The organism is Geobacter metallireducens GS-15 (assembly GCF_000012925.1).
GTDB classification, from domain to species: Bacteria; Desulfobacterota; Desulfuromonadia; order Geobacterales; family Geobacteraceae; genus Geobacter; species Geobacter metallireducens.
This window is the reverse complement of record NC_007517.1, coordinates 1,087,129-1,202,104: the sequence shown is the minus strand read 5'-3', so window position 1 is coordinate 1,202,104 and position 114,976 is coordinate 1,087,129. Positions and strand designations below refer to the sequence as shown.

Annotated in this window: 108 protein-coding genes, 1 tRNA gene, 1 CRISPR repeat array and 2 riboswitches (2 of these 112 running past the window's edge); of the genes, 42 read left to right on the top strand and 67 right to left on the bottom strand. The window is 59.8% G+C overall.

Annotation, left to right across the window (positions count from 1 at the left end; genetic code table 11):
* The 6 genes in view from GMET_RS05420 to GMET_RS05395 are tightly spaced (at most 28 nt apart) and all read left to right on the top strand, a layout consistent with a single transcriptional unit that may run on beyond the window.
* Nucleotides 1–598: the final stretch of a chemotaxis protein CheW gene (locus GMET_RS05420; protein ID WP_004513736.1), read on the top strand. The gene continues 1,451 nt to the left of window position 1, outside the view; the window shows 598 of its 2,049 coding nt (coding positions 1,452–2,049); its start codon lies off the left edge, out of view; it ends in the stop codon at nt 596–598.
* 26 nt (nt 599–624) lie between these two features.
* Nucleotides 625–1,095 (top strand): chemotaxis protein CheW, encoded by a 471-nt coding sequence (locus GMET_RS05415; protein ID WP_004513735.1) that lies wholly within the window; start codon nt 625–627, stop codon nt 1,093–1,095.
* Between the two features lie 28 nt (nt 1,096–1,123).
* Nucleotides 1,124–2,887 carry a methyl-accepting chemotaxis protein gene (locus GMET_RS05410; protein WP_004513734.1) on the top strand — a complete coding sequence of 588 codons (1,764 nt, stop codon included), beginning with the start codon at nt 1,124–1,126 and terminating at the stop codon, nt 2,885–2,887.
* A 9-nt stretch (nt 2,888–2,896) separates the two neighbouring features.
* The gene (locus GMET_RS05405; protein WP_004513733.1) at nt 2,897–3,799 is read left to right on the top strand and encodes a CheR family methyltransferase; all 903 of its coding nucleotides are present in this window, start codon (nt 2,897–2,899) and stop codon (nt 3,797–3,799) included.
* 20 nt (nt 3,800–3,819) lie between these two features.
* On the top strand, nt 3,820–4,356 hold the full coding sequence (gene cheD, locus GMET_RS05400) for a chemoreceptor glutamine deamidase CheD (protein WP_004513732.1): 537 nt from the start codon (nt 3,820–3,822) through the stop codon (nt 4,354–4,356).
* On the top strand, nt 4,353–5,444 hold the full coding sequence (locus GMET_RS05395; RefSeq protein ID WP_004513731.1) for a protein-glutamate methylesterase/protein-glutamine glutaminase: 1,092 nt from the start codon (nt 4,353–4,355) through the stop codon (nt 5,442–5,444). The genes cheD and GMET_RS05395 overlap by 4 nt, the downstream gene beginning before the upstream one ends.
* A 6-nt stretch (nt 5,445–5,450) precedes the next feature.
* Here the strand turns inward: GMET_RS05395 and GMET_RS05390 are convergent, their stop codons facing one another.
* The 5 genes from GMET_RS05390 to cas4 form a co-directional block, all read right to left on the bottom strand.
* A complete protein-coding gene (locus GMET_RS05390) occupies nt 5,451–5,954 on the bottom strand; it encodes a nitroreductase family protein (RefSeq protein WP_004513730.1) in 504 nt (167 codons plus the stop codon).
* A gap of 274 nt (nt 5,955–6,228) precedes the next feature.
* Nucleotides 6,229–7,057: a CRISPR direct-repeat array (repeat unit 37 nt; unit sequence GTTTCAATCCTCGCCCGCCTATGTAGGCGGGCGCTAC).
* A 177-nt stretch (nt 7,058–7,234) separates the two neighbouring features.
* Nucleotides 7,235–7,528: a CRISPR-associated endonuclease Cas2 gene (gene cas2 / locus GMET_RS05385; RefSeq protein WP_004513729.1), complete on the bottom strand. Its 294-nt coding sequence runs from the start codon at nt 7,526–7,528 to the stop codon at nt 7,235–7,237.
* 100 nt (nt 7,529–7,628) lie between these two features.
* Entirely contained in the window at nt 7,629–8,663 is a 1,035-nt protein-coding gene (gene cas1c, locus GMET_RS05380; RefSeq protein WP_004513728.1) for a type I-C CRISPR-associated endonuclease Cas1c, read from the bottom strand.
* Nucleotides 8,660–9,496, bottom strand: a complete 837-nt coding sequence (locus tag GMET_RS05375; RefSeq protein ID WP_004513727.1) for a BRO-N domain-containing protein — start codon at nt 9,494–9,496, stop codon at nt 8,660–8,662. The genes cas1c and GMET_RS05375 overlap by 4 nt, the downstream gene beginning before the upstream one ends.
* Nucleotides 9,497–9,506: 10 nt before the next feature.
* Entirely contained in the window at nt 9,507–10,121 is a 615-nt protein-coding gene (gene cas4, locus GMET_RS05370) for a CRISPR-associated protein Cas4 (RefSeq protein ID WP_004513726.1), read from the bottom strand.
* A 172-nt stretch (nt 10,122–10,293) separates the two neighbouring features.
* On the opposite strand from cas4, the gene GMET_RS05365 reads away from it, so the two are divergent.
* Entirely contained in the window at nt 10,294–11,370 is a 1,077-nt protein-coding gene (locus GMET_RS05365) for an IS5-like element ISGme1 family transposase (RefSeq protein WP_011365646.1), read from the top strand.
* Nucleotides 11,371–11,539: 169 nt separating this feature from the next.
* Here GMET_RS05365 and GMET_RS05360 read toward each other — a convergent pair whose 3' ends face one another.
* The 10 genes from GMET_RS05360 to fdnG form a co-directional block, all read right to left on the bottom strand.
* Entirely contained in the window at nt 11,540–12,079 is a 540-nt protein-coding gene (locus tag GMET_RS05360; RefSeq protein WP_004513244.1) for a transposase, read from the bottom strand.
* Between the two features lie 135 nt (nt 12,080–12,214).
* Entirely contained in the window at nt 12,215–13,069 is an 855-nt protein-coding gene (cas7c, locus tag GMET_RS05355; protein ID WP_004513243.1) for a type I-C CRISPR-associated protein Cas7/Csd2, read from the bottom strand.
* A gap of 12 nt (nt 13,070–13,081) precedes the next feature.
* Nucleotides 13,082–14,842: a type I-C CRISPR-associated protein Cas8c/Csd1 gene (gene cas8c, locus GMET_RS05350; RefSeq protein ID WP_004513242.1), complete on the bottom strand. Its 1,761-nt coding sequence runs from the start codon at nt 14,840–14,842 to the stop codon at nt 13,082–13,084.
* Entirely contained in the window at nt 14,839–15,522 is a 684-nt protein-coding gene (gene cas5c / locus GMET_RS05345) for a type I-C CRISPR-associated protein Cas5c (RefSeq protein WP_004513241.1), read from the bottom strand. Before cas5c ends, cas8c begins: the two co-directional genes overlap by 4 nt.
* Before the next feature lie 148 nt (nt 15,523–15,670).
* On the bottom strand, nt 15,671–17,839 hold the full coding sequence (locus GMET_RS05340) for a CRISPR-associated helicase/endonuclease Cas3 (RefSeq protein ID WP_004513240.1): 2,169 nt from the start codon (nt 17,837–17,839) through the stop codon (nt 15,671–15,673).
* 238 nt (nt 17,840–18,077) lie between these two features.
* On the bottom strand, nt 18,078–18,260 hold the full coding sequence (locus GMET_RS05335) for a twin-arginine translocase TatA/TatE family subunit (RefSeq protein ID WP_004513239.1): 183 nt from the start codon (nt 18,258–18,260) through the stop codon (nt 18,078–18,080).
* A 50-nt stretch (nt 18,261–18,310) separates the two neighbouring features.
* Nucleotides 18,311–19,750 carry a formate dehydrogenase accessory sulfurtransferase FdhD gene (gene fdhD / locus GMET_RS05330; RefSeq protein ID WP_004513238.1) on the bottom strand — a complete coding sequence of 480 codons (1,440 nt, stop codon included), beginning with the start codon at nt 19,748–19,750 and terminating at the stop codon, nt 18,311–18,313.
* A 6-nt stretch (nt 19,751–19,756) separates the two neighbouring features.
* The gene (gene nrfD, locus GMET_RS05325) at nt 19,757–20,962 is read right to left on the bottom strand and encodes an NrfD/PsrC family molybdoenzyme membrane anchor subunit (protein ID WP_004513237.1); all 1,206 of its coding nucleotides are present in this window, start codon (nt 20,960–20,962) and stop codon (nt 19,757–19,759) included.
* Nucleotides 20,959–21,792 carry a 4Fe-4S dicluster domain-containing protein gene (locus tag GMET_RS05320; RefSeq protein WP_004513236.1) on the bottom strand — a complete coding sequence of 278 codons (834 nt, stop codon included), beginning with the start codon at nt 21,790–21,792 and terminating at the stop codon, nt 20,959–20,961. Before GMET_RS05320 ends, nrfD begins: the two co-directional genes overlap by 4 nt.
* Nucleotides 21,789–24,821 (bottom strand): formate dehydrogenase-N subunit alpha, encoded by a 3,033-nt coding sequence (gene fdnG / locus GMET_RS05315; protein WP_011365770.1) that lies wholly within the window; start codon nt 24,819–24,821, stop codon nt 21,789–21,791. The genes GMET_RS05320 and fdnG overlap by 4 nt, the downstream gene beginning before the upstream one ends.
* A 277-nt stretch (nt 24,822–25,098) precedes the next feature.
* Between fdnG and GMET_RS05305 the strand changes: the two genes are divergently transcribed.
* From GMET_RS05305 to GMET_RS05290, 4 genes are read left to right on the top strand one after another with little or no spacing between them, the layout of a single operon-like run.
* Nucleotides 25,099–26,487, top strand: a complete 1,389-nt coding sequence (locus tag GMET_RS05305; RefSeq protein ID WP_004513233.1) for a sigma-54-dependent transcriptional regulator — start codon at nt 25,099–25,101, stop codon at nt 26,485–26,487.
* Nucleotides 26,488–28,509: a cache domain-containing protein gene (locus GMET_RS05300; RefSeq protein ID WP_004513232.1), complete on the top strand. Its 2,022-nt coding sequence runs from the start codon at nt 26,488–26,490 to the stop codon at nt 28,507–28,509.
* A gap of 43 nt (nt 28,510–28,552) precedes the next feature.
* Nucleotides 28,553–29,113 carry a nucleotidyl transferase AbiEii/AbiGii toxin family protein gene (locus GMET_RS05295; protein ID WP_004513231.1) on the top strand — a complete coding sequence of 187 codons (561 nt, stop codon included), beginning with the start codon at nt 28,553–28,555 and terminating at the stop codon, nt 29,111–29,113.
* On the top strand, nt 29,091–29,312 hold the full coding sequence (locus GMET_RS05290; RefSeq protein WP_004513230.1) for a hypothetical protein: 222 nt from the start codon (nt 29,091–29,093) through the stop codon (nt 29,310–29,312). Before GMET_RS05295 ends, GMET_RS05290 begins: the two co-directional genes overlap by 23 nt.
* Before the next feature lie 56 nt (nt 29,313–29,368).
* On the opposite strand, the gene GMET_RS05285 is transcribed toward GMET_RS05290, so the two are convergent.
* From GMET_RS05285 to GMET_RS05275, 3 genes are all read right to left on the bottom strand, one after another.
* Nucleotides 29,369–30,895: a sigma-54-dependent transcriptional regulator gene (locus GMET_RS05285; RefSeq protein WP_011365769.1), complete on the bottom strand. Its 1,527-nt coding sequence runs from the start codon at nt 30,893–30,895 to the stop codon at nt 29,369–29,371.
* Between the two features lie 22 nt (nt 30,896–30,917).
* Complete coding sequence (locus GMET_RS05280) at nt 30,918–32,576, bottom strand: GAF domain-containing sensor histidine kinase (RefSeq protein WP_004513228.1); 1,659 nt, start codon at nt 32,574–32,576, stop codon at nt 30,918–30,920.
* Between the two features lie 140 nt (nt 32,577–32,716).
* Nucleotides 32,717–33,865, bottom strand: a complete 1,149-nt coding sequence (locus GMET_RS05275) for an iron-containing alcohol dehydrogenase (protein ID WP_011365768.1) — start codon at nt 33,863–33,865, stop codon at nt 32,717–32,719.
* Between the two features lie 332 nt (nt 33,866–34,197).
* Between GMET_RS05275 and GMET_RS05270 the strand changes: the two genes are divergently transcribed.
* The 6 genes from GMET_RS05270 (at nt 34,198) to GMET_RS05250 (ending at nt 38,423) form a co-directional block, all read left to right on the top strand.
* Nucleotides 34,198–34,485, top strand: a complete 288-nt coding sequence (locus GMET_RS05270; protein ID WP_004513226.1) for a toxin-antitoxin system TumE family protein — start codon at nt 34,198–34,200, stop codon at nt 34,483–34,485.
* Nucleotides 34,482–34,844, top strand: coding sequence for a hypothetical protein (locus GMET_RS05265; protein WP_004513225.1), 363 nt, complete (start codon nt 34,482–34,484; stop codon nt 34,842–34,844). Before GMET_RS05270 ends, GMET_RS05265 begins: the two co-directional genes overlap by 4 nt.
* A gap of 51 nt (nt 34,845–34,895) precedes the next feature.
* Complete coding sequence (locus tag GMET_RS05260; protein WP_004513224.1) at nt 34,896–35,381, top strand: hypothetical protein; 486 nt, start codon at nt 34,896–34,898, stop codon at nt 35,379–35,381.
* A 165-nt stretch (nt 35,382–35,546) separates the two neighbouring features.
* Nucleotides 35,547–36,497, top strand: coding sequence for an ABC-three component system protein (locus tag GMET_RS05255; RefSeq protein ID WP_004513223.1), 951 nt, complete (start codon nt 35,547–35,549; stop codon nt 36,495–36,497).
* Nucleotides 36,466–36,726 carry an ABC-three component system middle component 6 gene (locus tag GMET_RS19265; protein WP_390139259.1) on the top strand — a complete coding sequence of 87 codons (261 nt, stop codon included), beginning with the start codon at nt 36,466–36,468 and terminating at the stop codon, nt 36,724–36,726. The genes GMET_RS05255 and GMET_RS19265 overlap by 32 nt, the downstream gene beginning before the upstream one ends.
* On the top strand, nt 36,723–38,423 hold the full coding sequence (locus GMET_RS05250; protein ID WP_004513222.1) for a DUF2326 domain-containing protein: 1,701 nt from the start codon (nt 36,723–36,725) through the stop codon (nt 38,421–38,423). The genes GMET_RS19265 and GMET_RS05250 overlap by 4 nt, the downstream gene beginning before the upstream one ends.
* 243 nt (nt 38,424–38,666) lie before the next feature.
* Here the strand turns inward: GMET_RS05250 and GMET_RS05245 are convergent, their stop codons facing one another.
* A complete protein-coding gene (locus GMET_RS05245) occupies nt 38,667–38,876 on the bottom strand; it encodes a hypothetical protein (RefSeq protein WP_004513221.1) in 210 nt (69 codons plus the stop codon).
* A 134-nt stretch (nt 38,877–39,010) separates the two neighbouring features.
* Entirely contained in the window at nt 39,011–39,235 is a 225-nt protein-coding gene (locus GMET_RS05240; protein WP_004513220.1) for a ribbon-helix-helix protein, CopG family, read from the bottom strand.
* 517 nt (nt 39,236–39,752) lie between these two features.
* On the opposite strand from GMET_RS05240, the gene GMET_RS05235 reads away from it, so the two are divergent.
* The 12 genes from GMET_RS05235 to pta all read left to right on the top strand — a co-directional run bounded on the left by GMET_RS05235 (nt 39,753) and on the right by pta (nt 51,402).
* On the top strand, nt 39,753–40,910 hold the full coding sequence (locus GMET_RS05235) for an iron-containing alcohol dehydrogenase (RefSeq protein ID WP_420794817.1): 1,158 nt from the start codon (nt 39,753–39,755) through the stop codon (nt 40,908–40,910).
* A gap of 135 nt (nt 40,911–41,045) precedes the next feature.
* Nucleotides 41,046–41,163: riboswitch (molybdenum cofactor riboswitch) on the top strand.
* A 30-nt stretch (nt 41,164–41,193) separates the two neighbouring features.
* On the top strand, nt 41,194–42,924 hold the full coding sequence (locus tag GMET_RS05230; RefSeq protein WP_004513218.1) for an aldehyde ferredoxin oxidoreductase family protein: 1,731 nt from the start codon (nt 41,194–41,196) through the stop codon (nt 42,922–42,924).
* Between the two features lie 74 nt (nt 42,925–42,998).
* The gene (locus GMET_RS05225) at nt 42,999–43,223 is read left to right on the top strand and encodes a MoaD/ThiS family protein (RefSeq protein ID WP_004513217.1); all 225 of its coding nucleotides are present in this window, start codon (nt 42,999–43,001) and stop codon (nt 43,221–43,223) included.
* A 1-nt stretch (nt 43,224) separates the two neighbouring features.
* Entirely contained in the window at nt 43,225–44,067 is an 843-nt protein-coding gene (locus GMET_RS05220) for a HesA/MoeB/ThiF family protein (protein WP_004513216.1), read from the top strand.
* 108 nt (nt 44,068–44,175) lie between these two features.
* Nucleotides 44,176–44,296, top strand: a riboswitch (molybdenum cofactor riboswitch).
* 120 nt (nt 44,297–44,416) lie between these two features.
* A complete protein-coding gene (locus tag GMET_RS05215; RefSeq protein WP_004513215.1) occupies nt 44,417–45,661 on the top strand; it encodes an OprO/OprP family phosphate-selective porin in 1,245 nt (414 codons plus the stop codon).
* A gap of 162 nt (nt 45,662–45,823) precedes the next feature.
* Nucleotides 45,824–46,633 (top strand): substrate-binding domain-containing protein, encoded by an 810-nt coding sequence (locus tag GMET_RS05210; protein ID WP_004513214.1) that lies wholly within the window; start codon nt 45,824–45,826, stop codon nt 46,631–46,633.
* A 54-nt stretch (nt 46,634–46,687) separates the two neighbouring features.
* Nucleotides 46,688–47,374: an ABC transporter permease gene (locus tag GMET_RS05205; protein ID WP_004513213.1), complete on the top strand. Its 687-nt coding sequence runs from the start codon at nt 46,688–46,690 to the stop codon at nt 47,372–47,374.
* A gap of 6 nt (nt 47,375–47,380) precedes the next feature.
* Entirely contained in the window at nt 47,381–48,124 is a 744-nt protein-coding gene (locus GMET_RS05200) for an energy-coupling factor ABC transporter ATP-binding protein (protein ID WP_004513212.1), read from the top strand.
* Entirely contained in the window at nt 48,079–49,296 is a 1,218-nt protein-coding gene (glp, locus tag GMET_RS05195; RefSeq protein WP_004513211.1) for a molybdopterin molybdotransferase MoeA, read from the top strand. The genes GMET_RS05200 and glp overlap by 46 nt, the downstream gene beginning before the upstream one ends.
* A 14-nt stretch (nt 49,297–49,310) precedes the next feature.
* Nucleotides 49,311–49,793 (top strand): cyclic pyranopterin monophosphate synthase MoaC, encoded by a 483-nt coding sequence (moaC, locus tag GMET_RS05190; protein WP_004513210.1) that lies wholly within the window; start codon nt 49,311–49,313, stop codon nt 49,791–49,793.
* The gene (gene mog, locus GMET_RS05185) at nt 49,790–50,281 is read left to right on the top strand and encodes a molybdopterin adenylyltransferase (RefSeq protein WP_004513209.1); all 492 of its coding nucleotides are present in this window, start codon (nt 49,790–49,792) and stop codon (nt 50,279–50,281) included. Before moaC ends, mog begins: the two co-directional genes overlap by 4 nt.
* 119 nt (nt 50,282–50,400) lie before the next feature.
* Complete coding sequence (gene pta / locus GMET_RS05180) at nt 50,401–51,402, top strand: phosphate acetyltransferase (RefSeq protein ID WP_004513208.1); 1,002 nt, start codon at nt 50,401–50,403, stop codon at nt 51,400–51,402.
* 150 nt (nt 51,403–51,552) lie between these two features.
* On the opposite strand, the gene GMET_RS05175 is transcribed toward pta, so the two are convergent.
* A complete protein-coding gene (locus GMET_RS05175; RefSeq protein WP_004513207.1) occupies nt 51,553–52,818 on the bottom strand; it encodes an acetate kinase in 1,266 nt (421 codons plus the stop codon).
* Nucleotides 52,819–53,081: 263 nt separating this feature from the next.
* Between GMET_RS05175 and GMET_RS05170 the strand changes: the two genes are divergently transcribed.
* Nucleotides 53,082–53,252 carry a DUF362 domain-containing protein gene (locus GMET_RS05170; RefSeq protein ID WP_004513206.1) on the top strand — a complete coding sequence of 57 codons (171 nt, stop codon included), beginning with the start codon at nt 53,082–53,084 and terminating at the stop codon, nt 53,250–53,252.
* 117 nt (nt 53,253–53,369) lie between these two features.
* On the opposite strand, the gene GMET_RS05165 is transcribed toward GMET_RS05170, so the two are convergent.
* Nucleotides 53,370–54,875 (bottom strand): DUF3426 domain-containing protein, encoded by a 1,506-nt coding sequence (locus GMET_RS05165; RefSeq protein ID WP_004513205.1) that lies wholly within the window; start codon nt 54,873–54,875, stop codon nt 53,370–53,372.
* A 195-nt stretch (nt 54,876–55,070) separates the two neighbouring features.
* Here GMET_RS05165 and GMET_RS05160 point away from each other — a divergent pair, with 195 nt between their 5' ends.
* On the top strand, nt 55,071–55,766 hold the full coding sequence (locus GMET_RS05160; protein ID WP_004513204.1) for a DUF1573 domain-containing protein: 696 nt from the start codon (nt 55,071–55,073) through the stop codon (nt 55,764–55,766).
* A 9-nt stretch (nt 55,767–55,775) separates the two neighbouring features.
* Here GMET_RS05160 and GMET_RS05155 read toward each other — a convergent pair whose 3' ends face one another.
* The gene (locus tag GMET_RS05155) at nt 55,776–56,624 is read right to left on the bottom strand and encodes an MBL fold metallo-hydrolase (protein ID WP_004513203.1); all 849 of its coding nucleotides are present in this window, start codon (nt 56,622–56,624) and stop codon (nt 55,776–55,778) included.
* Between the two features lie 141 nt (nt 56,625–56,765).
* Between GMET_RS05155 and GMET_RS05150 the strand changes: the two genes are divergently transcribed.
* Nucleotides 56,766–56,842 (top strand) — tRNA-Arg (locus GMET_RS05150).
* 39 nt (nt 56,843–56,881) lie between these two features.
* Here the strand turns inward: GMET_RS05150 and GMET_RS18130 are convergent.
* The 21 genes from GMET_RS18130 to GMET_RS05050 all read right to left on the bottom strand — a co-directional run bounded on the left by GMET_RS18130 (nt 56,882) and on the right by GMET_RS05050 (nt 77,463).
* Nucleotides 56,882–57,331, bottom strand: a complete 450-nt coding sequence (locus GMET_RS18130) for an Hsp20/alpha crystallin family protein (protein WP_004513202.1) — start codon at nt 57,329–57,331, stop codon at nt 56,882–56,884.
* A 146-nt stretch (nt 57,332–57,477) separates the two neighbouring features.
* Nucleotides 57,478–57,666 (bottom strand): hypothetical protein, encoded by a 189-nt coding sequence (locus tag GMET_RS05140; RefSeq protein ID WP_004513200.1) that lies wholly within the window; start codon nt 57,664–57,666, stop codon nt 57,478–57,480.
* A gap of 395 nt (nt 57,667–58,061) precedes the next feature.
* Nucleotides 58,062–59,486: a sensor histidine kinase gene (locus GMET_RS05135; RefSeq protein WP_238378979.1), complete on the bottom strand. Its 1,425-nt coding sequence runs from the start codon at nt 59,484–59,486 to the stop codon at nt 58,062–58,064.
* A 5-nt stretch (nt 59,487–59,491) separates the two neighbouring features.
* Nucleotides 59,492–60,166, bottom strand: coding sequence for a response regulator (locus GMET_RS05130; RefSeq protein WP_004513197.1), 675 nt, complete (start codon nt 60,164–60,166; stop codon nt 59,492–59,494).
* A gap of 98 nt (nt 60,167–60,264) precedes the next feature.
* Complete coding sequence (locus GMET_RS05125) at nt 60,265–60,585, bottom strand: DUF5666 domain-containing protein (RefSeq protein WP_004513196.1); 321 nt, start codon at nt 60,583–60,585, stop codon at nt 60,265–60,267.
* Between the two features lie 83 nt (nt 60,586–60,668).
* The gene (locus GMET_RS05120) at nt 60,669–61,076 is read right to left on the bottom strand and encodes a hypothetical protein (RefSeq protein ID WP_004513195.1); all 408 of its coding nucleotides are present in this window, start codon (nt 61,074–61,076) and stop codon (nt 60,669–60,671) included.
* Nucleotides 61,077–61,237: 161 nt separating this feature from the next.
* Nucleotides 61,238–61,627 (bottom strand): hypothetical protein, encoded by a 390-nt coding sequence (locus tag GMET_RS05115; protein WP_004513194.1) that lies wholly within the window; start codon nt 61,625–61,627, stop codon nt 61,238–61,240.
* Nucleotides 61,624–62,406: a respiratory nitrate reductase subunit gamma gene (narI, locus tag GMET_RS05110; protein ID WP_004513193.1), complete on the bottom strand. Its 783-nt coding sequence runs from the start codon at nt 62,404–62,406 to the stop codon at nt 61,624–61,626. The genes GMET_RS05115 and narI overlap by 4 nt, the downstream gene beginning before the upstream one ends.
* A gap of 10 nt (nt 62,407–62,416) precedes the next feature.
* Nucleotides 62,417–63,904, bottom strand: a complete 1,488-nt coding sequence (narH, locus tag GMET_RS05105; RefSeq protein ID WP_004513192.1) for a nitrate reductase subunit beta — start codon at nt 63,902–63,904, stop codon at nt 62,417–62,419.
* 50 nt (nt 63,905–63,954) lie between these two features.
* The gene (locus GMET_RS05100) at nt 63,955–67,569 is read right to left on the bottom strand and encodes a nitrate reductase subunit alpha (RefSeq protein ID WP_004513191.1); all 3,615 of its coding nucleotides are present in this window, start codon (nt 67,567–67,569) and stop codon (nt 63,955–63,957) included.
* Nucleotides 67,570–67,575: 6 nt separating this feature from the next.
* A complete protein-coding gene (locus GMET_RS05095; protein ID WP_004513190.1) occupies nt 67,576–68,466 on the bottom strand; it encodes a c-type cytochrome in 891 nt (296 codons plus the stop codon).
* A gap of 16 nt (nt 68,467–68,482) precedes the next feature.
* Nucleotides 68,483–68,779 (bottom strand): Rieske (2Fe-2S) protein, encoded by a 297-nt coding sequence (locus GMET_RS05090; protein ID WP_004513189.1) that lies wholly within the window; start codon nt 68,777–68,779, stop codon nt 68,483–68,485.
* 47 nt (nt 68,780–68,826) lie between these two features.
* On the bottom strand, nt 68,827–69,432 hold the full coding sequence (locus GMET_RS05085) for a hypothetical protein (RefSeq protein ID WP_004513188.1): 606 nt from the start codon (nt 69,430–69,432) through the stop codon (nt 68,827–68,829).
* Between the two features lie 152 nt (nt 69,433–69,584).
* The gene (gene acnA / locus GMET_RS05080) at nt 69,585–72,398 is read right to left on the bottom strand and encodes an aconitate hydratase AcnA (RefSeq protein ID WP_004513187.1); all 2,814 of its coding nucleotides are present in this window, start codon (nt 72,396–72,398) and stop codon (nt 69,585–69,587) included.
* 74 nt (nt 72,399–72,472) lie between these two features.
* On the bottom strand, nt 72,473–73,729 hold the full coding sequence (locus GMET_RS05075) for a YfdX family protein (protein WP_004513186.1): 1,257 nt from the start codon (nt 73,727–73,729) through the stop codon (nt 72,473–72,475).
* Nucleotides 73,730–73,800: 71 nt separating this feature from the next.
* Nucleotides 73,801–75,231 (bottom strand): DegQ family serine endoprotease, encoded by a 1,431-nt coding sequence (locus GMET_RS05070; protein ID WP_004513185.1) that lies wholly within the window; start codon nt 75,229–75,231, stop codon nt 73,801–73,803.
* A gap of 71 nt (nt 75,232–75,302) precedes the next feature.
* Nucleotides 75,303–75,674, bottom strand: coding sequence for a rhodanese-like domain-containing protein (locus GMET_RS05065; protein WP_004513184.1), 372 nt, complete (start codon nt 75,672–75,674; stop codon nt 75,303–75,305).
* Between the two features lie 26 nt (nt 75,675–75,700).
* Entirely contained in the window at nt 75,701–75,856 is a 156-nt protein-coding gene (locus GMET_RS18740) for a hypothetical protein (protein WP_004513183.1), read from the bottom strand.
* Between the two features lie 39 nt (nt 75,857–75,895).
* Nucleotides 75,896–76,438 carry a hemerythrin domain-containing protein gene (locus tag GMET_RS05060; protein ID WP_004513182.1) on the bottom strand — a complete coding sequence of 181 codons (543 nt, stop codon included), beginning with the start codon at nt 76,436–76,438 and terminating at the stop codon, nt 75,896–75,898.
* A 74-nt stretch (nt 76,439–76,512) separates the two neighbouring features.
* On the bottom strand, nt 76,513–76,803 hold the full coding sequence (locus tag GMET_RS05055) for an antibiotic biosynthesis monooxygenase family protein (protein WP_004513181.1): 291 nt from the start codon (nt 76,801–76,803) through the stop codon (nt 76,513–76,515).
* Nucleotides 76,804–77,001: 198 nt separating this feature from the next.
* Nucleotides 77,002–77,463 (bottom strand): carboxymuconolactone decarboxylase family protein, encoded by a 462-nt coding sequence (locus tag GMET_RS05050; RefSeq protein WP_004513180.1) that lies wholly within the window; start codon nt 77,461–77,463, stop codon nt 77,002–77,004.
* A gap of 454 nt (nt 77,464–77,917) precedes the next feature.
* On the opposite strand from GMET_RS05050, the gene GMET_RS05045 reads away from it, so the two are divergent.
* Entirely contained in the window at nt 77,918–78,448 is a 531-nt protein-coding gene (locus tag GMET_RS05045) for a YbhB/YbcL family Raf kinase inhibitor-like protein (protein WP_004513179.1), read from the top strand.
* Here GMET_RS05045 and GMET_RS05040 read toward each other — a convergent pair.
* A complete protein-coding gene (locus tag GMET_RS05040; protein WP_011365761.1) occupies nt 78,445–79,071 on the bottom strand; it encodes a hypothetical protein in 627 nt (208 codons plus the stop codon). The two genes, GMET_RS05045 and GMET_RS05040, sit on opposite strands and share 4 nt — an antisense overlap.
* A 133-nt stretch (nt 79,072–79,204) precedes the next feature.
* On the opposite strand from GMET_RS05040, the gene GMET_RS05035 reads away from it, so the two are divergent.
* Nucleotides 79,205–79,597 (top strand): TraR/DksA family transcriptional regulator, encoded by a 393-nt coding sequence (locus GMET_RS05035; protein WP_011365760.1) that lies wholly within the window; start codon nt 79,205–79,207, stop codon nt 79,595–79,597.
* A 17-nt stretch (nt 79,598–79,614) separates the two neighbouring features.
* Nucleotides 79,615–80,625 (top strand): AmmeMemoRadiSam system radical SAM enzyme, encoded by a 1,011-nt coding sequence (gene amrS / locus GMET_RS05030; protein ID WP_004513176.1) that lies wholly within the window; start codon nt 79,615–79,617, stop codon nt 80,623–80,625.
* Nucleotides 80,626–80,634: 9 nt separating this feature from the next.
* Here the strand turns inward: amrS and GMET_RS05025 are convergent, their stop codons facing one another.
* Together GMET_RS05025 and GMET_RS05020 are read right to left on the bottom strand one after the other, a co-directional pair.
* Entirely contained in the window at nt 80,635–82,449 is a 1,815-nt protein-coding gene (locus tag GMET_RS05025) for a GAF domain-containing protein (protein WP_004513175.1), read from the bottom strand.
* 266 nt (nt 82,450–82,715) lie between these two features.
* Entirely contained in the window at nt 82,716–83,558 is an 843-nt protein-coding gene (locus GMET_RS05020) for a formate dehydrogenase accessory protein FdhE (protein WP_004513174.1), read from the bottom strand.
* Between the two features lie 351 nt (nt 83,559–83,909).
* Here GMET_RS05020 and GMET_RS18525 point away from each other — a divergent pair, with 351 nt between their 5' ends.
* Complete coding sequence (locus GMET_RS18525; protein ID WP_187148465.1) at nt 83,910–85,079, top strand: putative sensor domain DACNV-containing protein; 1,170 nt, start codon at nt 83,910–83,912, stop codon at nt 85,077–85,079.
* On the opposite strand, the gene GMET_RS05015 is transcribed toward GMET_RS18525, so the two are convergent.
* Complete coding sequence (locus tag GMET_RS05015) at nt 85,023–86,276, bottom strand: ISL3-like element ISGme6 family transposase (RefSeq protein WP_004514804.1); 1,254 nt, start codon at nt 86,274–86,276, stop codon at nt 85,023–85,025. The two genes, GMET_RS18525 and GMET_RS05015, sit on opposite strands and share 57 nt — an antisense overlap.
* 534 nt (nt 86,277–86,810) lie before the next feature.
* On the opposite strand from GMET_RS05015, the gene GMET_RS05010 reads away from it, so the two are divergent.
* From GMET_RS05010 to GMET_RS05000, 3 genes are all read left to right on the top strand, one after another.
* Entirely contained in the window at nt 86,811–87,518 is a 708-nt protein-coding gene (locus GMET_RS05010) for a zinc ribbon domain-containing protein (protein ID WP_004514694.1), read from the top strand.
* A 94-nt stretch (nt 87,519–87,612) separates the two neighbouring features.
* A complete protein-coding gene (locus tag GMET_RS05005) occupies nt 87,613–88,326 on the top strand; it encodes an HAD family hydrolase (protein WP_004514693.1) in 714 nt (237 codons plus the stop codon).
* Between the two features lie 99 nt (nt 88,327–88,425).
* Nucleotides 88,426–89,460, top strand: coding sequence for an epoxyqueuosine reductase (locus GMET_RS05000; RefSeq protein WP_004514692.1), 1,035 nt, complete (start codon nt 88,426–88,428; stop codon nt 89,458–89,460).
* Between the two features lie 27 nt (nt 89,461–89,487).
* Here GMET_RS05000 and GMET_RS04995 read toward each other — a convergent pair whose 3' ends face one another.
* The 3 genes from GMET_RS04995 to GMET_RS04985 are packed head-to-tail and all read right to left on the bottom strand — an operon-like array spanning nt 89,488 to nt 92,138.
* Nucleotides 89,488–90,270, bottom strand: a complete 783-nt coding sequence (locus GMET_RS04995; protein WP_004514691.1) for an ABC transporter permease — start codon at nt 90,268–90,270, stop codon at nt 89,488–89,490.
* The gene (locus GMET_RS04990; RefSeq protein WP_238378978.1) at nt 90,260–91,033 is read right to left on the bottom strand and encodes an ABC transporter ATP-binding protein; all 774 of its coding nucleotides are present in this window, start codon (nt 91,031–91,033) and stop codon (nt 90,260–90,262) included. Before GMET_RS04990 ends, GMET_RS04995 begins: the two co-directional genes overlap by 11 nt.
* 49 nt (nt 91,034–91,082) lie before the next feature.
* Entirely contained in the window at nt 91,083–92,138 is a 1,056-nt protein-coding gene (locus GMET_RS04985) for an ABC transporter substrate-binding protein (RefSeq protein ID WP_011365758.1), read from the bottom strand.
* A 315-nt stretch (nt 92,139–92,453) separates the two neighbouring features.
* On the opposite strand from GMET_RS04985, the gene GMET_RS04980 reads away from it, so the two are divergent.
* Nucleotides 92,454–94,697: an MlaA family lipoprotein gene (locus GMET_RS04980; protein WP_004514688.1), complete on the top strand. Its 2,244-nt coding sequence runs from the start codon at nt 92,454–92,456 to the stop codon at nt 94,695–94,697.
* A gap of 117 nt (nt 94,698–94,814) precedes the next feature.
* On the opposite strand, the gene GMET_RS04975 is transcribed toward GMET_RS04980, so the two are convergent.
* The 5 genes from GMET_RS04975 to GMET_RS04955 all read right to left on the bottom strand — a co-directional run bounded on the left by GMET_RS04975 (nt 94,815) and on the right by GMET_RS04955 (nt 104,071).
* Entirely contained in the window at nt 94,815–98,243 is a 3,429-nt protein-coding gene (locus tag GMET_RS04975) for a DEAD/DEAH box helicase (protein WP_011365757.1), read from the bottom strand.
* Between the two features lie 44 nt (nt 98,244–98,287).
* Entirely contained in the window at nt 98,288–100,126 is a 1,839-nt protein-coding gene (locus GMET_RS04970; protein WP_004514686.1) for a UbiD family decarboxylase, read from the bottom strand.
* A gap of 199 nt (nt 100,127–100,325) precedes the next feature.
* A complete protein-coding gene (nifS, locus tag GMET_RS04965; RefSeq protein ID WP_011365756.1) occupies nt 100,326–101,501 on the bottom strand; it encodes a cysteine desulfurase NifS in 1,176 nt (391 codons plus the stop codon).
* Nucleotides 101,498–102,358, bottom strand: a complete 861-nt coding sequence (nifU, locus tag GMET_RS04960; protein WP_011365755.1) for a Fe-S cluster assembly protein NifU — start codon at nt 102,356–102,358, stop codon at nt 101,498–101,500. Before nifU ends, nifS begins: the two co-directional genes overlap by 4 nt.
* Before the next feature lie 294 nt (nt 102,359–102,652).
* Nucleotides 102,653–104,071, bottom strand: coding sequence for a phosphoglucomutase/phosphomannomutase family protein (locus GMET_RS04955; RefSeq protein ID WP_004514385.1), 1,419 nt, complete (start codon nt 104,069–104,071; stop codon nt 102,653–102,655).
* A 293-nt stretch (nt 104,072–104,364) separates the two neighbouring features.
* On the opposite strand from GMET_RS04955, the gene GMET_RS04950 reads away from it, so the two are divergent.
* Entirely contained in the window at nt 104,365–104,661 is a 297-nt protein-coding gene (locus tag GMET_RS04950) for a PxxKW family cysteine-rich protein (protein WP_004514384.1), read from the top strand.
* Nucleotides 104,662–104,730: 69 nt separating this feature from the next.
* Nucleotides 104,731–105,183 carry an NUDIX domain-containing protein gene (locus tag GMET_RS04945; protein WP_004514383.1) on the top strand — a complete coding sequence of 151 codons (453 nt, stop codon included), beginning with the start codon at nt 104,731–104,733 and terminating at the stop codon, nt 105,181–105,183.
* 2 nt (nt 105,184–105,185) lie between these two features.
* On the opposite strand, the gene GMET_RS04940 is transcribed toward GMET_RS04945, so the two are convergent.
* From GMET_RS04940 to GMET_RS04890, 11 genes are all read right to left on the bottom strand, one after another.
* The gene (locus GMET_RS04940; protein ID WP_238378977.1) at nt 105,186–107,345 is read right to left on the bottom strand and encodes a putative bifunctional diguanylate cyclase/phosphodiesterase; all 2,160 of its coding nucleotides are present in this window, start codon (nt 107,343–107,345) and stop codon (nt 105,186–105,188) included.
* A gap of 240 nt (nt 107,346–107,585) precedes the next feature.
* Nucleotides 107,586–108,422: a menaquinone biosynthetic enzyme MqnA/MqnD family protein gene (locus GMET_RS04935; protein WP_004514381.1), complete on the bottom strand. Its 837-nt coding sequence runs from the start codon at nt 108,420–108,422 to the stop codon at nt 107,586–107,588.
* A gap of 93 nt (nt 108,423–108,515) precedes the next feature.
* A complete protein-coding gene (gene gcvH / locus GMET_RS04930) occupies nt 108,516–108,914 on the bottom strand; it encodes a glycine cleavage system protein GcvH (RefSeq protein WP_004514380.1) in 399 nt (132 codons plus the stop codon).
* A gap of 3 nt (nt 108,915–108,917) precedes the next feature.
* On the bottom strand, nt 108,918–110,258 hold the full coding sequence (gene accC, locus GMET_RS04925) for an acetyl-CoA carboxylase biotin carboxylase subunit (RefSeq protein ID WP_004514379.1): 1,341 nt from the start codon (nt 110,256–110,258) through the stop codon (nt 108,918–108,920).
* A 76-nt stretch (nt 110,259–110,334) separates the two neighbouring features.
* On the bottom strand, nt 110,335–110,814 hold the full coding sequence (accB, locus tag GMET_RS04920) for an acetyl-CoA carboxylase biotin carboxyl carrier protein (RefSeq protein ID WP_004514378.1): 480 nt from the start codon (nt 110,812–110,814) through the stop codon (nt 110,335–110,337).
* Nucleotides 110,815–110,910: 96 nt separating this feature from the next.
* Nucleotides 110,911–111,984, bottom strand: a complete 1,074-nt coding sequence (locus GMET_RS04915) for an aminopeptidase P family protein (RefSeq protein ID WP_004514377.1) — start codon at nt 111,982–111,984, stop codon at nt 110,911–110,913.
* 3 nt (nt 111,985–111,987) lie between these two features.
* Entirely contained in the window at nt 111,988–112,440 is a 453-nt protein-coding gene (gene aroQ / locus GMET_RS04910) for a type II 3-dehydroquinate dehydratase (protein WP_004514376.1), read from the bottom strand.
* Nucleotides 112,441–112,486: 46 nt separating this feature from the next.
* A complete protein-coding gene (locus tag GMET_RS04905; RefSeq protein WP_004514375.1) occupies nt 112,487–112,849 on the bottom strand; it encodes a roadblock/LC7 domain-containing protein in 363 nt (120 codons plus the stop codon).
* Nucleotides 112,828–113,820, bottom strand: a complete 993-nt coding sequence (locus tag GMET_RS04900) for a tetratricopeptide repeat protein (RefSeq protein WP_004514374.1) — start codon at nt 113,818–113,820, stop codon at nt 112,828–112,830. The genes GMET_RS04905 and GMET_RS04900 overlap by 22 nt, the downstream gene beginning before the upstream one ends.
* Before the next feature lie 2 nt (nt 113,821–113,822).
* A complete protein-coding gene (gene aroB, locus GMET_RS04895; RefSeq protein WP_004514373.1) occupies nt 113,823–114,905 on the bottom strand; it encodes a 3-dehydroquinate synthase in 1,083 nt (360 codons plus the stop codon).
* 1 nt (nt 114,906) lies between these two features.
* Nucleotides 114,907–114,976, bottom strand: the 3' end of a protein-coding gene (locus tag GMET_RS04890) for a shikimate kinase (RefSeq protein WP_004514372.1). The gene runs 470 nt beyond the window's last position; only the last 70 of its 540 coding nucleotides appear in the window; its start codon lies beyond the right edge, outside the window; the stop codon is at nt 114,907–114,909.

The following is a 114,976-nucleotide window of genomic DNA, read 5'->3' as shown; positions in this document are numbered from 1 at the left end:
GACCGACGAGGAGGTCTGGCAGCTGATCTTCGCCCCCGGCTTCTCCACCGCCGAAACCGTGACCGACATCTCCGGCCGCGGGGTCGGCATGGACGTGGTGCTGCGGAACGTGCAGGCCCTGAGCGGACGGGTGCAGGTCTCGTCGGAGCCGGGCTCCGGAACCCGCGTCACCATCAGCCTCCCCCTGACCCTGGCGATCCTCGATGGCCTCTCCGTGGCGGTGGGGGGCGAGAAGTTCATCATCCCCCTGAACGCCATCATCGAATCCCTCCAGCCGAAGCCGGAGGAGATCAAGTCGGTCAACGGCAGGACCGTCGTCCACGTGCGGGGGGAATACCTCCCCCTTCTGCCGCTCCACGAACTCTTCAGCCTGGAGACATCGGTCACGCGGCCCGAAGAGGGAATCACCGTACTGGTGGATGTGGAAGGAGAGAAGGCGGCGCTGTTGGTGGACGCCCTCCTGGACGAGCACCAAGTGGTCATCAAGAGCCTTGAGGCCAACTACCGCAAGGTTGAGGGAACGGCGGGCGCGACAATCCTCGGGGACGGGCGGGTGGCGCTGATCCTGGACGTCCATGCCCTGCTCCGGATGAGATAAATACAGTCAGGAGGATATACACAACTATGGATACGCCTGAAAGAACCATCCCCCATGAATACCTCACCTTCACCCTCGGAGCAGAGGAGTACGGCATCGATATCCTGAAGGTGCAGGAGATCCGGGGCTATGACGCCGTAACCCGCATCGCCAACTCCCCCGAATTCCTCAAGGGGGTCATCAACCTGCGGGGGGTTATCGTCCCCATCGTCGACATGCGGATCAGATTCAACCTCGGCACCCCCACCTACGACGAATTCACCGTGGTCATCATCATGAACGTGCTGAACCGGGTCATCGGCATGGTGGTGGACGGCGTCTCCGACGTGGTGGCCCTGGAGCCGGAGCAGATCAGGCCGGCCCCGGAGATGGGGTCGGCCCTGGATACCCGCTACCTGACCGGCCTCGGCACCGTGAACGGCCAGATGCTCATCCTCATGGACATCGAGAAGCTCCTGAGCAGCAGCGAGATGCAGCTCATGGACAGTGCAGCCTGATCAAGAATCCTCAAAGGAAGGTGAACCTATGAAAATCAAAGCATTCAAAGACTGGAAGATTCTCTCCAAAATCCTCGCCATCTCGGTGGCAACCATCGTGCTCATCGTTTCGGGCATCATGTTCTATGTGCTTCCCCTGGTGGAGAAGAAGCTCATGGCCGAAAAAAAGGACATGGTGGGGAGCACCGTCGATACCGTTGTCACCCTGATCGGTGGGTACCAGGAGAAGGTAAAAAGCGGGGAACTGACCGAAGCCGAGGCCAGGAAACGGGCCATCGACAACATTCGCAAGCTCCGGTATGACGGAAATGAATATTTCTGGATCAACACCGTGGAGCCGGTCATGGTGATGCATCCCATAAAGCCGGAACTGGAAGGGAAAAAACTCGACGACCTCAAGGATCCCACGGGTAAGGCATTCTTTGTGGAAATGGCAAAGGTCGCCAGGGAGCAGGGTAAAGGGGAGGTGGAGTACCAGTGGCCGAAGCCGGGCGCCACGGCGCCGAGCCCCAAGATCTCCCATGTCCAGCTGGTCAAGGAGTGGGGCTGGGTCGTGGGAAGCGGCATCTACGTGGATGACGTGCAGAAGGAAGTGATGACCATGAAGATCCAGATCATCGTCGCCACCCTCATCTGCGCCCTGGTGATCTTCACCTTCGCCTACTTCGTGGCACGCCGCATCAGGATGGCCCTGGGCGAAGCGATCACCGCCTCGGAGCATATCGCCGCCGGTGACCTGACCGCCGCCATCGAGGCCTCCAGCGAGGACGAGACCGGCCAACTGCTCCGGTCGCTGCGGGAGATGAACGACAGCCTCTCCCACATCGTGGCCGAAGTCCGCACCGGCGCCGACTCCATCGCCAGCGCCACCGAGCAGATCTCCGCCGGCAACGCCGACCTCTCCCAGCGCACCGAGGAGCAGGCCTCGGCCCTGGAGGAGACCGCATCGAGCATGGAAGAGCTCACCTCCACCGTGAAGCAGAACGCCGACAACGCCCAGCAGGCCAACAAGCTGGCCGTGACCGCCAGCGAGGTGGCGGAGCGCGGCGGCGAGGTCATCGGCCGGGTGGTGAACACCATGGGGGCCATCACCGACAGCTCCCGCAAGATCTCCGACATCATCGGCGTCATCGACGGCATCGCCTTCCAGACCAACATCCTCGCCCTCAATGCGGCGGTGGAAGCGGCCCGGGCCGGCGAACAGGGGCGCGGCTTTGCCGTGGTGGCGGGCGAGGTGCGCAACCTTGCCCAGCGCAGCGCCGCCGCGGCCAAGGAGATCAAGAGCCTCATCGAGGACTCGGTGGCCAAGGTGGAGGACGGCAGCCGCCTGGTGGAAGAGGCCGGGGAGACCACCCGCGAGATCGTCACCAGCATCAAGCGGGTAGCCGATATCATGGCCGAGATCTCCGCCGCCTCCATCGAGCAGTCCAGCGGCATCGAGCAGGTGAACACCGCCATCACCCAGATGGACGACGTGACCCAGCAGAACGCTGCCCTGGTGGAGGAGGCCGCTGCGGCCGCCGAGGCCCTGGAGGACCAGGCCCGTTCCATGGTCTCCACCGTGAGCCGCTTCAAGCTGGCCGACGGCGGACGCGCCGATACCGGGGCCGCCCCGAAGACGGAGCGCAAGCCCGCAGCCAGGGTGGCGCCCAGTGCCCGGAACACCCCGGCCGCCAAGGCCGCTCCCAAGGCGAAGGCCGCCAATGGCTACCACAAGCCGGCAGCTCCTGAACACCACGAGGCCGAGTTGCCCAAGGCCGTGGGGTATGACGACGACTGGAAGGAGTTTTAGAGAGGCACGATGCCCAACCACGACATTGCACCGCTGACAGGAACCGACGCGGATTTCCCCCCGAGGGATCTCCGCGAGTTCCGCTTTACCGACGGCGACTTCGCCCGGGTGCGGGAGCTCATCTACCGCACCGCGGGGATCGCCCTCAGCCCGGTCAAGCGTGATCTGGTCTACGGCCGCCTGGCGCGCCGCCTGCGGGTCAGGGGGCTCACCTCCTTTGACGATTACCTCCGCATCGTGGAAAGCGGCGACCGGCAGGAGCGGGAGGCGTTCGTCAACGCCCTCACCACCAACCTCACTTCCTTCTTCCGGGAGCCCCATCACTTCCCGATCCTGGCTGACCACCTGAAGGGGCTCGGCGGCCGGCGGCAGCTCTCCATCTGGTGCTGCGCCGCCTCCACCGGCGAAGAGCCTTACTCCATCGCCATGACCGTGGTGGAGCAGTTCGGCACCTTTACCCCGCCGGTGCGGATTCTGGCCACGGACATCGACACCAGCGTCCTTGACCGGGCCCGTCAGGGAATCTACCGCCTCGACCGGATCGAGCGCCTTCCCCGGGAGCAGGTGAGGCGGTTCTTCCTCAGGGGGGACGGGAAGAACGCTGGCCTTGCCCGGGTCAGGCCCGAGGCGCAAAAGATCATCACCTTCCGGCAGTTGAACCTGCTGGACCCGCAGTGGCCCATGCGGGAGCGGTTCGACGCCATCTTCTGCCGCAACGTGATGATCTACTTCGACAAGGAGACCCAGTACGGCATCCTGAAGAAATTCGTTCCCCTGCTCCACCCCGGTGGGCTCCTCTTCGCCGGCCACTCGGAGAGTTTCCACCACGCCGCCGACCTCTTCCAGGTCCGCGGCAAGACGGTCTACGCCGTTCGGGATGGCGCCCCCCTCCCCACCGGCCTCCGGTCGTAACCGGCACCAGGGAAAAGTTCATGCACACCGGCAGATACTTCGCGAAAAACTCCTATTACGACCGGACCTTCAACAAGCAGGCAGTGAAGATCCTTCCGGGCGAATACCACGCCACCGACAGCGACACCATGATCGTCACGGTACTCGGCTCCTGTGTCTCGGTCTGCATCCGCGACCGGCTGAGCGGCATCGGCGGCATGAACCACTACATGCTTCCGGGCGAGGCAGGCACCGACGAATCCCCTTCACCCCGCTACGGCACCCACGCCATGGAGCTGCTGATCGATCACCTGATCCAGCTGGGAGGGAGGCTCCCCTACCTGGAGGCGAAGGTCTTCGGCGCCGGCAGGGTCATCAACGGAGTAACCGACGTGGGGGAGCGCAACGCCGAATTCGCCCTCCGTTACCTGGAAGAGCGCGAGATACCGGTAACGGCGGTGGATGTGGGGGACATCTACCCGCGCAAGGTCTACTTCGCCCCGGCAACCGGCCGTGCCTTTGTCAGGCAGATCAGGACCGGCAGCATCGACTCGCTGTTTATCGGAGAATCGTCATGAGCACGCAGCCCATCAAAGTTCTCATCGTCGATGACTCGGCCCTCATCCGAAGCCTGCTGACGGACATCATCAACAGCCAGACCGATATGGAGGTGGTGGGAGTGGCGCCCGACCCCCTGGTGGCCCGGGAAAAGATCAAGGCGCTCAACCCGGACGTTCTGACCCTCGACGTGGAAATGCCCCGGATGGACGGGCTGGTCTTCCTGGAAAAGCTGATGCGCCTTCGCCCCATGCCGGTGCTCATGGTCTCGTCACTCACCGAAAAAAGCTCATTCCTGACTCTTCGGGCACTGGAGCTGGGGGCCGTCGACTTCGTCACCAAGCCGAAGATCGACATCAGCCGGGGCATGCAGGAATACGCCCGAGAGATCACCGACAAGCTCCGGGTCGCCGCCAAAGCCAGGGTACGGCAGCCCCCCCACGTCCACCTCTCCGTGGAGCGAAAGAATACCGCCGACGCAGTGCTGCCGATGGAACACCGGACCTTCTCCTCTACCGAGAAGATCATCGTCATCGGCGCCTCCACCGGCGGCACCGAGGCCCTGAAATCGTTCCTCGTCGCCATGCCCGCCGACTCTCCCGGCATCCTCATCACCCAGCACATGCCCGAGGCTTTCACCCGCACCTTTGCCCAGCGACTGAACAGCCTCTGCAGGATCAGCGTCAAGGAGGCGGAGCACGGTGAACGAATCCTCCCGGGCCACGCCTATGTCGCTCCGGGAAACCGGCACCTTCTCCTCGCCCGCAGCGGAGCCAACTACGTGGTGGAGCTCTCCGACGGCCCGCCGGTCAGCCGCCACCGGCCGTCGGTGGACGTCCTCTTCCGTTCGGCAGCCAACCGCGCCGGCAGGAATGCCGTCGGCATCATCATGACCGGCATGGGAGACGACGGCGCCGCCGGCATGCTGGAGATGCGCGAAGCCGGCGCCTACACCTTCGCTCAGGACGAAAAAAGCTGTGTGGTCTTCGGGATGCCCAAAGAGGCCATAGCGCGAGGCGGGGTTGACGAGGTGGCGCCCCTGGGCGAGATGCCTCGACGACTCTTCGGCTGGCTAGAGTCGCAGGGGAACCGGGCCTTCAGGGTGTGAAGCAGATCAATATTCCCCAACGATCAGTTCGTCGAGATCCTTCCTATCGCCCGTGCGGGTGAATTCCGCCGGCCGCCCCACTGCCACTACCGCCATAAGCTCCAGGCTCTCCGGCAATGCCAGCAGTTCCCGCACCTTGTCCGCGCTCTTCAGAATCTCCCCGAGCCACACGGCCCCAAGCCCCAGGGCATGGGCTGCCAGAAGCATGTTCTGGAGGCACGCCCCGACAGACTGGTGGTCCTTTGTGTCGTTGTACATGGCGGCCCGGTCGCAGAAGACCGCAATGGAGACCGGCGCCCCTTCCAGGATGTGCCGGTACTTCGTAAACCCCGCCAGCGCCCGGCGCTTTTCGTCGTCGGACACAATGGCAAACCGCCACGGCTGATTGTTGAGCCCCGACGGCGCCCAGGAACCTGCCTGGACGATCTCCAGAACTTCCTCCCGCGTCACCGGCTCGCTGGTATACTGCCGCACGCTGCGGCGTCCGTAGATTGCCTCCAGAACCTCCATCTCCATCCTCCTCGCCAGCTGGCTAACTACACGTAAAATAAATTAAAGTTTTGCTGTTACGCACCGATTAACTAAGAAAAATGTTATGAGGTCATTCCCATGCTGGCCAAAGCCATTGCCGTCGTTTCGGTGCTCATGTTTTTCGTTGCCCTCTGTTGTGTCTGCATTGGGGGAATCATCTTCCGGTAGCCCGTAACCTCACCCTCTGTTGCTTCACCGGCCTACGTAGGCGGACGCTACAAATAGGAGATATCGGTATATTGAGAGGCTGTGTGTTTCAATCCTCGCCCGCCTGCGTAGGCGGGCGCTACTAACCTTCGGACAAAACGCGGCGAACTGATTCCGTTTCAATCCTCGCCCGCCTGCGTAGGCGGGCGCTACTCAGGGCCGCATCTTCGCCCGGTCCAATGACCTGTTTCAATCCTCGCCCGCCTGCGTAGGCGGGCGCTACCCGCGCACGGCAGACCGCAGGGGCAGCATCAGGTGTTTCAATCCTCGCCCGCCTATGTAGGCGGGCGCTACTTGGTATTCCCTGCACGATATCACCGTCCCTCCCGTTTCAATCCTCGCCCGCCTATGTAGGCGGGCGCTACAGGCGGCGGCGTCCCACCCGTCGAGGCCGGTGTCGTTTCAATCCTCGCCCGCCTATGTAGGCGGGCGCTACCCTTCGACATGACCGTGCCGGGGGTGTTGGTCGAGTTTCAATCCTCGCCCGCCTATGTAGGCGGGCGCTACCGGACGCTGATCAGCGGTTTCCACTCTTCCTGGGGCACCAAGTTTCAATCCTCGCCCGCCTATGTAGGCGGGCGCTACCGATGCGGGCCGTGCCGATCCCTGGGGTGATGGTGTTTCAATCCTCGCCCGCCTATGTAGGCGGGCGCTACGGCGCCGACAGTACAAATCTTCAAGTCGGACTTGGTTTCAATCCTCGCCCGCCTATGTAGGCGGGCGCTACGACAACTTCTGCCGGGAGTGGAGCGCGGCGGATTTGGCGGTTTCAATCCTCGCCCGCCTATGTAGGCGGGCGCTACACGGCCAACATCAGGGCCAAAGTGGAGCGCATAGTGTTTCAATCCTCGCCCGCCTATGTAGGCGGGCGCTACTGCCACATCTTTTTAGTGACAGTTTTCAAACAGTTGCATGCCCATTTCCGCGAATCCGGCAGAAAAAGGCCGCTAAGGTATTCCCTAAAATCCCTCACCCTCCTTATCCCTCGAAATGTCACCGTGTTACCCGTCCGCGAACATCCCGTGTTTCTGAAGGAACACCAGGTTCGCGGCTCAAACGATCAACGGCTCATCATCAAAGAAGATCGTTCGCGTGAGTCCATGGGTTTCCACATGGTTCTCCCGGGGCTCTGTCAGGCGATAGAAGCGGAGGTTGTCCTGTTCCTTGTTGATTTCCCGAAGCAATTTTCGCCGCAGATCCTCAAACTTCATCTCATTGACCTGACATTCAAACACCGACTTCTGGACCCGCTGGCCATAGTTCTTGCACGCCTGGGCCACCCGTCGCAGTCGCCGGCGACCCTCTCTGGTTTCGGTGTTCACGTCATAGCAGACAACTACCCACATCAAATCCCCCTCTATCCCCCTTTCATAAAGGGGAACTCGCAATTCATCCCCGCCCCGCCTGTAACTCCCCCCTTTGCGAAAGGGGGGCCGGGGGGAATTTCTATGAATAGAGCACCGGCGTGTACTGCTCCAGGTCCCCCCGCAGATGCCGGGCCAGCAGCCGGGCTTGAACGTGGGGTAAGAGCCCGAAGGGAACTTTCTGGTCGAGGACCGGATGGTGAAATTCATCCTGTTTCCGCTTCTGATAGGCCATGATGACTTCCTTCCGGCCCGCATCGTCCAGATAGGTGGCCCCGCCGGGCCGCACCTCGAAATGTTTTTCAGTGATCTGCTTCCGGTTGATGAGGGTAAGGGCCAGCCGGTCCGCCAGCACCGCTCGGAATTCTTCCATGATGTCGAGCCCGAGGGAAGGCCGCCCCGGACGTAGGACATGAAGAAAGCCCATCTGGGAATCGAGCCCCACTCCTTCTACGGCGCTGATGCAGTCGTTGAGAAGCAGCGTATAGAGGAAGGAGAGAAGTGCGTTCATGGGATCGAGCGGAGGCCGGCGGTTGCGGCCGTTCATCCTGAAGGCCGGGCGCTCCTCTTCCTTCACCATCCGGTCGAACACCTGGAAATAGGCGTTGGCCGCCTCCCCCTCCAATCCGCGCACATGGTCGATATCCGTCGCGTCCTTGAGATGGAAGAGCGCATCGGCCAGGGTGTCGCCCGCTTTTCGCAGGACGGCGCTTTCATCAGCGTCGGTGGTTTCGCGCGCTCCCCGCATGAGGATCTGGCGGGCATTCTTAACCTTCCCCGCCACCATGTTCCGGGCGATTGCCGCGGAGCGCTCCCTATCCCGCACCGCCTCGTACTGGGTCTGGCGCAGGAGCACGTTGCCGCTGGTCTTGCCGACGACGCGGCACTTGAACTTGCCGTTACGGTCGAGGATCACCAGCGCCCGGCCGTCCTCGGCACAACGCGCCATGATGAAGGGACTCATCATGACGTTCCCCATGGTGACGATGGCCCCCAGATGGTGAAGCGGCACCTGCATCTGGAGTGCGCCCTTCACCTCCACCTTCACCGTTTCGTGGTCGAGGCAGACATAGGCCCCCTGGGTCATGACGTAGAGGGTGTTGAGGATCTGTTTCATGGCTTTTTCCCTTTCAGCCGCTTGCGACTTTCTGGTTCCACCAGGAAATTTTCTGACGTCACCACCCGTTCGCCGGTTTCCACCTCCAGCTTTTCCCGTGCCTCGCCGGCAATCCGCCCCCCCTTGTGGGCCGCCACCTTGTTTTCGGGAAAGCCTTGAGCATCCTGCTTGCGTGCAATCTCCGTCGTGGCCGCCTCCCCCAGCATCGAGAAGATCAGCTCCAGGTCGGTCATGTGGTCCCGCAGGTTCTCACGTCCGAGCCCCTTGAACTGCTTGTACTCGCCGGGGGTCATGCCGAAGGCGGCCTTGGAGATTTCGGCGGTAAGGATGGCGTACTCAGGCTCCCCCTTCACTCCCCGGTTTTTCCACTCCTCCGTCAGCTCCGCCCGAATGGCGATGCCACGCATCCGCTTCTCGACCCAGGCTTCTGAATATCCCTTGGCCTTGTACAACTCGCGGATGCGCTTCGTGGCCAGTTCGGGGTCTTCGATCTCCTGGACCCGCTCGTAGCCAACCTTTGCCAGCCAGCGTTTGAAGGGCTCGGCCTTGGGAGACGGGATGGACTGGATGATGCGGAAAAGGCCTTCGGTGCTGGCCATCTCCGTCAGATATTTTTTCCCATCCGAAGACTCCAGTTTCAGTTGTCGACAAAATGTCGACAACTCGATTCCACTGGCATCAAGTTCCCGCTTTTTCATGCGATACCAGTAGTCGCGGGGCTTGTCGCTGTCCGTCAATGCGGCTATCACATCAACAACGGCAAAGAACCAGACATTATCCACCAGTAGGCGCCTAATCTCCTTACTCTGAAAAACAACCAACTTCGTTTCCATCCATCCCCCCTCAAATTTCAAACAATTCCCGCGCCACCCTGCGGCTTCTGTCCTTCTCGGCAACGACGGCGGGAAGACATGATTCCTTCAGTGAGCAATGGGTGCAGCGCTTGTCGTTCACCGGCGGCGGGACGGTGGATTGCGCAATCAGTGCAAAGACACCTTCTGCCGCTTTCTCTACGTGCTCCCGTATTACGTCGGTAAAAACAACTTCCCTCCTCTCCCGCGAACCATGCCAGAAGAGCGCTCCCTTCTCCACCGCAACCCCGAACATCTCTTCGAGGCAGATGGCTTGGGCACAGAGTTGCAGCGCCTCATGGCGGCCGTCCCGGTGCCTGCCCGATTTGTACTCCACCGGATAGGGAGTTTCACCGTGAAATTCCACCAGATCGGCCTTGCCAATAAGGTTAAGCCGTTTCGACCAGAGGGGGAGCGCCCGCTCGTAGCGGATGCCCGCAACGTCATGGGACGACTCCATATCCACGTTCTCATGCACGTCGCGGCCGCGCATGGTGTAGAGATTTTCGCCCCACACCTGCTCCACGTGGATCAGGGCGCACTGACGCGGGCAGTAGCTGTAATGCTCCAGGGCGGAGATCATGATGGGGTCGGTGGGTTCGTTCATAACAATCCTTGTAGGGGCAATTCATGAATTGCCCAATCGTTGTGTCATCATTAGGGCAATGCGTGAATTGCCCCTAACAGGTTGTTGAAAAACTAAACCTTTTTGATTCAATAAGTTAGCGAACTGTGCTATATTTTTACGCGTAACAATCTGAATTTACAGGAGAAAAGTTATGCGCGGCGCCGAGACAAAAACCGAAGCTCTGTTCTGTTATCTCTCCCCTGAGTCGTACGTCCCGAAGGACCACCCCTTGCGGTCGATCAGGGCGATGGTGGATAAGGCCCTTGCAGAGCTCAGCCCGCAATTCGAGGCCATGTACTCCCACACCGGCCGGCCCTCGATTCCTCCTGAGCAGTTGCTTAAAGCACTTCTGCTTCAGGCGCTGTACACCATCAGGAGTAACCGTCTGCTGGTGGAGCAGATCAGCTACAGCATCCTGTTCCGCTGGTTTGTGGGATTGGCCCTGGACGAGAAGGTCTGGGACCACTCCTCGTTTTCCACCAACCTGGAGCGGTTGATCGATACCGACGTGGCACGGCTGCTCTTGGCAAAAGTAGTTGAGCAGGCCCGAAGGGCAAAGCTGTTGTCCGACGAGCACTTCAGCGTTGACGGCACCCTCATCGAGGCGTGGGCTTCTATCAAGAGCTTTCGGCCCAAGGATGGACCAAAGCCTCCAGTGGGTCGTAACACGGAGCGTGATTTCCACGGCGAAAAGCTCAAAAACGACACCCATGCCTCCACCACCGATCCGGATGCGCGGATTGCCAGGAGAAGCTCGGGCAAAGAGGCGAAGCTCAGTTACCACGGGCACGCTCTCATGGAGAACCGCAACGGGATCATCGTCGATGCCAGAATCACCCACGCAACCGGTACCGCTGAGCGGGATACCGCAGTCGAGATGATCGCAGACGTCGCCGGTAACAAGCGGATCACCATGGGCGGCGACAAGGGCTACGACACCAAAGAGTGCGTCAAAGATCTGCGAGCACTCAAGGTAACCCCTCACATTGCTCAGAACACCGCTAACCGCCGCTCAGCCATCGATGGCAGGACTACCCGCCACGAAGGCTACAAAACCAGCCTGAGGATTCGCAAGCGGATCGAAGAGGCCTTCGGCTGGCTCAAGACTGTCGGCAATCTCCGCAAGACCCGGCATCGGGGAATAGCGAAAGTCGACTGGTACTTCACCATGGCCATTGCGGCATACAATCTGGTCCGGCTGCGCAATCTCGGGACGAAAACGGCATAATCAGGGGAATAATGCGACTCTTGGTGGCAAAGCCCGCCCGAAAAGGCCAAATCAAGGTAAAAAGCAAAGTTTCAAAGAACGAATAGGGCGAGATCAATGCAACTATCGGCCTAAAATGATCTCCTTGAAGGGGATTGCCCTGGAAATGAAGGAGTTTTTCAACGGCCTGCTAAGGGTCTGGGTTTTCTTCGTCATCGGCCCATTTCAGGAGATTGCAACGGATGTATTCCCGGATGCTGGTAAATTCCCTTTCATCTCGGATAACCCGTTCGTAATAATTGCGCTGCCATACGGGAATGCCTGCACTGCCGCGCATTATGTTGATCTGTTTAGCGGTATTCATCTTGAAATAGCCGATTATTTTCGGGATCACCATATTTCGACGAGCCACCTGTAGGGGCAATTCATGAATTGCCCCTACACCACCACCAATTTCATTTTCTTGAACCACCATGATCCCGTGAACATGGTTCGGCATGACGATGAATTCGTCCGTCGTCATGTTGGGAAACCGCTCCGCCAACCCGTGCCATGTTCCCACCACCATCCGCCCCGCCTCGTTCAACTGCATGACCCCATCGACCACCCCGCCGAACAGACATTCACGCCCTTGGACACACATCGTCACGAAATACACACCGCCTGAGGAATAATCATATTCCCGCAGGCGGATGGAACGGCGATGGTGAATATCGGGATTATAGGTCATTCAATTCGTCATTCGTAGGGGCGAATCTGTGTTCGCCCAGGTTATTGGTTGGTATGTCGATGATGCATAGGGGCAATTTACAGCATGTCCGTAGGTGTGTAGGGGCAATTCATGAATTGCCCCTACGAGAGAACATTACAACTTCTCGACGACCGTCACACCTGTCGGCATATTCTCCTGAGTGGGCACACAGATATCGTACTGATCGAAGCTGCGGACTGGCGTCTCTGATGCCTCGGCAGAGACCAGATCAAAGAGGTGGTGTGCCGGAGCGTTCCCCATTTTAGAGTCATGCTTGAAGACGATCAGCTTGCGGGCCGACATCTGGCCGCGGGCCGCCGAGCGATCGTGTTCGAACATGTTGACCAATGACTGCCAGAAAAGTTCAAGGTCTTCCTCGCTGAAACCGGTCTGGGCCGCCAGCGGTGCAGAAATGAAGCCGTGGCAACGATAGAGGGCATAGGGGACGGTAAATTTGCGTCCCATGGTGCGGTTATCCCCATCCTGCTTCTCAGCCTCGGCAGGAGTTGCCACTGCCATGCGGGTGATGCTGTGCTCCAGCGGCACGATCTGGTCGACGCTGCGGGCAAAGGTCAACTGGACCGGGCCACGAACCTGGCCTGCGTTCTTGCCGGTGGACATGACCGCACCAAAAGTCCGAACGTCGAAGTATTTGCCACACATGAACTGCCGAGCGGCCTCGGTTTTTTCACCCTTTTCCTTTGCCTTTACGTTTTCCTGTTCGTGGGCCTCATCAATCAGGTTGTTGAGAATCGCCTTCTCTTTGACAAAGATGTCATACCCCTGCGACAGCTCCTTATCCAATTGAACGTAGTTCCGCACTTTCCGCTTCAGGCAGACGTCCGTCACCAGCCCATGGCCGGTTTCCGGATCAATGCGGGGAAGGTTGCCGGCGTCAGGGTCGCCGTTGGGGTTGCCGTCCTTCACGTCGAAAAACAGTACAAAGTCATAGCGGTTCTGAATGGTCATGGTCATCTCCTCCTATGGATTCACGTTGGTTGTGGTTTCGTTCTTTTTGAAAAAATCCTGGCGCTGATGATAGTAGCCAACAGCAAAGCGCCCCTGGTCCTGGAGACTCAGGTGAGTCGGAAAATCATCAAGACCATCCATGATTTCGCCGACGATCTTTTCCAGATTGACCGCCCGGCCCCGGTTTTCGAGCTTTGCCAGATGGTGGTTCTTCAGCTTCATCAGGTGCGGGAATGCTGCCACCGGCGTTCCCGAAGCCGCGCCGTAGAAGCGGTCACGGATGGTGGCATTGATGCCGGGGCTTGCCTCTTCCTGGATCTTCTCCAGTACGGCGAAAAGCCGCCCGAGCCGATAGCCCGGATTGGTATTGGTTACATCGAGTGCCATGCCGACCTCCTGTTCGTTTGATGTGTAGTATCTTGTTCCCCGCGCCAATACGGCCTTTATGACAGACACGCGGGGGTAGGTGATTTCGCGCTCGGCACGACAGCGCCGAATCGCCGCCGAAAGCAAAGACTGGGGATAGGGCGTTCCCGCCAGAATCGATTTCATGAGGTCGCCGGCCAGATTCGGTGGGATGTTCTCTGACTTCCCCTGCATTGCCGTGGAAACCAGCAACCGGAAAAGGGAAAGGTATTCCGGCTGATTGGGGCCGTGAACGACGGCGCAGTCATCGAAGTGCTGTCGAATATGGCGGGCGGTTTCGCCGACCGTTCCGGCGTGCCAGAAACGGACGGCAATGCGGGCCGCGTTGGGGGCAAGGCCGAGGACGAAGAACGGGGTGAGATCGTGGTCGAGGGGCGGTGTGCCGGCTTGTGGAGCGGTGTAGAGGGAACGGATCGCCTGGGTTGTTTGATCGAGGTTTTCCTTGGCCGGTTCGCCGAAAAGATCGGCGAAAAGATCTTCGACACGGTGCTTTTCACCAGCCCAGAAAACCATGGTGTCGCTGCCAATCAGCAGTTTCTGTCTTGATTCCTTGGCCAGCAGATGGTTAAGGGCGGTGGTGTAGGCAAAGGCGGCGCCCTTGCTGGTCGGCGCGTTGTAGCTTTGCTGCCGGCCATAGGAGTCGAACCCCATGTTTTTCTGAAAGGAGACAATTTTCGCGTTGCTCTTCGCCCCAATGATCGGCGTTCGCGGATGCAGTCGAGCCACGGTGGCACTTTCGCCGGTTACGAGGCATATCCCTTCCACGTCCCCCGTTGTCGAGTCATCTTCATCGTCGTCCTGTGCGGACGATTTCGCGACGAATTCCCTGACGTTATCGCTTTCACAGACAAGGCTTAACTCATCGGACAACCTGAAGCTCAGATTACAGCCTGGAATTTTCCGACATTCCTCCCACGCAGGATGTTCAAGTAACTTTTCTCTCTCGTCGGATTTCAAAAAGCGCATGACCGCCTGAACGCCTTTATCTTGAGGATACGCAGCGGCAAGCTCTCCAACCCTCTCAACGAATGTTCCGTGCTGCTTCCGCGCCATCTCCTTGTCGGCATCCGAATCCGATTTGGGCCAGCAAAGGACATAGCCGTAATGGTCCCAGAGCAGGTTGGCGCTCTGCCATGCGTTTTTCCCCGATCTACCGCTGTCCTTGGGCACCCTGAACTGACGCGCGATCAGTTTCTTTCCCGACCTGTTCCTCGTATCCTGAAAGTCGCCGAAGGTTCCGTCACCATTGAGGACAATCAGAAAAGGGATTTCCTTTTGCTCGAATCCTTCCGGCGGCAGTTCATCCTGTTTACGAACATAAAGGCCATGCAACGCCTGCAGTATCATCGCCGCACCTCCTCGCTGTCACGGGCCGGAACCATCATTCTGCCATCCTTCAAAGCTGCCCGGAAGAACGAAGGGCGGCAACCGTCGGTGCAGGTATGGACGTGCCCCTCATCCCTGCTGGTGTCGTGGCAGAGATCGTAGAGCATGAAACCGAGGTCGCGCGTCTCGACAATCGGCTCCGGCAGGGATTGGTCGTGGGGAATTAGCTCGAAGCCGGCAGAGAACTCCCGTGTCCCCAGGTACGGCTGGTTGAAGCATTTTCCCTTGGATGCCCGACAGATGAACATTTCCTGGAACTTGATGACGTTGTTCCTTTCGTCTGGCGGCACGGTCATCTCGAACCAAGCGTGGATGGTATAAGCGACATCCCGCAGGAACAGGCCGGCCCGCTGCTGGCGCTGTTCCTCGATGAACAGCCCATTAGTTCGTGGAGACATGACGCTCCCCACTTCGTTGCGCCGCACCGACTCCCAGCGGATCGGCTTCAGCACGTCGATCCGGTCCACCTGCCATCGGATGGCCGGTTTCCAGAGAATCGCCTCCAGAACGCCCCTCGCCGCCGATGGGGTCATGACATCATAGGAGACCCGCTCCACCTTCATTTCGGGCCGAGTGAAGCAGGCGTTGTCGCCCCAGACCTTGAGGCGCAGCATCCGGCTTTTGGTGGATGCCATATCCATACATTTCCCTCCTTTCGCGGAGACTACTGCGCCCGCCCACTGAGGCGGGCGCTTTCACTTTGCCACCTGTTTTCGAAACTGTTTCAATCCTTTTCCATTTACTGGAATCTGTTTTACCTTTTATCTAAACTGAAATAATTGTCAAGTCTCATCCGATTAATTCGTCAGGCTCGTACACGATCGACTTATCCGGACAGAAACCGAGATCAGGGTGATACAGGGCGCCATGTGCCTGCACGAAGATACCGGGACACCTTTCCCGGATTGCCCCTTCAGACAACAAACGATTGTGCAGGTAGCGCGGCAGGTTGACCACCGAACGTTGAAGTTTTCGCAGCAGCCAGCGCTCCGGTCCCTGGCGTTCCAGCAGAGACAGCAGTTCGTCATTCTCGAATTGGACGATCACCGGCGCCTGGGCACTCTCGTCAATAAGCTGAAACTTTCTGGCCGCGGTGCGGAAGCTGAATCGCAACCCCACATCGTTCCGCAACAGGCCGATGATATTTTCACGGTCAAGGCGGTCGCCGCGCATCCAGTAGAACTCCCTGAAAAAGGCCTCAAATCGCTCCATGGACAACGGGTCACTTTCTGCTTCGGCCAGAAGCCGCATGCCGATCCCCGCCGCCTGCTGAAGGTGCCCCGCCGGGATTTTTGACGGTGGGGTAAAGACGAATACTTCCCCCCATTCCAGCAGCCCCTCCCTATTGCACCGCCCGGCTGCCTGGGCAATTGAGTCGAGGCCGGCCGCAGCCCGATAAACAATAGGGAAATCCACGTCCACCCCCGCTTCCACCAGCTGGGTGCTGATGACACGGGTCGGTTCCCTGTTCCTGAGCCGCTCCTTGATCTCGGCGATCTTCCGTGCCCGATGGGCTCCGCACATGAGCGCGGAGAGATGAATCGTCCCCTTCGGCATCTTTTCCCACAGCGTGCGGGCATCGTCGCGGCGGTTGACGATGCAGAGAGCTGAATCCTGCCACTCAAGCTCCTCGGCAAGCTCATCCCATGAAACCGGGGCAAGGTCACGCAGTTTATGGATACGAGTCCTCTTGAGCTTCACATGGAGCTTCGCCGGATCGTCCATAATTTCCGTTATCTCGGGAATCCCCTTGAAGTCGAAGTTCGCCGATTGATGCGGACCAAGGGCCGGCTGGGTAGCCGTACAAATGACTACCGTGGTCCCGTAGTTCTTCTGCAACTCCTTGAGGGCTTCGAGAATCGGATTAAGGAAATCCGGAGGGAGTAGTTGGGCCTCGTCGAGGACCACCACACTGTTGACGATGTTGTGCAGCTTGCGGCACCGGCTGGTGCGGCTGGCAAAGAGCGATTCGAAGAACTGAACCGAGGTGGTGACGATGACCGGTGCATCCCAGTTTTCAGACGCCAGGCGCAGGCGCTGTCCTTCCTCGTCACTGTCCTGACGGGCCACGTTGCTGTGGTGTTCCACGACCGAATCACCGAATACCTCCCGGAACTGATCGGCGGTCTGTTCGATAATGCTGGTATAGGGGATGACGTAAATGATGCGGCGCTTGCCGTGGGCGCGGGCATGGTTGAGGGCGAAAGCCATTGACGAGAGGGTCTTGCCGCCGCCGGTTGGAACGGTGAGGGAGAAAAACCCCGGTGAGTGAAAAGCCTTACCAACGGATTGGCGAAGGATTTCAGCGCGCAGCCTGTTGACGGGAGTATCAAAGGCGGTGGCCTGTTTGTCGGCCATATAGGCATCGAACAGGGGAAGTAGTTCTTCGATTGTCGGGAAACGGCTACGTTGGCCGACCGGTGCAGGATTGAAAAACGCTTCGGTATCGAGAAAATCGGCATCCACGAGGCAGGAAAACAGCATTCGCAGCCAGAGTGAAGCTGTCAGGTCGGTGGCTGGCGGTTTCGGGCGTTCGGCTGGAATTTGCTGTTCAAGCAGATTGGGAGGGAGTTCCGAGAGGACCACGCGGGCTAACAAATCGGTTGAGGTAAGACGTCGTTCCAGATTAGAGCCAGTATTGTCAGCCCAGTCAAGGAGACCGGCATGATGACCGGCCACAAGGTAGGCTATGACTCTCCCGAGTTTCCCAAGCCGTTGGACGGCATACAACGCCCCGGCAGATGAATGATCGGTTCGTGGCCCATCGTCCAGTATGTAGCGTTGGAATTCATGAGAATATTTCCCGAGGTCATGCCAGATTCCGGCAAGCCTCCCCCACCCTGCACACCCAAACTCTCCGGCAAAAGCTGCGGCAAAATACGCCGTCCCGCACAGATGCTCCTCAAGCCCATGAACCCGCCCATCTTCCGCCAGATGGGCCACCGGTCGTTCTCTCATCTTCCCCTCCAGGAACACCGCCGGACACTCAAATCAAAAACAGTGAACCCATCCTAACCTACAATTGCGACAAAACAAGTCACAATATGTTCTCCTGCTGATAAGTGATGGTTTGGACGGGGAAAGGGGACTATGTAACCGCCAAGGGGAAGACTGACGCTAATCAGCAATACACATAAAAAAACCCGACTCCTCTATCGGGGGCGGGTTTTCGCTCGTCTGGGGTATCGAGTGCGGGTCAGGCGGCACCCTCCTCCTTATCCTTGGTCGCGATCTGCTCCGGCTCTTCCAGCGTTGCCTTTTTGAAGTTCCTGATGCCGGCTCCCAGGGACTGTCCCAACTGGGGGAGCTTGGCAGGGCCAAAGACAACAAGGGCAATGACGAGGACGATTATCATTTCTGGCATTCCGAATCCGAACATGGGTGAATCTCCTTTAGTGGCAAATTAGAGTATCGACGCAGAGTATTGTATCACCCCGCGATGCGGTCGGCGCCGAGAGCGGCGTCGAGTTCGTCCCGCTCGCCATCCCGAAGCCGGTAATAGTCCACGGGGGTATTGATGTTGCTGAAGGTGGCGTAGTCCGGATCGAAGAGGGCCACCTGCTCGGCGTTGACCCGGTTGACGTTGGTCCGGCCGAAGAACGAAACAATCCGCCGTTCGCCCGACAGGAGCGTTGTCTCGATGGCGGCAAGGCACCCTTTGCCGTAGACCGCATGGAGCGGTTCCAGCCCCGCCGGGCTTTCGGGAATGAGGACCCCGCCCGGGTCGGCCAGGGTGGCCAGATGCCGGATCAGGTCGCTGTTCAGGTACGGCATGTCGCAGGCGACCATGAAGGCGGCAGGGTTGGCGGCGTGGTGCAGCCCCGCATGGATGCCGGCCAGTGCCCCCATCCCCGGGTGGATGTCGGCCACTTTCCGGCAGGGGAGAAAATCATACTGCTCCGGGTTGTTGGTGACGAGGAGCACCTCGTCGAAGATCTCGGCCAGCTGCCGATGGATGGCCTCGATGAAGCGCCCCCCCTTGTAGGGAAGGAGCGCCTTGTTGCTCCCCATGCGGCGCGACTGCCCGCCGGCGAGGATGACGCCGGTGATGCCGGGAATGCGCCTCCCCTGTGCGGACGCAGGTAGGGGCAGTTCATGAATCGCCCCCACGGGTGGCGCCATCGCCAGCCGCTCGTGGTGGGCATACACCGTGAACTTCCCTCCCCGGACATAACCGATGAGGGGAATCCCCGCCTCGTCGCACATCTTCACCGCCATGTCGGTGGCGGAGGTGCGGGAGGCGATGAGCGCTATTCCGAGCCTGGCGCACTTGGCAGCCATTTCGGTGGAGACCCGCCCCGAGGTGACAAGGATTGTCCCGGCCAGGTCGATCCCCTTGAAGAGGGCCTCGCCGGCGATCCGGTCAAGGGTGTTGTGGCGGCCGATGTCCTCGGCGAAGAGGAGGAGGTTCCCCTCCCCGTCCCCCACGGCCGCGGAGTGGATGCCGCCGTGGCTCCGGTAGTTGTCGGCCCGCCGCGCCAGCTCCTCCATGAGGCGAAACACGGCGTCGGTGGTGATAGCAGGCAGGGCCAGGGGAGGAGGGATTTTCGGGGTCTCCAGGGTAAAGGTGACCCCCGTGCCGCAGCCGCTGGTGAGGACCGGCTTCAGCCGCTCCGGCAGCTCGCCCCTGATCCGCGCGTTGGCGATGCCGAAGTCGTCGCAGACGGCCAGCATGTGGAAATCCTCGGCCCGCTCCACGAACCCCTGGTTGCGAAGGAACCCTGCAACGAGAAACCGGAGATCGTGGGGAGAAGAGATCAGCGTCGCGATCTCCCGGCCGTTCACGTGGAGCACCAGGGGGAATTCCCGGACGATGCCCGACTGTTTTTCTTCGAAACGGCCGTTGGTGTAGATGTGGATGGTTTTCATGGAAACCTACGCCTCGCTCGCCACCCCATGCCCATGCTTCTCGATCTTGCGGAAGCGGTCGGGGATGGTGTAGTCGGTGGCCTCGGGGTGGTGCTCGAAGATGGGGAAGTACTTGGCCACGAGCACGAAGAAGAGGATGTGGGCCGCGATGATGCCGATGGTTACCACCGATTCGATGAAATTCGGGAAATATGCCGGCTGGCCGGGCTGGTGCATGGCGAACATGGAGACGTTGAAGCGGTTCAGCACGAGGCCGGCGATGACAAAGGAAGCGGCCCGAAGCTGCATCTGCTTGTCGGTCCTGATCCGTTTCGTGAGGAACATGCCGAACGGAATCAGGAGCCCCACGATCACCTCAACCGCAAAGAGGGCCGTCAGGACCGGTCGGTCGAAGAGGGGTCCGTGGGAGAGGGACGCCAGGGCATAGACCTTCACCAGCATGTAGACCCCCATGATCCAGGGGATGATCTTCGTCAGCGTGGCCAGCAGGTCGGACTCGTCGGGCTGCCCCATGTACTTGTGCACGAGGCTCGCCTCGAAGATAACGATGGAGAGGCCGGTGAAGATGGCGGAAAGCCAGAACTGAAGCGGCAGGAGCGGATTGTACCAGAGGTTGTGGAGCTTGTCGACGGCGATGAGGAAGAAGGTCCCCAGGGTCGACTGGTGGAGCGTGGAGATCATGGCCGCCAGGATGGCGAACGGCAGCTCCAGGGTCCGGAGGAGCCGCAGCGGGATGTGCCAGCCAAACCGCTCGCTCACCGGGTGGAGGAACTCCAGGAAGAGGACCGTGGTGTACGCCATGACACACATGGAGACCTCGAACATGGGGGAGTGGACGTTCCAGTTGAAGAGGACGTAGGGGCCCCGCTGGGGCTGCCCCAGGTCGAGGAGCAGGCCCACGCAGACCAGGGAGTAGCCCAGGAAGCCGGTGACGATGGCCGGCCGGACCAGGGGCTCCAGCTTCTTGATGTGGAAGACGTGGGCCACGATGCCGATAGTGAAGGCGCCGGCCGCCAGGGGGACGGCGGTGACCACGTCGAAGGAGATCCAGAGTCCCCACGGGTAGAGGTCATTCAGGTTGGTGGTGGCCCCGAGGCCGAAGATGAAGCGGACAGCGGAGGCCAAAGCCGCCCCCCCCACGAGGACCATCAGAAACTTGATGAAGCGATGGTACCCTTTGATTTCATTCATGACAATGCGTGCCGCGGTCATTGGTTCCCCTCCTTCCGGCTGTTCCGTTCCTCTTCCTCGCGCCTCACCCGGTCCTTGCGGTGCTGGAACCAGGTGACCAGCGACAGGGTGCCGCCAACGGTGAGGAAGATCCCCGGCACGAACCGCAGGGCCTGCCAGGTGTAGGAAGGGAGCGGCCGCTTGGTGACCGGCCGGAAGCCCAGTTCGTCCAGGGGCTGCTGGGTCAGATAGAGGACGCTGGTGCCGCCGGCCTCCTCCTTGCCGTAGACCACCTTGAAGTAGCGGTCGGGCTTGGCGGCCATCCGCTTCTCCGCCTCTTTCAGCATCTCGTCCCGGCTGCCGTAGGTGATGGCGGTGGGGCAGGCGGTGGCGCAGGCGGGGTGAAGGCCGTTCTTAACCCGGCTGTAGCAGCCGGTGCACTTCTTCACCAAGGGAAACGCCTTGCTCCACTCGTACTTGGGAACGCCGAAGGGGCAGGCCACCATGCAAAAGCGGCAGCCGATGCACTTCTTGGCGTTGTAGATGACAGGCCCTTCCGGCGTTTTGTGGAAGGCGCCGACGGGACAGACGGAGGCGCATGCGGGGTCGTTGCAGTGCATGCACATCTCCTTGTAGAAGGCGAACTCGTTCTGCCCGTGCTTCTCGTAGTCCTTGAACTTCACCCGGGTGAAGGTGAATTCGGACATCTGGGGCGGGTTCTGGTACCCTTCGCCGGTGAAGAACGTGGTCTTCTCACCCTTCAGCTGGTTCCACTGCTTGCAGGCAACCTGGCAGCCGCGGCAGCCGGTGCACTTGGTGGTGTCGATGAGGAACGTCTTGGTCTTGCCGTAGTCGATGGTCGAGGAGCTCATGCCCGCTTACCCCCTTTCTCGATGTTGCAGAGGAACGCCTTGAACTCCGGAATGCCGGTGTTGGCGCACCCAACGGTGGGGGTGAGGACGTTACCGCTGTCCCCCTTGGCGAGTCCCGCGTAGCCGAAGTGCCACGGCATCCCCACCTGCTCGATCATCCGCCCCTGGACGTTGAAGGGCTTGAGGCGGCTGGTGACAAGGGCCACCGCTTCGATGGAGCCCCGCTCGGTGGTGACCTTCACCGTGTCCCCCTGCTTGATCCCCTTCCGCTGGGCCAGGGTCTCGGAGAGTTCCACGAACATGTCGGGAACCAGTTCCACGAGCCACGGGAGGCTCCTGGTCATGGCACCGGCCTGCCAGTGCTCGGTCACCCGGTAGGTGGTGCCGACGTAGGGGAACTTGGCGGTATCGCTCGACACGTTCTTCGGCACCTTGACGACCGGGTTGCTCTGCACCTTGGAGAGGAGGTTCCTGGCCGGACTCTCCACTGGCTCGTAGTGCTCGGGGAACGGCCCGTCCTTCATGTCGAGGGCGTAGAGGCGGCCATGTCCCTCGGGGAGCATGATGAAGGGGTACTTCCCTTCCTTGTCGTCCTTCATGGGGGGCCAGGGACCGTCGGGGACATCCCCCTTCCACTTCTTCTCCAGCGCGTCCCAGGCGATGACCGGGCGCTTGGGGTTAAACGGCTCACCGGCCGGGTTGACGGAGGCGCGGTTGTAGATGATCCGGCGGTTCACCGGCCAGCACCAGGACCACTTGGGGAAGAGGCCGAGGCCGGTGGGGTCGGAGGCGTCCCGGCGGGCCATCTGGTTGCCGTCCTTGGTGTAGGAGCCGCAGTAGATCCAGCAGCCGGAGACGGTGGAGCCGTCGTCCTGGAGGTACTTGAACATCGGGACCTGATCCCCCTTCTTGAACTCCAGGGTCTTGTCCTTGTCGACGATGGTCATGTCCTTGGTGAAGTAGCCGTTGATCTCCCTGGCCACCATATGGACGTCGGGCTCGTGGCCGGTGCCGTAGCTCCAGGAGAGCTTGGTGATCGGCTCGGGGAACGCGCCCCCCTGCTTCAGGTAGAGGGCCTTCACCCGCTTGTAGAACTCGTCGATGATGTGGAGGTCGCTGCGGGAATCACCCAGCGGGTGGACGGCGGCGTAGCGCCACTGGGCCCAGCGGCCCGAGTTGGAGATGGAGCCTTCCTTCTCGATGGAGGAGGCGGCCGGCAACATGAAGACCTCGGTCTGGATCGACTTCGGGTCGACGCCGGGACGCTTCCAGAAGATGGAGCTCTCGGTCTCCCAGAGGTCGGCGGTGACGAGCCACTTGAGCTTGCCAAGGGCCTCCCGGGCCTTGCCGGAATCGGGGCCCCCCACGGCCGGGTTCATCCCCATGCAGACGAGCCCTTCCAGTTCTCCCTTCCCCATCTTCTCCATGATCTTCACGTAGGAGTAGTTCCCCGACCGCTTGGGGAGGTAGTCGTAGCAGAAGTCGTTCTCGGCCGTGGCGTTCTCGCCGTACCAGGCCTTGAGGAGGCTCGTGATGTACTTGGGGGTGTTCCCCCACCAGTTGGCGCTCTTGGGGTCCTTGGTCTTGGGGGTCCACTTCTCGTTGTAGGCCTTCAGGTCCACGTTGTCGAACTCCGGCGACTTGAGGTAGCCGGGGAGGATGTGGAAGAGGAGCCCGTAGTCGGTGGAGCCCTGGACGTTGGACTCGCCCCGCAAGGCGTTCACGCCGCCGCCGGCGATGCCGATGTTCCCCAGCAGCATCTGGAGGAGCGCCACGGCCCGGACGTTCTGGCTGCCGTGGGTCGACTGGGTGATCCCCATGGCGTAGAGGATGGTCCCCGCCTTGTCGGCGCGACCGGTGCCGCAGAACGCCTTGGCCACCTTGAGGTAGTCTTCCTTTTTCGTGCCGGTGATGGCGCAGACGGTGTCCACATCATAGCGCCGGTAGTGGTTCTTCAGGAGTTGGTAGACGGACTTGGGATCCTTCATGCCCATGTCCCGCTTGGGCTTGCCGTCGGCGGTGGTGGCGTAGGCCCAGGACTTGAGGTCGTAGGTCTTCTCCTGATCGTCGAAGGCGCAGAACATGCCGTCCTGGAAGTCGAACTGCTCCGAGACGATGAACGTGGCGTTGGTGTACTCGCGGACGTACTCCTCGTGGATCATGTTGTTCTGGAGGGCGAAGTTGATTATCCCCCCCAGGAAGGCGATGTCGGTCCCCGGACGGATCTGGGCGTAGATGTCCGACTTGGAGGCCGTGCGTGTATAGCGCGGATCGACGGCAATGAGCTTGGCGCCGCTGTCGAGCGCCTGCTCGATCCACTTGAACGAAACAGGGTGGTTCTCGGCCGGGTTGCAGCCGATGGCCAGGATTACGTCGGAGTTCTTCAGGTCAATCCAATGGTTGGTCATGGCACCACGACCGAATGAAGCCGCCAGACCGGCGACCGTTGACGAGTGTCAAAGTCGGGCCTGGTGTTCGAGCTGCCCCACCCCCATGGCGCGGGCGAATTTGGTCCAGAGGTAGCACTCTTCGTTATCAAGACCGGCGCCGCCGAAGAAGGCCATGCCATCGGTGCGGTTCACCACGTACTCTTTGTTGTCCTTCTTGTTGAGCTCAGTCTTCTTGAAGGACTTGTCGCGGGTTTCCTTCATCCGCTGGGCGATCCGGTCAAGGGCCCAGTCCCAGCTCTTCTCTTCCCATGTGTCGGAGCCGGGCGCCCGGTACTTCACCTTCTGGAGCCGGTTCTCGTTGTTGGCGATCTGGAAGAGCGCGCCCCCCTTGGGACAGAGCGCCCCCTGGTTGATCGGGTGCTGCGGGTCACCTTCGGCGTTCACCACCCTGCCGTCCTTGGTGTGGACGATCAGGCCGCACCCAACCGAGCAGAACGGACAGATGGTGGTCGTGGTCTTCAGCCCCTTGGTCCGGAGCTCGGGAGCATCGACGCTCGCCTCCCCCGGCTTGCCGGAGAGCGCGATGGCCGCGCCGGCCAGTGCCCCCCGCTGCAGAAACTGCCTGCGTGAAATTCCCATTTCACAAACCCCCTTCGAAGAGATCGGGCCATGGAGCCCGTTGCGTTGAATGTGACAACGGGCTCACAAGGGCAACCTCCGTGCCAATACCGTTTACACGTCTACATTATCGACAACACACTGGAATAATTGGAATTCACAGATTTTTCACGGCAACAGGAACATACCGTGTGGAATCTTGTCTTGCGGAATCCTGGCCGCGTCTGTATCATTTTGTCCATGTAGACATACTAAAAACTAATGAAACGAACGGCATCGGCGGGCACGGAAAATCATCATGAAAGCACGCATTCTCATTTGCGACGACGAGGAAGGGATCAGGCGCTACCTCCAGAAGATGTTCCTGGCCAAGGAGTACGATGTGGAAACCTTTGCCGACGGAACGAGCCTTCTGGCACGTATTGAGGGGGGAACGGAGGGTGATGCCGACATCCTCCTTCAGGACGTGCGGATGCCGGACATGGACGGGATCGAGGTGCTGAAGCGGGTGAAGAAGCTCCGGCCGGCCATGCCGGTGGTGGTGATGACCGCCTTCGGCACCATCGACGCGGCCGTGGAGGCGATCAAGCTGGGGGCCTACGACTACGTCACCAAGCCGTTCCCCAAGGAGAAGATCCTCGGCCTCATGGAGAACGCCCTCCAACTGGACCTCCTCATGAAGGAGAACCGGGTGCTGAAGGAGGAGCTCTCCCGCCCCGACATCCCCGACAACATCGTCTTCACCAGCGCGAAGTTCCGGGAGGTCTACGACCTCACGGTCCAGGTGGCCGGCAGCGACGCCAACATCCTGGTCCTCGGCGAATCGGGTACCGGCAAGGAGCTTATCGCGGGCGCGATCCACGTGAACAGCCAGCGCAAGGGGCGGCGCTTTCTCTCCATCAACTGTGCGGCCCTGTCTGACACGCTCCTGGAGAGCCAGCTCTTCGGCCACGTGCGCGGTGCCTTCACCGGCGCCATCACCACCCAGAAGGGGCTCCTGGAGGAGGCCGACGGCGGCACCCTCTTCCTGGACGAGATCGGCGATGTCTCCGCCGCGGTTCAGGCGAAGCTGCTGCGGGTCATCCAGGAGCGGGAGTTCATCCCCGTGGGGGCCACCAAGCCCAAGAGCGTCGACATCCGCTTCGTGGCCGCCACCAACAAGGATCTGGCCAAGGAGGTCGCGGCCGGACGATTCCGGGAGGACCTCTACTACCGGCTCAACGTCATCACCATCGCCCTCCCCCCTCTGCGGGAGCGGCGCGAGGACATCGAGCCCCTGGCCATGCACTTCCTTGCCAAGTATGCCCGCCGCATCCGGAAGAATATCCGCGGGTTCACGCCCGAGGCGCTCCAGTCCCTCCAGGGGTACCGCTGGCCCGGCAACGTGCGGGAGCTGGAAAACGTCGTCGAGCGGGCCGCCATCCTCACCCGGGGCGACCTGGTCACTCCCGAAGTCCTCCCCATCCGCCCCCGGGAGGATGCGCCACTTCTCCGGCCGGACAACCTGCTCGTTTCCCTGGAGGAGATGGAGCGGGAGCACATCGAGCGGGTCTTGCGCCAGACAGGCTTCCACAAGAGCCGCACGGCGGAGATCCTCGGCATCTCCCGCAAGACCCTCGACCGCAAGATCGTGGAGTATGCCCTCGCCATCCCCGGCCAAGGGATCTCCGGAACCCTGGACGACTGAATGGGACCGAAGCGCTTCCCCATCCGCCTCAAGCTCACCTTCGCCACCCTCATCCCCCTCTTCGTGGCCTCGGTCATCTGCTGGGTCATCGGCATCTCCATCATCAACTCCCGGATCGTGACCCAGGCCCAGGAAAAGGTCCGCACCGACCTGAACTCGGCCCGGGCCGTCTACCAGAGCGAACTTGACCACATCCGGGACGTGGTCAAGTTCACCGCCACCAACCCCTTCACCTCCATGATTATCTCCCAGGGGGACCGCGCGACCCTCAACAACCTCCTCTCACCGCGGATGGCCAGCGAAGGGCTCGACTTCCTCACCGCCGTGGACCGGTCGGGCCGGGTCGTCTTCCGGGCCAGCAACCACGGGGCCTTCGGCGACAGCAAGATCAACGACCAGATCGTCTCCCGGGCGTTGCAGGGCGAGCACATCGCCGGCACCGAGGTGATCCCCCCCGGGGAACTGGTGAAAGAAGGGAAAGAGCTGGCCGCCAAGGCGTCCATCCAGATCCTCCCCACCCTCCACGCCCGCCAGCGGGACGAGTCCGTGGAGCGCTCCGGCATGGCCATGGTGGTATCGGTGCCGGTGCGGGACCAGGCCGGGACGGTCGCGGGTGCCCTCTACGGAGGAGTTCTCCTCAACGGCAACAACACCCTGGTGGACCGGATCAAGAAGATCGTCTTCGAAGCGGTGAGCTACCAGGGGGAGGACGTGGGAACCGCCACCATCTTCCTGGGGGACTTGCGGATAGCCACCAACGTCCTCCTTTCGCCGGAACGGCGGGCCATCGGCACGAGGCTCTCGGAGGAGGTCTACAACCGGGTCCTCCTGGCCCGCGAGAAATGGGTGGGACGGGCCTTTGTGGTGAACGACTGGTACTACTCCGCCTACGAGCCGATCCTGAACCTCCAGGGGAAGCCGGTGGGATCCCTCTACGTGGGGGTCATGGAACGCCCCTTCCTGGAGATGAAACGGGAGATATCCCTCATCTTCGGGGTGGTCCTCCTCTGCGGCTCCCTCATCGGGCTGGCCATTTCGAGCTTCATCGCCTCGCGCCTCGCCCGCCCCATCAAGGAACTGGAAAACGCAGCCCGCCGGATCACCGCCGGCGAACGCGACAGTGCCATAACCATCCAGACCCGCGACGAGATCGGCGACCTGGCAGGGGAGTTCGCCCAGATGACCAGAACCCTCGCCCAGCGGGAGGAGGACATCCGGAAGCTGAACCGGGACCTGGAGCAGAAGGTGCTGGACCGCACGGCCCAGCTGGAGGAAAAGAACCTCCTTCTTGTGAAGACCCAGGAGGACCTGGTCAGGGCGGCAAAGCTGGCCGACATCGGCATGCTGGCCGCCGGCGTGGCCCACGAGATCAACAACCCCCTGGCGATCATCCGGGGGAACACGGAGCTGCTCCAGATGGCGATCCCCGAGGACGACCCGAGCCGGGAGGAGGTGGACACCATCGCCCAGCAGACGGGACGGGTGGAGCGGATCGTGGGGAGCCTCCTCAAGTTCGCCCGCCAGCAGAAGAAGGAACTGGGAACGGTGGAGGTCAACAGGCTCCTGGATGAGATCCTCAAGCAGGTGGGGCACCAGATTCCCCTTGCCGGCATCGACATCCGACGGGACTACGCCGCCGACATCCCCCTTCTGGAAGGAGACGGCGACCAGCTCCGCCAGGTCTTCACCAACCTCATCCTCAACGCCATCCAGGCCATGAAGGAGGGGGGAACTCTCACGGTGGGCACCTCCCGGGACAGCGAAGCCGGGACCTGTACCGTTGCCGTGGAGGACACGGGGGCCGGCATCCCCCCCGAAAACCTCAGGAACATCTTCAGCCCCTTCTTCACCACCCGCAACGACGGGACCGGCCTCGGCCTCGCGGTTTCCTACGGCATCGTCAGGGATCACGGGGGGAATATCCAGGTGGAGAGCACGGCGGGGACGGGGAGCACCTTCCGGGTGGTGCTGCCGCTGAAGCAGGGGGGGACGACTGACGTAAGCATCAGACAAGGGACTTAACTGCCTGATAGGGCTTGAAGCAGAACATTAAGGACAATACATCATGGACTTCAAAAGCGTACTCGACAAACTCCTCTCATCCTTCGACGATCAGGGCATCCGGTACGCCCTCATCGGCGGTTTTGCCCTGGGCCTCTGGGGAATTGACCGCTCCACCGCCGACCTTGACTTCCTTGTCCTTCGAGACGACATGGAAAAAGTTGACCGGATTCTGAGGGACATGGGCTACAATCGAACCTACGAATCGGAAAACGTCTCCCACTACACGGCACCACAGGCCCCCCTCGGCGGCATCGACATTCTGCATGCCTTCCGGGAGGCGTCGCGCGCCATGCTTGAGCGAGCCGTTGACATGGATATTTTCGGGGGAATGCTTTCGATGAAGGTAGCCCGGCCCGATGACCTGATCGGGCTCAAGGTTCAGGCCATGGCCAACGATGAACGCCGCCGGGCAATGGATCTGGCCGACATTGAGGCCCTCATGGCGCTACATGCTTCGACCCTTGACTGGTCACTTATTGGTGACTATTTCTCGCTGTTCGAGATGAACGACTTATTCAGGGAATTGGAGAGGAACTACCATGCTCAGCCCGAAGGCTCGTGAAGAATTGAAGAAGGCTGCAGCTTCCACCGAACTGCGTGATGACATGACCGCTGTGGCCGCATTGAAGCAGCCGCCGTGGCTTCGGGATGGAGTCGTCGACGCCGACCTCTGGCTCGATTATCTGACTGAGTACAATGAATTCATAAACCATCGGCGCAAGCCGGAGACGCCGTTCATCGAAATCCGGATGCTTCTGTAGCGCCCGGACCCGCCCGCCTCCTCTTCCCGCAACTTCGCACACCCGCCGCCGACCACTCAGGAACTCCCCAGCCCGTACTGCTTGATCTTGCGGTAGAGGGTGTTCCTGCCGATGCCCAGGACCTTCGCCGTCTCGGTGATGTTCCACCGGTACTGTTCCAGTGCCTGCCTGATGGTTTCCTCCTCGGTATCCTTGAGACACCGCCGCGCAGCCCCGCCCCCTTCTCCCATGGCTGTGATCAGCCTCCCCTCCAGTGCCCGCAGGGAATCGAGCATCCGCTTCAGCTCATCGGCACCCAGCTTCCGCAACTCCTCTACGCTGACGTCGGTTCGCCAGAGCCGCTCCGGGGAGAGGGAGACAGCCCCCTCCCCGGCCTGCGAGGACACGGGGGAAAAGGTGTCGCCGGCCAAGGCTGCGCTGTTCAGAAGGGTGCTTTCGAGATGCTCGGGGAGGATGGTGTCACCGCTGCACATGACCACGGCGCGCCGGATGACGTTGGCAAGCTGGCGGATATTGCCCGGCCATCCGTACCCCTGCAGAAGGCGCAGCGCCGGGGGTGAAATCCGCAGCGCTGCGTTGAGCTGACGGACAAAGTGCTCCGCCAGCTGGGGGATGTCCTCGGAACGGGAGCGGAGCGGCGGGATTTCGAGCCGGACCACGTTGAGCCGGTAGTAGAGGTCCTCGCGGAACGTCTTCTCCCGGATGGCCTGCTCCAGGTCCACGTTGGTGGCGGCGATCACCCTCACGTCGGTCTTGATGGGTTTTTCACCCCCTACCCGCATGAATTCGCCGGTTTCCAGCACCCGCAGCAGTTTCACCTGGATTTGCGGGCTGGCATCGCCGATTTCATCGAGGAACAGGGTGCCGCGGTTGGCCAGTTCGAAGATGCCGCGACGGGGCTGGGCCGCGCCGGTGAAGGCCCCTTTCTCGTGGCCGAAGAGCTCGCTTTCCAGGAGGTTCTCCGGCAGGGCGCCGCAGTTGACCGGGATGAACGCCTGATCCGCCCGTCCCGATGCGGAATGGATAAAGCGGGCCAGGACCTCTTTCCCGGTGCCGGTGCTCCCCTGGATCAGCACGGTGACATTCTTGCCGGCGATCTTGTGGGCCACGGATACGAGCCGCCTCATGCCCAAGGATGCCCCCACCTGGAAACCGACGGCCCGGGCCACCTCGGCCCACTCCTCGGCGGCGGCGCTCCCCTGCTGGAGGTTGAACCCGTGGCTGGCGGCCTTCTCGATCAGGGCCTCGATTTCGTCGATGTCGTCGAAGGGCTTTTCCAGGTACTCGTAGGCCCCCAGCTGCATGGCCGCGACTGCCGTCTTGATGGTGCTGTAGCCGGTCATGATGATGACTTCGCAGGCGGGCTGCCGGGCCTTGATCGCCTGAAGGAGGGTCAGGCCGTCGGTATCCGGCAGCTTCAGATCCACCATGGCCACGGTGAAGCGGTGCTCTTCGATGGCCCGCATCGCCTCAGGCTCCTTTGACGCCGTGACGACGTCATACCCTTTTCTGGTCAGCAGGCGGCGGAAAAAGGTGCAGACATCCGCCTCGTCATCGATAATCAATACCTTGATCTGTGACATTTTCGCTCCGGCTGTGATCTTCTCACTGATGCTCTATGGGGAGGAGCAGCGAAAAGGTGCTCCCCTCCCCAAGGCGGCTCTCCACCTCGATGGTGCCATTATGGGACTCGGCAATCCCCAGGCTGACCGAGAGGCCGAGGCCGGTCCCCTTGGTCGCCTCCTTGCTCGTGTAAAAGGGGGTAAAAATCTTCGACAGGTTCTCCGGGGCGATGCCGGTGCCGTTGTCTCTCACACTGAGGACGGCCCACTTCTTCCGGTCCCTCACCAGCAGCGCCGTCGCCACCGTAATGACCTTCTCCTTGCGGTCGACCTCGCCGAGTGCATCCCGGGCGTTGATCAGCAGGTTGGTCAGCACCTGCTGGATCTGGGAGCCGTTGGCGGTAAGCCGCGGCAGGAAAGGGGCAAGCTGCTCGACAATTTTGATCTGGTTCCGGTTGATCTGGTACTGGATCATGCTCAGAACCCGCTCCACCTCGACATTCAAGTCGATGTCCGTTACCGGCGGCTGATTCTGCCGGGAGAAGGTCAGCAGGTTCTGGATGATCCGCTTGCAGCGCAGGCCCGAATTGACTATGTCTTCCAGCACCTCGGCCCGGTCGTACTGGGCATCCTGCTGGAGCTCCCTGAGGAGCAGCTGCGCCGTGCCGATGATGACGGTCATGGGGCTGTTCAGCTCGTGGGCCACCCCGGCCGCCATCTCTCCGAGGGCCGCCAGCTTTGCCGTCTGGACCAGCTGCGCCTCCATCTTGGTCTTGTCGGTGACATCCTTGATGATGATCGTCACGGCCGACAGCTGCTTCTCTTCGTTGAACACCGGGTAGTAGGAAATATCGAGGAGCAGCCCCGCGTCGGTCTGCCAGCGCTGGAAAACCGGCTTGCCGGTCCGCTGGACCTCCTTGATGGGGCAGTTCTCGCAGGGATGGGTGCGGCCGTGGAGCCTGGCAAAGCACTTGTTGCTCACCGCCTGGTTCCAGAACCCGCTCATTGCCGGAGAAAGCCGGTTGTTGTGAAGCAGGACGTTGTAGTCGGTGTCAACCAGGAAAATCGGGTCGGTAACCGCCAGGAAGGTCTCCTCCCACTCCTTCTTGGCCCGCGAGACCTGCTTGTAGAGCCGGGCGTTCTGGATGCTGATGGAGAGCTGGTCGGCCAGATGCTGGACAAAGCTGAGATCCGCCTCGTTGTAGGCGCCGTCGATAATGCTGGCGACAATGAGGGCGCCGATCACCTCGTCGCGCTGGAACATCGGCGCAATCGCCAGGGACCGGAGCGGCCCCGGGTAATGGGGGTTTATCTGGACATGGCTGAGTTCTTCCGGAGTCAGGTTGTAAATCCCGGCCTTCCTGTTACTGATGACGTTGAGCGTCGGTGAGTGGGCAGGGAAATTGTCGATTCTGCAGAAATCCCGCGGCATCAGGGCCATGAGCCGCAACTCGCCGTCACGGACCCTCACGAGACCGAGAAAATCGCAGGGAAGGGTCTGGGGAAACTTGGTGAACGCCCGTTCGAGGATATCCTCCATGGACATGTCGATATTGATGTCGCGCGTCAACTGCTGGAGGATCTCCAGGCGGCTGTTCTGCTTGAGGATCTCCTGGTTGCGCTTTTTCAGCTCGATATAGTAGTTGAGCTTGGAGGAGTCGACCCCGGTCAGCTGCTCAAGGAGTTTTTCCCGGTTTTCCATTATTCTTCCCCTGTCATGCCGCGTTCGAATTTGGGGCGGATTTGGCCTGGCCGATTGAGCATAACCGCAGGCGTAGCAGCACTACGTCGAGGATTATGGGATTGAGGCCGGGTCGAAGATGCCCCGAAGGCGGACGCGGCCTACATCGCCTTGCGGAAGATGGCTTCAATGTCGTCGACAGTCGCATTGCGCGGATTGGTCACCAGACAGGCATCGTTCAAGGCGTTGCGGCTGAGGAGAGGTATGAACTCCTCCCGCAGCCCCATGGCGCCAAGCCCCTTGGCGAGACCGATGTCGGCAATCAGTTCCCGGATCCCCTCGATGGCCAGCCGGGCCCCCTCCTCTTGGCCGGTGTTGCGCACGTCCTTCCCCAGGGACCAGGCGATATGCTTGAACCGCTCCGGGCAGGCCGAGAGGTTGAACTCCATGACGTGGGGGAGGATCGAGGCGTTGGCCTCGCCGTGGTGCTGGTCCAGGAGGCCGTCCACCTGATGGGTCATGGCATGGGTGGCGCCAAGGATGGCGTTGGAGAAGGCGATGCCCGCCGTGAGGCTTGCCATGGCCATGTTGGTGTTGGCCTCCATGTCACCCCGGTCGGCCACCGCCCGGCGCAGGTTGGCCGCGATGAGCTGGATCGCCTTGCAGGCGTGGATGTCGGTCAGGGGGGTAGCCGCCAGGGAGACGTAGGACTCGATGCCGTGGGTGAGGGCATCCATGCCGGTGGCGGCCGCCAGCTTCGCATCCTTGGTCCTGAGAAGCTCCGGGTCGACGATGGCGATATCCGGCACCAGGGATTTGGAGATGATGGACATCTTCAGCTTCCGCTCGGTGTCGACTATGATGGCGAACGGGCTCACCTCGGAACCGGCTCCGGCGGTAGAGGGGGCGATCACCATCGGCGGGAGCGGCCGGGAAATCCTGTTGATCCCCTCGTAGTCGCGCAGCTCCCCCCCGTTGCTGGCAAGGATGGCCACCGCCTTGGCCACGTCGGTGGGGCTCCCCCCACCCACGGCGACGATGGCGTCACACCCCGAGGCCACGTAGTGACGGGCACCCTCCAACACCTCGAAATCCTTCGGATTGGAGGTGAGGGACGAGTAGATTTCCGTTTCCAGGCCGACGGCATGGAGGTAGTGGAGCGCCTTGTCTACCCAGCCGGCGCTGATGACATCCTCGTCGCTGACCAAGAACACCTTGGAGGCGCCGATGCGGGCGGCGCTCTCGCCGATCTGGCTCAGGGAGCCCTGGCCGAAGATGATCTCCGGCGCCACAAACTTGCTGATGTTCACAGTGTCTCCTTCAAGGGAATGATGCCGTATACAGCCGTATACATGTGCAATTCCCGTGCACAAGGCGTCGAACGAGCGTTTACGGCGTTTTGCGCCACAATGGGCCACGCCACTGCTCCATTTTGGAACCATGGCCACTACTCCATTTTAACGCATTATGTTCCAAAGTGGCACGCGGATCATCGAAAAGATCGGTAACTCTATCCCGCCAGAGACGCGGCAGAGGGGTTGCCTGATGGGCCTGCAAAGAATTTTTGTGCAGGCTTGTCACTGGCCAGTGAAACAGAAATGCCCCCGTTGACAGCCAACTATTATTGGTATACAAAACCAATATGAAGGCACGGCTCATTCGCCATACCAAAGTAACCGACGAGTTGGGAAATACCCTTGAAATGAAGCTATGGCAAGTTGCCCCTGCTTCCGACAAGCCACATGGTTTCAGGTACTCCCTCGTCTACATCGTCAACGGCGAACGAGCCATTGGATATGACAATGGAGAACGGCAAGGGGATCACCGGCATTATGGAGATTTTCAGGAGTCATATGCCTTTACCAGCCTCCAAAAACTGGCGGATGACTTTCTCGCGGATATTGAGCGGTTCAAGGAGCAAACAAAATGAAGATAAAAGAGATTTCGGTGGGAATCCAAAGCGCACGCGGCGCACTCGATGATTTTATTGCCGCCGGCGACACAGTGGCCCGCGGCGAGGTCGTTGCCGAAGAGACGTCCATCTATTTCACGTCAATGGAGGCCTTCCGCAAGGCACTCACCCCCAAGCGCCTGGAGCTTATCCATATAATCAAGACCGAAAAACCGGTCTCCATTAACCATCTGGCAAAGCTCGCACATCGCAACATCAAGAACGTGGCCGAGGACGTAAAATTCCTCGTTCAGGTGGGGCTCGTCGAAACGACGGGAAACCGGGCGCTCGCACCGCGGGTCGATTACGACGAGATTCAGTTGAAGATCGCGGTGTAGGAAACGCTGCAAGCATGGCGGGTGCTTGATGCGGATAGGGAGAAAACGCCGATGGAGAAAAAGAGATTCATGGTCAGGCTGGTTCGGCCGGTCTTCGAGTACGTGGACATTGAGGTGGAAGCGGGAGAGGAAAATGAGGCGGTCTCTGCAGCCCTTGCCGGGGCGGAAACCATCCCCGCTGATGAGTGGCGCGGGAATTTCGCTGCTGAGGAATACGGCGTCGACGCTGTCTGCGTAACGGAATCAGCCGGCGACGACAAAGAGATCTTCACCGAGATTGCCGGAGAGAAAAAATACCTATTGTTGAAGGCGGATACCGATTCCGGAGAAGGGGAAGTCGTGTACCAGCCCTGGATAGGGGAAGTCTCCGACCTCATGCTTGCCGATCTCTGCTCGGACTGGTCTGGTGAACTCGCCGAAGCCGAGGAGGCGGGAGTGGCCCACTACTATGACTGGGCGGAGAGATATGCCCGATTTCTGAAAGATGGGCCTGCGAAGGTTATTCAGTTGCGGCGACCGCGGGGGGAGGATGAATAGTGGACTGCGTGGGAAATTAGGGAATATAGGGAGTTTACTCTATTTCTTCTGACAGAATACCGGGACGAACTGCTGAGCCAGCCGAGACCATATTATCTTGTTTTAACTATCTACGTTGCCATGTTATAAACCAGTTCAAGTTGCGACCCTGTCGACGAGGATTCCATGACCTCTCTTCATGAAGATTTCTGGTATAGAACGCTTTTCAAACTGCGACTATATGAGGCCTCTGGAAATGCGTTTCAGAGGCTCTTCAGCGAGGTAATGCAGCAAGCTCTTCCAGGATTTCAGGCCGTTGCTCCGTGGGGAAACTGGGGAGATGGCGGTAATGACGGTTGGTGCCCACCAGAAAACCGGTACTTTCAGGTTTATGGGCCGGAGGCGACAACAGAAGTGAACGTTGTACAGGCGGCGACAAAGGCTGTCGGCGATTTTGCGAAGCTGAGGAAAAAATGGCCAGGCGTTGAGCGCTACCATTTTGTTTGCAATGATCGCTATTGCGGGATGCCGGCACCCATCGGAAGTATGCTGCTGGATTTGGCCAAACAGGAAAAGCTACTTGAAGCCACCCCGTTTTCGTCGGCTGACCTAACAGCTCGGTTCATAAGCTTAAAGGATTCGCAAAAAGTGGCGATTGTATATGGAATACCGTCAGAACTCCCGGACTTTATCGATCCGCATGCAGTAAGCGAGTTGCTTACCGGTCTTGCCGATGGTGACAATACTCATCCTTCACTACTGGATGGAGTAAGCCCTGATTTTGATGCGAAGATTAAACTCAATGGGATAAAATCGCCTGTTTCAGAGTCGCTAAGTTACTACTTTTATCAAGTTGCTGATGTTGACCGATTCCTGAATGCTAGGGACATCGGCTTAGCCCAAAAAATCGCCTTCGAGATCAAAGCCCTGTACCATGACAGTAAAAAGGTCATCCCAAATTCCGCAGATGCGCCTAATGAGCGGTATGTCTGGCTAATAGACAGGCTTATTCCTACCTCACTACCACGTCATCCGCATTCCATGAAGGCATATCGACAGGCTGCCCAGGTTATTATCGCCAAGTATTTTGAAACGTGTGACGCATATGAGCATCCGAACAGCTTTAATCCCGCATAAACACGTCCGCTTCAGTGACTCGATTGTTGGCTTGTCGGGATATCTGCGACACCTCTTGGTGGAGCCGCATACTCTCGACGAGCTATGGACTCAAGTCGACCGCGATTCTTCCGGTTGGCAATCCCGGCCTTCTTTCACCCACCTCGTCTTGGCAGTGGATGTACTCTATGCCATTGGTGCAGTGGAATTTGTGGGGGACGGACGAATTTATTCTGTGCAGAACACATGAAACTTATCCAGCTTTCCGCCAATCAAAAATCTTTTCACTCGATTCCGTTCAATCCAGACGGCCTGAACCTTATTGTCGGGGACAGTTCGCCTGACCGCCAGGAAGGGAGCAGTAACGGCGTCGGGAAGACCCTCGCCCTGAAACTGGTACATCACTGCCTCGGCGCAACGCTCGACCACAAACTTAAAGCTAGCATCCCAGAATGGGTTTTCTCACTCGAATTCAGCATCGATGGACAGGATCACTTGATCGAACGGAGCGCGGACGGGAAGAAATTGGCACTTGATGAAAGGAAGATTTCCCATAAGAAACTTCTGGAATGGCTTAATGCATCAGGGGTCTTCCGCCTCGTTCCTGATCTACCTGGACTAACATTCCGTTCACTGTTTACTAGGTTCGGACGACGCCATCTCAAAGATTGTGTCGATCCTATCGTCACTTTCAAAGAATCTGATTTTGATGGTCTGTTACGCAGCCTCTACCTGCTCGGAGGAGACTGCCATCTTGTTGCCGCAAAAAAATCCCACAAGAACCGGATCGATGAACTGAAGAAGAGCCTGAAAACTTGGGACACAGACCATGTTCTACGGGACATGTTCAGAGCTGGAAGCCAGCCGAAGGTGCGGGCTGAATGGCTAGATAAAGAAATTCTCCGAATTAGGGCGGACCTTGCCAAATTCCGTGTGGCAGAGGATTACCGAGCCATTGAGATAGAGACAAACAGCCTCACCAGCGATCTAAGGGAAATCGAGAAGCAGATTGCCATCTGTGGGTTTCAAATCGACGGTATCAATAAGGCGCTGACCAATCAACCGGATATTAGTAAAGACGAGTTGATCGAACTTTATGCCGGACTGCAAGAGGTTTTCAGGCCGGAAATGTTGGCCCATTTTGAAGCCGTGGAAGCCTTCCACAACTCACTCTCCTTTAATCGGAAAATCCGCCTTGAGGGTGATAGAGCCCGACTGGCTGCTCGGGTGAACGATCTCGAGTCCAGACGCAATGCCATAGGCGAAAGGCGGGATCAACTGCTTGCATCGCTGCAAGGGAAGAGGGCGCTGGATGAATACGCTGCCTTGGCCCAACAGCTTGCACGGTACGAGGGTGAGCGAGAGCGGCTCGGTGAATTTCTGGACTTTGCTAACACCCTTCAGAAGAAGGTGCAGAACATCAAGGAGGACATGGTAGCAGAGGATCGGGTCGCGGCGAGTTATGCCGAATCTGAGCCTTTGATGCAGGCTGATAAAAACTTCTCAGCGCTGGCAGAGCTACTTTATCCTCGGACACCGGCAGGTATCATTCTTGAGGCCAACACTGGCGACAATCAGCTTCGGTACAATTTGACAGTCGAAATCGATGGTGATGATTCTGACGGAATTAATGCGGCCAAGGTCGTATGTTTCGACTGGACTATCCTTCTAAACGGGGCAAATCACAATTGCGGCCTTCTCTGGCATGACAACCGGCTGTTCGCTCATATGGATCCTAAACCGCGTGCCGCCTGGTTTACCAACGCTGTGGCAACGGCGGCAGCAAATGGTAAACAGTACGTAGCATCCATTAACACTGAAAATTTTGAGGCGATGAAGGAATATCTGAGTGATCTAGAGTGGGAGCAGTTATGTCAAACCATTGCTGTAACTTTGCGGGGGGATAAGCCGGAAAATAAGTTGCTTGGGGTGCAGTTCGGAAGATAGGAAAACAGGGAGGAATTCCGAGGACTGTTTTTACTTAATCCCCTTAAACCGGCTAAGGGAAGCTACGACGTCAGACTCTGTATCTGGCAATTCGCGGGCTGAGTCGGCACCCCGTCCCACGTCCTTCCCATCAACACTTCCCATCCTCCTTTTCCCCCTTCTTCCCGTCGAACCCCCCAACCGCCCCACTGCTTGAAGAGAAAGACCGCACGCTGTCTGTCACACTGCCGATTGACAGAAAAACTAGGGAAGGTGAATCAGGTCGCACCCGCGGCACTTCCCGTACCGCTGCGCAGGGAGGAAAAAGTTGATGGTGAGACAGTGGGGGCACTGCCAGAAAGCAAAGCTGGTGACTTCCCGGCCAGCGAGGGTGCTGAACAGCCAGCGATAGTAGGCATCCCAGTCGTACTTCGGAGGCTGCGCGGCCTGTTCAACCAATTGTTCCAGCAGCATGGGAACCTCCCTTGTCGTCTGGCATCAGTGTACACCACAACAGCCCATAAAAAAACCGCTCCGTCGGCCCTAAGCAGACAGGAGCGGTTTTTTTCAGAAACCGGTTCGCCGGCGGGTCGGCGGCACGTTCCGGATCAGGCCTCCCCGCGGGCTTCGGTGTACTTCAGAGCCGCAGCCCGGATGGCATCCATTCGCCTTTGTTCCGCATTTTCCACGAATGAACAGAACGCCTCGCGCATGATATCCGAGGCGCTCATCTTCTTCTTTTCCATGAGCCGCCGGATCTCCTCCATCTGATCGTCGGTGACCCGTACCGATATGACCGTCGGCTTGGGGTTCACGCTGACCGGTTTTCCCATTATTCACCTCCTGACCATGAAATGACTGCATCCGGCCTCGCCGGTGTTTCTCAGACAACCTGCGACAGGTAGTGGCAAGTTCAGTACCAATAGCCCCACGGGACAGGGGCCGGTTTCCGGCGAAAATGAAGCCAAGCCGGCGACTGCCGAGGCTTTTTTAATTTGCTGCCGGCGAACGACCAAAGGGAGCACCAGCGAGATGGCAGGGGGGCGTGGTGTTCCATAACATCACAACCGTTCCAGAACAGAACGCGAGCCTGCACCAATTCAGAACGGCGTTAACGTAGAGCCACATCCTCGACTTGCCCACCAAAGCCAACCTCAAGATTCAATTATTGCTGCGAATTCAATACATTGCCACCACACATCCCCTACCCCTCCAAATTTGGTATGCGGCTTGCCTTAGTCACAAACAGCCGTTCTAAAAAACCGTATGACAACTGGCAGGTTGAACAGAGAAAGTTTCCACCGCAGTGGCAGAACGCCACACACCAACAAGGAGGAAGTACACATGGCACTGGCAGATCAGACTTTCGGATTCTTCATTCCCACCGTTACGCTCATGGGGGTCGGCTCCTCCAAGGAGACCGGCGCGCAGGTAAAGGCGCTGGGCGCCCGGAAGGCGCTCCTGGTGACCGACAAGGGGATCTCGGCCATGGGGATGGCCGACCAGATCAAACAGCAGGTTGAGGCTGCCGGCGTCGCGGTCGTCATCTTCGACGGCGCCGAGCCGAACCCCACCGACACCAACGTCCACGACGGCGTCAAGGTCTATCAGGAGAACGGCTGCGACTCCATCATCTCCCTCGGCGGCGGCAGCTCCCACGACTGCGCCAAGGGGGTGGGCCTCGTGATCGGCAACGGCGGCCACATCCGCGATTTCGAAGGGGTTAACAAATCCACGAAGCCGATGCCCCCCTTCGTCGCCATCAACACCACTGCCGGCACCGCCTCGGAGATGACCCGCTTCTGCATCATCACCAACACTGACACCCACGTGAAGATGGCCATTGTCGACTGGCGCTGCACCCCGAACATCGCCATCAACGACCCGGTCCTCATGCTCGGCAAGCCCGCGCCCCTCACCGCCGCCACCGGCATGGACGCCCTCACCCACGCGGTCGAGGCCTACGTCTCCACCATCGCCACCCCCATCACCGACGCCTGCGCCCTCCAGGCCATCAAGCTGATCGCCGAGTACCTGAGCCCGGCCGTGGCTAACGGCGACAACCTGGAAGCCCGGGACCGGATGGCCTACGCCGAGTACCTGGCCGGCATGGCATTCAACAACGCGAGCCTCGGCTACGTCCACTCCATGGCCCACCAGTTGGGGGGCTTCTACAACCTCCCCCACGGGGTCTGCAACGCCATCCTGCTGCCGGCGGTTTCCGAATTCAACGCCATCGCCTGCCCGAAGCGGTACGCCGACATTGCCGTGGCCCTGGGCGAAGACATCACCGGCCTTGCCCCCCTGGATGCCGCCGCCAAGGCCATTGCCGCCATCCGCAAGCTCTCGGCGGCCATCGGCATCCCGGCCGGCCTCAAGGAGCTGAACGTGAAAGAAGAGGACCTGAAGGTCATGGCCGAGAACGCCAAGAAAGACGCCTGCCAGCTGACCAACCCGCGCAAGGCGACCTTGGAGCAAGTGATCGGCATCTTCAAAGCGGCGATGTAGACGGCTGCCGCTTTCGCGCAATCCCGGCGTTGCCCTTCGCGATGCTCTTGTGCGGCGTAGCGCTGCTACGCCTCCGCGGCATCACTCGGACGCCTTGGCCTTGCACGAATTCGACACCCGTAATAGTTGCAGATAACAACCAACACTCTCCGAGCCTGCAAGCCTAACAGGGAAACCTCACGGCCCAGGGCCACCGGGTGCCGCCGGAAACGGCGGCGCCTCCCTTTCGGAAAGGAGAACCATCAATGAGAAACGCTATCTATAGAAAGGGAGCAATCAGTTCATGGATAAGATAATCCGCGTAAACATGGCCGACCTGAGCACCAGGATCGAGGCGGTCCCCGCTGAATGGGCGGGGCTTGGCGGCCGCGGCCTGACCTCGACCATCGTTGCCGCAGAGGTCCCCCCCACCTGTCACCCCCTGGGCCCCAGCAACAAACTTGTCTTCGCCCCGGGACTCCTGACCGGAACGCCGGCCGCCAACTCGGGCCGCCTCTCGGCCGGGGCCAAGAGCCCCCTGACCGGCACCATCAAGGAAAGCAACGCCGGAGGCACCGCGGCCCAGATGCTCGCCCGCCTCGGTATCAAGGCGCTGATCATCGAGGGAATCCCCAAGGCCGATACCTGGTACAGCCTCCACGTCTCCATGGACGGGGTGGCCGTTCAGGAAGAAACGGAACTGGTGGGGAAAGGGAATTTCGCCGTCATCGAGGCCCTTGAGGCCCGCCTCGGGAAGAAGACCGGCATCCTCACCATCGGTCCGGCCGGCGAGCTGAAGATGACCGCAGCCAACATCTCCGTCAAGGACCCGGACAGCAAGATCCGCAGCCACGGCCGCGGGGGGTTGGGGGCCGTCATGGGCTCCAAGAAGATCAAGTTCATCTCCATCAACGACGAGGGGGCCCCCAAGGTGCCGATCGCCGATCCGGAGAAATTCAGGACCGCCTCCCGGGCCTTTGCCAAGGCGCTCCTGGACCACCCGGTGAGCGGCGAAGGGCTCCCCACCTATGGCACCAACGTCCTGGTGAACATCCTCCACGAGGCAGGGGGACTGCCGACCCGTAACTTCACCGCGGGACAGTTCGACAGCCACGACAAGATCTCCGGCGAGACCTTGCACGAGACCATCGCTGCCCGCGGCGGAAAAACCAAGCACGGCTGCCACGCCGGTTGCATCATCCAGTGTTCCCAGGTCTACCACGACAAGGAGGGGAAATACGTCACCTCCGGCTTCGAGTACGAGACCATCTGGGGGCTCGGCGCAGACTGCTGCGTCGACAACCTGGACGACATCGCCAGGGCCGACAACCTCATGGACGACATCGGCATCGACTCCATCGAGACCGCCGTCATGTTCGGCGTTGCCATGGAGGCGGGCATCCTCCCCTTCGGCGACGGCAAGGGGATCATCCGGCTGCTCGAAGAAGAGATTGCCAAGGGGACCGCGTTGGGCCGCATCCTCGGCGGCGGCGCCGGCTCAGTGGGCAAGGCCTACGGCGTCACCCGGGTACCGGTGGTTAAGAACCAGGGCATCCCGGCCTACGACCCCCGGTCGGTGAAGGGGATCGGCATCACCTACGCCACCAGCACCATGGGGGCCGACCACACCGCCGGCTACACAATCGCCACCAACATCCTCAACGTGGGGGGGTTCGTGGACCCGCTGAAGAAGGACGGCCAGGTGGAGCTTTCCCGCAACCTCCAGATCGCCACGGCAGCGGTGGATTCCACGGGGATGTGCATCTTCGTCGCCTTTCCGGCCCTTGATATCCCCGAGTGCCTGCCGGCCTTGATCGACATGATCAACGCCCGTTTCGGCATCAGCCTCACCGGCGACGACGTGACCAACCTGGGGAAATATATCCTGAAGACCGAGCGGCAGTTCAACATCGCGGCCGGGTTCACCAGTGAGCACGACCGCCTGCCGGAGTTCTTCAAGAGCGAGCCGGTGGCGCCCCACAACGCCGTCTGGGATTTCAGCGACGCCGAGATCGACGAATTCTGGAACTTCTGAAACGCCGGCGCGGACACCTCCCGTGTCCGCGCCCTTTACCAATGCAAGGCCAAGGGGCCGTGGGGAGGAGCGCAATGGAGATCACCGTAAAACTGTTCGCCATGTTCCGTGTCGGGCGTTTCGCCGCGGGCACCTATAAATACCGGGATGGGATTACCCCGGCGGACATCGCCGGCGAGCTGAAGATCCCGGAAAAGGACGTGGGCATCGTCCTGGTCAATAGCCGGCACGCCAAACTGGACCATCGGCTGTTCGAGGGTGATACCCTGTCGCTGTTCCCCCTCGTAGGAGGGGGGTAAGATGGAGCTGTACGACTTCATCACGGCAGCGGCGCCAGCGGGCCTTTTTCCCTGGACGGCCCAGGTGGAGGCCGCCGAGCGGTTCGGCCTCACCCTCGGCCGCGTGGAGGAGGCGGCTCTCGAACAGGGCATCATGCCGGCTCGCTACCAGCGCAACCGCCAGACCATCACCGTCGGCAACCAGCTCCGCCTCTGCCGTAGCTGTGCGGTCATCATCGGCAGCGGCGGCCTCGGAGGGTACCTGATCGAGGAACTGGCCCGCCTCGGGGTGGGAAACCTCGTGGTGGTGGACCCCGACATCTTCGAGGAGCACAACCTGAACCGCCAGATCCTTTCCTCCCCTGCCTTCCTCGGCCATCCAAAGGTTGAGGTCGCCGCGGCGCGCGTCGGTGAGATCAACCCTGCGGTCACCGTTACCCCGCTTCAGCTTTCATTTTCCCGGGAAAACGGTCAAGGGATACTGGCGGGGTCCGATGTGGTGATGGACGGCCTGGACAGCATCGCCACACGCATTGAACTGGCGGAATGCTGCCGAGGGCTTTCCATTCCCCTCGTGCATGGCGCCATAGGCGGCTGGTACGGGCAAGTGGCCTCCCAACTTCCCGGGGACGACATCGTCCCATCCCTCTTCGGCAACTGGTCGGAGCCGAAGGGAGTTGAATCGCAGCTCGGCAACCCCTCCTTCACCCCGGCGGTGGTGGCAAGCCTCCAGGTGGCAGAAGCCTGCAAGATCCTCTTGGGTGAGGGGGAATCGCTCCGCCACCGGATGATCTACGTGAACCTCCTCCACATGGAATTCGACGAGGTGCTGCTGGAACCGCCACTGGCGGCGGTGGGGGAATGAACCGTCATAACGTCTGAACAGACCCCTTCCGTTTGGTAATAATCAGCATATTTCATTTTATCAGTTGACACGCATCCCCTAAATTGGTATTTAAGTACCAATTTTAAATACTAGTTTTTTCTCCGATCCGTCATACCTACCAGGCGCAGAGCCTCACGGTATGCGGTCAACGGGTTCCGCTGGAAACGGCGGTGCCTCCCTTTTGGAAAGGAGAACTCTTTATTCCCCTGCGTGGGGTATGGGGCCTCTTTCCGTTTGGAGAGAGGCCCTTTTTGTTGTGCACCGGCAGGCCTGGCCTGTTCCGGCATGGTGAGCGTGACTCACAACTATACCCCCCTAGGAGGAACACATGAAACACAGAAACATCGCGGCAGTTTCGGCCATTCTTGCGGCCACTATGGCCTGCACCACAGCGGAGGCCAAGACCTTGGAGGACATCCTCAAAGAAAAGGGTGTCATCACCGAAGCCGATTACAAGGAAGTGACCAAGAGCAAAGCGTTCGATTACAAGGTTGGAAACGGCTTCACCCTCACCTCCCCGGACGAGAAGTTCCAGCTTACCCTCGGTGGTCGGCTCCAGACCCGCTACACCTTCACCGACTTGGAGGAAAACAGTGCCTCGAAACCGGACTCCAGCAAGTGGGAGGCTAAACGGATCAAGTTCTGGCTGAAAGGCTACGCCTTTACCAAGGACCTGACCTACCTCTACCAGGTGGATTTCGCCAACAGCGGCTCCTCCAAAATGCTCGAGCACGCCTACCTGAACTACCGGCTTATTGACGAAGTGCAACTCCTTGCCGGCCAGACGAAGGTTCCCTTCGGCCGCCAGTGGTTGAACTCCTCCGGAAGCCAGCAGTTTGTGGACCGCTCCATGGCCTCTGACATGTTCCGTCCGGGCTACGATGTGGGGGCGAAGCTCCACGGCGACATCATGAAGGGACTCGCCACCTATGAGTTCGGCATTTACGGCGGCGCCGGCCAGAGCACCGTCCGCAGCTCCAACGACAACGCCATCGCTGCCCGGGCCACCATCAACCCCTTCGGCAAAATGGCCTACTCCGAGAGCGACCTCGACACCAGCCCGAAACCGCTCCTTTCCATCGGCGCCAACTACTACCGAAACACGCTGAACAAGACGGCCACCACCACCCTGGAGACCAACGCCATCACCCTGGCCGGCTCCAGCGGCTGGCTCGGCAAGGGGCTGAGCACCTTCGCCACCAGCGAGAAGATCGACGTCAACGCCTGGGGCGTGGACGCCGCCTTCAAGTGGCTCGGCGCCTCGGCCCAGGCCGAATACCTGATAGGCCAGGCCGACGGCCAGACCAGCAACAAGACCCTGAGGGCCCACGGCTTCTATGCCCAGGCGGGCTACTGCATCATTCCGAAGACCGTGGAAGTGGCCTTCCGCTACTCCTACGTCGACCCCAACCGCGACACGGCCAACGACCTGATCACTGACACCCAGGGAGCGGTTTCGTACTACTTCAGCAAGCACAACCTGAAGCTCCAGGCCGACGTCACCAACACCCACGACCAGAGGACGAAGACCGACGACAAGCAGTACCGGCTCCAGGCCCAGATCATCTTCTAGCACCGGCGCTGGATGCGGCGGAAACAGGGCCGCCCGCCGCATCCTTCACCCGGAAGAAACGGGATCCAGATTCAACGGCTTCAAATGCAGGGAAAAATGATATAGTAACCCCAAAATGACACCTCATTCCGCCAACCATAACCACACGCACAAGGAGGTTGTATGAATTCGCTGCGCGGCATTATCCTTACTCTCGTTGCCTTGGTAGTCCTCTGCGGCGCCGCCTCGGCCGAAGAGCGCCTCAAGATGTCCACCACCACCTCCACCCAGGACTCGGGTCTCCTGAAGGTGCTTCTTCCTCCCTTCGAAAAAAAGAACAACTGCAAGGTTGACGTAATTGCCGTGGGGACGGGGCAGGCCCTGAAACTGGGTGAAGCCGGCGACGTGGACGTGGTGTTCGTCCACGCCCGCAAACTGGAGGACAAGTTCGTGGCCGACGGCTTCGGCGTGAACCGCAAGGATGTCATGTATAATGACTTCGTCATCATCGGTCCCAAGAACGACCCGGCCGGCATCGCCAAGGCGAAGACCGCCGCCGAAGCCCTGAAGCTGATCGCCGCCAGGCAGGCCACCTTCGTCTCCCGGGGTGACAAATCCGGCACCCACATGAAGGAACTGGAACTCTGGAAGGCCGCCGGCACCGACCCCAAGGGGAGCTGGTACATCGAGGCGGGCCAGGGGATGGGGCCGGTCATCACCATGGCCACCGAGCGGCGCGGCTACACCCTCGCCGACCGGGGTACCTACAACGCCTTCAAGGGGCAGAAGACTGACCTCGCCATCGTCTTCCAAGGGGAGAAGGGACTCTTCAACCCCTACGGAATCATCGCCGTGAACCCGAAAAAATTCCCCCACGTGAAGTATGACCTGGCCATGAAATTCATCGACTACGTCACCGGTCCCGAAGGGTTGAAGATCATCTCCGGCTACAAGGCCCACGGCGAGCCGGTGTTCTTTATCTACAAGAAGTAGAAGAAGTGGTTATTCTTCTGGCTTCTGGCTCCTGAATTCGGTGATAGTACACAAATGGACTTTTTTTCCGAATCTCTCAAAACTGCTCTGGAACTGATCACCTCCCGGGACCCTGACGTGGTGAGCGCGGTAACCGTTTCGGTGGTGGTGTCGCTCTGGTCGACCCTCTTCGCCTCCCTGGCCGGCGTGCCGGCCGGGGTGGCGGTGGCGGTGACGGAGTTCACCGGCAAGCGGGCCGTGGTGACGCTTCTCAACACCCTCATGGCCCTGCCGACGGTGGTGGTGGGCCTTTTCGTCTACAGCCTCATCAGCCGCCAGGGGCCCCTGGGAGGGTTCGGAATCCTTTTCACCCCCTGGGCCATGGTGGTGGGGCAGACGCTCCTGGCGATCCCCATCGTGGCCAACCTGACCATGAGCGCCATCAAAGGGGCCGACCCACGCATCGTTCCCACGGCCCTCACCCTGGGGGCCGGACCATTCGAGAGCATCCGCCGGCTGGTGGTGGAGATGCGCTTCGGGATCATGGCGGCGGTGATCGCCGGCTTCGGCCGGGTCATCGCCGAGGTGGGAGTCGCCATGATGCTCGGCGGCAACATCCGCGGGTACACCCGCACCATGACCACCGCCATCGCCATGGAGACCGGCAAGGGGGAATTCGCCCTGGGACTTGCCCTGGGGCTCATCCTCATGACGGTGGCCCTGATGATCAACATGGCCCTCAACGCCCTGCAGCAGAGGTAACCCTTCGTGAGCATCCGCTACCGACTTGACAGCATCCAGACCTCTTACGACTCCCGGACCGTCCTGGACATCGGCCAGCTCACCCTCCGTGCGGGCCGCCTCTACATCCTCACCGGCGCCAACGGAGCGGGAAAAAGCACCCTCCTCTCCCATCTGGCCCTTCTCACGGCGCCGACATCAGGCGAGATCGTCTTCGAGGGGGAGACGGTGCTCTGGAGCAACAGCACCCTCCAGCGCCAGCGGCGTGACGTGACCCTCGTCCACCAGTCCCCCTATCTCTTCACCGGCAGCGTCGCCGCCAACGTGGCCTACGGCCTGAAGCTGCGCGGCGGCCACGGCGACGGCCTGAAGCAGCGAGTCGAGGAGGCGCTGGCACTTGTGGGTCTTGCCGGCTTCGGGCACCGCCGCTCCCGGGAACTGTCCGGCGGCGAGGCCCAGCGGGTGGCCCTGGCCCGGGCACTGGCCCTTGAGACCAAGGTGCTCCTCCTGGATGAGCCCCTCGCCAACGTGGACCGCAACACGAGTGACCTGCTGGAGAACATCATATCCGCACTCCCCGCGCGGGGGACCACCGTTGTCATGACCACCCACGATCCGGAGCATCTGGAACGCCTGAAGGGCGAACGCATCCACCTGGCAGCGGGCCGTCTCGCCGCGCCGCAATCGTTCAGCACCACATCTGTCGAGGAAGGAGAAATCCAACCGTGCCGTCTTTCACCGAAGCCCGCAACATCATTCTCGATCGCGTAACCCCCCTCGGCATCGAGCGGGTGGGAATTCTGGAGGCCGCAGGCCGCGTCCTGGCCGAGGACGTGGTGGCCCCCTGGGAGATGCCCCTCTGCGACAACTCCGCCATGGACGGCTTTGCCGTGCGAGCCGCCGACTGCGCAACCATCCCGGCAGCACTGAAGGTGACCGGCTATATCCCGGCCGGCGGCGAGGTGACCGGAGCAGTGGAGTCTGGCTGCGCCATCAGGATCATGACCGGCGCTCCCCTCCCCCCCGGCTGCGACGCCGTGGTCCCCGTAGAGGAGACTGAGGACGACGGCGCCGCCATCCGGGTCGTGGCCCCCGTGAAGGAACGCCAGCACATCCGTTTCAAGGGCGAGGACGTAGCCACCGGTGAGACCGTCATCCCGGCGGGCACCCTTATCCAGCCCCCCGAGGTCAGCATGCTCGCCTCCTTCGGCAAGGCCCTGGTGCCGGTCTTCCGCAAGGCCCGCGTCGCCATCCTCTCCACCGGCGACGAACTGGTCGAGCTGGGCGAGCCCCCGGTTCCGGGCAAGATCATCAACTCCAACACCCTGTCGCTGGCGGCGGCGGTGCGCCAGTGCGGCGCAGAACCGATCGTCATCGGCATTGCCCGGGACAACCGGGAAAGTCACCGGGAAAAGCTCGCCGAAGGGCTGAAGGCCGACGCCCTCATCACCTCCGCCGGAGTTTCCGCCGGCGACCGGGACCTGGTCCGGGACGTCCTGGCCGAGATGGGTGTGGAGCAGATATTCTGGAAGGTGGACATGAAACCCGGCGGCCCCACGGCTTTCGGGATGCACGGGGCGAAGCCGGTTTTCTCGCTTCCCGGCAACCCCGTCTCCACCATGGTCACCTTCGAGCTCTTTGCCCGTCCGGCCCTGCTGCGGATGATGGGGCACCGGCGCGTGGTGCGCCCTTTTGTCAAGGCCATCCTCCGGGAAGACGCGAAAAAGAAACCGGGCAAGGTCAACTTCCTCCGGGTCCAGGTGACGGTGCAGGAAGGGCGCTTCGTGGCCTCTACCGCAGGCGACCAGCACACTGGAATCCTCAGGACCATGGTCAGGGCCAACGGCCTGGCGCTGCTCCCCCTGGAAGCGTCCATCGTCCACGCCGGGAGCGAGGTGGACCTGATGCTCCTGAGGGACGATGTGACCATGCTGGAACGCTAAGGGAGATTACCGATATGTCCTTCAATCACTTCGACGACCAGGGCCGGGCCATCATGGTGGACGTGAGCGGAAAACAGCCTACCCTGCGCACCGCAACCGCCGCCGCCACGGTGGCCATGAAACCCGAGACGCTGGCAGACCTCCTGGCCGGACGGACCACCAAGGGGGATGTCCTGGGCGTGGCGCGACTGGCGGGCATCGCCGCCGCCAAGAAGACCCCGGAACTGATCCCCCTCTCCCACCCGCTGGCCATCCACCATGCCGCGGTTGACTTCGAGACCGAGCCGGAGACCGGGACCATCACGGTGAAGGCAACGGTACGGGCCTTCGAGCGGACCGGCGTGGAGATGGAGGCCATGACCTCGGCGGCGGTGGCGGCCCTCACCATCTACGACATGTGCAAGGGAGCCGACAAGGGGATCACCATCGGCGATATCTGCCTCCTCTTCAAGGAGGGAGGGAAAAGCGGCACCTGGCAGCGGGAGGAACCGGCATGAGAGCGGCAATTCTCACCTTGAGCGACAAGGGTTCCCGGGGAGAGCGGGCAGACGCCAGCGGCCCGGCCCTCTCTGCCTGGTTGGCGGAACGTGGCGTCGAGACCGCCCATACGGAGATCATCCCCGACGAGGCGGATCTCATCACGGCCACGCTCAGCCAGTGGGCGGATTCGGGCCTCTACGACCTGATACTCACCACCGGCGGCACCGGGGTATCTCCCCGCGACGTCACCCCCGATGCCACCATGAAGGTCCTGGACCGGGTGATCCCGGGCTTCGGCGAGGTGATGCGGATGAGGAGTCTCGAAAAGACCCCCCACGCCATGATCTCCCGGGCCGTGGCCGGCATCCGGAAACAGGCGCTCATCATCAACCTCCCCGGCAGCCCCAGGGGGGCCATCGAGAACCTGGAGGCGGTCTGGCCGGCGGTACCCCACGCCGTGGAGAAGATCCAGGGGGACACCCGTGACTGCGCTCCCTCCACCTGAATCGGCAAACGCCCTCCACCCTTCTAAACCCGGCCCAGGCCGGGTTTTTTGTTGACCAGCTTCCCCGCATAGACTATAAACTAGAATTCCGTTTGAATTTAGACCAAGGAGGATCGACCATGGGCCTGATGGACCAAATCAAGGCTAAAGCCCGGAACAAGCTGCAGACCATCGTACTCCCGGAGAGCTACGACGACCGGATGTACGCCGCTGCCCAACAGATCGTCGAACAGGGTTTGGCAAGGGTAGTCATGCTCGGCAATGCTGACGCCATCGCGAAGAAAGCCGCCGACCTCGGCGCCGACATCTCCAAGGTCGAACTGATTGATCCGGCCTCCTCCCCAAAGCTCAGCGACTATGCCGACGCCCTCGTGGAACTGCGCAAGAGCAAGGGACTCACGAAGGAAGAGGCACTGAAGCTTCTCACCGCCGCCGACAACCTCTACTATGCCGGCATGATGGTCCGTCAGGGGGACGCGGGAGGCGAAGTAGCCGGCGCCACCGGCACCACCGGCGATGTCCTCCGGGCAGCTTTTCAGACCGTTGGCCCGGCCCCGGGAATCAAGACGGTATCCTCCTTCTTCTTCATGGTCACCAAGACCCCGAGCTTCGGTGAAAACGGCATCATCTTCTTCGCCGACTGCGCCGTGAACCCCAACCCCGACGCCCAGGCCCTGGCCGACATCGCCGTGGCCACAGCCCGCAACTGCAAGGCGTTCCTCGACGTGGACGCCCGGGTGGCCATGCTCTCCTTCTCCACCAAGGGGAGCGCAACCCACGCAGACGTGGACAAAGTCCTCAAGGCCATGGAACTGGCCAAGGGCATAGACCCTGCACTGCAGATCGACGGAGAACTCCAGGCCGACGCGGCGCTCCTTCCCAAGGTGGGCGAGCGCAAGGCCCCCGGCAGCGCCGTGGCCGGCAAGGCCAATGTCCTCGTCTTCCCGGACCTGGATGCCGGCAACATCGCCTACAAGCTCGTGGAGCGCGTCGCCGGCGCAGAGGCCATCGGCCCCATCATCCAGGGACTCGCCAAGCCGGTGAACGATCTTTCCCGCGGCTGTTCCGTGGATGATATCGTCAACGTTGCCGCCATCACGGCGGTCCAGGCACAAGGCTAGCCCGCAGAGAGATTCTGTGCCGAAAATGAAAAACGGCCGCCAGGCGCAATGCCCGGCGGCCGTTTTTTCGTTGATGTCCGCATAACACAGAAAGGCCGCCATGGAAACCCACGGCGGCCTTTTTCCAGGCAGGGTCAGTTCACCTGTTTGCTAGGACCGAACGAAGTCCTGCCGCGCAAACGAGTAGTCAAAGTTCATGTGGTCGGTGTAGGTGCCATCGAGTATGGCAACCACGTCCTCGGTAAAGACAAGTTCCTCGTCGGTGGGAATGACGAAGACCTTGATGGGGGAGTCATCGGTGGTAATGAGCGTCTCCCGTTTTCTGGTCATGGCGCTTTTGTTCCGCTCACGGTCCAGTTTGATGCCGATACCTTCGAGCCCTTCAATGGTCTTCTCCCTGATGGGCCACCCCATCTCACCGACGCCGGCAGTGAAAACCACCGCATCGAGACGGCCGAGCACCGCCATGTAGGTGCCGATATACTTCTTGAGACGGTACGCTTCGATCTCAAGGGCAACCTTGCAGCGATGATCGCCATTATTGGCGTTTTCGATCACATCGCGGCGGTCGGTGAAGCGCCCGGTCACGCCCAGCACCCCGCTCTTTTTGTTGAGAATGCTGTCGATTTCCTTGGCGGAAAGGTTTTCCTTCTGCATCATGAAGGCCGGAATAGCCGGATCGATATCGCCGCACCGGGTGCCCATAACCGCCCCTTCGAGCGGCGTGAGCCCCATGCTGGTATCGATGGACACCCCTCCCCTGATGGCACAGTGGGAAACACCGTTGCCGATATGCATGGTGATGATGTTGCAATCCGAAGGTTTTTTGCCGAGCAGGACAGCGGCCCGCTTCGACACGAAGAGGTGAGAGGTCCCGTGGAAACCGTAGCGGCGGACGCCATATTTCTCATACCACTCGTAGGGAAGCGGGTAGAGATAGGCATGCTCGGGCATTGTCTGGTGGAAAGCCGTATCGAAAATGGCAACGTGCGGCACTGACGGGAGAACAGCCTGGGCCGCCTCGATACCGGCGATGTTCGGCGGGTTATGGAGGGGTGCCAGGTGCTGAACATCCTTGACGGCATCAAGCACCTTCTCGTCAATGAGAACCGAGCGGGTGAACATTTCTCCACCGTGGACAACACGGTGGCCAACCGCGGAAATCTCATTGATATCCTTGAGGACACCGTGCTCCCCATCAACGAGGGTCCTGATAATCAGATCGATGGCCACCTTGTGGTCGGGGCACTCATATTCCTTCCGGTAGGTTTCACGGCCCGGAACCTCGTGCATGATGAACGAGTCGCCGATAATGACCCGCTCCACCATACCCTTGGCGACGACCTCTTTCTTTTCCCAGTCGAACAACTGGTATTTCACCGAGGAGCTGCCGCAGTTGAGGGCGAGAATTACCATCATATCCTCCTAAATTGAGTAAAAATAAAAAACGTTAAACAGTAATAAAACGTGGAATATCAGGATAATTTCAAATACCGCAAGTCGCAAGCCCCAAAAAATAAAACTGTTTTTTATATATACAATACAGGTGGCTTAAATTCAAGTTTTTTGTGAACTCCAACTCTGGGGCAGCACCTTTCTGCTGGACTTCAGGAACCCGCCGTGCTATGTTTACGGATAATTTGGCTCAGACCAAAAACCTTTATAAGGAGGTAGGACCAGTGGCTCACGTTATTTCTGATGACTGTACTAACTGCGGTTCCTGTGTCGATTCCTGCCCGGTGAACGCCATCGCCCCGGCCGGTGACAAGCACAAAATTGACGGTGACACCTGCATCGACTGTGGTGCCTGTGTCGACACCTGCCCGACCAGCGCCATCAGCGCTGCTTAATTCGTCAGGTTTCAGCATGCGAAGCCGGTCCGAGCAATCGGAACCGGCTTCTTTTTTTGCGCGTCCATAAAAAAAGGCCGGAACGAATCCGGCCTTCAATCAATTATTTCTCGAACGCTACTGGCTTGCCACTGTCGAACCGACCACCTCTACAGCGTAATCGACAACATCCTTCGGGATTTTGGCAATCACGATAACAAAAGGTATCCGCTTGCCCGCCTGGACGCCAAGGTTCGCGAGAGAATCGCCGAACTGGTTTCCCATGGCCGCTTCAATCCGCGCGAACGGAAGTGTTTTTATCTGCTCGTCGGTGAGATTGTTGCCGCAATAGGCAACCTTCTGCACCACCGCCTGACCACCTGCCGCCAATAGCGCGCCGCGAACCTGAATGGCAGCCCGGGACTTGCGGTAATTATTCACCGCCTCCCCACGGATGACAAACACCTCTCCAGCCTCGGAATTGACAAGATAGGTGCCGCCAACCTTATCGAGGGAAATCACCCCCTCCTCGCGACCCTCCACACCAAACCACTCGGCAAGAAAACCGACACCCAGCCTGTTGAGGAGCTCCGGCCCCTCTTTGAAAAAATAAAATCCGAAGCCGGCAAGGGCGACGATCACGAGAACTGAAAACGCAATGACAACGGACGGCAAGAACGATCTCCCTTTACGGCGCGATGCAATGCTCAGGGGTGGAGCTTCGCCCTCGGCCGCCGCCGCAGGGAGGATGGGTGGTATCTCTGTTACCGGGAGTTCCTCGCCCGCGGGTTTGTCCATAGGCGCACTTTCCGGTTCTGAAACGGCGGAAGCTGAAAACAGGTTTTCACCGCCACTGACTGACTCCGATTCAGCATCCTCAATCCCGAAATCTATTTCGCCAAAGTCAACATCACCGGCCGCTGACTCTTCCGCTTCGGCATTTTCTCCGTAAACAGCCGCGTCAGCCTCTTCAAACTCGAAAGAGATCTCCTCTTCTTCCGATCCTTCGACGCCAGAAGCAGACGCACCGGTCGCTGCGGCAAAAGCCTCGGGGCTCACCTCGCCAAAACTGATCTCTTCCTCTTCGATGGTGCCGCTCCCTGCCAGCTCTTCTCCCCCCTCGGACATGGCCGAATCGGAGGCTAGAAAGCCCGCCTCACCAGAGATGGCGGCAGCAGCAGAATCATCCTTCTCGAACTCGAAGCCGCCGAACGCCTCTTCCGGACGAGTGTTCTCCTGGAAATCCGCCACCGGCTTTTCCGGCTCTGCGGGCTCGATACCGAGTGAATACCCCTCCCGATCTTCGGATGATTCTGCAACGACCGATGACGAAAACTCTTCCGGGGCACCGCTAAAGGAAAACGGTTCTTCAGCAGGGGGAGGCGTTGCTGCTTCCAAAGCCTGGTCTGCGGGCATGGCGGTAACAGCCGCAACCGTCCCGGCACCCGCGGCAAGTTCAGTACCTGCAGAGGGCGAGCCCAGCCCCTGGAGAAGAACATCAAGATCACTTTCCTCGACTGGCGCCTCTTTCTTCACCACGAAAATGTGCTTGCACTTTGAGCACCGGACCTTGATCCCGGCATCACTGACTTTTGAATCGTCGAGCCTGAATCTGGCTTTGCACTGTGCACACTGTATAATCATCTGTCACTCCGCAGGTGGAAAGTACGTGTCATTGGGCAAACCTACGCAAAGGCGTGATTTTCGGCATTTTCTATAACAGAGAAAAGGACTTAGGTCAAATCATTATGGTCACCGCATCCCCTTTATGCTATATACATGAAGAGTATGAATCCAGGCTTCCCATTAAGCCAATCCCCTTCGGGCAAGGAGCAAACGATGATCCGCCACCCCCTTCACACCCTTGCAGTTGTTGCATTCCTGATCCTGACATTGTCTCTTCCGGCATTTGCCGCCCCGGTTCTGGAAGTAGACAGGCCGGTTTTCGATTTCGGCTCCATATCCCAGGGCAAAAAGCTCGAGCACGTCTTCAAGCTCATGAACAAGGGAGATTCCCCCCTCACCATCAACAGAACGAAGACGTCATGTGGCTGTACTGTTGCAAATGTTTCAACAAAGACCATTGCCCCGGGGAAAAGCGCGGATCTGAAAATATCCTTTGACTCGGCAAATTTCGGCGGCAAGGTAACCAAGACGATTACCGTTGAAAGCAATGACCCTGCTTCGCCCACCACAACCCTTACCATCAAGGGAAACATCAACGAAGAACTGGTGGTGACCCCACACCAGATAAATCTTGGACAGACCAAGGCGGGAAGCAGCAAGGAAGCCTCCGTTGCCCTGGAAAATCATGGCGAAAGGACCGTCAAGATACTCTCGGTCACCACTCCCATGCCCCAGGTAAAGGCAACCATTAAGAAACACGCCCTTAAGCCGGGAGAAAGGACCCAGCTGTCAGTGACTGTCTCGCCCCGCCCCGAAGACCGCTTCCTGAGCGGGTTCATCATCATTGCCACTGACATCCCGGGCAAACCGGAAATAACGCTTCCCCTCTACGGGTCGGTTGCCAAGTAGCCTGGGGCGTCACTGGTCCCGCAGGTCCTGGTAGGCCCTATCAAGATTCACATCCAGGAAGGCCTTATACCCCGGCATCCCTTCATGGGCGGGAAGCCTGAAGAGCTTCTTCGTCTCGGCCAGGGTCTTGCCTGCCTCCATATGGCGCAGGACCTCTGTCAGGAAATCCTTGAAGAAGAGCCGGAAGCGTCTGAGGCCTGACCGGTCTGTCACCTGGCCGAGCCCCGGGACCACGTATTGCGCCCCCACGGCCTCCAAGGTCTCCAGGGTGATCACCCAGTCCCGCATATGTCCTTCGCCCATATAGCCCACCACGTCGTTGTAAAAGAGATCCGAGGCAAAGAGAATCCCTTCGTTGGGGAGAAAGAGAAACACGTCCCCCTCGGTGTGACCGAAGTCGGCACTACTGAGGACAATGGTGGTGTTGCTCCTGAGAAGGGTCAGCCCCTTCTCGAAAAAGGTAACGGGGTTGCGCAGCGGCCGGGTTTCAGCCTTCAGCGCCTGCCATGTCTGCCATGACGTGATAATTTCGACATTGGCGGGGAAATCGAAATCAACGTAGTTGAACCCCTTATGGTGATGGGTGAGGATGACCGAGCGCAACGGGAGCGGGGTAATCTCGGCGATATCGGCAATGAGTTCCTTTATCCCTTCGGGAACAAAGTGGGCGCCGGCAAGGATAACCTGATGGGGGGTGATGATGATGAGGGCATTGCTGGCCGCCTTTCCCTCAGGAAGGGCAATGGCGGCGAACACCCCCTCGTCGACCAGCTTTATCTCATAGTTTGCGGCTATTGCGGGCCGACCGAGTAAACCCAGGAGCACCGTAAGGGTCAGAGAGAGAAGAAGCTTTTTCATGGACCTCACACCCGTTTTTTCTGACCAGTGTAACAAAAGAGGCCACAAAATGACAGCGTTGCTCAGGCATCGACTAATTTGAGGCGAACGAAACTTTTTCTTGAGAATTTTAGCGCTGTAGTGTATCAATGAAAATTCCACGGGCGGTTAGCTCAGCTGGATAGAGCGCAGGCCTCCGAAGCCTGAGGTCGTACGTTCGAATCGTATACCGCCCGCCAGCAATAACAAGGGGTTACGCAAAAGCAGCGTAACCCCTTTTATTTTTTGAATTCCCTTTTGAACACCCTAGGGAAAAGCAGGGGATTCTTGCCCCCCCGTAAAACTCCTCTCTCCGCAGTAATTGGTCCGACTACGCGCAACGCCTCTTGGACGTAATCTCCTCCAGATATGGCCGGCATCGGAAAGGAACGGCAGAACGAGACCGCCGAGCGAGACGGATGTTCGCTCGACACCTCGTCCTCCACTCGTTCCCCCCTGATGCTGAGTTCGTTGTCGACGCTCACGGCGACATTTTCCGCCTGAACATCGGGAAGTTCGACCGACACCATGAGACTTTCTTCCGTCTCCGAAAACTCCACCGCCGGGAGCCAGTTCCCGTTGTCGGTCACAGGAACAGCAACCTCTCCGGTATTGCCGTGATAGGGGTCACCCGGACAAATGCCCGGCGGCGTCGCTTCTCCATGGAGTACTCTGCCGTTCATTCCCATAGCTCAAACCTCCTTGCCTCTTCCTCGCTCCCGCCGCCACTACAGCAGCGGCATCCGTTCACCTGCCGGATCCCGATTTCCGTTACCGGCCTTCACCATTTTCCCGAGCACGGCGGCCACCTCCGCCGGGTTCTGGTCCAGGTAACTCATGAATCGTGGTTCCAGGTACTGACTGTCTCGGCCTGTCTGTCGGGAAGAACCAGGACGGTCCTCGTGTCGCGGAGAGCGGTTCGCATTGCATGCAGACTCTCCAGTTCATCCCTGTCCCGGACTACCAGAACGGTTATTGCCGGTTGCTCCAGCACCCGGCGGAAGCGTTCCGTCAGTGTTCCCATTGTCCGATACACTTCCAGGCCGGGAATAACCCCGAGACCGTTTTCCGGATATCGTCGCCAACCCCGTCAGGGGCGTAGAACAGCACATCCATAGGCAATAACCTCGCTCTGAGTCTCAGTATTCAATGACCCTACAGCATGGTGCATGCCAGAGGGAGATATTGTTGATTGTGCAGCAATTCTGGATAGATGCGCCAGGCGAGTTGTCGGGAGGGACTAAAGATTTTCCTGCGACGCGGGAATGATTCCAGTTCTACAAGAGATTTCTGAGGTGGGCTTGATCCGCGAGAAGGACTCCTGCGCTCTGGTAAAGAGGTTTTCGCGGGAGAACGGGAGGCATTGGTTAAGGCGCGGTACGCACGCCGTCTTCGGAGCACCTGGCCACTTGTCCGGTGTCAGGCCCCCGGTAGTATTCCCTTTTCGACCGTGTGGTGATTGACCGGCAAGATTACGGTAAAGGTGGCTCCCTTTCCCGGTTCGCTTGCCAGCGTGATCGCACCGCCGTGGGCATCGATGATCGCTTTGGCTATACTGAGGCCGAGCCCGGTGCCATCGGAGTTTCGTGCAGTGTCGGCCCGGTAGAATCGGTCGAATATCCGTGCCTGATCCTCCTTTTCCATACCGACGCCGGTGTCTTTTATGGAGACAACCGCTTGCGCGCCACTCCCGACGACGGTGATCTCCAACATGCCGTATTCCCTGTTATATTTCACGCCGTTTTCGAGAATGTTGAGAAACGCCTCCGTCAGACTCTCACCATTTCCCAGGATGGCGACGTCGTCTCCCAGTGCTGCGATAACCTGAAGGTGTCTCTTTTCGGCAAAAGGCTTCGTCATGTCCAGCGCTCTCCCGATGCAGGCGTTAAGGGATACGACCGCAAATCCCTGCGAAAAGACACCTGAGTCAAGGCGGGCGAGGGAGAGAAGGTCCCTCACGATCATACTGATAGTATCGGAGACCGTCCTGATGGTCTGTATGGCATCAATGTACTCTTCCGGCGTCCGTTCCCTTTGCAGCACCACGTCACACTGGACCTTGATCACCGAAACCGGGGTCTTGAGCTCATGGGAAGCATCCGCGATCAGTCTTTTCTCGCTCTCGAACACCTTTTGCAACCGATCGAGCATCTTATTGAATGAGCCGGCCAGTCCGGCCAACTCCCGGGTCTCCGATTCGGCATCGATCCTTTCCCCCAGGTTTTTGTGGGTGATGGTCTCGATCCTGCCGGAAAATATCGCGAGGGGGGCCAGCGACTGCCGTGCTATCCACAGGCAGATGAGAGAGGCGATCACGATCCCCGAAGGGATGACCAGAAGGAGAAAACGTCTGAAGGTGCTGATCATATCGAGGCTGTCGCTGAGGCTCTCCGCCACAAAGACGGTGAACGTCATGCCAAAGGCGCTGAGATTGTGCCGAAGCACCCGAATCGGCTCGCCGGCAGGCCCCACGGAGGTAGAGATATCTTCTCCGAGTTCTTCGTCAGAAGGTTCAGGTGCCCCGGCGCCGAGATCGAAGCTGTCGTTAACCAGCGAAGGCGATGCGGCGAGGAGCTTCCCGTTCATCATCACCTTGAAGTAGTGCCCGGACCGCGGGATGGAATATTCCCCGGAAACAACCTCCTCCAACTCCAGTTCAATGGTGTGGTCCTCCTCATGGAGGAGCCCGGTAATCACCTGTACTTTGGAGTGAAGGGTCCTGTCAACCGCGCCGATAACGATCCCGTTTACCTCGCGGTAGATGAAGACGCCGACCGCGATGAACAACAGAGACGTAAACGTGACAATCGAGAGGAAGAGCCTTCCTTGTATGGAGTTCGGCATCCCTCTCATGCATCGCCTTTCAGGATGTAGCCCGCGCCCCGCACCGTGTGGATGAGCTGTCGGTCAAAGCCCTTATCCAGCTTGTTTCGCAGGTGGTTCACATAGACGTCGATGACGTTGCTGTCGCGGTCGAAGTCCGTGTCGTAGATATGCTCCGTAAGTTCAGTCCTGCTGATTACCCTGCCGCTGTTCAGCGCCAGGTATTCAAGGAGATTGTATTCGGTAGCGGACAGGCGGATCTCTCTCCCGCCGCGGCATACGCTCCGGGAGTTCGTGTCCAGTGATAGGTCGTCGATTGCAACAAGGGGTGAAGGTCTCCCCTTGCTCCTCCGGATCACCGATTTCAGCCGCGCCAGGAGTTCATGAAAGTCAAAGGGCTTCACGATATAGTCATCCGCTCCGAAATTGAGCCCCTTTATTCTGCTCTCGATCTCCCCCCGGGCGGTGATCAGGAGGACCGGTACCTCGCTTCTCTTCGACCGCAACGCGCTCAGGATCGAGAGGCCGTCCATGACCGGGAGCATGATGTCGAGCAGTACCGCGTCGTAGGGATAGTTCTCGGCCATGTACAACCCTTCTTCACCGTCGCCGGCCAGGTCGACGATGAAGGCGTTTTCCTCGAGCCCCTTTTTCAGAATCCCGGCCATTCTCTTTTCGTCTTCGATAATGAGGATTTTCATCTCGCGCCACCGTTAGGCCAGAGGTCATGACTTCCTTTCATTCTACCAGAGGGAACCGTTGCCGGGGCAGGGAAGACCCCGCCCCGACTCAGTGCCTATCACTTTCCCCTTTTTACCTCGATCTTGCCGGCGGAAAAGACCTTGCCGGCATGGTGCCCATCCACCTCCACGTAGGCCCCCACTTCAGCTTTTCCATGCTTTTCCTTGATACTGGTGGCTTTCGTTACGTTGACCTCCCTGCCGTTCACGTTCCAGACGCCGATCATCCCGCTGGGGAGGCTTCTGACCGTTCCGTAGATCGTGCTTTCATACTGTCCCGCCTCTTTTCCTTCATGCCTTCCATGCTCGCTGGCGAATGTAACTCCTGCCGCCAGCGCCACGAACAGCCCCAGTGCCACGATGGCGATGAAGTTTTTCATGTTATCCTCCTGTCCCGGTGATTCCGACCGTGCCTCCCCCATTGGGGCCTTCAACCTCCTCACAGGCCCCACCTTCTGTCCTGTCACGCTTTTGCCTGATGGCGACATCTCGTTGCCACCAGCATCCCCGCGTTGTGCGCGCTCCATTTTTCATACTTGCCGACCGGAAGCTTGTCGACGGCCCCGCGGATTTTCTGCGCTTCCGTGGCGCCCCTCGTTACGGCAATCCGGTAAGCATTCAGCGTCTTGCCGCTAAGGGTCCCCTCAACCTCCACAGAGGCGCCCACTTCGGCCTTTCCATGATCCGCCTTGATGAAGGTCCCTTTCGGCACGTTGACCTCCCTGCCATCCACATCCCAGATGCCGGTCATTCCTTCGGGAAGGCTTCTGACCGTTCCGGAGACGGTACTTTTGTACTGTTCGGCCTCCGCATACTCTCTCTCGAATGCCGCGATCAGTTCCTTTGCCATGGTTGTAATAAAGTTCTTCATACTCTCCTCCTTTTCCGGGAGCGACTCCGGTTTTCCCCCATGCTTTGACTTCAGCCTAGCAAAGCGAAGATGAAGGAAGGATTAAAGCTCGACACTTTTTTTGAAAGAATTTTGGAGGACAGATTCTGTGGCATCACGGGACTGAAACCGGTTGGAAATCGTTACGAAGGCTTGATGCCGTGCTTGCTGAGAAGGGCGTACAACCGCGACAGTGACAGTCCGGCAATGCGGCACGCCTCCTTGAGATCGCTGCCGGTGAGGGAGAGCAGATCGCGCAGGTATTCCTTTTCGGCCCGGGCGAGCACCGTTTCGCGAAAGTCCTGGAGCCGCGGCAGCGATTGGGTGATCCGATGGGGACCTGCCCCTGACACGGGTTGCTCCACGGCTGCCCGCGCGATCTGAACGCGGATGTCGGGGGGGAGGTGCTGGGGAAAGAGGGTCGGTTCCGTGCGGGCCGATGCGAGTGCCCGTTCGATCTGCTCGGTCCGCGGAATCAGGACCCGCACGGTCGTTCCCCTGCCCTGCTCGCTCTCCACCACGATCCCGTTCACTTCCTTGGGATCATCCAACGCGGAGGCTTATTCCAGACAGCTATCTGCCAGGGGCGCCAGAGATAGGAAACGGGTATCGACACGATGTGCACCAGCCGGGTGACCGGAAAGAGAACAAAGATGACAAAGGCGTTGAACAGGTGCACTTTAACCGGCAACGGGAGTGGAACAATGTATTTGATATCCGGGTTCAGGCATGCCAGGGAGTGGAGCCAGGGGACGGCCAGGGAAAGATACCAGAGGGAACCCCAGCGATACACGAAAGCATTGTAAAGTCCGGTACCCACTTGAAGAACAAGGACGGCCAACAGGAACAAGTCCATGACCGTGACAACCGCCCACGCCTTCGGACTGGCGATCCGCCTGAACAGAAGGACCACGATGCCGGCAAGGGTGAACAGCCCGAGGGCAAGGCCGGTCACTTCAAGGACGGCGAGACGGAGCGGGTCGCCCAGGAGGCGCCCCCAGGATGCGGGGAGGAGCAGTGCCGCGAGATGGGCGAGGAGAACCAGGACAATGCCGTAATGCCAGGCAACACTCCCCCAGAAAAGGGCCCGGTTCTCCAGAAACTGGGAAGAGAGGCTTGAAAAGGAAAACCGTTCCTTCGCATACCGATACACCCCGCCGCCCACTGCGACAACGAGGGCAACGTAGGGGAAAACACCGAAAAAGAGATAGTCAGTCATAGGGTCACCGCTGTTCGGGGCTGTTCCGGCCGGACGGGCAAGAAACCGGAGGATGGCGCAGATATGGTCCGACAGTCCGGAATCGACCGGCATATCGTGGCCATCACCATCCCCTTTTCGGAGGCCGAAGGAATCCCGTTCCCGCCTCCCCTTTCCGGTCAGCCGGATCGACCGACATTTCCATCGCCATCTCCCGCATGAAGGGGGGAACGGCGTGCCGCTCATCAAACCCGGCAAGTGACGTCATATGGTAGATCGCCTCGGCTTCCTCCGGGGTGGTGCCCGCTTCCGCGAGGAACCGTTCCAACTCGCCGGCCGGCACATCTCCCGTGGTGGCCGCTCGACGGTGAACACGGACCGCCGTGAGTTTCCGGTAGACCGCGCGGATGATTTCTTCATTGCCTGCCGAGAAGAGGGATGCGAGATAGCGAAGCGGCAAGCGCCCCTGCTCTAGGGAGGTGAAGAACTCCCCCCCGAGGTCATAGCAGCCATTTTCCCGATCGGCGGCAAGCGGCAGGAGCGGAGGGACGTAATAGAGCATCGGGACGGTGCCGAATTCGGGATGAAGCGGCAGTGCCAGCCGCCACTCCTTGACGAATCGATAGACCGGCGAATTACGGGCAGCGGCCAGGACCGCTGGGTGAATCCCCTCTTCCGCCGCCTTATTGACAACCTCGGGATCGGAGGGGTCGAGAATCATCTCCCGTTGCGCCTGCACCAGGTCGTGGTCGGGGCGCGAAGCACTCCGTTCGATTCGCTCCGCATCGTAGAGGAGCACTCCCAGGTAGCGGAGCCGCCCGACGCAGGAATGGAAACAGGCCGGGGCCTGGCCGGTCTCCTGGCGGGGATAGCAGAGGATGCATTTTTCCGACTTACCGCTACCCCAATTGTAATAGACCTTCTTGTAGGGACATCCCGAAACGCACATGCGCCAGCCCCGGCACTTCTCCTGACTCACCAGGACAATGCCGTCTTCGCCCCGCTTGTAGATGGCCCCGGAAGGACAGGCGGCCACGCACCCGGGATTCGCGCAGTGGTTGCAGATCCGGGGAAGATAGAAGAGGACCATCCGCTCCAGGAGGAAGAGTTGACGCCGTTCCGCCTCGCTCACGGCAGCAAGGTTCGGGTCATGAGCCCCATAGACGGGAGAGCCCCCGAGATCGTCGTCCCAGTTGGGCCCGGCCTCGATGTTGATGGGGTCTCCGGTCACCAGGGAGACCGGGCGTGCCACCGGCTGGTCATCCCCGGCCGGGGCGCTGAGGAGATCGCCGTACCGGTAGCTCCACGGCTCGTAATAGTCGTCAATGGTCGGGAGACGGGGATTGAAGAATAGCTTCGCCAATCCGCCACCCCGGGAGTGGAGCCGGAGGCGCGGTTCCCTGTCGGTTCGCTCCCACCCTCCCCGGTACTTCTCCTGGTCCTCCCAGAGGGTCGGATAGCCGGTCCCCGGCTTCGTCTCCACGTTGTTCCACCACATGTACTCGGCGCCCCGGCGGTCGCTCCAGATGTTCTTGCAGGCGATGCTGCACGTGTGGCAGCCGATACACTTGTCCAGGTTGAACACCATGGAAACCTGGGCACGGACTTTCATGGCGCTTCTCCTTCCTCAGATCCCGACGGGAATAACCGTTCCCTCTCCCCTCAATAGCGAAGGGCCCCCTCAAGCTTGTGCACATACACGTAGGTGTCCCGGTCGCTCCCCGGCGGTCCCCAGGCATTGAAGGCGTAGGAGAGCTGGCCATAGCCGCCGGCCATCAGCACCGGCTTCAACCGGGCTCGGGTCAGGCTGTTGTGCCCGCCGGCGCGCCTGTTCCCCCTGAGGGGGGAGAGGGGAACGGAAATGGTCCGCTCCGGCGCGTGATAGTAGATGCCGACCCCTCGGGGGATCCGGGCGCTTACCACGGCCCGGGTCACCACGACCCCATTGTCGTTGTACACTTCCACCCACTCGTTGTCCTTCACCCCGATCTCCTCGGCATCCCGGTCGTTCAGCCAGAAGGGCTCGATACCCCGGGACAGGGTGAGCATCCGGTGATTGTCGTAATAGGTCGTATGCATGTGCCACTTGCCGTGGGGGGTAAGGCAGTTGAGCATGAGAGCCTTGCCGACCGGCCTGCTCTTCGCCAGGTGGCCCGATTCCTCTGTGTCGATCCTTGTCTTGAAGGTCGGGAGGTGTTCGCCGAAGGCGCGATACCACCCGTGATCCAGATAGAAATGCTGGCGGCCGGTCAGGGTCCGCCAGGGGACCAAGCGCTCCACGTTGAGGCAATAGGGGGCGTAGGGGCGGCCGTTGTTGGTGACCCCCGACCAGCAGGGGCTCGTAAGGATGCGGCGCGGCTGGCTGACCAGGTCGCTGAAGCGATACCTGGTCCCCCGGTAGTCGGAGGCGAGGTCGGCGAGGGTGAGGCCGGTCTTCTCCTCCAGGGACCGGAAGGCGCGCCAGGCAACCTCGCCGTTGGTCTCGGGCGCAAAGTGGAGTATCGCGTTTGCCGCATCGACCGCCTCCGCAAGGGAGGGAAACCGCTTCCCCCCCCACTCGCGGACCGGAGCACTCTCCAGCAGTTCGTCGTAGAGATCGGCAACCGGCCACCGGAGTCCCCGCTCTTCGATCCCCTCCCGTTTTACCTCTTCACCCAGCGAGACAAAGCGGTCTAAGAGATGAACAAAATCCCGTTCAACCACGGCAAGCCGCGGCATGGTCGTGCCGGGAACCGCCTCGCACTCCCCCCGATGCCACCCCCTCACCTCGCTCTGGGCGATCTCGCCGGGGGTGTCGTGGAGAAGGGGCGCGGCAACGATGTCCCGAACCGGCTCAGGGAAGTGGATTCTTGCCAGTGCCGAGATCTTCTCCGCCAGGGCCTTGAATATCTCCCAGTCGCTCCGGGATTCCCAGCAGGGGGGGACGGCGGCCGACAGGGGGTGTATGAACGAGTGGAGATCCGTGGTATTCAGATCGTCCTTCTCGTACCAGGTGGCCGTGGGGAGGACGATATCGGAGTAGAGGGCCGAGGTGTCCATCCGGAAATTGATGTCCACGACGAGATCGAGCTTCCCCCGGGGGGCGGCATCCTGCCACGCCGCGTTCTCCACCTGCTCGGCGGCGCACTCGTCGGCGATGCTGCTGTCATGGGTGCCGAGATAGTGCCTGAGGAAGTATTCGTGCCCCTTGGCGCTGGAGAGGAGCGCGTTTCCCCGCCAGATGAGCCAGAGCCGGGGCCAGTTCTCCGGGGCATCCGGCTCTTCCACGGCGAAGCGGAGCCGTTTCTTCTCCAGTTCCTCCACGACCCAGCGGATAATCTCTTCGTCACCCTTCGCCCCCGCGGCCTCCGCCTCCTTCACGAGTTCGAGCGGGTTGCGGTCGAACTGGGGATAAAAGGGGAGCCATCCCATGCGGACCGCGTCCACCTGGAGATCCATGGGGTGACGGCCGGCCGGTCCCCCTTTCGGATCGGGACGCGGGTCGGCCGCCCCCCCGTCATAGCGCCATTGGTCGCTGTGGACGTAGTGGAACGACGGGGTGTTCTGGAACCGCCCCCCCTTTGTCCAATCCTTGGCAAAGGCGAGGAGAGACCAAGACGCCTCGGGAGCTACCTTCTCCTGGCCGGTGTAGTGGTTGAGCCCGCCGCCGTTCACCCCGACGCAGCCGCAGAGGATGAGGGCGGTGATTCCGGTCCGGTAGGTGAGGTTGCTGTGATACCAGTGGTTTGCGCCGGAACCGACGATGATGGTGCATTTCCCCCGGGTTCTCTCGGCGGTGCCGGCCCACTCCCGGGCAAAGCGGATCAGGGTCTCGCGGCCAACCCCGGTGTACTCCTCCTGCCAGGCGGGGGTTCCTGGCGCGGCGGCATTGTAATCCTCCGGATAGTCTCCGGACAGGCCCCGCCCGACGCCGAAGTTTGCCATGAGGAGGTCGAAGACCGTTGTGACGGGAGTTCTCCCGGTGGCGGTCTCCAGATACCTGACCGGAACGCCCCGCGCGACGCTGGTCCCGCCGGCGTAATCGGTGATGCTGACCGGCAGAACGTCGTCCCGCCCGTCGAGAAGGGAGAGAAGGGGCTCGATCTCCGCACCGTCGAGGCCATCCTTCATCTCCAGGTTCCACCTCCCCGCTTCCCTCTGCCAGCGGAACCCGATGCTCCCCCCGGGCATCCTCGGCTCCCCGCTCAGCCGGTCGAAAACGAGGAACTTCCACTCGCCGTTTTCCTCCCTCCGGTAACGGGGCAGGGATTCCGCCCGCAGAAGCCGCCCCGGCACATACCGTTCTCCATCCCCCCGGTCGAGCGTCACCAGGAACGGAGCGTCCGAATAGCGCGCGAGGTAGTCGGCAAAGTACGGGACGTGGCGCTCGACATAAAATTCCCTGAGAATGACATGGTTGACCGCCATCCAGAAGGCCCCGTCGTGGCCGGCGGTGACGGGAAGCCACCAGTCGGCGTATTTCGATACCTGGCTGAAATCGGGCGAGAGCACCACCAGCTTGGCGCCGTTGGTGCGGGCCTCCGCGACGAAATGGACGTCCGGGGTGCGCGTCATGGAGAGGTTTGTCCCCATGACCACAATATACTTGCTGTTGTACCAGTCGGCGCTCTCCGCCACGTCGGTCTTCTCCCCCCAGGTCTCGGGGGAGGCGGGAGGCAAATCGGCGTACCAGTCGTAAAAACTCAGCACCACCCCTCCCAGGAGCGAAAGGAGCCTGGTTCCGGCGGCGTAGCTGCACATGGACATGGCCGGGATGGGGGAAAACCCCACGATCCTGTCCGGGCCATACCGCTTGATCGTATAGAGCGTGGACGCGGCCGTGATCTCCAGGGCCTCGTCCCAGGAAGTCCGGCGAAACCCTCCCTTCCCCCGGGCCTGCTGGTAACTGCGCCGTTTCTCGCTGTCCTCCACAATGGAGCCCCAGGCGGCCAGCGGGTCGCTGTGCTCCTCCTTTGCCGCGCGCCAGAGGTCGAGGAGGCTTCCCCGGATCGTCGGATGCTTGATCCGGAGGGGACTGTAGAGGTACCAGGAAAAGGAGATCCCCCGCTGGCAGCCGCGGGGTTCATAGGGGGGAAGCCCCGCTTCGAGACGCGGATAGTCCGTGGCCTGCATCTCCCAGGCGACGATCCCTTCCTTCACGTAGACCAGCCACGAACACCCCCCGGTACAGTTGACGCCATGGGTGCTCCGCACGACCCGGTCGTGCTGCCAGCGGTTACGGTAGAATTCCTCCCATCGCCGCGCCTTCGGATCCGTCAACTCCTTGATCCATCGCATCTTCCCTCACCTCCCCGCCCGATTCGCCTCATCCACCAGGGTTCCGCGGACACTCCCGAGCCTCCGGCGCCCCAGGGCGCCAGTCAGGAGCAGGAGCACCAGGAATCCTCCCCCCGCCCACAAAGCAATACGCGTTGTTGCCGTCACCGGCGGCCGCGGTGCCACTTTTCTGAAAAAGGCCAGCAAATCCCCCTGCTCCCCGCGGGTAAGGGGATGGTCGCCGAAGATCGGTTTCATGGTCGGAAAGGGGAGCGTTGCAAGGGCAGAGGAGAGCGCCGTATCGCCGAACGTCGCGACGATCGTGGTCAGGTCGGGGCCGAGGGCGCCGCCCCCCAGGGGAGGAATGCCGGCCACCTGATGACAGGCGATACAGGGGGTGCCGCCTTGTGCGAAGGGGAGCGCGCCGGTAAAGAATTTCTCCCCCCTCGACGGATCTCCCTCCTCCTGAACGGGTGAGGCAGGGGGTTCGGCCTTGGATGGAGATATTCCTTCCGGGGCCGAAAGATAGTTGAGGAGGACATTGACCTGATCCTGGCCAAGCCCCAGGTTCGGCATCGGTACCTTGTTGGACTCCTGGAACAGCCTGGCGGCAACCGGATCCCCGCTTGCCAGCACCTTGTCCGGCGCGGAGATGAACCGTTCGAGCCATCCCCGGTCCCGCCGGGCCGTCACCCCCTTGAGGTCCGGACCCACCAGCCTGCCACCGCCTATGGTGTGGCAGGGAGAGCATTTCGCCTGGAAAAGGGCCTTTCCGTCCCCCTCTGCCCTCTCTTTGGAAGACCCCTGGTGGGGATGCATGGCGGAAGCCAGCAGCGCGATCACCATGGCAACGAGCATTCTTCGCGTCATGGCGCAGGCGGCACTGGCGGCCACCCCGCCGATGATCACCGTTTTCATCTCATCCCCCGCTCCCTCACGTATCGATCATGATGTCGTCGCCGACCACCTCAACACGGTAGGTTTTGAGGGTATAGTCGGGGAAATCCGTGCATCCCCCGTCCGCCAGTTTGTAGTGCCAGCCGTGCCGCGGGCAGGCAATGACCCCGTCCTTGACGATTCCCGCCAGCATGGGGCTCCCCTGGTGGGGGCAATAGTTCTCACAGGCGTAGATCTTCCCCTTGTCGTTGATCAGCACCACCTCTTCACCGCTGACGGTGACGAGTTTTTTCCCCCAGAGGGGGACTTCGGCGAGTTTCGCGGCAAACTGCATGTCGGTTTCCTCCTCATCCGGCTTAGGGCCTGATCGGCCTTCTCTCCTTAAAGTACTCGTAAAGCACTTGCTTCCAGTTCCTCGGCCTTCTCCTTAAGCCGCTGTTGCTCTTTCTTGATTTCTCCGGTCATCTCTTCTGTTTCCTCTTTCGCCCCTTTCATGGATTTCAGCTCCAGAAAGAATTGCAGATCAACAGGAGCCATGGGGTTCTGCACGGAGCAGGGAACCGCTTTTACGATTATCTTTCCGGAACAGGCGGGATGGTCGATCAGTTCGCGGTGAATTTTCCTCTCCTTGTTGCTTATCCGAATCCTTTCCCGGTAAGGCACGCCCCGCACCGTGACCTCCCGGATAATCGAGCTTTCAAACACAAAGGAGTCGAACACTCCAGAGGCGCACACGTTGTCATTTTCCGTGCTTTTGATCTTCTTTAGCGTTCCCCTTTCGAACACGAAAAAATCAAAGCACCCGGGCGCGTACTCCATGCCACGTATCGTGAGTTCCTTGGTAATTCCACCTTGAAGCCGTTCCAATACCCTGACCGCTTCCACATCTGACATATACCTCTGCGGGTTCTCAACACTGTCCAACACAACGGCCCAGACGGCCTCTAATTCTGCTCGCACCCATGTCCTGAAGGTTATTGCCATCATTGTCTGACCTCCGGAGAAGGATTATCGGGTAGTGGAGAAATGCGTATGCTGGCCGGCACGGACGGTGAAACGAGAAGGACAGCGTGTCGCCTGCGTCTTGCGGCCACCTTGACGGAATGATGTCCGGCTAGCTTTTCCAAAACCCTATTGATTTATCTTGAGGCTAATGTCTGGCGCAGCACATAGGGCAGAATCCCGCCATGACGGTAGTAATCGAGCTCGTTGGGGGTGTCGATGCGGACCAGCACCTGGAATTCCCTGCCGTTGCCGCCGGCGCTCCGGGCCGTGACCCGAAGCGTCCCGCCGGGAATCAGGGAGGCGAGCCCCTCGATTTCATAGGTTTCCTCTCCGGTGAGGCCGTGGGTCTCGCGGCTTTCTCCCGCCATGAACTGAAGCGGCAGGACCCCCATGCCGATGAGGTTGGAGCGGTGGATCCGCTCGAAACTCTGCGCAATCACCGCGCGGACCCCCAGGAGTCTAGTCCCCTTGGCGGCCCAGTCCCGGGAAGAACCGGTGCCGTACTCGGCGCCGGCCACAACGATGAGGGGAATGCCGTCCTGTTGGTAGCGCATTGCGGCGTCGTAGATGGGCATCGTCTCTCCCTGGTCCTTCCCCTGCGGGAAGTAATTCGTCATTCCCCCTTCGACCCCCGGCACCAGCAGGTTTCTGATCCGGACGTTGGCAAACGTCCCCCGGACCATTACTTCGTGATTGCCGCGCCGGGAGCCGTAGGAGTTGAAGTCCTCGGGCTTCACCCCTAGGGAGACGAGATAGCGGCCGGCCGGGGACTCCGGGGCGATGGCGCCGGCCGGGGAGATGTGGTCGGTGGTGACCGAGTCTCCCAGGAGCGCCAGCACCCGGGCGCCACGGATATCGTCAACCGGTGCCGGCACGGCCGTGACATCGGCGAAAAACGGCGGCTCCTTGAGATAGGTGGATGTTTCCTCCCATTGGTACAGCTCGCTGGCGGGAACGGGGAGCCCCTCCCAAGCCGTGTTGCCCCGCAGGATATCAGCGTAGCCGCGGCTGAAGTGCTCCGGCGTGACGTGGCGGCGCACCAGGTCGGCAACCTCTTCATCGGCGGGCCAGATATCCTTGAGGTAGACCGGCTGACCGTTTGGATCGATGCCGACCGGATCGCGGGTAAGATCCATGGCGATGTTGCCGGCCAGGGCGTAGGCCACCACCAGAGGAGGCGAGGCAAGGTAGTTTGTCCGGACATAGTTGTTGATCCGCCCCTCGAAGTTGCGGTTTCCCGACAGGACCGCCGCTACGGCAAGGCCGCCGTCCACAACGGCCCTGGCGATATGGTCGGGGAGCGGCCCACTGTTGCCGATGCAGGTGGTACAGCCATAACCCACGAGGTGGAAGCGGAGCCCTTCCAGGTATGCCGTGAGCCCGGCGGAGGCGAGATAATCGGTCACGACCCGGGAGCCCGGGGCGAAGCTGGTCTTCACCCACGGCTTGACCTGAAGGCCCCGCTGCACGGCGTTTCTGGCCAGAAGCCCGGCGGCCATGAGGACCGACGGGTTCGAGGTGTTGGTGCAACTGGTGATGGCGGCAATGACGATGGAGCCGTGGCAGAGGTTGTACGCCACGCCGTCGGGTTGTCTGACCGGCACGCACCGTTCCAAGGGACCGAGCTTCTCGTCCGGCGGGGAAATTGAAAGCTCCGGGGCCACATAGCGGGGAGCCCCCCCATCGCCGAACCAGCGGTCCAGGATGCCGCGGTCGATACGGGCCGTCTCGTTCTGCATGAGCCCTGCCAGGGATTTCCGGAATGAGCCGCGCACCTCTTTGAGGGGGATCCGGTCCTGGGGGCGGGAGGGGCCGGCCAGGCACGGCTCCACGGTGCCGAGGTCCAGCTCGATGGTGTCCGAATACCACGGCTCCGGCTGGTCGGCGTCGTACCACATGCCCTGCGCGCGATAATAGGCTTCGACGAGGGGGACCAGGGCGGCCCGACCGGTGAGGCGCAAATAGTCGAGGGTCTGACCGTCCACGGGGAAAATCCCAATGGTCGCCCCGTATTCGGGGGCCATGTTGCCGATGGTGGCGCGGTCGGCAACCGTGAGGGAGGCCAGCCCCGGGCCGAAGAACTCCACGAACGCGCCCACCACCCCCTTTTTGCGAAGCATCTGGGTGACCGTGAGGACCAGGTCCGTGGCCGTTGCCCCCGGAGGCAGCCTCCCCAGGAATCTGAACCCCACCACCCGGGGGATCAGCATGGAGCAGGGCTGGCCCAGGAGCGCCGCTTCCGCCTCGATCCCCCCCACGCCCCACCCCACGACGCCGAGGCCGTTGACCATGGTGGTGTGGGAGTCGGTGCCCACAAGGGTGTCGGGATAGACCCAGTTCTCACCATCCTGTTCGGCCACCATGGCAATCCGGGCGAGGTATTCGAGGTTGACCTGATGACAGATGCCGGTATCAGGCGGGATCACGCGAAAATTGCGGAACGCCCCCTGCCCCCAGCGGAGAAACTGGTAGCGTTCACGGTTACGCCGGAATTCGAAATCGGCATTTGCAGACGCGGCCGATTTGGTGCCGTAGCGATCCACCTGCACCGAGTGGTCGATGATGAGGTCGGCCGGCTGCAAGGGATTGATCCGGGCCGGATCGCCCCCCAGACGCTTCAGGGCCGCGCGCATGGCGGCGAGGTCGGCGATGGCCGGCACGCCGGTAAAGTCCTGGAGCAGAACCCGGGCCGGCATGAACTGGATCTCACGGTCCGGGAGAGTCCGGGGATGCCAGTGGCCGAGCGCCACGATATCGTCGCGTTCGACCGTAACTCCGTCCTCGCGGCGCAAAAGGTTTTCCAGAAGAATTTTGATGGAGTAGGGAAGCCGCGAAATATCCGCGCGGAACGACTCGGCGAACTTCGGCAGGGAATGGTAGTGGTAGCGGGATTGGCCAACGGCCAGAATCGCTCGGCTCTCGAAACTGTCGGGGTTGTTTCGTTGCATGCTCTCACCTCACGCTGTCTTTATGCAGAGCCCGCAGCTGATGCATTCTGCCTATCGGCCCCTGGCGATTCAGGTCAAACTTGCCGCAGCAGTTTGTTTATCTCATCCTTGATCTGGTCGTAACGATCCTTCCAAGCTTCATCGCTTTGCTCAGGGGCTTCTCTGAGGGATGTAACTTCTTTCCTGATCGCCCCGATTCTCTTTATGGTTGCCTGGTCGAGGAGAGAATTCTTCATGGCCTTGTCAAGATAGGCGGCGGCCCTGTCGAGCTCTTCTGCGGCCTTTGCCGACTCTCTGGTTATTACCTGGTACGTTTCCCCGTACGAGACGTGCAGCTTTGCTTCAATGAGATCATCGTCCACCGACAGGGTCGTTTCGGCCTCTTCCCATCGGGCTGCCAGATATTCAGATTCTCGCTCAGCAAGGGCCCTGCTCTTATTCCAGGCTGATGCCAACGCGGATTCAGCGGTATTATCCCCTTTGTCCAGTTTTTGTTCGAGCTCGGTCACGCTCCGGGAAAGTGTGCCAACCTCCTCCTTCCCCTTGACGTTTCCTGTCTTCGCTGCCTTTTCGAGATACATTCTTGCCTGCTCGATATACGTCCGGGCTTCAGCCGGTTTACCGGCGGCATAGGAGCGGGAGGCCCTCCAGAAACTGCTCTGTGCCCTTTGAAGCGCAGACTCCATGCCGACAGGAACCGCCTGAGCCTTTTCCTCCGCCACTTTTAGTGCCTCATCGGCCTTCGTGACATCGTTTCGGGCGAGATACTCCTTCGCCCTGGTCACATATGTCTCCGCTTTAGCTATTGGAAGTTCCACCTCTACAACAACGAGTTCGTTGTCAGCCAGGTGCAATTCCCTTTCAGCTCCTTTTTTCTCCCCCTTTTCCAGATACCTTTTGGCGTTGTCAATATGCCGTTTTGCCTTGTCTGTCGGGAAATACTCCTCTATATCGCGCAGGGCGCTAAAAATCGGCGGTAAATCCTCCATCACCCTCTGGGCGGTTTCGTACTCCAGATGTGTTCTGGCAATCCAGATGCGGTTTCTTACCACGGCAGTCGACAGGTCGGACCGGATGGTTTCCATGAGTAGTGTTGCCTCGTTCAGGTCATGACGAGCCTTTTCCAGCATCTTCTGGTGAATGTCCGCCCGCGCCTGGACTATGGAGCGGAGCGCCATGACCGCGGTCCTGGAAATGACCCCTTCCTCACGCTGGGTTATGCTCCTGTAAAGACCGGCCGAAGGAGTATCGACTGCTTCGGCTGGAGCAGCTGGGCAGAATGGGAGGTAACCTGCCAGAACTGCCAAGAGAACGAACGCTGATCGTTTCATGCCTTACTCCTCCTTTAGTCAATGCTTCAGCCGATAGGCACCAATCTTACTGCCGTGCCTGAGAGACACCCCTACGAAGTTTCCAGCGTCACATAGAAAGTCTGACTTCCCCGATTGAGCAGCAAGAGGACCGGTTGCCCCTTTGCGGACTTCTCCAAGGCACTGCTCAAGTCCGCCAGGTTTCTGACCGGTTTGCGATTAACTTCCTTGATCACATCCCCCGCCCGGATACCCGCATCTTCGGCGATGCTCCCGGGCTCCACTCCGGCAACGACAACTCCCGTTTTCTCTTTGATCCCGAGTTGTTGCCGCACCTTGGGGGTAATGTCGACAAACGTCATTCCGAAGCTGTCCGTCGGCGCCTCGGTCTGGGCGGCAATCCTCTGTTCCGTGAGTTCCTCGACCCTCACCCTGCAATGCACCTCTTTCCCTTCCCTGAGCACCGTGACATCCACCTCTTTGCCGACCGGGGTTTCCGCTACGATTCGGGGCAGTTCCATGGAGTCCTTCACATTTTTCCCGTCAAAGGAAAGGATGATATCTCCCCGCCTGATTCCCCCTTTGGCGGCCGGTCCTCCTTCCGCGATGTCGGAGACGAGGGCCCCCTTCGCCTCCTTGAGGCCAAAGGAGGCGGCCAGGTCGGGGGTTACGGTCTGGATCGTAACACCGAGCCATCCCCGCACCACTTTCCCCTTCTCCTGCAACTGCTTGAGCACCATTTTGGCCATGCTGCTCGGGATGGCAAAGCCGAGCCCCTGCCCGCCGGGGACGATGGCGGTATTGATCCCGATCACCTCCCCTTTGAGGTTGACCAGGGGGCCGCCGCTGTTGCCAGGGTTGATGGGGGCGTCGGTCTGGAGGAAATTGTCATAGGGCCCGGAACCGATCACCCTCCCGGTGGCGCTGATGATCCCCTGGGTCACGGTGTGTTCGAGACCGAACGGGTTCCCCACTGCAAGCACCCAATCACCAACTCTCATTTTGTCGGAGTCGCCGAGGGGGAGGACGGGGAGATTTCTGAAGGGGGAAGATATCTTGATCAGCGCAAGATCGGTTTTGGGATCCCTTCCGATAACCTTGGCCTTGAATTCTCTGCCGTCAGAGATCTTGACCTTTATCTCCTCGGCATTATCCACCACGTGGTTGTTGGTGACGATGTACCCGTCCTTGTCGGTGATGATCCCGGAGCCGAGACTCTGCTGTTTCAGCTCACGGTCGGGCATGTCGCCGAAAAAATGCTTGAAGAAATCACCAAACGGCCCTTCTTCCTCGGGGCCGAAAAAGTGCCTGAAGGGATTGCCGGGTACTTTGACGGTTGATGTGGTGCTGATGTTCACCACGGCGGGTCTGATTTTTTCGGCGAGATCGGCGAATGATTGGGGGAATCCCACGAATTCGGTCTTGCTCCTCCCGTCGCATCCCCCCAGGAAAATTAGCGAAATCAGGAGAAAAGCTGTCAGAAGGGATATTTTGCCAGCAGATTTCAGCGTCCAATGCTTCATGGTGTTCCTCCCTGAACGAAAGCCCATGGAGATAGGAGCAAGTTGGCCATCAGGCTCTCGGCGACAAGGACTCAGAGCATCATAATTTTTCTCACAGAGCTTCCCTCACCAATCTCCTCAACCGGCAAGCCTTCCTGACAATAGGCCTCGAACCCGCCAATCAGGGAATGAGCGTCTTTCCAGCCATGTTCCTGAAGCAGCCGGGCCACCCTGGCGCTCGGTTCATCCCCGGGGCAGGTTGAATAAACAACGACGGTACGCTCCCGCGGAATTTCCTCCAGATGAGCCTCCACCTTGTCATCGTCGATTCGCAATGCGCCCCGTACCTGCATGACCGCCAGGTCCCAGTCCTGGTGGTGCCGGAGGTTAACAAAAAACAGCTGTTCTCCGGCGTTCATGCGCGCTTTTACTTCTGCCGCGGAAATTTCGAACCCGTACTTCATCAAACACCTCCTTCGCGGACCGCCCCTCAATCTTCTCCTTCGTCACCCGCCTGCTTGTCAATCTGTGGCGGCTTTCCCTTCCTGAAGTAGAAAAAAATGACAAAGAAGAGGATGAACAGGATGATCAGTATGTAAATCAAGGCCGCTGTTGTTCCAAACCATTCCCAGGTTTTTTCAGTCATGGTCTTTTCCCCTTTCACCTTAAGAATCCGAAGCCCTGCCTACCCAGCTTTCTCAGCCAGATGTTCGAAGCGCTGATGGACATCAAGGCCTATCTTTCGTTCCACTGTCTCGAACTGTTCCACCAGTCCCTCCTGTTCCCGATCGTCCAGGATCTTGTCGGTCATGGGAAACAGGAGGTAGTTTTCCCTCCAGATATGCCCCGGATAGAGCGCTACGACGCCACGCAGGGTCGTTACCAGAAAGTGCCCCATTCCCGAGGGTTCCTTGAGATACGCCTCGACCGCCGCCCCCAAGTCGGTCGTCAGTTTGCCGGCAGCCTGGTGTTCGCGAGTCAGCATACCGATCGGGCACCCCGCTACCGGCACTCCTTTCTTTACCAGAAGTGGGAAGAGGTGATTTTCTTCCTTTTCGTGATGGCACTTCTCCACGAATACCCGCATGAAGTCCACGAGATTGACGAGTGTCTCTTTTTCCGCCACCTGCCCCTCGAACACCCGGTCAGCCAGCGCGGCCATGGCGCCGACCACCTGCTGGATCAGGTGGTGCTCTTCTTCGAGTATCTGTGTCGCTCTCTTTTCCATTGCCTGCCTCCGCATTCGGGCATGACTGTCTCAATCAAGCCGATCTTTCCAACTTCTCTGCTGCTTCGTTATGGCTATCCGGCGATCACCTCGTAGAAGGCAGGGACAGGTCTACCATCAAACAATGGCATGACTTGTTCACCGTACATGTCGTGAACGGGGCTGTTGTGCATGGCTTGGAAGGCAGCCCGGGTTTCAAATTCAACGATGGCGGCATAGGTCTCGCCTTCCACCGACTTCAGGAGCCTCCTCCGAACAAAACCCTCGAATCCGGAAAACACTTGGTTCGACGACGCAAACCATTGCTGGAATTCTGTCTCTTTGCCCGCCTTGATTGGCGGAAAGTTAACTATGACAACAAACATGGCAACCTCCACGTTCCAAAAGTTCTTTTCCTCGTCGATTGTCGTCCTGAATCTATTCAGTTATTTTTCCTCCATGGCGAAAGTTCTTCGTCGTGAAATGCATTGTTATTTTTGAACATTATCACTGAAACCGGCAACCGCAACTATTGCCGTAGCGCCAAGGCAGGTCGAACATCCGCAACATGAAAACTCACAACTTCACCGTGAGAGGCCGCTGGCAGGATGGTACCCGCCAGGGACAGAACGAAAGGCGATCCCCAAGCGGTTCCAACCATTTATTGCGACGACGGCAAGCGTGAGGTTAACAAGCTCAACATCGGTGAACTGTTTCCGGGCTTCCTCATAAACCCCATTAGGTACATGACCATTGGTGACTAACGTCAGAGCTTCGGTCCAGGCCAATGCAGCCTGTTCCCGCTCAGTGTAAAACGGTGATTCCCGCCAGGCATCCAGTTCGTAAAGCCGCTGCTCGGTTTCACCTCGCGCCCGGGCATCCTTCGAATGCATGTCGATGCAATAGGCACAACCATTGATCTGCGATGCCCGCATCTTTATCAGGTCGAGCAGTGGGCTTTCCAGACCGCTCTTTTCGACCTGATGTTCTAGACACATCATCGCTCTGTATACGTCAGGCACCACTTTGACATATTCGATTCGCATCCGCTGCCTCCTTGCATGAAGTCTCCCTTGTCAACCCGTGGGGCTTTTATACTTACCTCCTCCAGGTAAAAGTTTAGGCGCCGAACACGTTCGGCGCCCCTTGGACACGTAACAACCTGTATTCCATTGTATGTTGCACCAAGGGTACTATGCTTCCCCAGGAATGCAACCAGGCGGACAATTGATCCGCTGGCAAAGAGGACCTGGACACGATTCCGGCGAAGGAAGGCATCAGGCCTAACCTCTCATCATTTTTGGCGGGCGGTAAAACCCACCAATTCTGTAATGCCTTTGCACCCGCCTTCATAGAATTTTGCCACTATCCTCCCCTGCGCTATACTCTACTTCAACAACAACATCAACGCCTCCCGCCCAGCAACGCACTGGAGTTGGCAGGGCTGCCGGCCGGCAGCGGTATTTCGAACGGGGATGAAGGCGTTCAGGAGGATCGGCAATGGGTAAGCGTATCATGCCGTGGCTGCTGGCAGGCTTGTTCATGGCACCGCCGGCAGCGATCGGAAAGGAGGCACGCACCATGAGTGAACTGCAGATTTCGAGTCCGGCATTCACCCACAAGGGAGCGATCCCGGCCCGTTTCACCTGCGACGGGCAGGACATCAACCCGTCCCTGGCGTTCGGCAACATCCCGGCCGGCACCAAATCCCTTGCTCTCATCGTCGACGACCCGGACGCGCCGGTGGGAATGTGGGTCCACTGGGTGATGTGGAACATCCCCCCTGAAACGAGGGAGATCAGGGAGAACAGTGTCCCCGCCGACGCCATCCAGGGGCTCAATGACTGGAAGAAAAACCGCTACGGCGGCCCCTGCCCCCCGTCGGGGACCCACCGCTACTTCTTCAAGCTCTACGCCCTCGACTCGAAACTCACCCTGGCGCCGGCCACCACCAAAACCGCGCTGGAACGAGCCATGACGGGGCACATCCTGGCGCGGGGAGAGCTGATGGGGACCTATCGCAGGCACTAACCCTTCCCATCGAACTCCTCACCCTCGGCGACGAGCTTTCTCAGCTTCTTCGCGCCGGCCCGCTCCATGGGCTTGCCGGTTATACTGCTCTTGGGGATACGACGGATGTCCGCGAGGGGATAGACGGTGCATTCGACAACCACCCCATCGTCATCAAGGTAGATATGGGGATAGTCGAAGAACTCCCCGCCGTGACGGATGGTAACGATCTCCAGTTCGTACGGTATCCCCTTGCCACGGAGAAATTCCTCTACCTCCTCATTGGAAGCGGCGAAGAGGTGGAGGTCGATGTCGCTATGCGCTGTCACCGCGCCGGTGAGGACCGACCCCACGAGACGGGGCTCGAACGGCGCCAGCATTTCCATGAGCCGGAGGGCCGCGCACCTCAGGCGGAGCAGCCGTTCCGGCAGCACATCTTCTTCGTGGAGGCCGATGAGGCGCTGCAGCTCCCCATGGATCTCGGCATTAGACGGAAGGTGGGAGCCCAATGACAGGGCCTTCTCGGGACCGAAGCGCCGGGCCGCCTTCCGCTTGGCGTCACGGTATTCCCGCACCCCTTCCTCGTACATGAGCCGCGCCGCCTCCTGGGCGATGCTGCGCCGTATCCTGTCTTCCTTTCGCACGATTGCCCCGGCGCCCCCTCCGGCCCCGCCGTGAAGCGCGATGCCGGATACGTGGTATACTCTCTTTTGATAATTCATCCTCATCTTTAAGTATACCCGAACGGGCTCCATCACGGGAGATTCGGAGGAGAACATGACACGGATGTCCAGAGAGCGTCAGGAACGGCTTATGGAACTGCTGCTGGCCGAGAAGAGGCGGCTGTGGGGCGAGGTGCGGCGGGAGTTGTTCGGCCAGGTGGGAGGAGAGCTGCAGAGCCAGAACGACCTTCCCCAGGATGTGGGTGATCGGGGGCTCATCGATACGCTTGAGGACACCGGTATGGCCGTGGCTGATATTCGCCGGCAGGAACTGACCCGGATGGACGAGGCCCTGGGCCGGCTGAAGGAGGGACGTTACGGCTTCTGCGATGAGTGCGGTGCAGAAATCGACGAAGGCCGGCTCCGGGTGGCCCCCTACGCCCCCTGTTGCATCAGTTGCCAGACTCGCCGGGAAGGCCCCTCGTACGGGCCGGGCGTAACGCTCTGAGAGTCGGAGGGTATGCCATGAAAGAAGCCATGTTCTACAAGCGGGAGAGCGGCAACAGGGCCCACTGTGGCCTCTGCCGCCACCGGTGCATGATCGCCGACGGCTCCCGGGGCATCTGCGCGGTTCGTGAGAACCGGGGGGGTACCCTCTATTCGCTGGTCTACGGCAAGCTGGTTGCCGAGAACGTTGACCCCATCGAGAAAAAGCCCCTCTTCCACGTACTGCCGGGAAGCAAGTCATTTTCCATCGCCACGATGGGGTGTAACTTCCGCTGCCACCACTGTCAGAACTATTCCATCTCCCAGGTGGCTCCCAAAGGCCCCGTTGCCGGGATTCAACAGACACCGGAATCCGTGGTGGAAAAGGCCCTGGCAACGGGATCCCGCTCCATCGCCTATACCTACACCGAGCCCACCATCTTCTTCGAGTTCGCCTATGACACCGCCCGGCTCGCCCGCCAGGCGGGACTTCTGAATGTGTTCGTTACCAACGGCTACATCACCCGGGAGGCGCTGACGGCCATCGCCCCCTATCTGGACGCGGCCAACATCGACCTGAAGGGGTTCACGGAGGACTTCTACCGCGATTACGTCCATGGCCGCCTGTCAGAGGTTCTCGACTCCATTATCGAGTACCGGAAGCAGGGGATCTGGATCGAGCTCACCACCCTCGTCATCCCGGGTCTCAACGACTCCGACGGCGAGCTGAAGGGTATCGCCTCCTTCATCGTCGACAACCTGGGGGCCGACACCCCATGGCACGTGACCCAGTTCTACCCCACCTACAAGCTGACCGACCGTCCCCGGACGCCGGTGGAGACGCTGCGGCGGGCCCGCGACATCGGCAAGGCGGCGGGACTCAACTACGTTTATGAAGGGAATGTCCCCGGCGAGGGGGGAGAGAATACCTGGTGTCCATCCTGCTCTGCCCTGCTCATTGAGCGCTACGGCTACCTGATCGAGAATAACCAGATCCGGGACGGGAGGTGCCCCGACTGCGGCACAACCATTGTCGGCATCGGCATGTGATCCGGCTTTTCATTCCAGCATGAAATAAAACGTTGCCCCTTTCCCCACTTGGCCTTCAGCCCAGACCTTCCCGCCGTGGCGGTGGATGATACGCTGGACCGTGGCCAACCCGATCCCGATCCCCTCGAATTCCGCCTCGCTGTGCAGCCGCTGGAATGCCCCGAACAGCTTCCCCGCATAGGCCATATCAAAGCCGGCCCCGTTGTCCCGCACAAAGCAGGCACGTTTCCCCGTCACCTCCATGGTCCCGAGCTCTATGCAGGCGTCATTATTCTTCGACGTGTATTTCCACGCATTACCGAGAAGATTATCCATGACTATCCGCAGGAGACGGGGATCGGCCATGACCACGACACCATCTTCGATGTCAACCGTCACGTTCCGGTCCGGGCCGGATTTGGCAAGCTCCCCCACGATTTCTCTGGCCATGGCCGAAACATCGACGGGGTGCAGGTCTATTTCCGTGCGTGTCATTCGCGACAGTTGCAAGAGGGCGTTGACCAGGGTGTCCATCTTCATGGCGGCGGCCCGAATCCGCTGGAGACAATCCATCCCCGACTCGTCCAGTTTCGAGGCGCACTCCTCCTCGAGTATCCTGCTGAACCCATCGAGATGGCGCAGCGGCGCGCGCAGGTCGTGGGAGACCGAATAGCTAAAGCTCTCCAGCTCCCGGTTGACCGTTTCCAGCGCCACCTTCTGCCGCAACAGATCCAGGTTCAACCGCGTTATCTCTCCCTGCGCCTTCTTCCGGTGCTCTATCTCCTTTTTCAAGGCGGAATTCGCCGCCTCAAGCTCGGCGGTCCTGTTTCTGACCCGCTGCTCAAGGTCAGTGTTGAGTTTGAGTATCTCCTCTTCCGCATGCTTCCGTTCGGTTATGTCCTCCACAAACCCCTCAAGGAAAGCGACGTCACCGTTGTCGTTACGCACTGCTCTCATGGAGAGGGTGGCGATAAATACCGTTCCATCCTTGCGTCGGTACAAGACCTCACTCCGGGCAAACGTAGCCGATTCCAGGACCGACCGGATAAGCTCGGTGCGTTGCATTGGATCGACAAAAAGCTGCGACGTAATATCGGTCACGGCGCCGACTATTTCCTCAGGAGTATCGTAGCAAAACATCCCGGCAAGGGTTGCGTTGACTCCCAGAAACCTGCCACCAATGGTGGACTGGAAGATGCCAACGGGCGCACTCTCGAAGATGTTCCTGAATTTTTCCTCTGACCTGCGGAGGGCCGCTTCCGACTGGTTTCGCAGGGTTTCGCGCTCAAGGCTGAGGAGTCCGAAGGATATGGTCTGCGCTACCTCTTCGAGCAGCGCCACCTCATGTTCGCCGAAGAAATTCACCTCATGGTCATACACCATCAGGGCGCAGCAGACGTCCTCACCCAAGCGGATGGGAAACCCCGCGACGGAATGCCATCCCGCTCGGGCCGCTGACTCTCGCCACGGCAACGTGCGCGGATCGTTCAGGAAATCATTGCAGACATACGTGTGCCCCTCGCGAATGGCTGTCCCGCAAGGGCCACGTCCCTCGGGGCGATCGTCGGCATAGATGCGGATACCGTTCAGGTAACCGGTTTCGTCCCCCTCCTGGGCTGCCACCTTGATCTCGTGGGTAGCGGGATTGTGCTGGCCGATCCAGACCATGGAGAACTTGCCGGCCTCAACCAGGACACGGGTCACTTCCCGGAACAGCTCCTCCCGTGTCCTGATACGGACAATGGCATGGTTAACCTGACTGAGGGCCGCGTAGAGACGGTTGAGGCGTTTTATCTCCCGCTCCTGCTGGTTGTGCTCTTCACCCTGCCGCGACGCATCTTCCATCAACACTCCCCTGCGCCGTTTCTACCGGTTGGCGGACGGCGCATAGTTCCCCTTTCTCGTATACCGCGCATCCAGGCCATGTCAATCAAGGCACGTGCAAAACTACTGCGGGGCCGATCCGGAACAAAAAAAGGAGCCCATGGGCTCCTTTTCCGCTGCTTCAGTGTCGCCCCAGGGCCGGGCAATGTTGAAGTATTAAAACAGAAGGAAGCCTGTTGAAAAAGGGCAAAATATAGAATGGTAACACCGAGGGGTCGGCAACCGGATCACCTCCCCCGCCGGTACCCTTCCTGGGCCGCCAGCAGATCCAGGAGCACGGTGGCGAGGTCATCCTGTTCCGGCGGCACGCCGGCGCTCCCCGTGGGGGAAAGGCGGGTCTTCAGGTACTGGGAGCAGGCAAGGCAGATATCAACCCGGTGAGGGCCTTCGCCCGTGGTGAAATGAGTGAGTTGTTCCGGGTCGTCGTTGCCGCAGAAGGGGCAGTTTGGCTGGTTGTAGGTCCAGCGGCTGAAACAGGTGGAGCAGGAAAGGTGGCGCTCCCCCTCATCCCCCACCAGTTCGGCCATGGCGGCGGGGGAACCGCAGACCGGGCAGAAGTGCTTGTTCCAGCCGGCATAGAGCCCAGGGTCGACCCCTTCGGCCACCTGCTCAAGGGCAACCCTCAGGGGAGTGTGGAAGGCAAATTCCACGAGCCCCGGGTCGATGCGGACCGCCAGGGCCGTTTCGAGAATCACCCTCCGCTCGTGGGCCAAGACACCCCGCAGAAGCGCCAGCAGGTCGGCCTCTCCTTCCGCAAGTGCGGCCCGGAGACGCTCCAGGCTCTCGCCGCCGTCATTCCCCATCCGCTGCATCACGTCAATCACCGTGCCGATGAACGCCAGCGCCTTCTCGCGGTCAACGGCAATGGCATCGAAGGAGATGAGAGGGACCCCGTCACGCAAGCGGTCGGCCGCAGGGCTCTCCGGCAGAGTGACCGTCAGGCCGGTCTCCCCCTCCTTCCCCTCGATGGCGGCATACAACTCGCTGAAGATGGCGAGCACCTCGGTGTACTCGGGATTCTCGCGGCACAGCGTATCGACAAAGGCCTTCTTTTCGGCGGCTCGTGGCATGGCGGATGGTTTTCCTTTCAGGAGAGAATCACAGCGTTGCCCTCCACTATTACCTTTCTTTGCCGTTTACCGCAACCTTCCGGAGGACAAAACCGTCACTGGGCCGGTCCACGGTGCCAGTTCAACTATCGGAACGCGCCGAATGGGATGCATCAGTGCAGCAGTTATTAAGCGTGAACCTGATTGCTGTTGATCCGCGCCTATGGTACAAATCAGTTGGCTTGTTTTAATCCAGCCCTCCATCTCCATGCGATCAGCCAGAATCGCCCGATGATATGGGAATCCCCCTGGGCTGGCAGGAATGTTCCATTTGGGTAGATCACCGGTTCACGCGCGCACGCGCGTGAACCGGTGAATAAGAAGTTGTCCAAATATTCAGAGCAAGGAATACTGATGGCATCTAAACATAAGACTCCCTCTCATCTCGCACATATCGTCAAAAACGAATTAAAGAAGCGTAAACTCCTTGCCCCACCTCTAGTTGTGCTTACAGAGTTATTTCAAACTCTGTATTTTGCCAGCCTGAAGACGGAAGAATCACAGCCTATTAATTGTTACATTGTTTACATCAATCCAGAAAATCCAGACCCGAAACCACCGGAACGAATCGTTAAAGATAGGTGGAGTTTTATCCCCTTGGGGCAGAGGGTAGCGTTCTCTGTTTCTTCTCTAGTCAAAATTGCCAAGGCGTCAGATCCTCGTACATCTTCATTTGCTGTTTATCACGATCATAACAACAAATTATTCATCTGGGGGCTTTTAGACCAAGGTAACAGGTACTTTGATTATTTAAATTTTGATGCGGAGAGTGGTCCTGAACGACCAGGACTTTTTCAGGCAAGCATATTAGGGATTGGGCATCTCGCTGCGTACAAGGGCTATGACAGAATAGCTGAGCTGAATGTGGAGTCAATAATAACTGAGGCTCACGACGTGCTTCGTTATGGCCCGATTAGAAAACATTTTCAACCTGCGGTAACAAAATTCATGGAAAAAGTCAGAGAAGAGTTAGGGCCTGAGTACTACGACGATATATCTGGCTGGCGTGCCTCTTTTGAATCAGATTGGGTAGCTACACTATGCAGAATACTCCTGCGTATGCGTGGTTTTCACCATGGTGGTGCATTGTTAATGACGCCAGACACCATTTATGATGGACTGAACATAAAGTACAACTTACAGTACGATAGACTTAGAACTGCACTTGTCCACAGAGCAGTTCACCAGATACAAAAGGATGTAGCAGAATCTGAGATAATTGACATACTGGATGATCCTGAAGCCGAAACTATGCCGTTGGTTCTTCATCTAGATGAAAGTATTTCAAGTGACGAGTTGAATGATAGTAACAGCGAAATAGATGGGGCAATCTGGTTTGTATCTTTGCTGTCAAGGGTTGACGGGTTGGTGCTATTAAATTTTGATCTGGAAGTTAAAGCTTTTGGTGTCGAAATCCTTGGCTCTTTAGCAGAATCTGTGGTGACACAGGGGTTCTGGCAAGTCGCCAAGTGTGTGATATAGCGCCACTTGCAGGCACTTGATGGTTCGGAAACCGTACGCTTTTCTGATAGTCAGTTTTGCTTTGAGGTTCAGACCCTCTACCGCGCCGCTGGAAAGTCGGCCTTTTGCCTTGAACCAGTTGAGAATCATCGGTTTGTGGTTGCGTAACATCCTGGCAACCTTCTTCATCGGTTCCAGGTCAGTTTGCATTGTCCTGATGACCCAGTCGTCGAGGAACTTGCCAGCAAAGTCAGACCGCTGGTAGTCCCAGAACTGCTGAAAGTCCTCGCGCAGCAGATATGCCTTGATTGATGAGAGGTTGAGCTTGAGCAAATCTCCCAATCGTGACGTCTGCTTCTCGGACAGATTTTCCGGCCGTTTCAGCAGCAACCAACGGCCCTTTTCCAGGACGTTCTCCTGCTTGGCGGCCTTGAACTCCTTGGCTTCGGTGCGCCGAACCTCGTCAATCGCTTCGTTAAACTTCCGCATGATGTGGAAGCGGTCGAGGATGTTCACGGCATTGGGTGCCCGCTTGGCGATAACCTTGAGATACGGTGCCCACATGTCGCTGCAGACATACTTGAGCTTGGCGCTGCGTTCTTTGCCGAATTCCCGAAAGAAGCGCAGTAGCGTTCTTATCCGACGTTGCGGACCACACCAGAGAAGACGCCTGACGCCGGCATTGAGCTGATAGACCATCGTAAGATACTGATGGCCCTTGAAGACGGCAATTTCATCAACACCGATTTCCGTAACGCCATCAAGGTTTCTGTTTGCCAGGCCGTAATCGACAGCATACTGCACCGCCCGAAAGATGCTGTCCCAACTGGTCTTAAAGATTTCGGCAACTTCCTTCCAGGAGAGTCGCCGAGCCCACCGGGCAAGATAGACCTGGTACGAGATCGTCATTTGCTCTTTGCCATACCCCCAGGGGAGGGATTCAACCTTTACCCCATGGATTGGGCACAGAACCCGACGGGGAGCGTAGCGAAAGAAGACCTTGAACGCCCAGATCGGCACATACTCGAACAGTCGGGCCGGTTGCGTGTCGTATGTCTTGCCTCGCTTGCCACATTCCGGGCATTCGGGCTTGCTGTTGCGACGAGCCTTGATGTCAATGACCAGTGCTTCTGAGCCGCCGACTTTCGCCAGTCGGCAATCTCCGTAAATGAAGGACTTGAAACGCTCGAACTTGTTCAGTACAGTCTTGATAAGCATTGCTTCTCCCGTGTCGGACTTGATCGTTTCTCGCAAAAACAATCTTATCCTTCACGGAGGGGCAATGCCCTTATTTTTTCAGCCAACTACCCACAGATTCTGCGGACGAGGCAAATCCTTCATCAAGCTCCCCCCCAAAGAATTTGTCGTTCAACAACTGCAACAGCCACGCCACAAAGTCTCCGCGTTGAGAACTATGAACGTTTCGGAACCCGGCATCGATCTATGATTCGTTACTGCTTTCAGGTGCCGGGGAGCGTTGGATTTGTTGTTTCCCAAGATGGTGATGTTCGGGTGATGACAAGGGTGGGAGATGATTTAGTCTATTGGGATAGTATTAGGCTGCAGTACGATGAGTTTGTTCGCCAGCGTCGTAGAAAAGAGCGAATCAATAGGAGCCTACTAGCCAAGTCACAACAATTAGAAGCAGAGGGAGCGCAAAAGGCTACGCCTTCAACAAATTCAATCCATGACAACCAAGCGCAACAGCAGTGAACCCGCTGTGCTCTCGACGTTGGACCGAAAGGATAAAAGATGGACTACAAGGACATCATCGATATTGTTTGCGCCTTGGTGACAACCTCGGCGACTGTAATTTTGGCCTTCCTAACATCCAGATATGTAAAACTCACCAATGCTATTGTGGAAGAAAGCAAAAGCTCAAGAGATCCACTTGTTTACGTGGACATTGAACCATCCCATCACTACGTAAAACTTGTGGTTGGAAATGCCGGAATGACAGCAGCTCACGATGTAAAAGTAGATATTCAAGACGAAGTTAAGTGGGAACGATTGAAGCAGCATGTTTTTGGATTTCAGCCTCGTGAAAGGTTACAGAGCGGGATCCCGTATCTGGCCCCTCATAGGGTCTTACAATATGAATTAGGTTTGCCAAAGTGGCAGGAGTTAAAAGAAAAAGATGGAATTTTAAAAATAACAATCAAGTTTAGAAATGACAGAAATGTCCTTACCGAGAAACTGTGCCAAATTAATCTATCCCAGTACTTGGCGATCTCTATGGATTCATTTTCCAATTCAAATAAAGACATAGTCAGGGCAATTAATGACTTAGAGCGTTCATCAAGGCAGAAAGACACTAGCCTTAAGTCAGCGCTACATCATTTTACTCAAAAGAAATGTCCGATGTGTGGGGAGGGGATATCACTATCTGCGAAAAAATGCCCTAAATGTTTGGAGTTCATTGAAGCAGCCGTTCCAGCACAAGAAACGATTGAGCCGTAATATAGGATTGTCCAACACTCGGCGACAGCCGGTCTCCGCTTCGCTCCGCCGCTGCGCCTCATAGCCGTTATAAAAACCAAATAGAGGGAGCATTATGATCGAAATAATAGCTTTTGACGGAGATGACACTCTGTGGCATGAAGCTCCCCTTTTCCAGTCTTCAGTGATGAAATTCCAAGAACTCCTTGCGGGATATCATGACAATGACAAGCTACATGACTTAATCTCTGACAAAGCGGTAAGCAATTTAAAGCATTTCGGATATGGGATAAAGGGATTCACTCTTTCATTGATAGAAACTGCGTTGGATGTCACGGAGGATAGAATCCCGGCTGAGAAAATACGTAACATTTTAGAATTGGGCAAAGAAATGATGAATGCGCCCATTGATCTGTTGGATGGAGCAAAAGAAACCGTCGATCTATTATCGCGGACATACAGACTCATTCTGCTCACCAAAGGGGACCTGTTCCATCAGGAAGCAAAAGTAGCTCGATCGGGGTTAGGCAACTATTTTCATCAACTGGAAATAGTCGCGAAAAAAGACGACCACATCTATGAACGGATATTGAATAAATATGGCATCGCCGGGGATAAATTTATGATGGTTGGTAATTCAGTCCCTTCCGACATCTTGCCTGCGCTCAAGGTCGGCGCATACGCCGCCCATATCCCCTATCATCTTGAATGGGCTCATGAGACAGTTTCGGATGAAAAGCGGCTCGAATTGCAGGAACACCAGAGGTGCTTTCTTCTTGAAACTCTTCACTCGCTTCCCGAAGTCCTGAATCAACTTTCTGAACTTTAATAAACCACACGCGAAAAAGCCGCCCGAACAGGTCAACAGCCGTCGTACTGAAGAATTGGGGACCGGGCAGTAGACCATTCTCATTTCCGGAGATTACACATGAGTACTGACAATCTTGCGCTAAACATCAGAGAGAAGGCGATGGAGGCCGGTTTCGACCACTGCGGGATCGTGAAAATAGATGCCTTAGCGGACTATGTCTCGCGGCTCGAAGAGCGTGCGGCTGCATTTCCCCGATCGAAGCCTTTTTACGACTTCCTTTCCAAGCTCGGGACACCGCAGGCAGCTCACGAGTGGGGAAAGTCGGTCATCGTCTGCGCCATGCGGTACGGGAAGTACCGGATTCCGAACCGGGCGGATAGGCACATCGGCAAGCTCTACCTGTACGGAGGATACAGGCAGCCCGCTTATTCCCAGGAATATGCGGGCATGGCCGGGTTCGAGGCATTTCTCGCTGCGGAAGGGATAAGGTTCGCAAAAGACGTTTTCGGGATCGCCCCGGCGCGGCTTTGCGCAGCACAGGCGAATTTGGGGGTGATCCGGAACAATAACTTCCTCTACACCGAGCACGGCTCGTGGGTGTGGCTGGAAACGTGGCTCATCGACAGGGAACTGGAATACCGGGAGAGCCCGAATACGCTTCCGTCCTGTCCGCCCGGCTGTTCCAAATGCATTGACGCCTGTCCCACCGGTGCGCTGAAGGCGCCGTTTCTGACAGACATGGGTACGTGCATCGCCCGGCTCACCTACAGCCCGTCCGGCGAAGCCCCCGAGCCTCTGCGGGAAAGCATGGGCACCTGGCTGTACGGCTGCGACGAGTGCCAGAATGCATGCCCCATGAACAAGGGAAGATGGGAGGAAAAGGAGGAGTACCCGCGGCTGGAGGAACTGTCACGGCACATTTCCCTCGAGAAGATTGCGGAGATGGACGAACATGCCGTTTCAGACATCCTGTCGCCCATGTTCTGGATCATCGGCAAGGAGAAGCTGTGGATGTGGAAATGCAACGTCATACGGGCCATGGTGAATGGCAAGGATCCCGGACACCACTCCACCATTCGGAAGCTGTGCGATGACGGTAACGAGAACGTACGGCGGACGGCGGAGTGGGCGTGCCGCCAGCTCGGCATCTGACGCCTAAGTAACTGGTCCTCCCAAAACCTACCCCGCCCTCTTCTCAAGCCCCCAGCGGATTCGGATCCGCTGCTCGATGATCCCGAAGAAAAACCGGTCAAGCAGGAGGCCGAACAGAATCGTCACCACCATGATACCCATGACCTGGGCCGCGTCGTTCAGTTCGCGTCCCATGTAGAGCAGGAAACCAAGGCCGATGGTGGATTTGATCAGTTCAGCGGAGACGCCGCCGTGCCACCCCAGGGTCCACCCCAGCTTGAGGCCCGTAACGATGGCAGGAAGCGCCGCGGGAAGGATCACCCGCGCGGGCATTGCGTACCAGGGGGTGCCCAGGGTTTTCGCCGCCCGGAGGTAGAGGGGGGGAATCTGGAGAATGCCGCTCGACGTGGCAAGGGCCATGGCCGGAACAGAGCTCATGATAATTACGAAATAGATCCCCCGCTCGCTCAATCCGTAGATGAGGAGGGAGATCGGAACCCACGCCGCTGTCGGCAGGGTCTGAAGACCGAGGAAGAGCGACTTGAAACAGAGATTGGTTATGGGACTGACCCCCATGACAAGGCCGATGCTCAGCCCGATTGCCGCCGCAAGGGTGAACCCCTTCCCCATCCGCACGAGAGTGGCCTCGACACTGGGAAGCAGATAGCCGTCCGCCCCCAGTTCCCACAACCGCTTTGCCACCTGGACGGGAGAAGGGAACAGGTATTCCGGAATCATGCCGGCTGTGAACAGCAGTTGCCAGAGGGCGAAAATCAGCACGTAGAAGAGCACCACGGCAATGGCTGCCCTTTTGGTCTGCTCACTTTTCATCGGGAGGGTTCTCCAGTTCTTCCATGATCCGGCTGGCGTATTCACCCACTTCCTGATCGTTGATATCCCTCGGCCGCGGCAGGTTCACGCGGATTTCCTTCTGGACCCTGCCGGGCCGCGGCGTGAAAACCAGGACGCGGTCCGCCAGGCACGCGGCCTCCCGCGGATCGTGCGTAACGGAGATGATGGTCTTGCCGGTACGGACCAGGATGTCCTGCAGATCGGCGTACAGCTTTGTCCGGACCAGGGCGTCGAGGGCGGGAAACGGCTCATCGACAAGCAGCACTTTCGGATCGGGGGCCAGGGCCCGGGCCAGCGCCACCCGCTGCTTCATCCCCCCTGAGAGCTCATGGACCAGGGATGTCTCGAATTCCTCCAACCCGATCATCTTGAGCCACGAGCGTGCGGTCTCGCGCTGTTTCCTGAGGCGGAACCGGAATTCCCGTTTGTGCTTCAGGCCGTACATGACGTTCCTGACGACGTTGAGCCACGGGAACAAGGTGTGTTCCTGGAACATCATCAGGCGATCACTGCCCGGCATGGTGACGGGGCTGCCTTCAAAGAGGACTTCTCCGGTGGTGGGCGTTTCGAAACCGGCAATGATATCGAGGAGAGTGGACTTCCCGCAGCCGGAGGGGCCGAAGAATACCACGAACTCCCCTTCCTCGATTTCCAGGTTGGAGGGTGCCAGCGCCTCCACGGCCTGCGTGACACTCTGGAAGGTCTTCGAAACATTCGTAAGCTGCAGCAGCTTCGCCCGCAATGGTTTTGCCGAAACATTTTGCGGCGGTGGCGCTTGCGTTTTCGTTCGGTTACCGAACTCCATCACTCACCTCGGGCAGGTTCTTCTGCCGTAACACCGCATTCAAGGGGTTGAGCTCGTAGATTCCGTCAAGTCGGGGACTTGTCCTGAGAAATTTTATCCTATGGGCGATTTCAGCCAATTTCGCCATGGACGGGGCGATGGGATCCCAGGTAAATTCCACACGACTGAGGGCCCGGCTGATGACCTCGCCTTCCAACTCCTTGCCTGTGTCTTTCTTCAGTTGCCCGTTGAGGAGCCTGGCGGTTGCCACCTTGTCGGCATTCATCCGTTGGGTGAGTTCCACATGGGCCGTCAGCAGCTTTTTCACCAGCTCCTCGTTCTCGGCCAGAAATTTTCTATGCACGACCAGATGGGTGGTCACGTAGCGTCCCTCGGGCCAGAGGCTTTTCTCATCGAGAAAGAGACGGCCCCCACCCTCCAGTTCCAGACGGGAGAGCCACGGCTCGATGGTCCAGGCCCCGTCAATCTGCTTTTTCTTGAACATGGTCAGTTGATCAGGGTTGGAAAGGGGAACCAATGAAACCGTCCCTCCCGTTTCCTTGAGCCTGTACCCCTTGGCTGCGAACCAGGCACGGGCGGCGAGGTCCTGCGTGTTGCCCAGTTGCGGCGTGGCGATGACCTTGCCGTGAAAATCCTTTTCCCCCCCGATTCCCGAATCCTTTCGCACCACCAGCCCTGCTCCGCCACTGGAAGCGCCCGCCACAATGACGAATTTCTCCCCCTTGGACTTTATGTACCCGTTGATCGTCGGACTGGGGCCGATGAACGCGGCATCAAGCGCATCGACGAACAGGGCTTCGATGACCGACGGCCCGGCATTGAAGGGGATCCACTCGATGGGGACGCCCATCATTTTCTCCAGTTCGCCGGTTGCCCGCGCGTAGAGGGCCTGCCCATGGGTAATGTTCGGAAAATACCCCAACCGGAGCCGCTTGGCCCCTGCGTGGGACTGGGACCAGGGCACAAGGAGCAGGCAGAGAAGGAAAGCTCCCCACACCCGGCCCGATTTTATCGCTTTTTCCCATCCAATAGCTCCGGCCACCTGGCGCTCCCGTGAATCGTATTGCGGCGACATTGCCGCGGAAAGGTACCGACGTCAGAGACAGTATAAAGTAATTTCGGGCGATTACCTCATACCGTCCACCGGAAAGGCACAAAAAAGCCTGTCATGTTCAAGGACGGGTTTCCGCACAAGGAAACTGCTCCGCAGCCCTTGTCTTGCTCCCCATGAGGTGTACCCTTGAAGCTGAGAATGGTTCGACTGCCCGGCATTCACGCAGGCGGCTCTTCACGCGCCAAAGGCCAGAGCGCGCAGGGGTGGACCGCAAGGGGGCATACGTCACGCAAGGAGGCTGAGATGATCTTCGAGGGGTTACGCATCCGCGGGGAAGGAAGCCCAATTCCCCCGATCATCGGCGCGCTGCTGGCGCTGGCCATCTGCTGCCACACGCTGGTTTCGCCGGTCGGCGCGGCGGAAGAAGTTTACGAATACCCGTTTGCCGATCCGTACGCCGCCACCGTGATCGGCACGCCAAAGGAACTGCAGGCCGAAGTGCCGCGGAAAATCCCCTTCAGGGAGCCGGAGGTGACAGTATTCGAGGACCGGCCGGTTCCCGATATCCTCTGGTACGACAGGAAGCTGCGCTATTCCATTGCCACCCAGCGCCGGCCGGCACCACTCATCTTCCTCATTGCCGGCATGGGGGCCGGGCACAACGACCCGAAAATACAGTTCCTGCAGCGGGTATTTTTCAAGGCGGGATTCCATGTGGTCTGCCTCCCCTCCGCAACCCACCCGAACTTCATTCCCGCTGCATCGGGGAGCGGTATTCCCGGTTTCCTGATGGAAGACGCCCGGGACCTCTACCGGGCCATGGAGCTGATTACCCGTGATGTCCGTGAAGATGTGACGATCACCGGCTTTGATCTGGCCGGATACAGCCTCGGTGCCGATCACGCCGCGTTTCTGGCCGAACTGGACAATCGGCTCAGCCAGTTCAGGTTCAACAAGGTGCTCCTCATCAATCCGCCGGTGAGCCTCTACCATGCGGCAGGGGTCCTCGACGAGATGATCAAGAAGATTCCGGGAGGGGAGGAGAAATTCCAGGAATTCTTCGACAATGCCTTCAGGGCCTTTACGGCCATTTACCAGTCGAACGAACGGGTCGAATTTACGGGCGATTTCCTCTTCAGGGGCAGAAAGCCCAATGACGAAAACCTGGCAGCCCTGATCGGCCTTTCATTCCGGCTGGCCGTGGCAAACATGGCCTTCACTTCCGATGTCTTCACCAATGCCGGCTACATCAAGCCGAAAAACCTCGAACTCTCCACAACCGACTCCCTGACCGACTATTTCAAGGTGGCGGATCTGGTCAAGTTCCTGGACTATTTCCGGGATCTCCTCGCCCCCTACTACCTGGAACAGATTCCGGGGATGACCGAGCGGCAGCTGATCGAACAACTCAGCCTCAGGAGCATCGAGCAATTCCTGCGCAATTCCCCGTCGGTCTATCTGGTCCATAACGTCGACGATATGCTCCTGGCGCCGGGAGACATCGACTATCTGAAGGACGTGTTCGGCTCCCGCGCCAGGATCTACCCCCGGGGCGGCCACTGCGGCAACATCGACCACCGGGTGAACGTGGCGCACATGCTGGAAATCTTCAGGGGGGAGACAACTGGCGGAAATACGGGCACAACAGCTCCGGATAGTGGCGAAGCTGCCGGCGCGGGGAGAGAGATGAAGCCCGGTGCCGAGCCGGCGGAGCAGACGCAAACCGCGCTTCCGTCCCAGGAAGCCGCTCCTCCACTGAGGGATTCCGGCGGACCGCGCAATGAGGCATTTACCGCACCCCGCCCGGCCGTCATTTCCACAGGAATTTTGAACGGACAGGCAGGGGCGCGAAATCCGAAGCCCTCCGCCACAGGGACGCGGCAAATCATCGCCCCGCGCCGCTCAGAGGCCAAGCCGGGGCTGTCATACGTCATCGACGTGCATGATCCCATCGAACCGGTGAACCGGGCGCTCTACCGCTTTAACGCCATGTTTGACGAGTACCTGTTCCTGCCGGTAACCCGGACCTACGAATTCATCACCCCGGTCTTTCTCCAAGACCGGATCTCCGGCATCTTCGCCAACATCTCGGAGGTCCGCAACCTGACCAATTCGATTCTCCAGTTGCGGCCCAAGACCTCCGCCACGGTCTTTACCCGGTTCCTCATCAACTCGACGCTCGGCATCGGCGGGATGTGGGACCCCGCCACCGATCTGGGCTTTCCGAAGCACGAGGAAGATTTCGGCCAGACGCTGGGGTGGTGGGGATTGAAGCAGGGGCCGTATATCGTGCTGCCGATCTTCGGCCCTTCCAGCCTGCGGGACACGACCGGCCGCGTGGGGGATTCCGCGGCGAGCTATTTCTACCTCTACCAGCCAACGGACATGGACCAGAATATCGGCGCGGGATCAGCCTACACGGGCGTGAACGCCATTGATACGCGGCACAACATCCCGTTCCGGTACTACCAGACCGGCTCCCCCTTCGAGTACGACCTGGTGCGCCTGCTCTACAAGAAGAAACGGGAGCTGGACATAGAGCGATAATCTCGGAACAACGGAATTCAGGCCAAAAAACAAGCCCCCGACGACAAAGTCGGGGGCTTTATTTACCAGTTCGCAGAATCAGCCAGCGAGACAAACCACCACCCCTCCACTCCTCCCCTACCCCAGCAGGAACTCGAAATCCTCCCGGCTGATGCCTCCCCCGTCCCCTGCGGAGTTCTCCTCCAAAAGGGCATGGTAGAGCTTGAGCTTGCGCTTTTTCAGTTCCATCATCTTCTCTTCGATGGTGTGGCGCATGACAAGGCGGGTGATGGTGACCTGGCGTGTCTGGCCGATACGGTGGGCCCGGTCAGAGGCCTGGTTTTCCACTGCGGGGTTCCACCAGGGATCGAGATGGAAGACATAGGTGGCGCGGGTAAGGTTGAGCCCCTTGCCACCGGCCTTCAGGGAGAGGAGGAAGACGGACGGCTCATCGCCCTTCTGGAAGGCGGTGACGAGTCTTTTCCGTTCGGGGACCGGAGTGGAGCCGTCGAGGCGATAGTAGTGAACCCCCCTGCGGGACAGTTCTCCTTCGACGATGTCGAGAAAAGAGGTGAACTGGGAGAAGACGAGAACACTATGCCCCTCGGTAAAGAGTTCTTCCAGCTGCTCCACGAGGAACTCCACCTTGGGGGACGGTTCCCTGGAGTCGGCAATGAGGAGCCGGGGGGAGAGACAGAGCTGGCGCAGCCGCAGGATGGCGGTGAGGGCAATGATACGCGCCTGGCCGGGTGACTTGCCGCGCCACGCTTCGAGCACGGTCTCGCGTACCTCTTCGACGGTGCGGGTATAGAGGGCCTTCTGCCGGGGAGTCAGCTCCAGGTAGATGTCGGTTTCGATCTTGGGGGGAAGCTCGGCGGCGATCATCTGCTTGGAGCGGCGCAGGACAAAGGGGCGGGTGCGCCGGACAAGGGTTTCGAGGAAGGGAGCCGCGGCGTTGCCGGCCTGGCGCCGGAATTCCTCGTAGGAGCCCAGAAGCCCCGGCACGGCCAGGTCCATGACCGAGAAATACTCACCGAGGTGGTTTTCAACCGGGGTGCCGGTGAGGCAGAGGGTGAACGCGCCCCGCAGCCGGCGGCAGGCGCCGGTGGTGTCGGCCTGGATGTTTTTCACGGCCTGGGCCTCGTCGAAGACGATGCAGTGGAAAGGAATCTCCGCCAGGATCCCAATATCACGGGGGATGATGCCATAGCTGGTGAGGACGATGTCGACCCCGGTGAAGTCGGCGCTGCGGCCGGTGCCCCGATAGGTAAGGACGGTGAATGCGGGGTAGAAGCGGGCCAACTCGTTCTCCCAGTTAAAGAGGAGGCTCGGGGGAACGACGATGAGGTGAGGACGCGGCTCCGGCACCCGCGAGGGGAGCGTCCCCTCGTGGAGCGCCGCCAGAAGGCTGATGGCCTGGATGGTCTTGCCGAGCCCCATGTCGTCGGCGAGGCAGGCGCCAAAGCGGTGGGTGTAGAGAAAGGCGAGCCAATGAAAGGCGTCCACCTGGTAGTGACGCAGGGTCGCCTGGAGCCTTTCGGGGAGGGGGGATGAAGGTATCTCTTCGAAGGTGGCGAGGCTGGCGAAGATCCTCTCATCCTCGGGGGAGAGGCGAACCGAGACCCCATGGTGCCGCAGGACGAGCCAGTCGAGGATCTGGAGCCGCGGGATGCGGACCACCTCGGCCTTCCTCCGCTTCTTCACCCCGGCCTCGGGGTAGAGCATGGCCAGGATGCGGGACGATTCCTCGTTGATGAGGAGAAAGGAATCGCCCCGGCGGAAGACGCCGCCGCTGGCCATGGCCTCGGCGATCTCCTGTTCGGTAAGCTCGCCGGTGCCGCAGCGGATCTCGGGGCGGAGCTCGAACCAGTCCAGGGTGGACCGGGTGGCGTCGAGGGTCACATCGAGGGTGACAGCCTCCACCGGGCGGTCCTGGAGCACCAGGTCGAACCCAGCCTCCGCAAGACGGTTGTGAAGTGCGGGAAATTGGCGAAAGAGCGCGTCGCGGTTGACGGTCATGGCGCCGGCAAGGTCCGACGAGCCGAAGATTTCGGCACCGAAGAGCCGGTAGGGGATCTCCAGGAGTTGCGCCTCCACCTTCGGTTCGGCCACGGATATGAGCCAGGCGCCATCGGCCGCCAGGAGCGTCGTTTCGCGGGTTTCGCAGGCCGCGGCAAACGCCGTGATGATCCGCTTCGCCTCGCTCTTCACAGTGCGTTTCAGGAAGTCGTCGCCCGCAAGGGCGTGCCTGATGGTCCGCTCCAGTTCGGCCCTGGTGACGCAGTCAAGGGCTGCGAAGCAACCGGCGATCACCGCGCTACTCCGCTTCTTGGTCCTCAGGGGAACCGATGCCGTGGACCGGCCCCGGCTGGTGAAAAAGCTGAAGGCGCCGGCGGAAAGGGGAATTGCCGCGTCGCCGTAGACCCCCTCGGCCAGCAGCAGGGCGGTGGTGTCGTTCATGTCGGCCACCCGCAGGCGGTAGTTGTGGGTGATCCGTGCTGGTTCGCCCGGTCCGCCGGCACCGTAAAACCGGATGCGTTCGAGGATCGTGGGAAGCCCCTTCTCGGTGACGGTCAGCCCGATGGCGTTGAAGGCATCGGCAGGAAGGGAGATGGTCCGGGAATTGCGCTCGACGGAAACGCCGGTGTCGAGGCTCCATTCGGCGGCCTCGTAGTTGATGGTGTTCCAGAGATCCCACCCCTCGAAGGAGTCGATGACCCGGACAGCACCGGCAGGGATGTCGAAATAGTAACGGTAGGCGGCAAAACAGGTGTCCGGAATGGGATGGCCGTCCTCCAGCCCCTTGCGGGCAATGACCATGCCGCGGACCTGCTCCAGAAGGGTCAGGGTGCCGTGGACCCTCCCCCGATCGAAGCGCAGGGGTATCTCATTGTCATCCTGGCGCAGGGCCATGGGGGCGTCGTCGCCAAAGGCCTCCAGGTAGCGCTCGATGATGAAACCGCTCTCCCGGGGATTGAGGAGGGTCCAGAGGAAATCCCGCACCGTCCGGGGGAGCGCCTGGTCATGGATGGAGACGGGATGCTCCCCGAGCCATATCCGCGCCTGGATGCCGTCGGCGCCCCGCTCCACCACCAGGCGCGGCACGGCCGGCGCGGTCGGTTGCGCGGCCTCAACGCCCGAAAGCCAGCCGCTCACCTCGGCCAGGTAGTCGCTGTCGAGCCGGAGACTGGTAATCGCCTGATGCACCAGCCCCTTTTTCAGTACCGCCAGGGCGGCGATGACGTGGGGGCAGTGGCCGGTGGGGCGCCAGAGCGGGCAGTCGCAGGAGGGGGTGAGGAAGCCTCCGTTCGCCTCCAGGCGCACCTCGTGGTGGCGGCTTCCGTCCATGACTTCGGCAAAGAGGGTGGCACCGTCGGGACTCCAGTCGATTCCCTTCACCCGCTTTTCGATGGCAAGGGCGAGCCCCCGCAGCACGGTGGGCTTGGCGCCCAGGGTATAGATCATTCCCGCCGGCAGGTCCCGCAGGGCATTGAGCACCTTTTCGCCGACGGCAGGTGCCGCGGTCGAACGTATCCGCTCCCTGGCGGCGCCGGGTCGTGCCGGCATCCGTTTTTTTCTTCCCCTCACTCCTCAGTCCCTCGCCATCTCGCTCAAATAATTCCGCGCAGCGGCCCGCCGGGCGCGCCGAGGGCATCGACTCGCCGCTCGATCTCCGGCACATCCAGAAGCGGCGGCGCGTGATGGGGCTTCACCCGGGCGTCGATGACGAGCGCCCCCCCGCATCCCCAGTGCTTGCACCGGACCGACGAGCCGATGCCGTGGATGTCGGCGGCAGGGTTGGAGCGGGTGAAGGTGACCCAGAGGAAATTGTTGAGGGTACGGGAAGTAAAGGCGCTGTCGTCAACGATCACCACCAGGGGGAAGCGGTTGATCGGGTCATCGGGGGCGAAGGAGGCGCAGAAGCGCTCCATGTCCGGTGCGCCGTTGTCCCCGTAGCCGGGGAAGGCCGGACCGGTGACGGCCAGGATGCCGGGAAGACAGACATGGGGGGTGGTGAAACCGTCCGGAAGCCGGAGCCCTCCTGGCACCTCCGTGGGAAGGTCGCGCCGCTTCGGGCCTGCCGCGGCCACGATGACTTTGGACCCTTCGTTGAGGCCGCTCCCCGAGTAGTCGAGGGTGTCGATGGTGGTGCGGGTGTGGAAGTGGAGGTCGCGCCGCCAGTCGGCCCGCTCCAGGATGAAGGTGAGGAACTCGTCGATGTGGTGGATGTCCGGCGGGTTGTCCTCATTGGGGGTGATGAAGAGGTACTTGGCCAGGGAGAGCTGACCGTTCCCCAGGATGGCGCTGGCGATGGTGAGGAGTTCCCGCGGCACCCGCTCGGCCTCGTAGGGGACGTAGCGCTCGCTCCCCACGGCCAGGAGCAGGGGGTGGACGCCGGCGGCGTCCACGGCATGGACCCCCTTCACCCCGGGAAGGACCTCGGGAATGAGGGCGCCGGTCAGCTCGTGGATGAAGGCACCGAAGGTGGTGTCCTCCTGGGGGGGGCGGCCGACGGAGGTGAAGGGCCAGATGGCGTCGTCCCGGTGCCAGACGTTCTCCACCCGCAGAACCGGGAAGGGATGGGCCAGGCTGTAGTACCCCAGGTGATCGCCGAAGGGACCTTCGGGGAGGGTCTTGTTCGGGTCGATGGTGCCGGTGATGACGAAGTCGGCCTCGGCAGGCATGGGGAGTTCCCCCCGTCGGCAGACCATGGCCAGCCGGTGCCCGGCAAGGAGGCCGGCAAAGGAAAGCTCGGGAAGTCCCTCAGGAAGGGGCATGACCGCGGCCACGGTCATGGATGGCGCTCCTCCCACGAAGATATTGACGCGCAGGGGCTCGCCCCGTTCGATGGCCTCGGCGTGGTGGACGCCGATACCCCGGTGGATCTGGTAGTGGACCCCCACTTCTTCGTTCAGGCGGTAATCGTTGCCGGCCAACTGCACCCGGTACATCCCCAGGTTCGAGAAACGGAAGCCGGGGCGCTTGGGGCTCTCGGAGTAGACCTGGGGGAGGGTCACGAAGGGGCCGCCGTCCATGGGCCACGATTTAAGCTGGGGGAGTTCGGCGATGGTGGTGCGGTGGCCGAGAATCGGCCCCCGGGAGACCTGGCGCGGAAGGAGCCGGAGCGCCGCCAGGGGGGCCCCCGCGTATTCCTTGGGATTTTTCAGCACGGCGGTCGGGTTGATCTTCAGCTCCACGAGACGGCGGATGTCGTCCAGGGTGTCCCGGAAGATGAACTTGGTCCGGGCCATGGTGCCGAAGAGGTTGCCAAGCATGGGAAAACGGCACCCCTTGACCCGGGTGAAGAGGAGCGCCGGCCCCCCTGCCTGGTAGACCCGGCGCTGGATGGCACCGATCTCGATGTTCGGGTCGGTCTCCACATCAATACGGACGAGATCGCCGCGTGCTTCCAGGTCAAAGACGCAATCCTGCAGGTTACGATAGCCCATGGTTCCGGGGGCCTCCTTTGTTCAACTCGTCAGAGCAATCGTACGACTTTAAAGCCACACCGCCTTCAAGTCAACCGGGGACTTGCGAAAGGAAATGCGCAACCGTCACAGGGGGGATTCCGCCGAGCTTGCAAACAAAAGGGGACGCCATTCTCGCGGCGTCCCCTTCCCTTCTCCTGTGACAATCTCCTGTTTATGGTCAGGCGTTGAGAAACTCCCGCCCGAAGGGGGACATTTCCCGCAGCCTCCGGACTACCGGCGGCAGTTCCCGGATGATGGTCTCGATATCCTCGTCGGTGTTGAAGCGAGACAGGGAGAAGCGGATGGAGCCGTGGGCGCAGGTGAACGGCACCCCCATGGCGCGAAGCACGTGGGAGGGCTCCAGGGAGCCGGAGGTGCAGGCACTCCCCGACGAAGCGCAGATCCCCTTCTCCGACAGGAGCATCAGGATCGCCTCCCCTTCCACGAACTCGAAGGCGATGGAGAGGGTGTTGGGAAGCCGCTCCGCCTGGCCGCCGTTGATGCGGGACCGGGGTATCAGTTCAAGGAGCGTTGTCTGGAGCCGGTCCCGCATGGCCTTCACGCGGGTGTTCTCGTCCTCCATCCACTGACCGGCCAGTTCGCACGCCTTGCCGAGGGCGATGATGGCGGCGGTGTTCTCGGTGCCGGCCCGACGGTTGTGCTCCTGGTGCCCCCCGACCATGAACGGCCGGAACGGAACTCCCTTGCGGACGTAGAGGACCCCGATCCCCTTGGGCGCGTGGAGCTTGTGCCCCGAAATGGAGAGCATGTCCACGGTGGAGGCGGCCATGTTGATGGGAATCTTTCCCACTGCCTGGACGGCGTCGGTATGGAAGAAGGCGCCCTTCCCCTTCTCCTTGACGATTTTCCCCACCTCCTCGATGGGAAAGACCACGCCGGTTTCGTTGTTGGCCCACATGACCGACACGATGGCCGTGTCCTCGTCAACGGCTGCCCGCAGTTCGTTCAGGTCCAGCCTCCCCTCGCCGTCCACGTTCAGTTCGGTGACCCGGTACCCACGCTTGGAAAGGTTGCGGCAGAGGGTCAGAACCGCCGGGTGCTCCACGCGGGTGGTGATGATGTGGCGCCGCTCCGGATGGACCTCGATGGCCGAGCGGATGGCCGCGTTGTCGCTCTCGGTGCCGCAGGCGGTGAAGACGATCTCCTCGGGGGAAGCCCCCAGAAGGTTCGCCACGCGGTTTCTTGCCTCGTCCACCTTTTTCTGCACCTGGCCGCCGAAGAAGTGCATGGAGCTGGGGTTGCCGTAGAGATCGCAGAAATAGGGACGCATCTCCTCGAAGACAGCCTCGTCCACCTTGGTGGTGGCGTTGTTGTCCATGTAGATCTCTTTCATCCCTCCACCTCCTGGACAACGATGTCGTCAGCCACCAGATCCCGCAGTTTCAACTCCACGAACTTGGCGGTGTTGCCCGACGAGGCGCAGCCGGCGCAGGCCTTGCGGAAAGCGATCTGAACCTCGCTCCCCGAGATGTCCACCAACTCCAGGTCGCCGCCGTCGGCCCACAGAAGCGGGCGGATTTCCTTCTCAAGGGTCTCCTGGATGAGCTGCATCTTGCGGAGGTTGGTGAGCTTTTCTGGCTTTTTCCGCTCCTCGGTGGGCTGGGCCCCGAGCACCTCGCTGATCAGCTCCTTGATTTTCGGGATGCAGCCGCCGCAGGCGCCGCCGGCCTTGGTGAAGTGGGTCACCTGCTCCGCCGTGGTCAGCTTGTTGGCGGCGATGACCTTCTTCAGGAAGGTGTCGGTGAGGCCGAAGCACTTGCAGACGATCTCTCCCGGCTCCACCTCCTCGTGGCCGTGGTCGTGGTGGGTCGGCACCGGACCGCCGCGATACTTGGCGATGGCCACCTCAAGGGCCTCCTGCCCCATGACCGAACAGTGCATCTTCTCCTCGGGAAGCCCGCCGAGGAAATCGGCAATCTCCTGGTTGGTGGTGGCCAGGGCCTCGTCGAGGGTTTTCCCCTTGATGATCTCGGTCAGGGCCGATGACGACGCGATGGCGCTGGCGCAGCCAAAGGTCTGGAACTTGGCGTCGACAATCCGCTCCTTGGCGTCGTCGAGTTTGATATAGAGCTTGAGGGCGTCGCCGCAGGCAAGGCTTCCCACCTCCCCCACTGCGTCCGCATCGGGAATATCGCCAACGTTGCGCGGGTTCAGGAAATGTTCCCGAACCTTTTCAGTATAATCCCACATGGAAAATCCTCCTTGGAGTAACGTTCATCGCTACGCAATACTATAGCAAAATTGTCAGGTATTCAAGACTCCATTCTTCTGCATGTCAAAAAACGAATGGCGCAGTGCCGGAAGGAATATCCTGCCGGAGCGCCATTGCTCTTTTATAAAACAGAAATAACACGGAGAGACGGAGAACACGGAGAACTTCAAAATCGGTAGAAAGCAACAAGGAGTTATTCTTACGACAAATTTTGAAGTCTGCCTTGGCTTTCTCCGTGCGCTCCGTCTCTCCGTGTTATTCCCTGCAGTGCCTCACCCCAGAATGAACGCCTTCCCCGCCGCCATGACCGCAGCCAGTTTCTCCTCGCTGGACGCCTCGCCGTAGAGCCGGACCACCGGCTCGGTCCCCGATTTGCGGAACAGGAGCCAGCTGCCGTCCTCCAGGATGAACTTGCTCCCGTCCACGGTCACCATGTCTTTCACCTTCAGGCCGGCAAACTCCGCCGGGGCCTGCCGCTGCTTGTCGGCATACCCGGCTTCCAGGACCGGCGAGAGGGTAATGTTCTCCCGTTTCGTCAAGAATCTCCCCACCTCGCCGTAGAGTCGCTCCAGCAGGGCCTTCACCGACAGCCCCTCCCGGGCAACCATCTCAGCCACAAGGAAGCAGGCAAGGATGCCGTCCTTCTCCGGCACGTGCCCTTTGATGGAAAGACCGGCGCTCTCCTCGCCGCCGATGATGATGCGGTCCTGGCTGATCAGCTCGCCCACGTACTTGAAGCCCACCGGCGTCTCGATTACCTCGATGCCGTGCTTCTTCGCCACGGCGTCGATCAGGTGCGAAGTGGCCACGCTGCGGGCAACGGCGCCGGTCATCTTCCGGACCCGCACCAGGTAGTCGAAGAGCAGCGCAATGATGTAGTTGGGCTCGATAAAGGAACCGTCAGCATCAACGATGCCGAAGCGGTCAGCGTCGCCGTCGGTGGCAATCCCCAGCTTCACCGCCGGGTCACTTTTTACCAACCCGATGAAGTCCTGAATGTATTTCTCGGAGGGCTCGGGGGGAAAACCACCAAAGTAGGGGTCGGGATGCATATTGAGGGTTTTGATCTTCGCCCCGTGCTTCATGAGGGGCTCGTCCAGATAGCCCCGGGCGGTGCCGTAGAGAACGTTCACGGCGATGGTCCCGAGGGAGGCGATGGCGGTGAAGTCGACCTTCGTCTCAATATCTGCCAGATAGGTCTCCCGCGGGTCGATCTCCTCCACGAGCCCGGCGCGGGCCGCCTCGTCCAGGGCCACTTCCCGGTAGCAGACCTCGCCCAGCATCTCGTTGGCCCGCCGCTCGATGTCCTTGGTGGTCTCGGGGAGAGCGGGGCCGGCCCAAGAGGGAGAAAACTTGATACCGTTGTACTCGGGGGGATTGTGGCTGGCGGTAAAATTGATGGCTCCGGCAGCCTTGCGCCGCAGAATCTCGTGGGAGACCACCGGGGTCGGCGTGTCGCGCTTGCAGACATAGGCCTTGATGCCGGCGCCGGCCAGGACCCGGGCGGTTTCCTTGGCAAAACGCTCCCCCATGAAACGGGTATCGTAGGCGACGATGATCCCCTTCTCCTTCTCGCCGATAGACGTCACGTGATCGGCAATGGCCTGGGTCACTACCTTAACATTCTCGAAGGTGAAATCCTCGCAGAGGATGCCGCGCCAACCCGACGTGCCGAAAGCGATTCGATGCATTGTCCCTCCCTTGGGGAAATGGCTCCGCATGGGGCGGAGACCCGATTTTTCATGCAGTGAAAGCCTAATACATACCCCGTGGCGAGTCAACCCTGCCGAGTCTGAATTCGTACCCCCCGACCTCCCTTTAAACGAGGTCCTCCTTTTACGGTCACAGATATTGGAAAGGTCGGATCGACGGGCCTTTTGAGGCATTGTGCGCCGGGGATTTTACAGTTGACTTTTTTCTTTTGAAATTGCTAGATTGGCTAATAGACAGTTCTAGGGAACAAAACGATTCAGGAGGATTCAGTATGCAGTGTCAAACAGTTCTTCCCGGTACCGAGTGTACCTTCTGGGGAAAGCAGGGTTGCATCTTCACCGGCGGTTCCTGCCAGATTGTGGTTGAAAACTGCGAAGGATGTGAGCGCGTTGTCGACGGGAGCATCGGCAAGGTCTGCAGCGCCTACCCGGCACCCGTCAAGAAGTGGTCCGCGGGCATCTGCAACTTCGCCACCCACGTGAAGGTCGAAATCGCCAGCGAAGAACTGAAGGTGAACCCCCTCAAGGCCTCCAAGAAGGCCTCCGGCGGTGGCGGCAAAAAGAAGTAATCCTTCCACTGCTCTCCAAGAACCGGAAAAGGGAGGACTCGTTCCTCCCTTTTCTTTTTCGAGGCTCCCATGTCCTTCGATCACCTCACCTGCCCCCGTTGCGGAGCAGAGGTCAAGCGCTACCGCAACCCCGTTCCCACCGTCGACATCATCATCGAGACGGCGGGGGGAATCGTGTTGATCGAACGAAAAAACGAGCCCAGGGGATGGGCGCTCCCCGGCGGCTTCGTGGATTACGGAGAAACCCTCGAAGCGGCCGCCATGCGCGAAGCACTGGAGGAGACATCCCTCCACGTGACCAACCTGCGCCTTCTCGGCTGTTACTCTGACCCGGCCAGGGACCCCCGCCAGCACACCATATCCACCGTGTACGTGGCCGAGGCATCGGGCGTTCCCGCCGCAGCCGACGATGCCGCCAACCTCGCGGTCTTTCCCTTAAACGATCTCCCCTCAGAACTCTGCTTCGACCACCGCAGGATTCTCGACGACTATCTCCGCTTCCGCGAACGCTCCTCCGCCTGATCCTACCCCCTTCCGGCCGATCTCCCATGCTCCCGCATGAACTCGGCGACCTTCTCCGGCGGCATCGGGGTGCTGAAGAGGTATCCCTGCACCTCGTCGCACTTGTTGTCGGAGAGAAACGATAGCTGCCCCTCCGTCTCGACCCCCTCGGCGATGACCTTCAGGTTGAGACTGTTCCCCATGGCGATGATGGCCGTGGCAATGGCGGCGTCGGCCGAGTTGATCTCCACATCCCGCACGAATGACTTGTCGATCTTGAGCGTATTGACCGAGAACCGCTTCAGGTGCGCCAGGGAAGAATAGCCGATGCCGAAATCGTCGATGGAGATGTGGACCCCGAGATCCCTCAACTGGTTGAGCACCGACACGGCGAAGTCCGGGTTCTGCATGATGACGCTCTCGGTGATCTCAAGCTCCAGGAGATCCGCGGTAAGCCCGGTTTCGTCCAGGATTCCCCGGATCGTTTCCAGAAGGTTCTTCTGCTGGAACTGATAGCCGGAGAGATTCACCGCCACCCGCATGGGGGGGATTCCCTGCCTGACCCACTCGCAGTTCTGGAAGCAGGCGGCCCGGAGCACCCACTCACCTATCGGGATGATGAGTCCCGTCTCTTCGGCCAGGGGAATGAACTCCCCGGGCGAAACGAGCCCCAGAATTGGGTGATCCCATCGTATCAGTGCTTCCATGGCGGTAATTCTCTTGGAGACGATGTCAACCTTTGGCTGGTAGTAGACCCTGAACTCCCTGTTGTCGAGGGCCTTGCGCAGGCTCGTTTCCAGCAGTAGCCGCTTGTCGGCGTTGGCGTCCATCTGGGGAGAATAGAACTGAACGTTATTCCTCCCCTCCCCTTTCACGCAATACATGGCGATATCGGCCTTCTTCACCAGTTGGTCCAGGTTATCGCCATCGGAGGGAAAGAGGGAGATGCCGATGCTCGCCGTGACGAAAAGCTCATGGGTGTCGATATTGAAGGGGGCGGCGAGCGTCTTCAGAATCTTCTGCCCCATTCTCTTTACGTCCTCGACGGTGTCGACATTCACGAGAATGATGGTGAACTCGTCGCCGCCGATGCGCGCCACGGTATCGACTTCCCGCACGCATCCCGCGATCCGGTGGGCCACCTGCTGCAAAAGGTGATCCCCCACGGGATGCCCGAGGGTGTCGTTAATGATCTTGAAGCGGTCGAGGTCAAGGAACAGGACCGCAACCTGGTAACGGTAGCGGTTCGCCAGGGCCTTGGCCTGCTGGAGCCGATCCATGAAGAGAATCCGGTTCGGCAGCCCCGTGAGGGTATCGTGGTGGGCGAGCCGATAGAGCTGCTCCTCGGCATGCTTCCGTTCCGTGATGTCGCGGCAGATGCTCCAGATGACCGAGGATTCGTCCCCTCCGTGAGCGCAGGAGAGGCTCCCCTCCACGATGACTGAACGGCCGTCCTTCGCCGTGAAAACCGCCTCCATTGGGCTCAGGGCATCACCGGAAACAACCCGCTGCAGTTCGGCGCAGCATTGCTCGCGGCTGTCGGGATGGAGGATATCGAAGAAAGGAACCGCGTCCGCCTCTTCAGCCGAATAGCCAAGGGTCCGCTGCCAGGCTTCGTTCACATAGAGGAGCCGACCATCCGGGGTCACACTGTGGATCAGGTCATTGGCCGTGTCGAGGAATGTGGCGAGCCGCTCCTCCCCCTCACGGACCGCGTCGGTTTCCCGACGGATAACCGTCATGAAATAAGAGGCTATGGCCGCCATGGCAGCATTGAGCAGCGAAACCCAGAGCCAGGTCAGGAGCAGATACAGATGATCGTGGTGGAGCTCGGAGCCCACGAAGGGCATCCGCACATAGGGAACGATGTTCAAATGCTCGAGCACCAGCACCGCTCCGTAGAGAAGGCCGCCAAGTCCACCCACGAGCCAGACTTCACGACGATCTTCGATGAGGAAGGATGCCTCTATGGTGACGAACAGGTATGCGGGCCAGAACCAGCTGGCTGCTCCGCCGCTCGTATGGATCAGCACCGACACCAGGACAAGGTCGAGGATAATCTGGAGGAAATTGAGAAGGCGGAAACCACGGGCAAGGCGGTCGCGGGAAAACTGAAGCAGCAGGTTGTAGCAAACAACCGCGGCAAGAGCGGCAAGAAGGAGTATGTGTTGCGATGGTGACAAAAAAAGGCCAAATCGGCTGAAATAGAAGAAACCGCCGGCCATTACACAGTAAACGCCCACAAACGAGAGAAGGATCCAGCGCGTTCTGACAACGATGTGAGTGCGGGACTTCGCCTCTTCCAACCGTTGTGTTTTCTTTAATTCCAGTTTATCCGAAGCCCCTCTCAGGCGGCGTACTGCGACGTCAAACCAATCTGATTTCCATGAAGTATCGAGGCCCATGGGGTGCTTGCATGCAAATCACACGCCACCACTCTCTCCATAGAGCCGCACGTCCGGAGCAGCAGGGAGCACCCCGAGGCTGGCGGCATAATTGTAGAAGAGCCGCACCCCCTTGAGATGTGCAGGAGTAAGATCGTAGGAAATGGTCCGCCAATAGTCGACCAGCACCGCACTGTCGATCCACTCCCGCTCCGGCGCTTGGGCGGCTATCTCTGGATAGGAGTCGTAGGCGATCCGCTTCGCCCGGGCAACATCGACGGCGAGCCGTGCAACCTCGTGGGGCTTGTTCTCCGCAGCCTCTCTCCGCAGCAACCAGAGGGCAAAGACGAAGGGGAGCCCCGTTGCCCGGTACCACAGATCGCCGAGGTCGTAAATGTGGTACCCCCCCCCTGTCAGCGCCCCCTTGAGGGCTCTGTCACCGATGAGGAGAAGGGCCGGATAGGAGTCGAGGGCCTCAGCCAGGGGAAGCGGGGTCCGCTCGAAACTGTTCGTGAAACCCTGGAATGTGGTGAGAATTATCCTGAGGAGATTTACCGACGTGTCGGACTCCGTCGTCATGCCGATAACGGCACCATCAAGGCGCTCCAGTGGCACGCGGGAAAAGAGGAGGACGCTTTTCACCGGCCCCACCGCGCTGATGGAAAGATCGGGGAGAACAAGATAGCGGTCGGGATATTTCCCGTACTCGATGGACGATGACGGGCAGACATCGATTTCCCCCATGGCAAGCAACCGGTTCAGGTGTGCCGGCACCCCCCGGACAAAGCTGTAGCCGCTACAATCCATACTGCGTTGCAGCGCCGTGAATATGGGGGTGCAGTTGGAGTATTCTATGTGACCTATGGTGAGTGACATGGTGACACCGCTCCTGCATCATGAAATGAATTGCTCAAAAACAAAGGCGAGATAGGTAATCTCGCCTTCGCCTGCATCTGAACCTGATTGTGGCTATTCGTCTTCTTCGTCTTCCTGGCTTACGGATTCGGCATAGTCCTCTGCCGACAGAAGGGATTTCAACTCCTCGGGGTCGGCAAGTTCCACCACCGCGATCCAGCCGCCATCGTAGGGGTCGTCGTTCAGGATTTCCGGGGCCGACTCCAGCTCGTCATTAACCTCGGCCACGGTGCCGCTGACCGGCGCATAGAGCTCCGCCAGGCACTTGCGGGCCTCCACCGAGCCGAAGGAGTCGTCCTGCTCAAGCTCGTCGCCGACGGCCGGGAGCTCCACGGCACTGATGGTGCCGAGGCTCTCCTGGGCATAATCGGTAATGCCGATCACGGCACGGTCACCCTCGACCCTGACCCATACATGTTCCTTGCTGTACTTCAGTTCATCAGGAAAATCCATACCTTACTCCAGCACGATCTTCTCAAGGAAGGCGGTATCCACGTTCCCTTCCATGAAGTCCTTGTTGGCCATGATCCGCTTGTGGAACGGGATCGTCGTCTTGATCCCTTCGATGATGTACTCGTCCAGTGCCCGGGCCATGCGGCGGATGGCATCTTCGCGGGTTTCGGCATGGACGATGAGCTTGGAAATGAGTGAATCATAGTGGGGGACCACCGAATACTGGTCGTACACAAAGGAATCGACCCGCACCCCAAGGCCGCCGGGGGTGTGATAGCCGGTGATCTTGCCGGGGCACGGAGTGAACTTCACCGGGTCCTCGGCGTTGATGCGGCACTCGATGGCGTGCCCCTGGATCTTCACATCGCCCTGCTTGTAGCGGAGTTTGTGCCCCGCCGCGGAGCGTATCTGCTCACGGACAATATCGACGCCGGTAATCATCTCGGTGACCGGATGCTCCACCTGGACCCGGGTGTTCATCTCCATGAAGTAGAAGTTGAGGTTCTTGTCCACCAGGAATTCGACCGTACCGACACTGTCATAGCCAACGGCCTTTGCGGCCCTGACCGCTGCATCGCCCATGGCCTTGCGGAGGTTCGGGGTCATGACCGGGCACGGGGCCTCCTCGATGATCTTCTGGTGGCGCCGCTGGATGGAGCAGTCCCGCTCGCCCAGGTGGATCACGTTGCCGTGCTTGTCGGCCATGATCTGAATCTCCACGTGGCGGGGCTCTTCGCAGTACTTCTCGATGTAGACCTCGGGGTTGCCGAAGCCGGCCTGGGCCTCGGCCCGTGCCGTGGCAAAGGCGTTGGGGAGGGTTGCCGGAGAGTGAACGATCTTCATTCCCCGTCCGCCACCACCGGCCGTCGCCTTGATGATGACCGGGAAGCCGATCCCCTTGGCAATCTTTATGGCCTCGTTGACGTCGTTTACCCCCTCCTTGGTGCCGGGGAGGATCGGCACATCCTCCTTGATCACCGCCTGACGGGCACTGATCTTGTCCCCCATGATCCGCATACTCTCGGAGGAGGGACCGATGAAGGTGATGCCGCAGTTTTCGCAGATCTCGGCAAAGGCGGCATTTTCAGAGAGAAAACCGTAGCCGGGATGGATTGCTTCGGCGTCGGTCACTTCGGCGGCGCTGATGATGGCGTTGATATTGAGGTAGCTCTGGAGGCTTGGCGCCGGTCCGATGCAGACGCTTTCGTCGGCCAGCTTGACGTGAAGGGAATCCTTGTCGGCGACGGAATAGACGGCCACCGTCTTGATCCCCAACTCCTTGCAGGCCCGGATGACCCGCAGGGCAATCTCCCCCCGGTTTGCAATCAGAACTTTATGGAACATGTACGAAATCTCCGCTCATGGGTTGAAAGGGCGACTGCTTGTTGCCGTCCCCGTACGTGTCGTCCGTTGTCTCGGGTTAGAGCGGCTCGACGATGAACAGCGCCTCGCCGAACTCGACCGGCTGGGCGTTTTCCTTGCAAATCTCGACAATCTTGCACCGATACTCGGCCTCGATCTCGTTCATGAGCTTCATGGCCTCGACGATGCAGAGAACCTGCCCCTTCTCGATAATCTGTCCCACTTCCACATAGGGAGCGGCATCCGGCGCCGGGGCCCGGTAGAAGGTACCGACGATGGGGGACGTGATTTCATTCCCCTTGGCCTTGGCGGCTGCCGGCGCGGCAGCTTCCACGGGGGCGGCCGATGCAGCCGGAGCAGCGGCCTGGACCATGGCCGGCTGCATGGCGACCATGGGCTGGGGTGCCTGGTACTGGACCATCGGAGCCGTGCACCCGCGCTTGATCCGGATTTTCTCCTCGGCCCCCTCCAGCTCGAATTCGGTGATGTCTGTTTCCGTTACCATCTTTATCAGCGACTTGAGATCCTTGATATCCATACGTTTTCTCCTTTTGGCAGATACCGCCCGGCCTCGATGGCAAACAGACGGTTATTACAAAGTAACCCCGTAAACCAAGAGGGGCATCTTCCCGGCTCACGGATTCAAGATGATGAGTTCCTTGGGCACCCTGGTGAGGAGGCGGTATCCGTTGCCGGTGACCGCAACCGCATCCTCGATCCTCACCCCGCCCCACTGGGGGATGTAGATGCCCGGCTCAATGGTGAAAACCATTCCCTCTTCCGCCACTCCTTCGCCGCGGGGGGAAACGACCGGCTTTTCATGAACATCGAGCCCGACCCCGTGGCCAAGCCCGTGGCCGAAAAAGGCCCCGTATCCCCGCTCTTCGATAAAACCGCGAGCAATGGCGTCCAACTCCTTGAAGCTCACCCCCGGCCGCACGGCAGCCAAAGCCCGATCATGGGCCTCCTTGACAATGCCGTAGATCTCCCGCTGCCGGTCATCGGGCTCGCCGACACAGACGGTGACCGTCTCGTCGGAGTGGTATCCTCTAAAGATGGCGCCAAAATCAATGGTGACGAGTTCGCCGGCCCCGATAACCTTGGTACTGGCCCTGCCATGGGGAAGCGCACCCCGTTCGCCCGAAGCGACGATGAAATCGAACGATTTGTCATCGGTCCCTGCCCGCCGCATGGCGAACTCAAGATCCAGAGCATACTCGCGCTCGACCACCCCTGGCTTTAGTCCGTCAAGGGACGCCAACAGGGCTTCGGAGGCGATGCGGGCAGTCTCGGCCAGCAGATCGATCTCTTCCGCATCCTTCACGATACGGAGTGGAGCAAGCTCCTCCCCGAGGGGAACGAACTCCACGCCGGAAACCTTTGTGGTGAGGGCCGTAAGGAGGGCGACCGTCGTGTGTTCGGCCTCGAAGCCAACCCGCCTGAATCCCTGGCTGGCACAAAGCTCCGCGATGCCGTCGAGCTTCACGCGGTACTCAACCGTGGAACACCCCGTCACCTCACGGGCCGCCTGGGTCGTGTAGCGGGAATCCGTCAGAAACCAGCACGAATCACGGCCGACAACCAAAACACCGTCACTCCCGGTGAAACCGGCAAGGTATCGGACGTTACTCAGATTAAAAAAGAGAATCGCGTCAACATCCTGTTTTTCCGCGCATCCTCGGGCTTTAATAATCCTGTTTTGTAACATGCTTCACGCCTTGGTGACAATCTCTTTTTTAATATAAGTAAAAAGCGCACGTAGTCCGAGCAGATAACTGTCGGCACCGAACCCGGCGATCTGGCCGACTGCCACCGGGGCAATGAAACTGTGGTGCCGGAACTCCTCACGGCGATGGATATTGGACAGGTGAACTTCCACGACTGGAAGGGCCACGGCGGCAAGGGCGTCGCGGATGGCGACACTGGTATGGGTATAGGCTGCCGGGTTGATGAGAATTCCGTCACAGGCGCCGCAGGCCTGCTGTATGGCATCGATGATCGCCCCTTCACTGTTGGACTGGAAGAAGGAGACCGAGCAGCCGAGTTCTTCCGCCAGCGCGGAAATCTCCTCATTAATCCGGTCCAGGGTAAGGACGCCATAAATTCCCGGTTCCCGGGTGCCGAGGAGATTGAGGTTCGGGCCGTGAACCACAAGAACGTTCATCGATGCCTCCATGAACAAGGTAAGAGGGATGGATCGGACGCGGATGCTAGGAAAGGCGCTCGCGCAGCCCGAAGACTTCACGGCGCAGCAGGTAGCGTCCCTTGCCGCAGTTGCCGTCCTGGCCGAGGATGAGGGCAATAAACAGCTCATCGTTGATAGTCCTTACGATGACCTGTGACCGCCCGGTATTCACCGCCATTTCTTCCAGCGAGCCGGTCTTGAGGACGTCAGCCATGCGCTTGACCTCCTTGAGCAGGGAGGCATATTCCACCGCCATCAGGTTCAGGTCCATGCCGGAACCGTCCAGCAAGTACTCGTCGATGGCGATGCCGTCGTCTGCCATGATGACAGCTCCGAGCCCACCCCCGACGCTCTCCACAATACTCTTCAGTGTTTCACTGAACGGCACTGTCTCATCCTCCCGATGGTATCGAGCCACCCCTCCAGGACGGCAACTGCGTCGTTCCGCCCCACGGAATCGGCCTTATCATGAACAGCTTCGGCAAGCTCTTCACCAAAAGGCATGGCTGCGGTGAAGGCATTTTCCCGGGCGCGGGCATCGTCTTCATCGATACAGTGCTTAAGGTCGACGATCCGCTGCCGCAGGTCGTCGTTGCCAGGGTTGGCATCAAGAAGGTCCCGGTAGATCTTGAGGGCCTTCTTCAGGAACCCCTGTTTGATGTAAAGCTCCGCTATGGTGGCCGTTGCGAGGGGATCGGAACCGGGTTCGTCCATTGCCCCGTGCTCCTCCACCATCAGCGGTTCACCGCCGAAACCCGCTTCCGCGGTGAACTCTCCGGCAAAGCTCACCTCATCGACATCCTCATCGATGACTTCGTCGGTTAACTCTTCGATAATCTCTGCATCTTCCAGAAGAAATTCATCAGCAAATCCCGCCGATGCGTCAACCGGAACCTCCCCTGCAGCGGAAAACAGGTCCGTGTCCGTCTCGAAGCTCCGCTCCCGCAGAGCAAGACCGTCAAGGGCAGCCTGGCTTTCCTGATCGCCGGGGTTAAGGACGAGGATTGTCTCTAACGCCTTGCGGGCAAGGGCATTCTCACCGGTGTCACGGTAAATCCGGCTAAGGAGCTTCTGGGCCGTGAGGTTATCGGGAGTTACCCGAACGACCCGCTCCAGGGCGCCCCTGCTCTCCGTCTGCTCTCCCTTGTCGAAGCAGGCGCGCCCAAGGGCCAGATACCCTCCGACGTAGTCGGGATGGAGTTCTATCCCCTTGCGGGCAGTGTCGATGGCCTCGTCGAGGAGCCCCGCCTTACGGTAGAGTTCCGCCAGAGGGGCAAAGCAGTACGACGCAGGATCACCGTTAAGAATATCCTCGTAGCGTTTGATTTCTGTTCGGAATGATTCGTTCTCCGGTGCCATGGTCACCCTCCGATCCCGCAGACGTCGATCACCTCGGAGAGGTCCCGAAGCCTGACGATGGAGAAGCCGCCGATCCCGTTGTTGAGTACGAAACTGAGTCCCGTATCCCGGGCTTTCTTGTCCCGCAGGAGAACTTCGCGATAGGCCTCTGCGGCGAAGACTGGAAGCTCCACCGGCAGTTTCAAGGACTCCAGAAGCGCACGGAGCCGGCCGGTATCGTCGGCAGTGGCCTCACCCCGATGTTCGGCCAGCTTGGCGGCCTGCACCATGCCGATGGCAACCGCTTCGCCGTGGAGGAAGGTTCCGTAGCCCGCAAGGGTTTCGACCGCATGGCCAAGGGTGTGGCCGTAGTTAAGCACCGCCCTCAGCCCCGATTCCCGCTCATCCTTCTCTACCACCGACGCCTTTATGGCGCAGCAGGCCATAATGATCCTGGTGAGGACGTCACGGTCACGGGCAAGGATCGGCGTGATATTCCGCTCCACCTCGGCGAAAAGCTGAGGATCAAGAACGACTCCGTACTTCACCACCTCGGCCATCCCGGCCAAGTACTCCCGCTCGGGAAGCGTCGTGAGGGTCTCCACATCGATGACAACCGCACGGGGCTGGTAGAATGCGCCGATAAGATTCTTGCCCCGGGGATGGTTGATGCCGGTCTTGCCGCCGACGCTGCTGTCCACCTGGGCAAGGAGCGTGGTTGGCACCTGCACGAAGGGGATGCCCCGCAGGTAGGTGGCAGCGGCAAACCCCGCCATATCACCAACCACGCCGCCGCCGAGGGCGACGATGAATGAATCACGGGTGAGCCCGCCGTCGATGAGGGCGTCGTAGATGATGTTCATGGTGGCACTGGTCTTGAACTCCTCGCCATCGGGAAGCTCCACCCGAAGGGGCGAAAAACCCGCCGCGGCGAGAGAGTCGGCCACCGGGCCATAGTAGAGGGGGCCCACCGTGGTATTGGTCACAACCGCGACAATCCTCCCCAGCCCCAACTCCCTGCAGAACGCACCGATCCCCGGGAGGATTCCGCTTCCTCCCCGAATCGTGTAGCTTCTGTCGCCAAGTCCTACCGTCAGCGTTTCCACGCTACCTTCCTTCCAAGTACCCGGTGATTTCAGCGACCACATCTTCCACGCTTTTGCCGGTAGTGTCAATC

Bases quoted from the DNA above. Each gene is read 5' to 3' on its own strand.
- GMET_RS04980 (WP_004514688.1), top strand. From the start codon at position 92,454: ATGATCTTCGAGGGGTTACGCATCCGCGGGGAAGGAAGCCCAATTCCC.
- GMET_RS04945 (WP_004514383.1), top strand. From the start codon at position 104,731: ATGTCCTTCGATCACCTCACCTGCCCCCGTTGCGGAGCAGAGGTCAAG.
- cas2 (WP_004513729.1), bottom strand. From the start codon at position 7,528: ATGTGGGTAGTTGTCTGCTATGACGTGAACACCGAAACCAGAGAGGGT.
- GMET_RS05290 (WP_004513230.1), top strand. From the start codon at position 29,091: ATGCTCAGCCCGAAGGCTCGTGAAGAATTGAAGAAGGCTGCAGCTTCC.
- GMET_RS05410 (WP_004513734.1), top strand. From the start codon at position 1,124: ATGAAAATCAAAGCATTCAAAGACTGGAAGATTCTCTCCAAAATCCTC.
- moaC (WP_004513210.1), top strand. From the start codon at position 49,311: ATGTCCTTCAATCACTTCGACGACCAGGGCCGGGCCATCATGGTGGAC.
- GMET_RS05045 (WP_004513179.1), top strand. From the start codon at position 77,918: ATGGGTAAGCGTATCATGCCGTGGCTGCTGGCAGGCTTGTTCATGGCA.
- GMET_RS04915 (WP_004514377.1), bottom strand. From the start codon at position 111,984: ATGTTACAAAACAGGATTATTAAAGCCCGAGGATGCGCGGAAAAACAG.
- pta (WP_004513208.1), top strand. From the start codon at position 50,401: ATGGGCCTGATGGACCAAATCAAGGCTAAAGCCCGGAACAAGCTGCAG.
- mog (WP_004513209.1), top strand. From the start codon at position 49,790: ATGAGAGCGGCAATTCTCACCTTGAGCGACAAGGGTTCCCGGGGAGAG.
- GMET_RS05025 (WP_004513175.1), bottom strand. From the start codon at position 82,449: ATGGAAGATGCGTCGCGGCAGGGTGAAGAGCACAACCAGCAGGAGCGG.
- GMET_RS19265 (WP_390139259.1), top strand. From the start codon at position 36,466: ATGAGCATCCGAACAGCTTTAATCCCGCATAAACACGTCCGCTTCAGT.
- narH (WP_004513192.1), bottom strand. From the start codon at position 63,904: ATGAAAGTCCGTGCCCAGGTTTCCATGGTGTTCAACCTGGACAAGTGT.
- cas8c (WP_004513242.1), bottom strand. From the start codon at position 14,842: ATGATACTGCAGGCGTTGCATGGCCTTTATGTTCGTAAACAGGATGAA.
- GMET_RS05070 (WP_004513185.1), bottom strand. From the start codon at position 75,231: ATGAAGCATTGGACGCTGAAATCTGCTGGCAAAATATCCCTTCTGACA.
- GMET_RS18130 (WP_004513202.1), bottom strand. From the start codon at position 57,331: ATGGGAATGAACGGCAGAGTACTCCATGGAGAAGCGACGCCGCCGGGC.
- nifU (WP_011365755.1), bottom strand. From the start codon at position 102,358: ATGTGGGATTATACTGAAAAGGTTCGGGAACATTTCCTGAACCCGCGC.
- GMET_RS05035 (WP_011365760.1), top strand. From the start codon at position 79,205: ATGACACGGATGTCCAGAGAGCGTCAGGAACGGCTTATGGAACTGCTG.
- GMET_RS05015 (WP_004514804.1), bottom strand. From the start codon at position 86,276: ATGCTTATCAAGACTGTACTGAACAAGTTCGAGCGTTTCAAGTCCTTC.
- GMET_RS05225 (WP_004513217.1), top strand. From the start codon at position 42,999: ATGGAGATCACCGTAAAACTGTTCGCCATGTTCCGTGTCGGGCGTTTC.
- GMET_RS18740 (WP_004513183.1), bottom strand. From the start codon at position 75,856: ATGACTGAAAAAACCTGGGAATGGTTTGGAACAACAGCGGCCTTGATT.
- GMET_RS05205 (WP_004513213.1), top strand. From the start codon at position 46,688: ATGGACTTTTTTTCCGAATCTCTCAAAACTGCTCTGGAACTGATCACC.
- GMET_RS05375 (WP_004513727.1), bottom strand. From the start codon at position 9,496: ATGGAAACGAAGTTGGTTGTTTTTCAGAGTAAGGAGATTAGGCGCCTA.
- GMET_RS05240 (WP_004513220.1), bottom strand. From the start codon at position 39,235: ATGGGAAAACCGGTCAGCGTGAACCCCAAGCCGACGGTCATATCGGTA.
- GMET_RS05280 (WP_004513228.1), bottom strand. From the start codon at position 32,576: ATGGAAAACCGGGAAAAACTCCTTGAGCAGCTGACCGGGGTCGACTCC.
- GMET_RS05285 (WP_011365769.1), bottom strand. From the start codon at position 30,895: ATGTCACAGATCAAGGTATTGATTATCGATGACGAGGCGGATGTCTGC.
- GMET_RS05050 (WP_004513180.1), bottom strand. From the start codon at position 77,463: ATGCGAATCGAATATGTCAAAGTGGTGCCTGACGTATACAGAGCGATG.
- GMET_RS05155 (WP_004513203.1), bottom strand. From the start codon at position 56,624: ATGAAAAAGCTTCTTCTCTCTCTGACCCTTACGGTGCTCCTGGGTTTA.
- nifS (WP_011365756.1), bottom strand. From the start codon at position 101,501: ATGAAAGAGATCTACATGGACAACAACGCCACCACCAAGGTGGACGAG.
- GMET_RS05245 (WP_004513221.1), bottom strand. From the start codon at position 38,876: ATGCTGCTGGAACAATTGGTTGAACAGGCCGCGCAGCCTCCGAAGTAC.
- GMET_RS05010 (WP_004514694.1), top strand. From the start codon at position 86,811: ATGGACTACAAGGACATCATCGATATTGTTTGCGCCTTGGTGACAACC.
- GMET_RS05215 (WP_004513215.1), top strand. From the start codon at position 44,417: ATGAAACACAGAAACATCGCGGCAGTTTCGGCCATTCTTGCGGCCACT.
- GMET_RS05140 (WP_004513200.1), bottom strand. From the start codon at position 57,666: ATGGGAACACTGACGGAACGCTTCCGCCGGGTGCTGGAGCAACCGGCA.
- GMET_RS05100 (WP_004513191.1), bottom strand. From the start codon at position 67,569: ATGCGATGGATCAAGGAGTTGACGGATCCGAAGGCGCGGCGATGGGAG.
- GMET_RS05005 (WP_004514693.1), top strand. From the start codon at position 87,613: ATGATCGAAATAATAGCTTTTGACGGAGATGACACTCTGTGGCATGAA.
- cas7c (WP_004513243.1), bottom strand. From the start codon at position 13,069: ATGACCATTCAGAACCGCTATGACTTTGTACTGTTTTTCGACGTGAAG.
- GMET_RS05260 (WP_004513224.1), top strand. From the start codon at position 34,896: ATGGAGAAAAAGAGATTCATGGTCAGGCTGGTTCGGCCGGTCTTCGAG.
- GMET_RS05320 (WP_004513236.1), bottom strand. From the start codon at position 21,792: ATGAGCTCCTCGACCATCGACTACGGCAAGACCAAGACGTTCCTCATC.
- GMET_RS05060 (WP_004513182.1), bottom strand. From the start codon at position 76,438: ATGGAAAAGAGAGCGACACAGATACTCGAAGAAGAGCACCACCTGATC.
- accC (WP_004514379.1), bottom strand. From the start codon at position 110,258: ATGTTCCATAAAGTTCTGATTGCAAACCGGGGGGAGATTGCCCTGCGG.
- narI (WP_004513193.1), bottom strand. From the start codon at position 62,406: ATGCCGGTCGATTCCGGACTGTCGGACCATATCTGCGCCATCCTCCGG.
- GMET_RS05300 (WP_004513232.1), top strand. From the start codon at position 26,488: ATGGGACCGAAGCGCTTCCCCATCCGCCTCAAGCTCACCTTCGCCACC.
- GMET_RS05365 (WP_011365646.1), top strand. From the start codon at position 10,294: ATGCGCGGCGCCGAGACAAAAACCGAAGCTCTGTTCTGTTATCTCTCC.
- GMET_RS05295 (WP_004513231.1), top strand. From the start codon at position 28,553: ATGGACTTCAAAAGCGTACTCGACAAACTCCTCTCATCCTTCGACGAT.
- GMET_RS05120 (WP_004513195.1), bottom strand. From the start codon at position 61,076: ATGAAGAACTTTATTACAACCATGGCAAAGGAACTGATCGCGGCATTC.
- GMET_RS05000 (WP_004514692.1), top strand. From the start codon at position 88,426: ATGAGTACTGACAATCTTGCGCTAAACATCAGAGAGAAGGCGATGGAG.
- GMET_RS04950 (WP_004514384.1), top strand. From the start codon at position 104,365: ATGCAGTGTCAAACAGTTCTTCCCGGTACCGAGTGTACCTTCTGGGGA.
- GMET_RS05265 (WP_004513225.1), top strand. From the start codon at position 34,482: ATGAAGATAAAAGAGATTTCGGTGGGAATCCAAAGCGCACGCGGCGCA.
- GMET_RS05335 (WP_004513239.1), bottom strand. From the start codon at position 18,260: ATGTTCGGATTCGGAATGCCAGAAATGATAATCGTCCTCGTCATTGCC.
- GMET_RS05165 (WP_004513205.1), bottom strand. From the start codon at position 54,875: ATGATTATACAGTGTGCACAGTGCAAAGCCAGATTCAGGCTCGACGAT.
- GMET_RS05270 (WP_004513226.1), top strand. From the start codon at position 34,198: ATGAAGGCACGGCTCATTCGCCATACCAAAGTAACCGACGAGTTGGGA.
- GMET_RS05095 (WP_004513190.1), bottom strand. From the start codon at position 68,466: ATGAAAACGGTGATCATCGGCGGGGTGGCCGCCAGTGCCGCCTGCGCC.
- GMET_RS04935 (WP_004514381.1), bottom strand. From the start codon at position 108,422: ATGTCACTCACCATAGGTCACATAGAATACTCCAACTGCACCCCCATA.
- GMET_RS05175 (WP_004513207.1), bottom strand. From the start codon at position 52,818: ATGGTAATTCTCGCCCTCAACTGCGGCAGCTCCTCGGTGAAATACCAG.
- GMET_RS05340 (WP_004513240.1), bottom strand. From the start codon at position 17,839: ATGAGAGAACGACCGGTGGCCCATCTGGCGGAAGATGGGCGGGTTCAT.
- GMET_RS05125 (WP_004513196.1), bottom strand. From the start codon at position 60,585: ATGAAAAACTTCATCGCCATCGTGGCACTGGGGCTGTTCGTGGCGCTG.
- GMET_RS05220 (WP_004513216.1), top strand. From the start codon at position 43,225: ATGGAGCTGTACGACTTCATCACGGCAGCGGCGCCAGCGGGCCTTTTT.
- GMET_RS05090 (WP_004513189.1), bottom strand. From the start codon at position 68,779: ATGCAGTTTGCCGCGAAACTCGCCGAAGTCCCCCTCTGGGGGAAAAAA.
- cheD (WP_004513732.1), top strand. From the start codon at position 3,820: ATGCACACCGGCAGATACTTCGCGAAAAACTCCTATTACGACCGGACC.
- GMET_RS05065 (WP_004513184.1), bottom strand. From the start codon at position 75,674: ATGAAGTACGGGTTCGAAATTTCCGCGGCAGAAGTAAAAGCGCGCATG.
- GMET_RS04970 (WP_004514686.1), bottom strand. From the start codon at position 100,126: ATGGGCTATCGTAACCTGCAGGATTGCGTCTTTGACCTGGAAGCACGC.
- GMET_RS05075 (WP_004513186.1), bottom strand. From the start codon at position 73,729: ATGAAACGATCAGCGTTCGTTCTCTTGGCAGTTCTGGCAGGTTACCTC.
- GMET_RS05360 (WP_004513244.1), bottom strand. From the start codon at position 12,079: ATGACCTATAATCCCGATATTCACCATCGCCGTTCCATCCGCCTGCGG.
- GMET_RS05230 (WP_004513218.1), top strand. From the start codon at position 41,194: ATGGATAAGATAATCCGCGTAAACATGGCCGACCTGAGCACCAGGATC.
- GMET_RS05055 (WP_004513181.1), bottom strand. From the start codon at position 76,803: ATGTTTGTTGTCATAGTTAACTTTCCGCCAATCAAGGCGGGCAAAGAG.
- GMET_RS04975 (WP_011365757.1), bottom strand. From the start codon at position 98,243: ATGCCGGCACGACCCGGCGCCGCCAGGGAGCGGATACGTTCGACCGCG.
- GMET_RS04995 (WP_004514691.1), bottom strand. From the start codon at position 90,270: ATGAAAAGTGAGCAGACCAAAAGGGCAGCCATTGCCGTGGTGCTCTTC.
- GMET_RS05390 (WP_004513730.1), bottom strand. From the start codon at position 5,954: ATGGAGGTTCTGGAGGCAATCTACGGACGCCGCAGCGTGCGGCAGTAT.
- nrfD (WP_004513237.1), bottom strand. From the start codon at position 20,962: ATGACCGCGGCACGCATTGTCATGAATGAAATCAAAGGGTACCATCGC.
- cas1c (WP_004513728.1), bottom strand. From the start codon at position 8,663: ATGAAACAGATCCTCAACACCCTCTACGTCATGACCCAGGGGGCCTAT.
- GMET_RS04955 (WP_004514385.1), bottom strand. From the start codon at position 104,071: ATGCATCGAATCGCTTTCGGCACGTCGGGTTGGCGCGGCATCCTCTGC.
- GMET_RS05405 (WP_004513733.1), top strand. From the start codon at position 2,897: ATGCCCAACCACGACATTGCACCGCTGACAGGAACCGACGCGGATTTC.
- cas5c (WP_004513241.1), bottom strand. From the start codon at position 15,522: ATGGATATGGCATCCACCAAAAGCCGGATGCTGCGCCTCAAGGTCTGG.
- GMET_RS05210 (WP_004513214.1), top strand. From the start codon at position 45,824: ATGAATTCGCTGCGCGGCATTATCCTTACTCTCGTTGCCTTGGTAGTC.
- GMET_RS05020 (WP_004513174.1), bottom strand. From the start codon at position 83,558: ATGCCACGAGCCGCCGAAAAGAAGGCCTTTGTCGATACGCTGTGCCGC.
- GMET_RS05255 (WP_004513223.1), top strand. From the start codon at position 35,547: ATGACCTCTCTTCATGAAGATTTCTGGTATAGAACGCTTTTCAAACTG.
- GMET_RS05415 (WP_004513735.1), top strand. From the start codon at position 625: ATGGATACGCCTGAAAGAACCATCCCCCATGAATACCTCACCTTCACC.
- GMET_RS05135 (WP_238378979.1), bottom strand. From the start codon at position 59,486: ATGCCGAACTCCATACAAGGAAGGCTCTTCCTCTCGATTGTCACGTTT.
- GMET_RS05395 (WP_004513731.1), top strand. From the start codon at position 4,353: ATGAGCACGCAGCCCATCAAAGTTCTCATCGTCGATGACTCGGCCCTC.
- GMET_RS05250 (WP_004513222.1), top strand. From the start codon at position 36,723: ATGAAACTTATCCAGCTTTCCGCCAATCAAAAATCTTTTCACTCGATT.
- accB (WP_004514378.1), bottom strand. From the start codon at position 110,814: ATGGATATCAAGGATCTCAAGTCGCTGATAAAGATGGTAACGGAAACA.
- GMET_RS05130 (WP_004513197.1), bottom strand. From the start codon at position 60,166: ATGAAAATCCTCATTATCGAAGACGAAAAGAGAATGGCCGGGATTCTG.
- aroQ (WP_004514376.1), bottom strand. From the start codon at position 112,440: ATGAACGTTCTTGTGGTTCACGGCCCGAACCTCAATCTCCTCGGCACC.
- cas4 (WP_004513726.1), bottom strand. From the start codon at position 10,121: ATGAACGAACCCACCGACCCCATCATGATCTCCGCCCTGGAGCATTAC.
- fdhD (WP_004513238.1), bottom strand. From the start codon at position 19,750: ATGAAAACCATCCACATCTACACCAACGGCCGTTTCGAAGAAAAACAG.
- GMET_RS04900 (WP_004514374.1), bottom strand. From the start codon at position 113,820: ATGGCACCGGAGAACGAATCATTCCGAACAGAAATCAAACGCTACGAG.
- amrS (WP_004513176.1), top strand. From the start codon at position 79,615: ATGAAAGAAGCCATGTTCTACAAGCGGGAGAGCGGCAACAGGGCCCAC.
- gcvH (WP_004514380.1), bottom strand. From the start codon at position 108,914: ATGGATTTTCCTGATGAACTGAAGTACAGCAAGGAACATGTATGGGTC.
- GMET_RS05085 (WP_004513188.1), bottom strand. From the start codon at position 69,432: ATGATGGCAATAACCTTCAGGACATGGGTGCGAGCAGAATTAGAGGCC.
- GMET_RS05305 (WP_004513233.1), top strand. From the start codon at position 25,099: ATGAAAGCACGCATTCTCATTTGCGACGACGAGGAAGGGATCAGGCGC.
- GMET_RS05160 (WP_004513204.1), top strand. From the start codon at position 55,071: ATGATCCGCCACCCCCTTCACACCCTTGCAGTTGTTGCATTCCTGATC.
- acnA (WP_004513187.1), bottom strand. From the start codon at position 72,398: ATGCAACGAAACAACCCCGACAGTTTCGAGAGCCGAGCGATTCTGGCC.